The organism is Pseudomonas sp. PvP089, from assembly GCF_017875165.1.
Lineage (GTDB): Bacteria > Pseudomonadota > Gammaproteobacteria > Pseudomonadales > Pseudomonadaceae > Aquipseudomonas > Aquipseudomonas fortuita.
On record NZ_JAGGME010000001.1, the window covers coordinates 3,756,112 to 3,867,000 of the forward strand.

A 110,889-nucleotide genomic window follows, 5' to 3' on the forward strand; every position below is an offset into this window, starting at 1 on the left:
GACAATCGATAACAATTCTTAATAATATCGGTTTCTATTGCCTTACTGCCCTGGACTGCCCAATGAACGTCGCAAAGGATCCTGCAACCCTTAAACCTGCCAGCACCCTGGACTTGCGTCCGCTGCTGCTGGCCAACATGGCCTGTACCATGTCGATGATGGCCTTCGTCGCCCTGATCGGCCCGATTGCCCGCCAGCTCGGCATGGCCACCTGGCAGGCGGGTGCCGCCGTGACTGTGGCCGGCGTGGTGTGGGTGCTGCTGGCGCGGCCCTGGGGCCGGGCGGCAGACCGCCTGGGGCGCCGGCGCGTTCTGCTGCTGGGCACCGCCGGTTTTACTCTGGCTTATTGGCTGCTATGCCTGTTTGTGGAAGGCGCGCTGCGCTGGCTGCCGGGGGCGACCGCAGCGTTCATCGGCCTGATGGTCGCACGCGGCTGCATCGGTGCCTTCTATGCGGCTATCCCGGTAGGTTGCAATGCGCTGATCGCCGACCATGTCGAGCCGCAGCGTCGTGCTCGGGCCATGGCCTCGCTGGGGGCGGCCAACGCTGTCGGCCTGGTGGTGGGGCCGGCGATGGCGGCGCTGTTGGCCAGGCATAGTCTGAGCCTGCCTTTTCATATCATGTCGCTGCTGCCGGCCAGTGCCTTTCTCGTGCTGTTGTTCACCCTCAAGCCGCAGGCGCTGCCCCACAACCATGCCCCGAGCCCAGTGCGTTTGAACGACCCACGCCTGCGCCGGCCCCTGCTGGTAGCATTCAGCGCCATGCTCAGTGTCACCGTGTCGCAGATCATCGTCGGTTTCTTCGCCATTGACCGCCTGCACCTGGGCCCTGCAGAGGCCGCCCAGGCCGCCGGCATCGCATTGACCACGGTGGGCGTGGCATTGATGCTGTCACAGGTATTGCTGCGCAAACTGGAATGGCCGCCACTGAAAATGATCCGCACAGGCGCCACGGTCTCAGCCCTGGGCTTTGCCTGCGGCTCGCTCGCCACCACCGCACCTGCGCTATGGGGCTGCTATTTCATCGCGGCAGCGGGCATGGGCTTTGTCTTCCCGTCCTTTTCTGCGCTGGCGGCTAACGCCATGCACGCCTCCGAGCAGGGCGCCACAGCCGGTTCCATTGGTGCGGCCCAAGGCATGGGGGCGGTGATCGGCCCGCTGGCTGGCACCCTGGTTTATGCCCTTGATCCGCGCCTGCCATTCCTGGCCGTGGCCGCCCTGTTGCTGCTGGTCGGGCTATGGCCGATGCCGCGCGACCAGCGTGTCTGAGAAGCACAGCGCGCAAGCGTGCAGAGTGTGTTTTAATGCGCGTCGCTCATTATTTTTTACACCTCTGATTACAAGGCGGCTATGGACACGGGGACGCGACTCAAACTGGTGCGTGAACGCAACAACCTCTCCCAACGGGAACTGGCCCGCCGCAGCGGGCTGACCAATTCGACGATCTCGCAGATCGAGCAGAACCGCGTCAGCCCTTCGGTCAGTTCCCTGAAAAAACTGCTCGAAGGCATTCCCATGAGCCTCGCGGAGTTCTTCAGTTTCGACGAGCCGGTGCGCGAAGAACGCTTTGTCTTCCGGGGCGCCGAGCAGCCAGACCTGGGCCGCAACGGCCTGCGCATGCTGCTGGTTGGTGCCAGTGTCGAAGGCCGGCAGATGCGCATGCTGCGCGAACTGTATGCACCGGGTGCGGATTCGGGCGAGCCGATCGTGCATGCCGAGGGCGAAGAATGTGGCCTGGTCACCCGCGGCACCGTGGAGCTTTGGGTCGATGGCCAAGTCAGCGTGCTCAACTCGGGCGACGGCTACTACATCCCCACTACCCTGCCGCACAGCTTCAAAAACATCGGCCCGGACGAGGCCGAGATTATCAGCGCAAACACGCCGGCGAATTTCTGACCTTGACGCGCAGCGGTTCGCTGAACACCCGGGCCATTTACCAGAGCCTGCGTAACGCTGCACTTGGCGTGCATCACCTGCAGGTGAGTGCACGCCGCGATGGCGGCCTGGTCGATGTCGACATCCAGGGTTGGCAATTGGCACTGGCCGTGGATACCGAAGGCCTTGCCCATTGCATCAGTTGCCGCTGCCCCGACGGCCATCAGGCCGGGATCGAGGAGTGGCAGCGCTACGGCACCAACCCGGTCGACCTGCTGAGCCTGTGGGAACGCACTCAGCTCGAAAAGCTGCTGGCACCCTGACTTAACGCTTCCTCGACAAAGTCCAGACGGTCCTGCCCAAAGAACATTGCCTCACCGACAAAGCAGGTCGGCGCGCCAAACACCCCGCGCTCCACTGCCACCTCGGTCGCCTGCTTGAGCGCGGCTTTTACTTCGCCGTCGGCCGCCAGCGCATGAAAAGCCTGCGGATCGAACCCTGCCTGGCTCAGTGTTTCGTCCAGAACCGCGCTATCGCTCAGGTTGCGCCGCTGCACCCACAGCCCATTGAACAGCGCCGACAGCAACGACTCCAACTGCTCCGGCGCGCGCAACTGGGTACCCATGACCCCGCGCATCAAGGTCAAGGTATTGACCGGAAACCCCGGCGGCAGCCCGAACGGTACCCCATAGCGCGCGGCAAAGCGTGCCAGGTCCGTGAACATGTAGCGCCCCTTGGCCGGGACCATGGCCGGCGAAGCATTGCCGGTAGCCTGGAAAACCCCGCCCAGCAGCATTGGCCGCAAGTGCAGCGTAGCCCCCTGGCGGGCACACAGGCCTGGCAATTGAGTCCAGGCCAGGTAGCTGGCCGGGCTGCCCAGGTCAAAAAAGAAATCGACAGTCTTGTTCATGGTGACAGTCCTTGCTTGGTGATAGGGGCTTACCAGCGTTCCATCCAGGGGCGCAGGTCCAGCTCGAAAGTCCAGGCGTCTCGTGGCTGGGCGTGCAGGAACCAGTAGCTGTCGGCAATGTGCGCCGGGTCGAGGATGCCATCCTGGTCCTTGAGGGCATAGCGCTCGGGAAAGCTGTCGCGGATGAAAGCGGTGTCGATGGCACCGTCCACCACTACGTGCGCGACATGGATATTCCGCGGCCCCAGCTCACGTGCCATGCTCTGGGCCAGAGCGCGCAAGCCATGCTTTGCCCCGGCGAAAGCCGCGAAACCCGCCGCACCGCGGGTGCCTGCGGTGGCGCCGGTGAACAGGATCGTGCCGCGCTCACGCCGGACCATGCGCCGGGCAACCGCTTGCGCCGTGAGAAAACCGGCAAAGCAGGCCATTTCCCAGATCTTGAAGTACTTGCGCGGGGTTTCCTCGAGAATACTGCAGGGCACATTGGCGCCGATATTGAAGACAAACACGTCGATCGGGCCGATATCACGCTCGATAGTCTCGACCAACGCCGCCACCTCCTGCTCTTTGCGCGCATCGGAGCCAAAGCCGTGGGCCTGGCCGCCAGCGGCACGTATTTCCTCCAGCAGCGGTTGCAGCTTGTCAGCCTGACGCCGCGTGACGCAGGCAATGTAGCCCTCACGGGCAAAGCGCTTGGCAATCTCGCCACCCGTGGCATCGCCCGCACCGATCACCAACACGACTTTTTGTTGTTCTGGCATGCCTGCCTCCATTGGTAAATGATCGTTTAGTAAACGAACGCTATGTTATGATCACCGTCATCGTCAAGCCCGCCTGCAGAGGCAATTGAATGCGTTACTCCAACGAACACAAGCAGCAGACCCGTGAACGGTTGCTGAGCAGCAGCGGCGCGCTGGCCAAACGCGGGGGCTTTGCCAGTACCGGGGTGGCCGGGCTGATGAAGGCGATCGGCCTGACCGGCGGCGCCTTTTACAATCACTTCCCCTCCAAGGACGACCTGTTTACCGAGGTGGTGCGCCAGGAGCTGCGCAACAGCCCGCTGGCCCGCCTGGCCAACCAGGGCGCCAGCCGCGAACGCCTGGGCCGCTGTCTGCAGCAGTACCTGAGCCTGGCCCACCTGCACAATCCCGAAAACGGCTGCCCGCTCCCGCCGCTGGGTGTGGAAATCGCCCGGGCCGCAACGCCGGTGCGCGAAGAGGCTGAGCACTGGCTGGTCGAACTGCACCAGGCCTGGAGCGCGACATTGGAGGATGATCAACTGGCCTGGGTGCTGATCAGCCAATGCGTGGGTGCGTTGATGATCGGGCGCATGCTGGCCACTGAAGGGGTGCAATCGCAGGTGCTGGATGCAAGCCGCCAGTTTGTCGAAAAGGCCCTGCATGAAGCGGATTAGCCTGCTGCTGGGCCTGACGCTGACGGTGCCCGCGCTTGCCGAACAAGCGTGCCCGCCCGGGCAATACCAAGTGTGCCTGATGGGCTGTTTTTGTGCGCCGATTGACCCGGGGCAAGCCGGCCAGATTCTCAAGGATGTGGAGGTGATGGCCTCGTCCAGCCTGACGTTCGCCTTGCGCCAGGCCAGGGATGAGGCCACCGCCAGCGGCGTCGAGCCGATCCCGCTGCATATCCGTGCGCAACTCGAACCCTGGTACGACTTTGCCGTGCTCGATGCGGCGCGCTTCCGGGTGGGTGACGAACAGCAGATGAGCGCAGCCAACGCGTTACTGCAGAACCCCGATGTGAACGCCGTGACGCTGATCGACACGATCATCTTCCGCCGGGCCGGCGACGCCGAGGACAACGTGGCCCTGTGGGCTCACGAGCTCAAGCATGTGCAGCAGTATCAGGCGCTGGGGGTGGAGGAATTTGCCCGGCGCTATACGCGCAACTATGACGACCTCGAAGCGCCGGCCTACAAGATCGAGGCCGAGGTCGGCAAGGCTTTGCGCGAACGCGCTTCAGGCCAAGCCAGGTAGAAATGGGCTGCTTTGCAGCCCATCGCGATACAAGGCCGCTCCGGTAGCGGACTGCGCATGCGCTCAGGACGCCGCCGAAGCCTCTTCGGCGCCCTGCTCACGGCTGGCATAACGTTGCGCCAGCACCGCACAGACCATCAGCTGGATCTGGTGGAACAGCATAAGCGGCAGGATCATCGCACCAATACCGCTGCCCACGAACAACACTTGAGCCATGGGCACACCGGTAGCCAGGCTTTTCTTGGAGCCGGCAAACAAGATGGTGATGCGGTCTTCGAGATTGAAGCCCAATGCCTTGCCAAGCACACGGGTACCAAACAGCACCACCGCCAGCAAAATCCCGCACACGGCGAACAACCCGGCCAGGTGCTGCGGCGATACCGTGTGCCACAAGCCGGTGACCACGGCTTCGCTGAAAGCGGTGTACACCACCAGCAGGATCGAGCCCTGGTCCACCACCTTGAGCCAACGCGCATTGCGCTTGACCCAGGCGCCGATCCAGCGCCGCGCAACCTGCCCGGCAACGAACGGCACCAGCAGTTGCAGGGTGATCTTCAGCACGGCATCCAGGCCAGAACCGGTGTCGCCACTGGCGCCCAGCAACATCATCACCAGCAAGGGGGTCAGGAAGATACCCAGCAGGCTTGAGGCCGCCGCGCTGCAAATGGCTGCTGGCACGTTACCGCGGGCCAGCGAGGTAAAGGCGATGGCCGACTGCACCGTGGCCGGCAAGGCACACAGGTAGAGCACGCCCAGGTACAACTCGTTGCCCACCAGTGGCAGGAACACAGGCTTTAGCGCCAGGCCAAGCAGCGGGAACATCACGAACGTACAAGAAAACACCAGCAGGTGCAGACGCCAGTGCCCGGCGCCGGCAATGATTGCCTCGCGCGACAGCTTGGCACCATGCAGGAAGAACAGCAGGCCGATGGCCAGGTTGGTCAGCCAGCCAAAATACACCGCACCATCGCCCGAGCAAGGCAGGACGGTGGCGATCAGAACCACCCCAAGCAAAGCCAGGGTGAAATTGTCGAATAACATCCGCAAATACTTCATCACAGTGTCCGTCTTGTCATTGTGCAAGGGCAGACGATAAGGTCTACGGCTTTCCGCCGCTAACGCCGGAACCCCCATCGGTATCGCTCAACGGACACGCTCCGCAAAAGGACCCGCTCATGCCCCTCTGCCGCCCGGCCGCGCTTGCAGCCGTCATCACACTCATTCTGGGCCACACCGCCGCCCAGGCCGACGACCAATTGCAGGCCAAGGTCGACCAGATCATCCGCCCGTTGATGCAGGCGCAGGGAATCAGCGGCATGGCCGTGGCGATCTACGCACGCGACCACGCGCACTACTTCAGCTATGGCGTGGCCAGCAAGGCCGACAATGTGCCTGTCAGCCGAGACACGCTGTTCGAGATCGGTTCGCTGAGCAAGACCTACACCGCCACCCTGGCCGCGCTGGCCAGCGCCGAGGGCAAGCTGGACCTTGAAGCCCCGGCCAAGCACTATCATCCGGCACTGGCCGGGGCGCCCATCGGCGACGCGACGGTGCTGGAACTGGGTGCCTACAGTGCCGACTGCCTGCCCTTGCAGTTCCCCGATGCGGTGCAGACACCGCAACAGGTCGTCGATTTCTTCCGCCACTGGCAACCCCGTGCCAAACCCGGCACCCAGCGCTGCTACTCGAACCCCAGCCTTGGCCTGTTCGGTGACTTGGCCGCACGGGCACAGCATCAACCGTTTTCTACGCTGATGTCCGAGGGGCTGCTGGCAAAAATGGGCCTCAAAAACACCTATCTGCAGGTCCCGGCCAGTGCTCAGGGGCTTTATGCCCAAGGTTACGACGACGCCGACAAACCGGTGCGCGTCGGCCCCGGCCCGTATGCCGACGAAGCCTACGGCATCAAGACCAGCGCCAGCGATTTGCTGCAGTATGTGCGGCTGCACATGCAGCCCCAGGGCCTGCCACCGGCACTGGCTAAAGCAACCGCCATCACCCAGCAGGGCTACTTCCAGGTCGGCACCATGACCCAAGGCCTGGGCTGGGAGCGTTATCCCTACCCCGTCACGCTGGGCACCCTGGTAGATGGCAACAGCGCGCGGCTGATCCGTGAACCGCAGCCAACCAAGCGCTTGCAACCCGCCCTGCCCCAACTGCCGGCCGCCTGGTACAACAAAACCGGTGCAACTAGCGGTTTCGGCGCTTACGCCGCATTTGTGCCCAGTGAACAGCTGGCAATAGTGTTGCTGGCCAATCGAAATTACCCGAACGAAGCCAGGGTTCGTGCAGCCTTCGAGATACTGTCCGGGCTGTAGTGGAAACGGCGATTGTCGAACAAAAAGACAGAAATGTAGTGAGTAAAAATATTCACTACAAAATGATTGACGCCGCTCATCGCCCTTGTGCATGATGAAGCCGTCTCCCTGATCGGGAGCGGTGGCAAGGGTGTTCCAGACGGCTTGCGCGGTAACGCAGGCCGTTCGTGGAGAGGGAACTGTCCAAAAGGCAGCGTGAGAAAGCCCCTGTTGCGATGCTGCTGTAGCAGCGTTGGTAGTGCGCTACACCGTGGTAGCGCCAACTGTGAAAATCACCTACGAATGGGTAATGGGGGCTTTATGATGAACTTGAACAACAATCCGACTATCGACCAACTGGCGCAGCTGTTCGCTGTACGCAAGGACAGCCTTGACGACCACCTGCTGTGGGTTAGCCAAACCGGTGAGGTGCGGCTCGACCGCCTGCCACCGAATACGATCGAAGATGAATTCGAAGAGCACCTGCCCAGCATGCGTGCCCGCTTCAAGGTCTACCGCCGTGGCCAGGGCTACGTCGGCAAGAAGGCCGCCGCCGATACCGAATTCGTCGGCCGCGTGCTGCAGACCCTGCAACAAGAATGGCCCGCCGCCCGTGAGCGGCAGGCAGTCAAGGTGATCGAACCGCTCAACTGAGGGCTCTCACCTTTATCTGAGCCCGGCCCGCATAGGCCGGGCTTTTTCATGCCTGGCGCCGTCGGCAACGGCTTTGCGGCAATGGCAGGGCACCGGTAGCCATCGCACGGGCACGGTCCACACCCCACACCAAGGCACGGGTCATGGTCTCCCCGGGCCGCGCAGGGTAGTACTCCTCCAGCATTGCCCGCCCATCGGCTCCATACAGCCCTAAAAACAGCTGAGTCGCCCCCAGACGTGACAAGCGCACCTGCACATCCAGCGTTGTGCCGTCACTGAGAGCTTCGTTGTGGCTGCGGCTGTGCAACTGGGCGTCGGCCCACTGCCAATACGTCTGTTCCCTGACTCGCATGAGCATTCGATCCTCCGTCGCTGGAATGCCACGACAGAAGACCACAACCCTGGCCAGCCGGCGAGCGCTACCCGGCAATGCCATGAGCCGGATCAACAAAGCGCAATAAAAACCCCGCCATTGGGCGGGGTTATGTACTGGGGCGGGGTCACTTCTTCAGCGGAACCCGCGGCATGAAGCGGCCTTTTTTACTGCGCTGCAGGTGTGCAGGCTGTAGCTGTTCGGAATCATCCAGCGTCATGTGGGCGAACCCGAGGCGGAACGCCGCCTGGCCGCAACGCACTTGGCTGTTGATCGGGAACGCATCATTCAGGTCTTCGAAAAAGGATTCGCTCATGCCCTGTCTCCCTCCAGTGGCAGTCGCGCCGGCAACCAGAAAAGTCGCCCAGAAAACGCGGCCTGTAAAAAAGAGACTAGCCGGTCATTTGCGGACCACCCGGACAATCGCACGACAGCCGACCAGTGGCAGACCGCTCTACTTCAACCGCACCGCGGTGCCGGTGGCAAATACCACGACCATGCCGCCCTGCACCGACGGCATGCTAATTTCGAAATCCACACCCACTACCGCGTCGGCTCGCAACTGATGTGCCCGCGCCTTGAGCTCCTCGGTCGCCTGCTCGCGCGCCTCACGCAGGGCGCTTTCCAGCGTCTGCGAGCGGCCGCCGAAAAAGTCGCGAAAGCGTGCAAAGAAATCGCGCACGAAGTTGATGCCCTGCACCGATTCGGAGCTGACGACGCCCAAGTATTCGGCAATCGGGCGACCTTCGAGCTGGCTGGTCGTGGTAATGATCATGAAAGCGCTCCGTTGACCTGGATAAAGAGGCCGATTCTAACAGAGCGCCAAGCAGCATATTTGTGCGGCTTACGCGGTGACCGCCCGCAACCTTTGCCCGATACGCGCGCCGAATACGTTCACCAGCAACCCCGCCATTACCAGCAAGGCACCCCAGCCCTGGATTGCGGTCAGCCGTTCGCCCAGCAACAACGCCGACGAGCTCAAACCAATCACGGGTACCAGCAGCGAGAACGGTGCCACCTTGCCGGCCGGGTGGCGCGACAGCAGTTTGCTCCACAGGCTGTAACCAAGCATGGTGGCGACGAAGGCCAGGTACACCAGTGCCAGCACCGAGCTCCAGCTGATATTGGCCAGGGCATGGCCAATGCGCTCAGGCCCTTCCAGCCACCAGGACAACGCCAGGAACGGCAGTGGCGGTATCAGACCGCCCCAGATCACCAATGCCACAAGGTCAACCGAGCCAAAACGCCGGGTAATGATGTTGCCCATGCCCCACATGGCACCACCGCACAAGGTCAGCACCAACGCCAGCAGCGGTACATGGCCACCATCTTCGCTACCAATCAACGCCAGGCCGCTGGCGGCTATCAGCAGCCCCAACACACTGGCCAGGCGCAGCCGTTCACCCAAAAACAGTGCCGCGAACCCCAGCGTAAAGAAAGCCTGTGACTGCAGGATCAGCGAGGCCAAGCCCGGCGGCATGCCGCTGTACATGGCCTGGAACAGGAACGCGAACTGGCCCAGCGAAATCGTCGCGCCATAGGCAATCAGCCAACGCCAAGGCAGTTTCGGCCGCTTGACCAGCAAGATTGCCGGAAACGCCACCAACAGGAAGCGCAGCGCCCCCAGCAACATCGGCGGCAAGCCGTCGAGGCCAACCTTGATGACCACGAAGTTGACTCCCCAGGCGACAATCACCACCAGGGCAATGAGCAGGTCCTTGAGCGGCATTGCGACTTCCTTCTACAGGCTTTGTGGACATATTTCGTTACAGCATAAGGCTATTCCTCAAAAGCGGACCAGCACAGTTACCCGCCGTCGTTGCGCAACAGTGACTGTTACTGGCCCCCAGTACGGGGCCAACCACAGGAGAACACATGTACTCCCGCCGTGACATCGCAGGCTTTCCGGTGCCGAGCCTGACACACCCCTGCCAAATCAGCGGGTCGCAGCCTCAATCCTGATAACCTGGTGCCACCTTTTCCAGCATTCGCAACAACGCTGCCCACGCCAGCTGCAGCGCATCCGGGTCGGCCAGCTCACCCTGTTTCAACCCCCGCTCCGGCTCATTGAACTGCCGTTCGGTATGCACGCACACTGCGGCCGGCGGCAGTATCAGTTGACCGGCACTCTGCGCTGCCAACTGGATCTCACAGGCCTTCTCCAAGTAGAACATGCGCAAGAATGCTTCGGCCACGCTGCGCCCTGTAGCAAGCAGGCCATGGTTACGCAGGATCATCACCGGCTTGTCGCCGAGGTCGGCAACCAACCGCTGCTGTTCGTCCATATCCAGTGCGATACCTTCGTAGGAGTGGTAAGCCACCCGGCCGTAAAACTCCATGGACATCTGGTTGACCGGCAACAGGCCGCACTCCAGCGCGGCTACCGCGCAACCCGCGCGGGTGTGAGTGTGCAGCACGCACTGGGCGTCATCACGAGCGGCATGAATAGCACTGTGAATGACGAAGCCGGCCGGGTTGACCGGGTGTGGCGAAGGTTGCACTGGCCTTCCCTGCAAGTCGATCTTTACCAGGCTGGAGGCAGTAATCTCTTCGAACAGCAGCCCGTACGGGTTGATCAGGAAGTGATGCTCCGGCCCGGGCAGGCGCAAGGAAATGTGGGTGAAGATCAGGTCGCTCATGCGAAAGTGCGCGATCAGCCGATAGCAGGCAGCCAGTTCCCGGCGCAAGCGCTGTTCCGTTGCGATCATGGTGGTTATCTCTATAGATGAGGAGGCTTGAAACTACTTGCTCGCCCAGGCATTGAAGCGTTGTTCCAGCTCTTCGCCATGGTCGACCCAGAATTCCACATTCATCGCCAGTGCCCCTTGCAAGTTCTGCGGCGAGGTGGGCACCCAACTGGCCAGGGCCGGGCCAAGCCTGACGGCTGCCTGGGTGTTGGTCGGCCCATAGGGAATCTGCTGCACATACCGCACCTGGGTATCCGGCTGATTGGCATAGGCAATCAGCCGCTTGGCCTGGTCGACATGCCGCGAGCCTTTGATGATTGCCCAGTAGTCCATGCCATATAGGCTTCCAGGCCAGACCACGGCCAACGGGCTGCCTTGCTGCGCCGCCACGGCGATGCGCCCGCTGTAGGTCGAAGTCATTACCACATCACCTGCAGCCAGCCACTGCGCAGGTTGGGCGCCGGCGTCCCACCACTGGATATAGGGCTTGAGTTCGCTGAGCTTGGCGAATGCACGGTCAACCCCGGCCGGCGTCGACAGCACCTGATAGACGTCCTCTACCTTGACCCCATCGGCCAGCAGGGCAAACTCCAGGTTATACACCGCACGTTTGCGCAAGCCGCGCTTGCCTGGGTACTTGTTCACGTCCCAGAAGTCGGCCCACGAGGCCGGCGCCTGCGCCAGCTTGTTGCGGTCGTAGGCGATAGCCACGCTCCACACCAGCGCAGCCGAGCCACAATCCTGCGCCGCGTCGGGTATGAGCTCGGCGGCATGGCCCAAGCGCTGCCAGTCGAGGTGTTCGTAGATACCTTCCTCACAGCCACGCATCAAGTCCGGCCCCTCGATCTGCACCACATCCCAATCGACGTTGCCGGTGTCGGCCATCACCTGGATCCGCGCCATTTCGCCGTTGTATTCGCTCTGTATCAGCTTGCTGCCATCCTGGGCACTGAAGGGCTTGAAGATTGCTTCATCCTGAGCCTTCTGGCCGGCGCCGCCATAGCCCACCACGACCATCTGCGGCGCAGCTTGCGCAGTGCCCAGGCCAACGGCCAGCAACGTTGCCCAAAGGCCAGCAACACGTGCAATTGTCTGCATCTAAGTTTCCTCCTGCCGGTGCCCCCAAGGCCCCGTTTTCTTGTTGTTGTGAGGTCACGCCCTCGCGCTGAGGGTGATGAAAACCTAGTCGCGCTCCAGTAAAAAAACAAGTTGATTTTTTACTGGAGCTACACTTTCATACACAAAACAAGAACAACACCGCACCGGAGTCGCCTGTATGCAGACCGCCTTCCCTCACCTGTTTGAAGCGTTGCAGATCCGCGGCAAGCGCTTGAAGAACCGCATCATGTCCACCGGCCACGATACCTGCCTGCCCACCGACAACCTGGTCAACGACAAGCTGATCGCCTACCAGCGCGACCGTGCGGCCGGTGGCGTCGGCCTGATCGTGCTGCAGGTTGCGGGGGTGCATGACAGCGCCCGCTACACCTCGCATGTGCTGATGGCCACCGACGATGCCTGCATCGACGGCTATCGACAGCTGGCCGAAGCCTGCCATGCACACGGCACCGTGGTGCTGTCGCAACTGTTTCACCCCGGCCGGGAGATCATGGAATCGGCAGACGGCCTGCTAGCGGTTGCCTACTCTGCGTCCTCGGTGCCCAACGAACGCTTCCGGGTGATGCCGCGCGCACTGGACCAGCCGATGATCGACGAAATTGTCCAGGGCTACGCCAGTGCGGCCCGGCGTCTGCACCAGGCTGGGCTGGACGGCGTCGAAGTGGTGGCAAGCCATGGCTACCTGCCCGCACAGTTCATGAACCCGCGGGTGAACCTGCGCAGCGACGGCTACAACGGCGATCTGGAACAGCGCCTGAGGTTTCTGCGTGAGGTGCTGGCCGCCGTGCGCGCCGCCACCGACGAGCAGTTCATCATCGGCCTGCGCATCAGCGCCGACGAGCGCGACAGCCAAGGGCTGAGCGAGGACGAGTCGCTGGCCGCAGCCATTGCCCTGCAGGGCCAACTCGACTACCTGCACATCGTCGCCGGCACATCGGCGTCCTTGGGCGGCGCCGTGCACATAGTCCCGCCCATGGCCATCGAGCCAGCCTATCTGGCCAGAGAAGCCGGCACCTTCAAGCAACAGCTGGCCATACCCCTGTTTGTTACCGGGCGCATCAACCAGCCCCAGGAAGCTGAACTGATCCTGGCACGCGGCCAGGCCGATGTTTGCGGCATGACCCGCGCACTGATCTGCGACCCGCTGATGCCGAGCAAGACCGAACGCGGCCAGGTCGAAGATGTACGCGCCTGTATCGCCTGCAACCAGGCCTGCATCGGTCACTTCCATCGCGGCTTGGCCATCTCCTGCATCCAGCGGCCAGAAACCGGCCGTGAATTGCAGTATGGGCAGCTGACGCCTACCACAACGCCCAAGCGCATTCTCGTCGCCGGTGGCGGCCCCGCCGGCATGAAGGCTGCCGCCGTGGCCGCCGCCCGCGGCCACCACGTAACGCTGTACGAGGCCGGCCCACAGCTCGGTGGCCAGGTGCTGCTGGCCCAATTGCTACCGCGGCGCAGCGAGTTCGGCGGGGCCAGTACCAATCTGCAACGGGAAATGGCCCTTGCCGGTGTCGAAGTCGTGCGCAACACCCGGGTGGACCGCGCCCTGGTCGAACGCGAACACCCCGACCTGGTCATTGCCGCTACCGGTGCCACCCCCTACTGGCCGGCGTTCGAGCGCAGCGGCGAGCTGCAGGTGGTGGACGCCTGGCAAGTACTGCGTAACGAAGTGAAGCTGGGGCGTTCGGTGCTGGTGATGGACTGGCGCTGCGACTGGATCGGCCCTGGCATCGCCGAACGCCTGGTACGCGAGGGGCACCAGGTGCAGTTGGCCGTCAACGGTACCCATTGCGGCGAGAACCTGCCGCTTTACGTGCGTGACCAGCTCGCCGGCGAACTGCATCGCCTGGGCATCCCTGTCACCCCTTACGCGCGCTTGTACGGCAGCGACGACAACACGGTGTACCTGGAGCACACCGCCAGCGGCGAACCCATGATCTTCGAAGGCATCGACACGCTGGTGCTGTGCATGGGCCATCAGCCGCAAGACAGCCTGGCCAGCGAGCTGGCCGGCCTGGTAGAAGTGCGGCGCATTGGCGACTGCCTGGCACCACGTACCGCCGAAGAAGCGATTCACGACGGCCTGACGGTTGCCTGGTCGCTCTGAGGCTGTACATACTGCGGCTTTTGCGATGGACCGACGTGCATGAGCCAACTCCCCCTGCCCCCCGCCAGCGAAGCCGGAGGCGCCGCGCCGCAGTTTCTGGGCACACGCATCCGCGGCCTGCGCAAGCGCCGCGGCATGACCTTGGCGGAGCTGGCTGCGCACAGTGAGCTGACCGCCGGCTACATCAGCCAGTTGGAGCGCAACCTCTCCTACCCGTCAATCCCGGCGCTGTTCAACATCGCCCGCAGCCTGGGCGTGACCATCCAGTGGTTCTTCGCCAGCGAGGCCACCCCTGCGCCCGAGGACCAGGGCTATGTCGTGCGGCGCAACAGCCGCCTGAGCGTGCACTATGAAGATGGCATCGTCGATCAGTTGCTCACCCCCCAGCCCAACCGCCAGCTTGAGATCCTGCACTCGCGCTTCCCCCCGGGCACCTACAGCCAGCAAAGCTACAGCCATGAGGGCGAAGAAGCCGGCTACATCCTGAGCGGCAGCTTCGAGCTGTGGGTGGGCGAACGCCATTTTCAGCTGGGTGAAGGCGACAGTTTCAGCTTCTCCAGCCAGGAGCCGCACCGCTACGGCAACCCCGGTGAGGTGGATGCCGTGGTGATCTGGGTGATCACACCGCCAACATTCTGAAGCACGCCTGACGGTTGCTCCCCCAATGTTCACGCTGGCGGTTACGGACTGGCTCAGGCAGCAGCAAACAGCGCGTTGGCAATCTGCGCCTGTGCAGCATCAATTGCTTGTGTGCGGTGCTCCGGGCCATAAGCCAGGCCATGGGCGCGAACGATTTCCAGGTCGGTGACACCGATAAAGCCCAGGAACACTTTCAGGAAGTCCTCATGCCCGGCGCCGCTCGGCTGGCCAGCGTGCAGGCCACCGGCAGTGGACACCAGTACCACTTTCTTGTTGCCGCACAGGCCTTCCGGGCCCGCTTCGGTGTAGCGGAAGGTCTTGCCGGCAACGGCAACGCGGTCGATCCAGGCCTTGAGCTGGGTCGGAACGGTGAAGTTGTACATCGGCGCACCAATCACCACAGCATCGGCGGCCAGGAATTCTTCCAGGGTTTGCGCGCTCAGCTTGGCCTCGAAGGCCTGGGCTGCATCGCGCATGTCCTCAGGGGTACCTGCGGCTACCAAGGTCGCGGCAGAGAAGTGTGCAATGGCGTCGGCGGCCAGGTCGCGGTACTGCACCTCCACGCTTGGGTCAGCGGCTTTCCAGGCTTCGACCACTTCACGGCTCAGCTGGCGGGAGGCGGAATTGTCGCCCAGGATGCTCGAATCGATGTGCAACAGTTTCATGGGACTCTCCTGTGATTGAAGACCGCAGCGTTGGGCGATCACGATGGAGAGAATCCTACAGAGATGAGTAATGGGTGATAAGGCGGCAAATATGCGCTAGTTTGTCCCACAGATGGAACAGTGAGACATTCTCATGCAAGACCTAAACGACCTTTTCTACTTTGCCCGCGTGGTCGAAGCCGGCGGTTTTGCCGCCGCCGGGCGTCAATTGGGCATCCCCAAATCGCGCCTGTCGCGGCGGATTGCCGAGCTGGAAGAGCGCCTGGGCACCCGCCTGCTGCAACGCACCACACGGCAGCTGAAGCTCACTGCGGTGGGCGAACGCTACCTGCACCACTGCCAGGCCATGCTGCTAGAGGCCGAAGCCGCCGATGAAGCCGTGGCCAGCATGAGCAGCGAGCCGCGCGGGCGCTTGCGGGTGTCATGCCCGGTGGCGTTGGCGCATGCCTTTCTGCCAGATGTGATCAGCCGCTTTCTTGCCCAGTACCCGCTGGTGCAGCTGGACATGGTGCTGCTCAACCGCCGCGTCGACCTGATTTCCGAAGGCATCGACGTCGCCCTGCGCGTACGCGACCTGGGCGACGAAGACCCGGCCCTGGTGACTCGTCGCCTGCGCCAGGCGCAGATGCAACTGGTGGCCGCGCCCGGTTTCGCCGACCACATCCGCGAACCGGGTGAGCTGGCGTCACTGCCGGTACTGGGCGCCGCCGAAGCAGACCGGCTGGTGCACTTGCGCCTGCTCGGCCCGCATGGCAAACAGCATGAAATTGCCTTGGAGCCGCGCTTGGCCATAGATGATTTCGTAGTACGTAACGCCGCTGTACGGGCCGGCTTGGGGTTCACCGCGCTGCCCAGCATGTTCTGCGAAGAAGAGCTTGAGCGCGGCGAACTGGTGCGCCTGCTGCCAGACTGGTCACTGCCAGGCGGCTACCTGCAGGCGGTGTACCCGCACCGGCGCGGCGTACTGCCTGCGGTGCGGGTGTGGATTGATCACCTGGCGGCATCATTCGAGGCCTGTGGAGAGCGGTATGTCTGAAAGGAAGATGAGCGAAGCCCAGGTGGCCGCGTTTTGCCTGAGCCTTCCGGGTGCACGGGAAGACTACAAGTGGGGCGGCATCCGGGTGTTCTCGGTGGCGGGCAACAAGATGTTCGCGGTGCTCGACCTGGCGGGTGCGGGGCTGTCGTTCAAAGTGGCCGATGAGCTGTTTCTGGGCTACTGCGATCGCCCAGGGGTGCGGCCTGCGCCTTATCTGGCGCGGGCGCGGTGGATCAGCATGGCGCTGCCCTACCCCATGGGGCGTGATGAGCTGTGTGATGTGTTGCAACGTTCGCATCAACTGGTGGTGCGGCGATTGCCCAAGCGGTTGCAGGCAGGGTTGTTGATCTAGTCAGCCTGTATCGGCCTCTTCGCGGGCAAGCCGGCGAAGAGGCCGATACAGGCAAAAATCAATTGAAAGGCAGATAACGCCCCTCAAAAAACAGCCAGTGGGCCCAGAACACCTGATGCATCAGCACAATCCCCCAGAACACCAACTGGTACGAAACCTTACGGGTTTTATGCCGGAACAACTGCTGGGCCAATAGCGCACCCGGCCACCCACCCAGCAATTCGCTGGCGTGCAGCACCTTTTCTGGGGTGCGCCAGGCCTGCGTCCGCGCCTGCTGTTTATCCTGCCAGTACAGCAACAGGCTGATGAGGCTCATTGCCGGGTACAGCGCCAACGGCCACCAGGCCTGGTGGCTCCACCCCATGCGTACCGCTCCCAAGCCGGGCAACAGGCAAAGCAAGCCCAACAGCAGCAATTTCAAGCGCACGTTGCGCACGCCGTCAGTTCTTTGCCCGCGCAGCGCCTCAGCCATGTGCTGTAGACCAGTCAACCCAGCCGAACTGCCAGGTCGCCAGAATCAACAGCCCGAAAACGATGCGGTACCAGGCAAATGCCGCATAGCTGTGGCTGGCAATGAACTTGAGCAGCGCACGCACCGCGATCATGGCGAAAATGAACGAAGTCACGAACCCGATGGCAAACACCGGCAAGTCACTTGGCTGGAACAGGTCGCGGTACTTATAGCCCGAGTACACCGCCGCACCCACCATCGTCGGCATCGCCAGAAAGAACGAGAACTCGGTCGCCGCCTTGCGCGACAGGCCGAACAGCAGGCCACCGATAATGGTCGAGCCGGAGCGCGAAGTGCCCGGGATCATCGCCAGACACTGGACGAAACCGATCTTCAGCGCATCGCTCCAGCGCATGTCGTCTACATGGTCGACCTGCACGCGGTGCTCGCGACACTCAGCCCAGAGCATGATGATGCCGCCTACCACCAGTGCCGTCGCCACGGTGACCGGGTTGAACAGGTACTCATGAATCAGGTCGGCGAACAATACGCCCAGTACCACCGCCGGCAAGAACGCCAACAGCAGGTTACCGGTGAAACGCCGTGCCTTGGGCTGGCTGGTCAGACCAGATACCACATCGAGAATCTTGCCGCGAAACGCCCACACCACTGCCAGGATCGCCGCCAGCTGAATGATGATGTTGAAAGCCATGGCCCGTTCACCGCCAAACCCTATCAAGTCGGCGACGATAATCTGGTGCCCGGTGCTGGAGATCGGCAGAAACTCCGTCAGCCCTTCGACCACGCCTAAGATGATTGCCTGAAAGGCAGTCCAAAAATCCATCATTCCCCCGGATGGAGCGCTGCCTGTTGCACGCCCCTTGTTCTTGATTTGCTTGAAGTTGCCGCACGCGGCCCGGCTGTTTTACAGCGACTGTTGGTCGCAACGCCAGTAGAAAAGTTCACGGCTGCTAAAGGTTTCATCTTGCGCGGCCGAAATCCTGACAGAGCCCCTTTGCAATCGCTTTACGCGACCTGCTACAGACTCTGACAAAGATAGCACCTAGCCATTAGTCGAGTGGGGCCTTGCCGCAAAGCATGCTTGGATGCACCTCTATAAAAAGAACAATGCGGGAGCTCGTGGATGAAGACTTTGAGATCAATGTCGATCAGCCGTCGCTTGTGGCTGATCCTTGTAGTGGCAGTGGCCATGCTGGTGGTGCTGGGCCTGCTGATGCTGCGCCAGATCCACGGTGACCTGTACCAGGCCAAGGCGGAGAAGACCCGCCACGTGGTGCAGACAGCAGCCGGTGTGCTGGCCTATTACCAAGAGCTGGAGGCGGCCGGTGCACTCAGCCGCGAAGCCGCCCAGCAACAGGCGCTGCAAGTGGTGCGAGCGCTGCGCTACGACCACGACGACTATTTCTGGATCAACGACCTGGGGCCAAAGATGATCATGCATCCGGCCAACCCCAAGCTTGACGGCCAGGACCTTTCGGCCATTCGCGACCCCGACGGTTTTGCCGTGTTCAACGAGATGGTCGCACTGGCCCGCCAGCAGGGCGCCGGGCCGGTGAACTACCGCTGGCCCAAGCCGGGCGCCAGCGAGCCGGTGGCCAAGACTTCCTATATACAGCTGTTCAAGCCGTGGGGCTGGATCATCGGGTCGGGCGTATACGTCGATGACGTGCAGGCCGAGTTCGCCCGCCAGCTGCGCGACGCCTCGCTGGTCGGCGTGGGCATTGCCCTGCTGATGGCGCTGGTGGTCTTGCTAATTGCCCGCAGCATCGCCCGCCCCTTGCAGGAGGCCGTGCAGGCCATGGGCAACATCGCCAGCGGCGAGAGCGACCTGACCCGGCGCCTGGATACGCATGGCCGTGACGAAATCACCCATTTGGGTGAGCACTTCAACCGTTTCAACGGCAAGCTCCAAGGGGTGGTCGGCCAGTTGCAGGGTGCAGCCCATGCATTGGCCCAGTCCGCCGGGCACGTCGGTGACAATGCGGGGGCCGCACAACAGCGCAGTGCCCAGCAATCGCTACAGATGGACCAGGTGGCCACCGCCGTGAACGAGGTGACTTACGCGGTGCAAGACGTGGCCAAGACCGCCGAACAGGCCGCCGGCGAAATGCGCACTGCCCAGCAGCAGGTGACGCACGGCCAACAGGCCATCCACGGCAGCCTGGCACAGATCGATCGGCTGTCGCTGACCATTGATCAGGCCGTTCAGGTAATCCGCGACCTGGCCGGGCACAGCACGCGCATTGGCGGCGTGCTGGATGTCATCCGTTCCATCGCCGAACAAACCAACCTGCTGGCGCTGAACGCGGCCATCGAGGCCGCGCGGGCCGGCGAGCAAGGCCGCGGCTTTGCCGTGGTCGCCGACGAGGTGCGCCTGCTGGCCCAGCGCACCGCGCAGTCGACGGCCGAGATCCATACCATGATCGCGCACCTGCAAAGCCAGTCGGACGCGGCGGTCAAGGCGATCGACACCAGCAGCGAAGCCTCGCGCCAGACCGTGGAGCAAGCCCGCGAGGCCGGCGCCAGCCTGGATGCCATCAACCAGGCGCTGAACAACCTCACCGCCTTGAATGCGTCCATTGCCAGCGCCACCTTGCAGCAGGCGCATGTGGTCGAGGAGATCAACCGCAACGTGCTGGATACCGCCGGTTTGTCCCAGCAGACTGCCGATGCGGCGCGGCAGTCCAGTGATGCCGGAGTGGCGTTGGGGCAGTTGAGCGAGGAACTGGAACAATTGCTGCGCCAGTTCCGGGTCTGACCTTCAGATTGCCGGGGGCGCTTTGCGGCCCCGGCCACCTGACGCCCTACACCTTCCCCAGCCGAACCGCTGCAATCGCGCCCTTCCCTCGATAGACTCTCCAAGGATCGCCGATGTCCGGCCTTGAACTCATCGCCGCCGTCCTCGGCGTTACCGCTGTCTGGCTAACGGTCAAGCAGAACGCCTGGTGCTGGCCGATCGGGCTGGTCATGGTGCTGATCTATGGCTGGCTGTTCTTCGAAGTCAAGCTGTATTCGGGCATGCTCCTGCAACTGGCCTACGCCATCCTGCAACTGTACGGTTGGTGGCAATGGAAGCGCCCCGGCCATGCTGAAGATGCCCGCCAGGTCTCCCGCCTGCAACGCCCTGCACTGCTCAGTGGCCTGGCTGCCGGGCTGCTGTTGAGCGCAGCCCTGGGTGCAGCCATGGCCAACTGGACTGATGCCGCCCTGCCCTGGCTCGACGCCACCCTCACCGGCTTCAGCCTGGTAGCGCAACTGTGGATGGCCCAGAAGCGCCTGCAATGCTGGCCGCTGTGGGTGGTGGTGGACATCGTCTATGTGGGCCAGTACCTGCACCAGCAGCTGTATTTCACTGCGGGCTTCTTCGCCGTGCTTACCCTGATCGCCGTGCGCGGCTGGCTGGAATGGCGTCGGGATCCGGCGTTGGTACAGGCATGAACGCAGAGCAGCCCATGAAGGTCCTGGTACTGTGCGGCCCCGAATCCAGTGGCAAGAGCTGGCTCAGTGGTGTGATTCAGGCGCATTTCGGCGGCGTGGTGGTGCCCGAGTACGTGCGCCACTTCATCGACCAAGAGTGCCGCGATACCTGCTACGCCGATATCCCCACCATCGCCCGGGGCCAGCTGGCCTGGGAGGACCGGGCCCGCGAGCAGGCCCCGCCACTGCTGATCCTTGACACTCACCTGCTCAGCAACATGCTCTGGAGCCACGCCTTGTTCGATGACTGCCCGCCCTGGCTGGAACAGGCACTGCTTGCCCGGCGTTACGACCTGCACCTGCTGCTGAGCCCACAAGGCGTGGACTGGGTTGCTGATGGCCAGCGTAGCCAGCCCGATCTCAACGACCGCCAACGCTTTTTCAACGACAGCCTGGCTTGGCTCAAGCGGCACCACCAGCCACACCAGATACTTGAAGGCAATTGGCCACAGCGCCAATTGCTGGCCCTGCAAGCGGTTGCTACACTGCTTAATAGCGATACGCCAGCATGCCCGACCGAGTGTTAAGCCTCTGAGACACACCGGTGGGGCAAAGCCCCCGAAAATGCGGGGCCTGCCCCCGCATCGGGGTCACTGTCAAGCCAGTGAAACACCCCTGCAAAAACCCTTCCAGTCAAAGCCACTGCTGGCTTGGCCAGCAATCCCCCGGGCTATCTGTATCAACCCTGAGACAGAATACGCCGCAGATTCTCAGCCCTTTGCTTTAACCCATTGATCTGCAAACGCTTCTCAAAAGCGGCACACCTTCTGCTCTGTTGTTCGCATCGCTGAACAGGGCCAGCGCACAAAGAAGGAGTTGCCGTCGTGAGGAAGAGTGACAAACGCCTCTATCACCTGGTACTGCTGGGTTGTGTATTCGGGTCACTGAGCCTGACGGCCCAGGCGGACAACGGGATCATCATCATCAAGCGCGATGTGCAGGTGCGCAATGCGACGATACCGCCCCTGATCCCTGACCCGAGCCCTACTACAGTCAATGCCAACCCTTCTGCCTACGTGCTCAAGCAGACCAACGAGCTGAGTGATGGCGATTTCGCCAGCATCAGCAGTGGCGCAGGCATCAGCAACATGATCACCCAGCAAACCAACAACCTGGGTGGCCACCTCGGCAATCAGAACCAACTGCCCAACCTGTCGGGTGGGCGCGGCACCGGGGGATCGGGCAACGGGATCGCGAACATGGTCAACTCAAGTGTTCAGCGCGGGCTCGCTCCGTTGCAGATCCTGACAGGCGGGGGCAAGTGAGATGAAGCACATGCTGCTGATTCTGGCCACCCTGTGCAGTGCGCCAGCCCTCGCCCAGTCCCTGGTGCCCGTCATCAACAACGCCGACATCGACGATTCCGGCAGCCGCTATCAGGGCAACCTCTCTGTCAACCAGGCCGCGGGTGACAAGCAGCAACAGGTCAATGCCCGCGCCATCGCCGTCGGGCCGCAAGCGAACGCCAGCACACAGATCCGGCAACGGCTCAACACGCCGGCTGACCCTGCGATGGATGCCCGCTCAACCATTCAAGGCAACGCATTCAGCAACGGCAGTGGCGCACTGGGTGTCAACCAGAGCGCCGGTGCCAATACCCAGCAAGCCAATGCCCTGAGCATCAGCCTCAGCGCTCAACCGCAAAGCATCGACGACAGCGTCCTCATGCAGCAGAACGTGGCGCTGCTCAACAACTCCGATCCAGCTGACACCGCACTCGGCCATCGCCAGGTCACCACCAGTGACCAGGCATTCACCGGTAGCCGTGGGGTGATCCAGCTGAATCAGAGTGCCGGGGTGGGAAACCGAATGGCCAACACCTTGAGCATCCGGGTCGCGGATTGACCCAATCAGTTAAGAACAACACTTAACCTAATAAAGTACGGAGAATCACCATGAAACCCTCGATGGCAATCAAGCCTCTGGTGTTCGCAATTGCTGCGGTCATGGCTGTTGCTGTACAAGCTGGACAAAACGATCGGCGCAACGACCACCACAACGGCCACAATAACAATGGTCAGCACACGCCTCCACCCACCAAGATCCCTGTGTATGCAACGGCCAATGCCTGGGATACCCAAAGCAGCACCAACAATCGCATCAGCAATCAAGGCACCATCAACGAAGCCGAGATGAGTGACTCGGGCACAGGCTCCAGCGGCAACGTTGGTATCAACGTCGCCGCCGGTAACGGCAACCAGCAAGACAACGCCGCTGCCATCGCCAATGCCGGCTCCGAGTCGAGCCTGGACAACAGCTTCGTGTTCGGCATGGCCAATGCCACTGCCGACGTTGAGCAAACCAGCAGAAACAACCGGGTCGACAACTATTCGACCCAGTCTTCGGCTGTGATGAGCGGCTCGGCCAGCGGGGCTGAGGGCAACATCGGCATCAACATTGCCGGTGGCGACCTCAACCAACAGAAAAACACCATGGCCATCGCCAACACGGGTGCCCCACTGGGTAACGCCACTGCCACTGCTTCCGCCAACCAGGACGGCCCAGGCCTGACTGTGAACAACAGCGCAGACCGCACCTACCGGGTTGATACGATTACCATCACCACCTCGGCAAGCGGTTCGAGCTCGCGCGATGGCACGTTCAACTCGACCGACGACCGCAGCTCGTCGTCGAGCTTCAGCGTGGCCGGCTCGCAAAGCGCCAGCTCCAGCGGCTCCAGTGGCTGGAACTCCAGCGGCTCGGCATCCAGCAATGCCAGCGGGTCCAACAGTTCGACCGCAAGCGGCTCTAACAGCTGGGGTGCCAGCGGCTCTGCCAGCGGTAGCAACAGCTCGTCGAGCAGCGCCAACCTGAACGCTTCGCTGGATGCAGCAGCCAACGCTACGCGTACCCTTACCACCGATGATGGCCGTCGCGAGCGCACCCGCTCCAGCAGCTTCGATGGTTCGCTGAATGCGTCGCTGGACGTATCGGTCGACAAGTCGCACGAAAGTGCATACGACTCGTCGTTCGAGAAAGCATTCGACTCCAACTACGACAAGTCGCATCAATCGTCGTACGACAAGTCCAAGGACTCTTCGTACACCAAGTCGCACGACTCTTCGTACGAGAATGCTTCGGCGTCTGACTTCTCGAAGTCTGGCGAAAAATCGAAACAATCCTCGAACGACGTTTCGAAGAGCTACAGCGAAAGCAGTGCTTACGACTTGAGCAATACCGTGTCCTTCCAAGTGCTGACCCCGACCGGCTGGGCCAACCCTGTTACCAATACTGCAACCCTTAGCGGTTCGGTGAACGGTGGCAGCGGCAACCTGGGCGTGAACGTGGCGGCCGGTGTGGGCAACCAGCAGAGCAACTCGCTGGCCATCTCCAACACCTCGTTCTAAACGCTGCGCTTGAGGCCCCCTCCGGGGGGCCTTTCTCCAACACACCGTAAGGCACCCGATCATGCGTATTTTCGCCTTGGCGTTTTTGCTGTGCCTGGCCAGCGTGAGCGAAGCTGCACAAATGCCGCTGTCCGTCCTGCCGGGCGGCGCCGTGGTGTTCAAGCCTCTCCAGAGCGTGCGCGAACGCAAATTCGCCGACCTGGTGCAACAAAAAACCGACTTCAGCTGCGGCGCCGCCGCGCTGGCCACCATTCTGCGCCAGGCCTACTGGCTGGATGTGGACGAACATCAGATCATCGAAGGCATGCTGGCCCACGCCGACCAGAACCTGGTGCGCACGCAAGGATTCTCGATGCTCGACATGAAACGCTACGTCGAAAGCCTGGGCATGCGTGCCCGCGGTTACCGCGTGGCACCCGACACCCTGCACAGCGTGCGCATCCCGGTCGTGGTGCTGATGGATGTGCGTGGCTACAAGCACTTCGTGGTCATGCAGAAGGTCGACAAAGGCTGGGTCTACATCGGTGACCCGGTACTGGGCCACAAACGCTACAAAGTCGAAGACTTCCTCAAGGGCTGGAACGGCATCATCTTCGCCGTGATCGGTCAGGGTTACGACAAGAACAACATCCTGCTCGACCCGCCCCTGCCCCTGACCGCCAAGGGCCGGGTGGACACCTTCACCCCGGTGAAGGACAACGAGCTGCTGGACTTCGGCTTCATCAAAAGCGACTTCTTCTAACGACTGTTCTAATGACAAGGAGCATGATGCTCCAGGGAGCATTTCATGAAGACTTCATTGTGGCTGGCCATGGCCTGCCTGGCTGCCAGCTTGCCAAGCCACGCCGAGGCGTTGAAACCCATTGAACTGAAGGACCAGGAGTTGGCAAACCTGCGTGGCCGCTATGTGATGCCGGGGCGGATCGTCAGCTTCGGCATCGTCATGAGCAGCACCTGGCAAAACGCCAAGGGCGATGTGATCGGGGCGACCTCCACGCTTCAAGTTCAGCAATCGACCATCAAGCCCCAGTTCTATGTATCGATGATTGATGAAAAAGGTACAGGTACTGCCTCGACCAGTGCGCCCTCTGCCGGGACTGGCGTGGTCACCGGCGGCAATGGCCTTGCTACTACCGAGGGTGTGACCCAGGTGGTACGTGCGGCCGGCGACAACAACACGGCCTACAACAACGTCGATATCAACGTTACCAAGGCCAACCAGGCCCCCGCCGTGCAACAGCAAGGCCAGGTGCTGGCCGCCGGCCAGACCCTGCTCGGGGAAAACGGCGCCGGCTCGCTCAGCGTGTCTTCAAGCGGCGTAGGTGTGCAGCTCAACATCAATGCCAGCAACAACCAGGGCAGCAGCGTGCAGCGCCTGGCCCAGGGGGGGCTGATGCAGAATTCGACTTTGCTCGGCAACGGCAACCGGGTCAACAACATGACATCGTTGAATGTCGTCATGCGCGAGAACGTGCCGACAGCGGCTTCGCTCAATGGCAGCCTTGACCAGCTCAAAGGTCTTCGCACTTTCGGATACTGATCTACGCTCAGTCTCATCAAAAGTAGTTGGAAGGGACGGCAACTCCATGTACCGATCTTTAACGCTCAGAGCTTTTGTGTGTTTGACTACCCTGGCCCCCGCCACCGCACTCTACGCAGCCGCCGATCCACAAGTGGAAGCGCTGAAACAGGAACTGATCGAGCTCAAACGCCGCTACGAGGCCCAGCAACAGGCACTGATGGTACTTGAACAGCGGGTGCGCCAGGTCGAGGAGGCCCCGGCAGCGGCGCCGCCCAAGCGCCTGGTCAAGTCCCCCGCCGAAGGGGTCAAAGGCGCGCAGACCGTCGCGTCAGGCACACCGGGGGCCACAGGCAGCTCCTACGGTCAGGCGCTGACGGCCGATTCCGAACCGGCGCAAAGCGTTTCCAACCTGTATGACGAAGCCAGCGGATTCTTTGGCGGAGGCAAGTTCAGCTTCGAAACGGGTGTTACCTATACCCATTACGATACCCGTGCGCTGACGCTCAATGGCTTCCTGGCGCTGGATTCGATCTTCCTCGGCAGCATCAACCTTGACCGGATCAAGGCCGACAACTGGACCCTGGACATGACCGCGCGCTACAACCTGGCGCAGCGCTGGCAGTTCGACATAAACGTCCCCGTGGTGTACCGCGAATCAACTTACTCTTCCGGCGGTGCGGGAGGCGCCGGGGCCAGTACCTCCGATGCAACCGTCACGCGCGACCCGGAAATCGGCGACATCAACGTTGGCGTGGCCTATAAGTTCCTCGACGAGGACGAAACCTGGCCTGACGCCGTTGCCACCCTGAGGGTCAAGGCGCCGACCGGCAAGGACCCCTATGGCATCAAGCTGCGCGAAGTGGACGGCAACAGCAACCTGTCCGTCCCGGACAGCCTGCCGACCGGCAACGGCGTGTGGTCGATCACGCCAGGCATCTCGCTGGTCAAGACCTTCGACCCGGCGGTGCTGTTCGGCAGCCTCTCGTACACCTACAACATGCAGGACTCGTTCAGCGACATCAGCCCGCAGGTCAACAGCAAGGTGCCGGGTGACGTGAAGCTGGGCGACTCCTGGCAAATTGGCGGCGGTATCGCTTTTGCCCTGAACGAGAAGATGAGCATGTCGTTCTCGGTGTCTGACCAGTTTGCCCGCAAGAGCAAGATCAAGCCGGACGGTGGCGACTGGCAGTCGATCTCCAACAGTGACTACAACGCCGCCAACTTCAACATCGGCCTGACCTTCGCCGCCACCAACAACCTGACCATCGTACCCAACCTGTCCATTGGTCTGACCGACGATGCCCCCGACTTTTCCTTCAGCCTGAAATTCCCTTACTACTTCTGAGGGTTGCCCTCGGCCAGGCCCGCGCTAGCGGGCCCGGCTTTTGGTTACCAGCCTTGTAGCAAACCGCTTTCCCTTCCCCGGCCTGTTATCATCCAGCACAGATGCATGACGATTTAATGGCAAAAGGGAAGTTTTTGTGAAGAACCTGTCAGACCACCCGCGTACCCGGCTTGCCGCGTTGGCAGCCTTGGTACTGGTGATCCCACTGGGTACGCGCGCCATGCTGGGCTGGTCCAACCCGCTCGGCTACCTGTCCGACCTCGCCCTCGGCAGCCTGCTGGTATTGCTCCTGCACCGTCGGCCATGGTGGCTGGCCCTGCCGGTGCTGCTGGCCTGGGCAGCGCTGTGGGTGGCTTCGGCCGAACTGGTTAGCGCGGTAGGCCGGCTGCCAACCAGCGCCGACCTGACCTACCTGGTCGACCCGCAATTCATGGAAAATTCGACAGGTGGCGGCCTGGCGCACCCCTGGCTGCCCCTGACCCTTACTGCCGGCCTTCTGGGCTGGCTGGTCACCGTCTGGCGCGGCCGTACCCAACGCAGCATGCCGCTGCCCCGCAAGGCATGGGCCATTCCAGTGCTGCTGTTCGGTGCTCACTGGGGCAGCCAGCAGTTGGCACCCACCGACGCCGACCAGTGGCGGCAGTACAACCTCACTCACCAACTGATGTCAGCCGGTGTCGGCAGCCTGGAGCGCACGGTCGAAGGCTGGATGGGCCACACGCAAACCTTCACACCGCTGGCCAGCAGTGGCCTGACCCAATCCGACCTGAACGGGCAGCGGCTACTGGCCGGGCCAGGCAGCGCTCGCAACCTGCTGGTCATCACGGTGGAAGGTATCCCCGGCGCCTACCTGCGGCCCAACCGCCAGGCCCTGCACAGCCGCTTCGACGAAGACCTGATGCCAAAGCTCAGCCAATGGGCCGAGCGCGGCATGAACACACCGGACTACGTGCTGCATACCCACCAGACCATCCGCGGCCTGTACGCGATGCTGTGTGGTGATTACGACAAGCTGGCCAATGGCACGCCCAAAGGCGTAGAGCTGCTGACCCAGAACGAACGCAACCAGGCCTGCCTGCCAGCGCAACTGCGCCAGGCTGGCTTCACCACCCACTACCTGCAAGGTGCCGGCCTGCGCTTCATGGCCAAGGACCGCATCATGCCGCATATCGGTTTCGACTCGGTGCATGGCCTGGAGTGGTTCCGCAACAAGAACTACCTGGACTTCCCGTGGGGCAAGGATGACCGGGCGTTTTTCGAAGGGGCGCTGGACTATGTCGGCCAATTGCAGAAACAGGACAAGCCATGGATGCTGACCCTGCTCACGGTGGGTACCCACCAGCCTTACTCCGCCCCAGCCGAGTACCTTGAGCGCTATGCCACGCCAAAACAGGCAGCGGTTGCCTACCTGGACGACGCGCTGGGGGCTTTCCTCGACAACCTCGAACGCCAAGGCGTGCTAAAAGACACCCTGGTGGTAGTGACCTCCGACGAGTCCCATGGCATCGACGGCGTGCGCCTGGCGTCGTCCTGGGGCTTCAACCTCACCCTGGCGCCAGAGCAGGCGCAGTTGCCGCCTGTCAAACGCGGCACCTATGGCCATATCGATATGGCCACTTCCCTGCTCGACTACTTTGCGCTGCCTATCCCCATGGCGCTTGGCGGCCGTTCGCTGTACCGCGACTACGACACGGGCCGCGAGATGATTTCCTACACCAACGGCATGCTGCGCTACCACGACGGGCAGGGCGTCTTCACCGAGTGTGACTTCCAGCAACGCTGCCGGCGTTACGCCAGCGAGGGTTTCATTGCCGACCAGGCCCGCTACCTGGGCCAGGGTGACAGCTTGCTGGGCCAGCAGATCGGCGCCCTGGCCGGGGTGCTCGACCAGTCACTGCTGCAAACCCCGCTCAACCTGCGTTACCAGTTCGGCGGCCCTTCGCCGATCAAGTTGCGCAAGCGCATTCACGATGACTGGGCCGATAACCTGATCGGCGCCCAGTACCTGGAAATGCCGGGAGGCTCTCATACCCGCGTGCGGGTCAAGGTGCGCTCGCTGGACCCCAAGCGTGTGGCCTACATCCAGCTCAAGGCCAAGCAACTGGAACAGGACGTACCGCTGGGCTTGCCTGCTGAACTGAGGGTCACCGCCGACGAACCCCTGGAAATGGAGTTCAGCTTTGACAACCCGACCGAGCGCAAAGCGTTTTCCTTTCACTTGCTAGGCTACGGCGGCGGCAAGGTTGAAGTCAGCGACTTCAGCGTGATCACCGCGCTGCCCGGCGAAGATGACGCAGAAGATGAACTGGCCGAGGGGCATATCGCCCATTCGGGCTGAGCGACGTACCGCTCATCGCATGGCCACCGGTGCCTGTCGAATAGAACAGAGCGTGCTCGTCTAGTGTGTGAATCCCCCAGCGTGGAGACAGCACCATGAGCACAAGCGAAAGCAGGCATCCGGTGGCTTCCCGTAGCCAGTGGCTGGCGGCCCGCCAGCAACTGTGGCTGCACGAAAAAACCTTTACCCATCACCGCGACGCATTGGCAGCAGCCCGTCGCGCCCTGCCCTGGGTCAGGGTAGAGCACGACTATCAGTTCCAGGGGCCGGACGGCGAACTGAGCCTGGCCGACCTGTTTGCGGGGCGCAGCCAGCTGTTGCTTTACCACTTCATGTTCGCCGAGGGCTGGAGCGAAGGCTGCCCCGGCTGCTCGTTCCTGGCCGACCATTTTGACGGTGCCAACCTGCACCTTGCTCACCACGATGTGTCGCTGGTGGCGGTATCGCGAGCGCCGTATGCCGAGTTTCAGGCGTTCCGTCGGCGCATGGGCTGGCAGTTTCCCTGGTACTCGTCACAGGGCAGTGGTTTCAACGAGGACTTTGGCGTCAGTGTCGCCAGCGAGGGTGAACGGCAGTACAACTATGCGCCGTATGACGGCAGTGAAAGCGAACTGCCCGGCTTGAGTGCGTTTTACCGCGAACCGGACGGCAGCGTGTACCACACCTACTCCACCTACGCCCGCGGGTTGGACATTCTGGTCAACACGTACAACTTCCTGGACATTGCGCCACTGGGGCGCAACGAAAGCGGGACTATGGACTGGGTGCGGCACCATGACCGCTATGAAGGGCAGCCAGACAAGCCACACTGCTGCCACAACTGACCAAACCAGACGCAATCGTTGCTGGAGCGGCCTTGTGTCGCGAAAGGGCTGCAAAGCAGCCCCCGGATTTCAGCGCGGACGCGAATACTGCCGGGGCCGCTTCGCGGCCCTTTCGCGACACAAGGCCGCTCCTGCAAGAGCCCGCGCAGTACGGATATCGCTATTAGCCACGCACACCCAGCATCCCGCGCTCGACAATGAAATCAATCACTGCCTGCAACCCCTCACCCTTCTTCAGGTTGCTGAAGGTCCACGGCCGCTGCGGGCGCATGCGCTGGGTGTCGCGCTCCATCACTTCCAATGAAGCCCCTACATAAGGCGCCAGGTCGGTCTTGTTGATCACCAGGAAGTCCGACTTGGTAATGCCTGGCCCACCCTTGCGCGGAATCTTCTCGCCTTCGGCCACGTCGATCACGTAAATGGTCAGGTCAGCGAGCTCCGGGCTGAACGTGGCGCTGAGGTTGTCACCGCCGCTTTCGACGAAAATCACTTCAAGGTTGCCAAACTTGCGCGCCAGCGCCTCGACGGCAGCCAGGTTCATCGAGGCGTCTTCGCGGATTGCCGTGTGCGGGCAGCCGCCCGTTTCCACGCCCACAATGCGCTCCGGCTCCAGGGCGCCAGCCTCGGTCAGGATGCGCTGGTCTTCCTTGGTGTAGATGTCGTTGGTGACCACGGCGATCTGGTAATGGTCGCGCATGGCCTTGCACAGCGCTTCCAGCAGTGCAGTCTTGCCGGAACCGACCGGGCCGCCGACACCGACGCGCAGGGGTTGTTGATAGCTTTGCATGAAGGCAGTCCTCAGGAACGGAACAAACGGGTGTATTGAGTTTCGTGACGCGATGACGCAATGGCCAGCAATGGCAGGCCGCCACCGAGCTGGTCATCGCCCAGGGCCAATGCCCGGTCGAGGGCTGCCGGCAAGCCGGTGCCCAGGTCGCGCAGCAAGGTCTGGGCAGCCTGCTGGCCGAAAGGCACCAGCTTGACTCCTGCCATTACCGCGCCCTCCAGCCAGGCAAAGCCATAGCCGAGGGCCAGCGGGCGCAGCGGGATTGCCCAGTGCGCAGCCAGCCAGGCCATGCCGCCCAGTTGAGTCAATTCAAGGCTGGCACGCCAGGCCGGGGCCTGGCCCAATTGCCAGCCATCAAGCAGCCGGGCCAGCGCCGCGCCGCGCTGCTGTTCTTCCAGGCGCAACTCGGCGGTCTCGCGGTTGGCCAGCAGAAAACGGCTCCAGTGGGCGAACGCCGCGGCATCCTCGCCCTGGCAAGCGTGGTACAGACGCGCCAGCACCGGCCAGTCGAGGCAGGCCAAGGTGTCATCGACCTGCTCCCGCTGCCAGGCCGCAAAACCGTCCGCGCCCCTTACCCAGCCCGCCTCGACTGCCCACTCCAGACCTTGCGAGTAGGTAAAGCCCCCCACCGGCAAGCCGGGGCTGGCCAGCTGCAGCAGGCGCAGCAATGCCAGGTCGCTGTCCATCAACCGGCCAGCACCAGCGCGGCGCCGGCCAGCAAGCCACCGCCAAAGGCCTTCTGCAGGCCAATGTGCCGGCGCAACAGGCAACCGACCGCAAAGCCCGCCGCCAGCAGCAAGCCGCTGACCGCGACAAACCCTGCGCTGAATTGCCAGAACGCGCTTGGCGTGGCTTCCACCCCATGAGCCCAGCCGTGGAACAAGGCGAACACCGGCATGGCCATGGCCAGCAGCAACTGGCGGCTCGGCAGCAGCACTGCCCCGGCAGCCACCAGCAGCGACAGGGCGATCAAGGTTTCCATGCCCAGCATGTCACCAAACAGGTGGCCACACACCGCGCCGCCAAACATCGCCGCCAGGGTTGCCAGGGGCAACGTCAGGCTGCGCCCGGTCAATGCAGCGAGAACCCCGGTGCCCAGCAGCATCAGCAGATGGTCAAGGCCGGTCAGCGGGTGCAACAGGCCGTCCTGCAGCGGGTTGCTGTCATGGCCAGGGTGGGCGAAGGCTGGCAGGGCCAGCATCAGCAGAAACAGGGCGAGCGTCTTCTTCATTGGTTGCTCCAAGGCAGTTCAGGAATGGGCAGGCAGGCGTACGAACGGGTGATCGTTGCCGTGTGCATGGCTGTGGCCATGCGGGGCGCTCTGGTAGGCCCCCGCTTCAGGTTCGAACGGTGCCTGTTCGGCCTCTACCGTCAGGCCCAGGCCACGCAGCATGTCGCCCAGCACATGGTCGTGCTGGAAGCGCAACAGACCAGGCTCGATCTGCAGGGGCACGTGGCGGTTACCCAGGTGATAGGCCGCGCGAGCCAGCAGGTGTGGATCGGCGCAGCGCACCGTCGACACTGCTTCGGGCGCCGCCAGTACGCGGATCAACTGGCTGCCGTCAGCATCGGCAAGCAGCTCTCCCCCGCGCAACAGGTGGCCGCGCTCCAGCATGAGCCCGGCTTCGCGCCCATCGTCCAGGGTTACCCGCAGGCGGCTCTTGATGCGGCTGTCCACGTCCAGGGTGACGGTGCCGCTTACAGCAAGCGTGCCGGGGTCGGTGATACGGCGGGTCAAGACAATCATCGGTGCTCCTTCAAAACAGGAAATAACGCTGTGCCAGCGGCAGTTCGCTGGCGGGCTCGCAGACCAGCAATTCGCCGTCGGCACGCACCTGGTAGGTCTGCGCATCGACTTCGATCAGCGGCTGCAAGATGTTGTGGACCATGTCCGGCTTGCGCACGCGGCGGCAGCCGTTGACCACGCCAATCAGGCTGCGCAGGTTCAGCTCCTCGGCCAGGCCGCGCTCCATTGCCGCCTGGGGCAGGAAGGTCATGCGCGTGGCATGCCGTGCGGCGCCGAGGGCGCCGAACATCGGCCGGTAGTGCACCGGCTGCGGTGTGGGAATGGAGCCGTTGATGTCGCCCATGGGCGCGGTGACGATCATCCCGCCTTTGATCACCAGGGCCGGCTTGACCGCGAAGAACGCCGGCGACCACAGCACCAGGTCGGCCAGCTTGCCCGCCTCCACCGAACCCACTTCGTGGCCGATGCCGTGGGTTAACGCGGGGTTGATGGTGTACTTGGCGATGTAGCGCTTGACCCGGAAGTTGTCGCTGTAGGCCGTGTCTGGCGCCAAAGGCCCACGACGCAGTTTCATCTGGTGGGCAACCTGCCAGGTGCGCAGCACCACTTCACCGACCCGGCCCATGGCCTGAGAGTCGGACGAGGTCATGGCAAATGCACCCATGTCGTGAAGGATGTCCTCGGCAGCGATGGTTTCGCGGCGGATGCGCGATTCGGCAAAGGCCACGTCCTCCGCAATGCTCGGGTCCAGGTGATGGCAGACCATGAGCATGTCCAAGTGCTCGTCCACGGTGTTGACCGTGTACGGCAGGGTCGGATTGGTCGAGGATGGCAGCACGTTGGCCTGCCCCGCAGCGCGGATGATGTCCGGCGCATGGCCACCGCCGGCACCTTCGGTGTGGAAGGTGTGGATGGTGCGGTCGCCGATGGCCGCCAGGGTGTCTTCGATGCAACCGGACTCGTTGAGGGTGTCGGTATGGATCGCCACCTGGACGTCCATTTCCTCTGCAACGCCCAGGCAGCAGTCGATAGCCGCCGGGGTCGAGCCCCAGTCTTCATGCAGCTTGAGGCCCACCGCACCGGCCGCGATCTGCTCACGCAGCGCTTCTGGCCGCGAGGCATTGCCCTTGCCCAGCAAACCGATGTTGATGGGCAGACTGTCGGCGGCCTGTAGCATACGCGCCAGGTACCAGGGGCCAGGCGTGCAGGTGGTTGCATTGGTGCCGGTGGCCGGGCCGGTGCCGCCGCCGATAAAGGTCGTGACGCCGCTGTTCAGTGCCTCGTCCACCTGCTGCGGGCAGATGAAATGGATATGCGAATCGACACCCCCCGCCGTCACGATCTTGCCCTCGGCCGCGATCACTTCGGTACCGGGGCCCACCGGGACGTTGACGCCCGGCTGCACATCCGGGTTGCCGGCCTTGCCGATCACCGCGATACGCCCGTGCTTGATGCCGATGTCGGCCTTGACGATACCCCAGTGGTCGATGATCAGCGCGTTGGTCAGCACCAGGTCCATGGCCTCGGCGGCCAGCATCTGGCCCTGCCCCATGCCGTCGCGGATGACCTTGCCGCCCCCAAACTTCACCTCTTCGCCGTAGATTGTGTAGTCCTTCTCCACCTCTACCCACAATGCCGTGTCGGCCAGCCGCACGCGGTCGCCCACGGTGGGCCCGAACATGTCGGCATAGGCCTGGCGGGAAATACGGCTCATACCCTGCCCTCCAGCGGGCCCATCACCTTGCCCTGGAAGCCATAGACTTCACGCTTGCCGGCGTAGGCCACCAGTTGCACAGTGCGCGCCTGGCCAGGCTCGAAGCGCACGGCGGTGCCGGCCGGGATATCCAGGCGAAAGCCCAAGGTTGGCGCACGATCGAACACCAGCGCCTCGTTGACTTCGTAGAAGTGGTAGTGCGAGCCGACCTGCACCGGCCGGTCGCCGTGGTTGGCCACACTGACACTGACCGTTTCCCGGCCGCTGTTCAGTTCGATGTCGCCAGCGGCGACCTGGATTTCACCTGGGATCATGCGGGGCTCCTGGGCAGTTTCAGACGATGGGGTCATGCACGGTCACAAGTTTGGTGCCATCCGGGAAGGTCGCTTCGACCTGCACGTCGTGGAGCATTTCGGCAATGCCGGGCATCACCTGCTCGCGGGTCAGCACTTCGCGCCCTTGGCTCATCAGCTCGGCAACGGTGCGGCCATCGCGGGCGCCTTCGAGCACGGCAGCACTTATCAGCGCCACGGCCTCCGGGTAGTTGAGCTTCAGGCCGCGGGCCAGGCGCCGTTCTGCCAGCAATGCGGCGGTGAACAGCAGCAATTTGTCTTTCTCTCTCGGGGTAAGCTCCATGGCGCTCTCTCAGGTAGCCCAGATACGCGGTGGGCAGGCTGGCAGGCCAAGGACGGCCGGGCGCAGCACATGCCACAGGCGTTGCAGGGTGCGTTGCAGGTGTTGGTTGTCATGGTCAAGCACACGGATAACCAGCAACGACCCCAACAGGGTCGCGCCGGCCGGGTTGGCCAGTTCATCGAGCAATGGGCGAACCTGCTCCAGCACCGCCTGGTCGGCGGGTGCTGCACAGAACGTAGCCAGCAGCGGGTGGCCACCGAGCTTGTCCAGGCGGCCGCCTTCGATACGCAGGCGTTCATGCAGGCCGACGTCGTCGGGTAGTTCAATATGCAAACAGCTGTCCAGGGCGCCCTGCTCGAAACGCTCGTTCATGACAGGGCGCCCCAGGCACAGGGTTTCCCAGGCCAGCAGGCGCGCCCCGGGTTCGAGGGTGAAGCGGCTGTGGAGGTTGGCGCGGGCACCAGAAAAGAAGATGCTGTCCTGCGGCAACCATTCCAGTGTGCTGCCTGCAGCCAGCTGAAAACGCTGGGTCAGCCGCGCGGTCGGGCCGATGCTGCGGTAGAACTTACTGGCACCGGGCATGGTCAGCAGCGCGTGGCTGTCGGGCTCCAGGTGGATATCCAGATCAAGGCGGTCGCCGGCGACGATGCCACCCGGCGGGTGCAGCACATAGACATGGCACGGTGCACCTTCCGGGTAGAAGGGCCGCTGCACCAAAAGAGGTCCGAAATGCCGACGCGCACCAAGGCGGGTCACATCGTCACGCCTGACAAAGCGCAACTGCAGGTGGGCACTCCAGCCTGCATCGTCTTGTTGTTGTTCAATCTGCTCCGCGAGCGACATCCTGCGGCCCCTGAAATCCGTGGCCTGCTGGCCGTTTAGAGGGTCCGGCGCGGGCAATGGCTAGCGCGCGCGGCCTGACCACTCGATCAAATTCGCAGGCTGGATATAGCAGGTTGCGGGCCAACTCCGCAGGTGAAGGCAGATGAAACTTCAGCTGTGGCCGCTCTGGCATCGGGCATGCGCGCAGATCGCGCACAAAGCGGGGGCGCGTGTCGGCCCCGTTTCAGTGCCGACACCCGTGCAAATAGGGCTGCTTTGCAGCCCTTCGCGGGCGCGCCCGCTCCCACAGGTATTACACAGGACCCAAGGTCTGCGAGGAGCCTGTGGGAGCGGGCTTGTCCCGCGAATGGACCGCACACACAAGGACTCAGTAGTCGAAACGGTCGACGGCTCGCCGGCGTTCGTTGTCGTCACGCCGGTCATAAATGGCGGTGGTCTGGATATTGGCATGGTGCGCCAGCTTCTGGGCAATCGACAGGTCATGCTCTTCGATCACCCGGGTGATGAACGCCCGGCGGAAGTCGTGCGGCATGATTTTCACCCCCACTTGCGCACCGCGCTGACGGGCAATGTAGTAGATCGCATGCTTGGTGATACGCGCCCGGGTGATGTGGCTACCGCGGCGGATGCGGTTGAACAGGAACGGGTCGTCCTCTGCCCCTGCTGGCAGGTCCTGACGGCGCAAGTCCAGCCACGCCTGCAGCTTCTCGAACGCCCATGGCGGGGCGTACTTGATCAGTTGGTGGTTGCCCTTGCCCACCACCTGCAGGCTGCGCGCCTGGAAATCGACCTGGGCCAGGTCGATGTCCACCGACTCTGACTTGCGCATGCCGGTGCCATAGAGCAAGGCGATGATCGCCGCGTCGCGCACGCCTTGCGGCCGAGGGTCGGATGCGCACACCTCCATCAGTTCGCGAATCAGGCTGCGGCGCAGGTTGCGCCCTGGCGGCAGGCGGCTGCCGGTGGCCGGTTTGACCTCACGAATGCGCAGCAACTGCTCATGGTCGATCAGGCCCTGACGCCAGGCCTCGTTCATCACCCCACGAATGGCGTTGACATACAAAGACGAACTGTTTGGCGCATAACCGTCGGCACGCAGGGCCGACACCAAGGCAATCACATGGCCGGGCTCTAGCCGATGCCAAGGCACGTCGACGACATTGCAGTCGACAAAGCCAAGCCGGTCGGCAGCGTCCTGAAGGATGTAGCGCATGGTTTGCTGGCTGGAGGGGGCCAGGCGGTCCATGTACTGCAGCAGCGGATTTTTGGGGAGATCGGACAAAACGTGAACCCTGTAGCGAAGCGGCGGCCGGTCGTGAAACTGGCAAACCCTGAAGCAAGTCGAAACGACATAAAAACAAGTCCTGACGAATGCCAAGCGCGCATTCCATCAAGCCCCTGTGAAGTGCCATCACCTTGATATACAAGGCTTTGCAACTGGCATGGTTCGTGATCTTACCGCAATCGGAGCGTGCTTTTGTCATCAGCCGGCGTGCTGGCCGGCGCAGCCTTGGGCCACCATGCCGGAAACATCTGCTGCACCCGGGGCTCGGCGAAGCGTTCATCTATCAGCACCAGCACGCCCCGGTCCTGGTCTCCACGGATAACCCGGCCAGCCGCCTGGATCACTTTGCGCACACCCGGGTAAAGATAGGTGTAGTCAAAACCCGCACCAAATTGCCGACCCAGGCGTTGCTTGAACTGCTCGTTGACCGGGTTGACCTGCGGCAACCCCAGGGTGGCGACAAACGCCCCGATCAGCCGCGTACCTGGTAAATCCACGCCTTCGCCGAAAGCCCCCCCCAATACGGCAAAGCCAACGCCCCGGCCGTCGGCAACAAATCGATCAAGAAACGCCTGGCGGGCGGCCTCGTCCATCCCCGGGGCCTGGGCCCACAGGGGAATCTGCCCATGCCGCTCGGCCAACAGGTCGGCCACCTGCTGCAGGTATTCGAAGCTGCTGAAGAATGCCAGGTAGTTACCCGGCATGTGCTCATACTGCTGGGCAATCAGCTCCACGATCGGTACCAGAGAGGCTTGCCGCTGCTGGTAGCGGGTGGACACCTGGCTGGCAATCCGTACCTCCAGCTGCTCTGCGCGAAACGGCGCAGCCACTTCTAGCCAGGCGGTATCGGCCGGCATACCCAGCAAGTCGCTGTAGAAATGCCGCGGGCTCAACGTGGCGGAAAACAGCGTCACACTGCGCGCCGCCAGCATGCGTGGGGCCAACAGGCGCGCCGGGGTGACATTGCGCAGGCACAGGGTCGCCAGCCGGCGCTTGCGCGGGCCCTGGCGCTGGCTGATGTCGAACAGGAAGTGTTCATCGAACAGCTCGGCAACCCGGCTGAACTGCAAGGCCTGATAGAAGAACTGCAATACCTGCGGGTCCATGTGCGCGGGCATCTGGTTCATCTGCTCCTGAATCAGGCCGATGCACTGCTGCAAGGCGCGCAACAGCCCGTCAGGCAGCGACTCGCTGGCCTGGTACGGCGCACGCTGTTCTTTGTACAGCGCATTCCACTGCCGGTTCAGGCGGTCAAGGGCGCTGACCAGCCCGGGCGGTTTGCGCTGACGCAGGGCCAGCAGCTGCCCTTGGTCAAGGCTGGCGCTGTACATGCCACGACCACGCTCAACCAGGTTATGCGCTTCGTCCACCAGCACCGCAACGCGCCACTGGTTGAGCTGGGTCAGGCCGAACAGCAAGGCATGCGCATCAAAGTAGTAGTTGTAGTCGGCGACCAGCACGTCGACCCAGCGCGCCATCTCCTGCCCCAGGTAATACGGGCAAACCTGGTGCGCCAAGGCCACTTCGCGCAGGTTGGCACGGTCGAGCAACGGCAGTGTTGCGGCGGCCTCACGCGCTGCCGGCAAGCGGTCGTAGAAGCCAGCGGCCAATGGGCAGGACTCGCCATGACAGGCTTTGTCCAGGTACTCGCAGGCCTTGTCGCGGGCAATCAACTCCAGTGTGCGCAAAGCAGGTTGTGGCGCAGCATCAGTGATCTGACGCATGGCATCAAGGGCCAGCGCCCGGCCCGGCGTCTTGGCGGTGAGAAAGAACAGCTTGTCCAGCTGCTGCGGCACCATGGCTTTCAGCAGCGGGAACAACGTACCAAGGGTCTTGCCAATGCCGGTGCTGGCCTGGGCCATCAGGCAACGCCCGGTGCTTACCGCCTTGTACAAGGTTTCGGCCAGCTGCCGCTGGCCCTGGCGAAACTGTGGGTAGGGGAAGCGCAGCGCCTGAAGGCCTTGGTCACGTTCGGCCAGGCGTCGTTGCTGGAATTGGGCCCAGCCTAGAAAGCGCTGGCACTGGGTTTCGAAGAAGGCCCGCAATTCAGCGGACTCATAGTGCTCACTGAACAGTGTCTGCTCATCGCTGTCCACGTCCAGGTACACCAGCGCCACCTCAATGGCGGACAGTTGTCGTGCCTGGCACATCAACCAGCCATAGACCTTGGCCTGTGCCCAGTGCAACTGACGGTGATTGGCGGGTTGACGCGCCAAGTCGCCACGGTGCGTCTTGATCTCTTCCAGGCGGTTGCTGCCAGGGTCGTAACCGTCGGCGCGGCCCCGCACCTTGAGGGTTTCGAATTGGCCTTCAAGGGTGATTTCCGACTCGTAGCCCGCAGCCCTCCGTGCCACTACCCGCTGATGCCCTTCGATGCCTTCCTGAGCGCTGGGCGACGGCGTGAAACGCAGGTCCAGGTCACCAACCTTGGCGCTGAACTCGCACAGAGCACGCACCGCAATGCTGTAGCTCATGGCGCTTCGCGCCAACGCACATGGCACACCGCAACGGGCAGACCGTGTTGCCTGCAGAATTCCAGCCAGCGCAACTGGTTGTCCTGCAGGCGGTCACCGGGCCCCTTGACCTCGACCATGCGGTAACGGCCCTGCTCTGGCCAGAACTGAATCAGGTCGGGCATGCCCGCGCGGTTGCTGCGAATATCCTGCAACAGGCGCAGAAAGCACTGTTTCAGCTGGGCTGCCGGAAGGCAAGCCAGGGCCTGCTCCAGCAGTGGCTCGCTGAGCATGGACCAGAACACGAACGGCGACTGCAGGCCCTGCTTGCCCCTGTAGCAGTCGAGTATCGCCTGGCGATGGCTGCCATCGTCCAGCCGGCCCAGACAAAAATCGAACAGCGCACTGCGCCGTTGCTGGAAGTCACTGTCATGCAGGTCCTGTGGCGCCGCCTGGAACGGGTTGAAAAACGCGCCGGGCACCGGCGCAAAGATAGCCTCCCAGCACAACAGGCCAAACAGGCTGTTGAGCAACGTGTTCTCCACGTAATGCACCTGGCCGCCTTCTTGTGCCAGGTGTTGTCGCACGGCTTCCTCCACACCCAGCGCAGCGTGCTCGCGGGGCAGTTCGAGCTCGATCAGCTCCAGCGGCGTGGCCCGCTGGCGCCGCTGTGGCGGGCCGCCGAGCTTACGCGCCAAGCGTGGCAGCATGCGCTCGAGTGCTTGCACCTCCAGTGCATTGGCTGGTGCTGCAGCAAGTTGCAGTGCCAGCGCGTGGGCATGGGGCCACTGTTCGGTGCGCTCAAGTACACGCACCTGGCGAATGCGCGCCTGGGCATGGTTGCACTGCGCATACACGGCCATGGCCAGGTCCCACTCCCCCAGACGCTCGCATTGTTGGCCCAAGGCGAATTGCAGGCGCGCATGGCGCCTGGCCAACCAAGGGTTGTCGCTGTGCAGGCCTTGTAGAGTCGCCAGGATCGGCACTGGATCGCCGCCCTGCTCCAGGCGCTCGGCGCACTGATGCAAAGCCATGGCCAGGTCGATATCGTCACGTTGCTGCAAGGCGCGGGAATCTGTGCTGAACGGTACTTGCTCGTAGCGCAACAGGCCAAGGTCGGCCAGGACGAAATCTGACCAGTCCTGGTAAAGGTTGCCAAAGAACAACAACCGGATACGGTCGCACAGGGGCTGCAAGCACCACTGGAGAATGCGCACCTCGCTGTCCGGGAACCACTCGAGCAGTGATCGGGCCGCCAGCTCCAAAGGCTGCAGCTGTGCCAACAACTCATGCTTGGCGGCCCGCGGGCGGCTCAGTTGCCGGGCGAAGCAGCGGGCCAGCTCCTCCTTGCGCAGCAAGGCAAACAGCTGCTCCAGTTCCAGTTGCTCGGGTTCCCGCACCCAGCCAAGAACCTGCAACGGGTGCAGCGCCAGCGCGCTGTCGCCGATTTCGGCGTAGTCGAGCCGGTCGCTGCGAAACAACTCGCCTTTGCGCATGACCATGCGCACCATCAAGGCCTGGGCTGGCGCCTGCAGTTGGCTGAAGGCACGGATGAAAGCCAGTTCCTGCTCATCGAGCAGGTCCTGGTAGCGTTGTTCGACCCACAGCACTACCTGGCGGAAGTTGTGCAGGTAATAGAAAGGGTCGTCGACAGAATGGGCGATCACGGGCTGAAGTCAGATTGCGGTATCAGGCACTGTTTATACATACAGATAAACATGCCTGACAAGAGCCGTGGGTCAGTCCATTGACGCTCCTACAGGGATTACGTGACGTTTCCGGGTTACTTGGTTGCCGGGACCCTCTCCCCTGCCGCGTCCTTGGCACTGCCAATCGGCGCCTGCAGCAGCAGGAAGTACGCCACCGCCGAGCACAGTGCCACCCCCGCGCTGATCATGAACGCCGTGGTGAACGAACCCGAGTACTGCGCTGGTACTTCTTCATAGGGTTCATGTGTCGACCTTTTATTATTATTGTTGCCGCGCTGTCAGCGCCTTGGCGATCCATCGAGCGTGCTGCGCCCCTCCCTGGCGCAGCGTGTTGTTCAGGGCTGGCGGGCGGTGGCTGCGACCTCCAGCAGGCCACGCCGGCCAAGGTTGTCGATCAACGCGCGCAGGCCAAACGCCCACTGCGGTGCCTGGTCGCTGGTGGTCACCCGGTTGCACAGGGTGCCCAGTTGCGGGTTGCTGATGGTCACCACGTCGCCCGGCTTGTGAGTAAAGCCATTGCCTGGCTGGTCACGGTCCTGCTTGGGGGCGAACAGGGTACCCAGGAACAGCACCATGCCGTCGGGGTACTGATGGTTTTCGTTGAGGGTTTGCTGCACCAGGTCTTGCGGGTCGCGGCTGATCTGGCGCATGGAACTGCGGCCAGACAGGATGAAGCCGTCTTCGCCTTCAACACGCAGGTCCACTTCGGCGTTGCGCACATCGTCAAGGCCGAAGCTTTCGTCAAACAGGCGCAGCAGCGGGCCCAGGGCGGTAGAGGCGTTGTTGTCCTTGGCCTTGGACAGCAGCAAGGCGCTACGCCCTTCGAAGTCGCGCAGGTTGACGTCGTTGCCAAGCATCGCGCCCTTGATGCGGCCATCACTGGACACCGCCAGCACCACTTCCGGCTCTGGGTTGTTCCAGCTGGACTTGGGGTGGATGCCGATAGCGGCACCGTGGCCAACCGCCGACAGCGGCTGGGCCTTGGTGAACACTTCGGCATCCGGGCCGATGCCCACCTCCAGGTATTGCGACCACAGGCCCTGCTCCACCAGCACTTTGCGTAGCGCTTCGGCCTGGGCGGAGCCGGGCACGATCTGCGACAGGTCGGCGCCGATGCGGCTGACCAAGGTGTCACGGATTGCATCGGCCTTGGCCGGGTCGCCCTTGGCCTGCTCTTCGACCACACGTTCCAGCAAGCTGGTCGCAAAGGTCACACCTGCGGCCTTCACCGCCTGCAGGTCGATGGGTGCCAGCAGCCATGGCTGACTGGGGTCGCGCTGGCTCGGATCGCTGTTGTCCAGCAACACCGATAGCGCAACCAGTGGCTCGGCCAGCGGCAAGGCGCGCAGATAGGCCACCGGGTCGGTCACTTCCAGCAGGGCCGAAACAGTCGCCACGTGGCTGCTGATATCGTAGACGGCGCCTGCTTTCACCAGCACCACCGCCGGGCCCTGGTCCGCCAGCCAGACCCGCCCTACCCAGCTCCCGCTCTCGAAGACACTGGCGTTCTGGTTCAGCGACAGCGGTTGATTGGCGTTCGATCGATCAGTCATCTGTGTACCCTTGGTGTGCATTATTGGGAGAGTGCCGGCAGTTGCAGTTGGCCGGCCAGGCGGTCGAGGTCCGCCAGCAGTTCAGGCGAGAGGGTCATGCCCTGTTCCCCACCAGGCCCCGGTCGGTATAGGGCTTGAGATAGGCGGCCAGGCAGCCGATGTGCGAAGCACGGCGCACCACCGCAATACCGATGCCCTGCGCAGTCGCCCCCTTTGCCGCACAATCCAGCGCACGGCTGACGCAGTAAGGCCCCAGCAGGTAGTGGCCATCGAACACGCTGGAGACGTCACTGTGCGACACCTGTTCCAGTGCCTGCGCACGGGCCTTGACCGTTCCTTCCAGCATGCCGCCGATGTAGCGGCTGACCAGGTTCAGGCCGTGGGTGCGGTGCCCGAGCAGTTCACCCTCGAGCAGTACCTGGGTCACCACCTGGGCGACTTCGGCATCGGCGCCGGCCTTTTCGAACAGTTGCTCGACAAAGGTGGTGAGCGCTCGCACGTTGAAATGTGTGGCTTGAGTCATGGGTGTCATCTCGTAGGCGGAACAGAAGCGGTCAATCAGGTCACTGCACCGATCTGCCAGGGCACAAACTCGTTCTGCCCATACCCGTGCTGTTCGCTCTTGCTGCGTTCCCCGGAAGCAATGCGCAACATCTGTTCGAAAATGTACGCACCACGCTCCTCGATAGTGGTGGAGCCGTCGGCAATGCCGCCGCAGTTGACGTCCATGTCCTCTTGCTGGTGTTCGAACACCCGGTTGTTGGTTGCCAGCTTGATCGACGGTGCCGGAGCACAGCCGTAAGCCGAGCCGCGCCCGGTGGTGAAGGCGATCAGGTTAGCCCCGCCGGCCACCTGGCCGGTGGCCGAGACCGGGTCGTAACCGGGGGTATCCATGAACACCAGGCCTTGGGCACGCACAGCTTCGGCGTACTGATACACATCGACCAGGTTGCTGGAGCCCGCCTTGGCCACTGCGCCCAGCGACTTTTCGAGGATGGTGGTCAGGCCCCCGGCCTTGTTGCCGGCTGAAGGGTTGTTGTTCAGCTCGGCGTTCATGCGCTGGCAGTAGTCTTCCCACCAGCGGATGCGCGCCACCAGCTTTTCGCCGACCTCACGGGTGACCGCGCGGCGGGTCAGCAAGTGCTCGGCGCCGTAGATTTCCGGGGTTTCGGACAGGATCGCCGTACCACCGGCCGCCACCAGACGGTCGACCGCGTTGCCCAGTGCCGGGTTGGCGGTAATGCCGGAGTAGCCATCTGAGCCGCCACATTGCAGGCCGACCACCAGGTGCCGTGCGCTGACCGGTTGGCGCTGGACATGGTTGGCCTCGGCCAGCAGGCTGCGGACCTGCTCGATGCCGGCAGCGATGGTTTTCGACGTGCCGCCGATGCCCTGGATGGTGAAGGCACGCAGCTGCGCACTGGCTTGCAGCCCCTGGGTTTCCAGCAGGCTTTCGATCTGGTTGGTTTCGCAGCCCAGGCCAATGATCAGTACCGCAGCAAAGTTGGGGTGCACGGCGTACCCGCCCAGGGTACGGCGCAGCAGGCCAAGGGCTTCCCCGCTGGGGTCCACTGCGCAACCGGCACCGTGGGTCAAGGCGACCACGCCGTCGATGTTCGGGTAGTCGGCCAGCACCTCGGGGTGAATGTCACGGCGGAAGTGGTCGGCCACAGCCCGGGCCACGGTCGCCGAGCAGTTCACCGAGGTGAGAATGCCGATGTAATTACGGGTGGCAACACGCCCATCGGCGCGCACGATGCCCTGGAACACTGCTTCGCTACCCGGCAAGCTGCGCGTGTCGACACCAAAGGCATAGTCGCGAGCAAAATCACCCATCTGTACGTTGTGCACATGCACGTGGTCGCCGGCATCAATGGCCTGCGAAGCAAAACCGATAATCTGCCCGTAGCGGCGAAGCGGCTGGCCCTGCTCCACGCGTTCGGTCGCGAGTTTGTGGCCCGAAGGAATCGGCTGACGCACGGTAATCGCCTCGGCATCCAGATGCAGGCCTTGCGGCAAGGCCTGGCGGGCGATGAGCACATTGTCCAGCGGGTTGAGGCGGATGACGGCAAGGTCACCGGACTTGGCAATCAGTTGCATGGGACCTCTCAGGGTAGTGCAGCGAGCTTCTTGTTATGGCTGTTGCCACTGTAAGAAGCCTTGGGCAGCATTCCCAATGAGATGATCCGATCAAGCGATAACCAGTGGTTATCAAAAGTTGTAATCGGGCGGTGATCCCTGATCGTCTAAAAGCCTGCCTCGAATTACTCAGGCCTGCACACACCCTGTGGGAGCGCCTGAACCATCAGGCCTTGCCCGAGGCGGTTGCAGCCGTACCTTCCTTTTGTCGCTGCCTGGCGCCCTCCAGCAAAATCTCGACAAACGCTCGGGCCGAAGCGCTCAGCGGTTCATCCTTGCGCGTAACCACGCCATACTCCAGGGCGGGTACGTGCAAGGGGCTGCGCAGCTCCCTGAACTGCCCGCTGGCCAGCTGCGCGGCAACCATCGAGCGCGGCAGCATGGCAATCATCGGAGCCGATTGCAGTAACTGCAGGAACATCGGCATGGAGATGGTCTCGACGCTGTCAGCCGGCGTGGCGATACCCGCCACCCGGAAGGCCTGCTCCAGGCGGTTGCGAATCGGCGTGCCCACCGGGTACAACACCCACGGCCAGTCGCCCAACGCTGCCAGTGGCGGGCTTTCCAGCTGGTTAAGCGGGTGCTCGCTGTTGACCACCAGGCTGAACGGTTCGGGCTCCAGAGGCTGGAAGTCGAACAACTGGCTGAAGCGCTCTTCGGTAAAGCGGCCAATCATGATGTCGAGCTTGTTCTGCTCGAGCATGGTCAGCAGGTGATCACTGGAATGCTCTACCACTTCAATCGACAACAGCGGGCTGCGCGCCTTGATCGCAGCGATGGCCTGCGGCAGGACCAGTGCAGTGGCGGCAAAGATGCCGCCGACGCGGATAAAACCGTGCCCGCCGTTGCGCAGGCGGTTGACCTGGTCGACGAATTGCTGCGACTCGGCTAACGCACCCTGGGCATAACGCACCACATATTCACCCAGCTCGGTGGGCGGCATGCTGCGTGGCAGGCGCTCGAACAGGGCAAAGCCGAACTGCTCTTCGAGATCGCGCAGCATCTTGCTCAGGGCCGGCTGGCTGAGGTTCATGCGCGTGGCGGTTGCGTGCATGTTGCGGGTGCGCGCCAGGGTGTCGATCAGCACCAGGTGCTTGTAGCGGATCCAGTTGCAAAAGCTGGAATGGGTCAGGTCCGGCGACATCGGCGGCAGGCCTCAGGCAGGTGAAAAGGCAGGGTTATTGCGCCCGCAGGTAGCGCAGCAAGGTATCCAGGGCAACCGAGTTGGGCCGCGAGCGCAGGGTCAGCACGCCCAGGTTGGCCATGGCCAGCGGCAGCTCTACCGGCAAAATGGCCACCATGCCATAGCGGGCATAATGCTCGGCTACGTCATTGGGCACCACCGCAATCATCTCGGACGCTTCGAGCATGGCAGTGGTGGCCAGAATCGAGGCGGTTTCAACAATGTCCAGTGACTGCACCATGCCCCCGGCCTGCAGGGCACTTTCAACACGGCGGCGCATCGGGCTGCCGATAGGATGCAGTATCCAGGTCAGGGCCACCAGGTCAGCCAATTTCAACCCGGCCGCCGCCGCCAGAGGGTGCCCGGCGCGGGCAATCACGCGCATCTGCTCACCGCCTTCAAACAGTTCGATGTTCAGGTCCTGGCTGTCGCTCTGGTCTGGCAGGCGGCCTACCACCATGTCGAAGTCGCCGCGCAACAACGCTGGCAGCAAGGTATCGCTGGTGCCCACTTCCAGCGAAATGCGCACCTTGGGATGGTCGCGCTTGTAGGCCAGTACCGCCTTGGTCAGAACGCCGGGCACCGGGCCCATGACGCTGCCCACCCGCACCAGGCCCGAGGCCCCGCGCGCCAGTTCGGCGATTTGTGCCTGGGCATGCTCGAACTCATGTAACGCGTTCTGCGCATAGCGGATCATCACCTCGCCATAAAGCGTTGCTTGCATGCCCCGCGGCAAGCGCTCGAACAAACGCACGCCAAGGCGCTCCTCAAGCTGCTGCAGCAACAGGCTCGCCGCCGGTTGCGTGGTGTGCATCGCGGCGGCGGCACGGCGCAGGTTGCCGAACTCGCCCAGGGCATTGAGCAGCGTGATCTGGCGGCTGGAGATCTTCAATGCGCCGAGGCTGGGTGGCGCCTGGATGGGGTCGAGTGGCAAGCGAGACATATCGAATCCGGTATCGCTGATTAAGAATTGGCGATTATGCCTGTATCGCTCGACAACCTACAGTCAGGTCTCCCAGCGCTTGAGCAGAACAAGAGTCGACCATGAGCATACGTATTACCCACCTGAGCGTTCGCGACATCCGTTTTCCGACCTCGCTGTCGCTGGACGGCTCCGACGCCATGAACAGCGCCCCCGACTATTCGGCAGCCTACGTGGTGCTGCACACCGACGCCGAGGCCCTTGAGGGCCACGGCCTGACGTTCACCATCGGCCGCGGCAACGAGATCTGCGCAGCAGCGGTGCAGTCGCTGGCACCCCTGATCGTCGGCCTCAGCCTCGAAGAAATCACCGCCGACATGGGCGGTTTCTGGCACCGCTTTACCGTCAGCGACAGCCAACTGCGCTGGCTAGGCCCTGAGAAAGGCGTGATCCACCTGGCCACTGCGGCCATCATCAACGCGGTGTGGGACCTGTGGGCCAAGCACGAAGGTAAACCGGTATGGAAACTGCTGGCGGACATGACGCCTGAACAGTTGGTGGGCTGCCTGGACTTCAGCTACGTCACAGACGTGCTCACCCCCGAGGAAGCCATTGCCCTGCTGCGCCGCCAGGCACCGGGTAAGGCCCAACGAGAGGCGCAGATGCTGCGCGAAGGCTACCCCGGCTATACCACCGCGCCAGGCTGGTTGGGTTACAGCGAAGAAAAAATGCGCAAACTGGCCCGTGAGGCCGTGGAGGATGGCTGGACCCACATCAAGCAGAAGATCGGCGCCGACCTGGAAGAAGACATACGCCGCGCCAGCATCCTGCGCGACGAAATCGGTTGGGAACGCACCCTGATGATGGATGCCAACCAGGTGTGGGGCGTGGAGGAGTCAGTCGCCAACATGCGCCGCCTGGCCGCCTTCGAACCGCTGTGGATCGAAGAGCCGACCAGCCCGGACGACATTCTCGGCCACGCCACCATTCGCCAGCGCATCGCGCCGATCGGTGTGGCCACCGGTGAGCATTGCCATAACCGGGTCATGTTCAAGCAGATGTTCCAGGCCGGTGCGCTGGATTTCTGCCAGCTGGATGCCGCCCGACTGGGTGGCCTGAACGAAGTGCTGATCGTGCTGCTGATGGCGGCCAAGTACGACGTGCCGGTGTGCCCGCACGGCGGCGGTGTCGGGCTGTGCGAATATGTGCAGAACATCGCCCTGTTCGACTACATCGCAGTGTCTGCTTCGCTGCACAATCGGGTGCTGGAATACGTCGATCACCTGCATGAGCACTTCATCGACCCGGTGGTGATCCGCCGTGGGCGCTACATGCCACCGCAACGCCCGGGCTACAGCATCGAAATGCATGCCGACACCCTGGAGCGCTACCAGTACCCCAACGGCGCGGTGTGGCTCGATATCAACCGTTCCTGAACAACACGCCTGGTGTGCCCGCTACGGGCACACTACCAGCACTTTTCACGGGGAAAAAAACAATGACAACCCTCACCCGTGCAGCGGCTTCGGCCCCTGCCGCCACCACCGAGCAGCGCCTGAATGGCCTGCTGTTGCGCAAATTGATGCCACTGCTCATCGTCGTCTACGTGATGAGCTTTCTCGACCGCACCAACATCGCCTTGGCAAAAGCCAGCATGGGCATCGACCTGGGCCTGTCAGCAGCGGCCTATGGCCTGGGGGCCGGCCTGTTCTTCCTTACCTATGCATTGGCCGAAGTGCCGAGCAACCTGATCATGCACCGGGTGGGCGCGCGCTTCTGGATTACCCGCATCATGATCACCTGGGGCCTGCTCTCGGCGGGCATGGCCTTCGTCCAGGGAGAAACGTCGTTCTATATCATGCGCCTGCTGCTAGGGGTGGCCGAAGCAGGCCTGTTTCCTGGGGTGATGCTGTACCTGACCTACTGGTTTGACCGTGAGCAGCGCGCCCGCGCCACGGGTTACTTCCTGCTGGGCGTGTGCCTGGCCAACATCCTCAGCGGCCCACTGGGCGGTGCCCTGCTGGAAATGGACGGCGTACTGGGCTGGCATGGCTGGCAGTGGCTGTTCGTACTCGAAGGCTTGCCCGCCGTGGCCCTGGCCGTTGTGGTGTGGAAAAAGCTGCCCGATGGCCCGGCCTCGGCGCCCTGGCTGTCGGCCGCCGACGCCCAGGACATCGAACGCCGCCTGGCGGCCGAACGGGCTGCCGCGCCCCAGCAGAGCAAGCTGGGGCAGATGTTCCGCGACCGGCAGATCTGGCTGGCGATCTCGGTGTACTTCGTGCACCAGATCACCATTTACACCGTGATTTTCTTCCTGCCCGGCATTATCGGCACTTACGCTGCGCTATCCCCCTTCCAGATAGGCCTGCTGACTGCCGTGCCGTGGGTTGCTGCTGCCATCGGTGCTGCCACCTTCCCACGCCTGGCCACCTCGCCACGCCGTTGCCGCACCCTGCTGTTTGGCGGCCTGCTGACCATGGCGACAGGGTTGCTGCTGGCGTCGCTGGCCAACTCGTTCATCGGCCTGATCGGGTTTTCCCTGACCGCGCTGATGCTGTTCGTGGTGCAGTCGATCCTGTTTGTCTTCCCGTCCAGCAGGCTGAGTGGCAGCGCCCTGGCGGCGGGCCTGGCGTTCGTTACCACCTGCGGCCTGTTTGGTGGTTTCGTCGGCCCGTCGGTGATGGGCCTGATCGAGCAGACCACCGGCAGCACCCGCAACGGTTTGTGGATCATTGCCGCATTGCTGGTGCTGGCAGCGTTGCTCAGTACCCGCTTGCGCCAGGGGCAAGAGCATGCGCAGTCAGCGTGACACGCCGGCGGGCCGCCCACAACGCGGCTCCAGCGCCTGCGCCAGGCGCTCCACCGCCTGTTGCAGGTCACCCGGCTGGTCACCTAGCCACACCAGTGCCAGGTACTGCTGGTATCGCCCCTGCAGGCTGAACTGCCAGCCCGGCAGTGCATGCAAGGCGGAACCTGCCAACGCCGCAACAATGCAATCCCACTCCAGCGGTTGGCGAAAACGCACCCACAGCATTCGTCCGCCCTGGGGCATCTGCAACGCCACCCGCTGACCGAACTGCAACTCCAGCGCGCGTACCAGGTACTGTGTACGCCTGTGCAGGTCGGTACGCAGCTGGACAAGCTGCATCTCGATCTGCCTTTTGCCCAGCATCAGGGCAAGCGCTTGCAGGCGCAGCGGCGCAAGCCGAAATGCCCGTTCGGCAAACGCTTTGGCCAGTGCCGCGTCATGGCCCAGCACATAGGCGTAAGGTGCCTCGGCACCCACTGCCGCCTCGAATGCCCCCAGCACCAACAGCCAGCGGGGGTCGACCCAGTCGCGCAGGCGCGTGTGTGGCGGCCCGCTGTAACAGTGCTCACTGTCCAGGTCGTTTTCCAGCAACCAGACAGCATGCTGGTCCAGTAGCTGACCAAGCTGCTGCTGATAGTGCGGCGACACCAGCCGCCCTTGTGGCATGCCCAGGCAAGACGGCATGACCAGCATGCACACCGGCTCGCCGCCCAGCAACCGGGCCAAGGCACGCAGGTCCGGGTTGCCGCGGCTATCCGCAGGCACTTCCAGCACCCGCATGCCAGCACGCGCGAAAGCGCGCAACACCTGCCAGCAACAGGGCGACTGCACCAGTACCGTCCCGCCCTGCAAGGCAAGCCCTGCGAGCACCGTCTCCAGCAACGCTTGCACGTCAGGGGCCAGTTGAACGTCCTCGGCACGCCAGTACTGGCTGGAGGAACGGGTATAACGCTCAGCCAAGGCATTGCGCAGACGGGAGTCGCCGAGCATCTCCCTGGGTGCAACGCTGCTGGCGCGCTGACGGGCCATGCGCCGCTCGTGGCCTAGCAGCGCACGCTCCAGCAGTGGCTGTACCGGCAAGGGAGACTGCGGGTACATGGGCGCTGCCTGCGCCTTTGCAGCGACCTGAGCGTAGTAGCCGGACCTCGGCAGACACTGGACCCGGCCTTCTTCCTCCAGCAGGTTGTAGGCACTCTGCACAGTCGCCAATGACACCCGCAACCGTCGGGACAGTGCACGTAACGACGGTAACTTGCAGGGGCCAACGCCTGAGCCCTGCTCGATCAACGCCTCCAGGTAGCGGTACACCTTGCGATAGGCGAACTCGCCGGGAACCGCTGGCCCTTTCAAGGCAACGCCACTGGGCTACGGCGGCGCCCCGACGAAGGCCGTGGCAGCAACCTGAGGTGCACATCGCGGCGGGCCAGGTTGCTCTGTAAGCGCCAGGCAGTCAGCGGCATGCGCCCCTCATAGATTGCCCGTAACTGCACCAGCGGCAGGCCACTGGTATTCACCAGCCAGTCCCGCACCGCATCGGGGCAGGGTTTGCCTTGCAGGGCCCGGTGCAGGTACGGCAGCGCTACCAGCATGTCTGCATGCCGGCACTGCAGAAAATGCTCGAGCTTCTTTCCCTGCCTGGCGAAGGGACTGAACAGCAGGCACACCAGTTGAGTCTGGTTGATACCGTAGGCTTTGCCCAGCGCCAGGGTGTGCCCATCGCGAGTCTTGCTATCACCCGACGGGTTCGCCAGCGAAAGCGCCGGGCGAGCGGCCTGCAGCTCCAGGCTGCGGGCGCGCAGTTGGTGCAACTGGGCCCGGGCGTACGGATCGACGAACGCCGCCAATGGCCAGGCATCATCGGCCTTTTCGAGACCAGCACCCAACATGGCATCCAGTTGCTGCCCTTCAAGCAGATGCGGCAGCAGGTCATCTATGGCAAGTAGCCGCAACGATGCCTCCTGCGCGGCATCGCCCTGTGTGGGCTTCGCCAGGCTGCCCGGCGAGGCATCGGCTGCGCCGTGCAACCGGCTCAGCCCGTGGGCCAGCGCCGCCAGGCAGTGATGCAACACATGGGGGCCGCGCTCCCCTGCCAGGCGCAGACTACGCCGGGCCCACGCCAGGTAGCGGCGCCGCTGGCGTACGGGAATGGCAGTGATCAAGACATCGGCCGGTGTCGCGGCCTGCAGCGCAGAACACGCGGCATCCGCCAGCTCCAGGTGCAGCCGGCTACCCAGCAGGGCTTCGGGCCTGGCATCGACCATGTGCCCGAACATCAGCAGGGCGTTTCTCGCGAGCAGCCAGCGGTCGGGCGCTGCCGAAGACCGACGGCTGAAGGGCACCACTTCGCGCCCTTCGATCATCTGTAACTGAACCCGCGGGTCATCCTGCATGAACAGGGCACTGAAACTGCCCTCGTGGAATTCCAACGTATCGCTGGCAGCCACCGGCAGGCTGACCACGAGTACCCGCAACTGAAAGGTTACCGGCGCACGCAGGGCAATGCTCAGTTGTGCCGCACGCAGCATGGCCAGCAACCTGGCACTGTGGCGATCGCAACCTTGCAGTACCAGCACGCGGAACGTACCGATATACTCTGGCCCACCTGCAGCGACCAGCAAACGTTGTATCAGCAATTGAAGGGACGCGCGTTGCGCCTGTGACATTTGGCTCAACAAACGCTCGAGCACTTGTTGGTAGATATAATGCATTGCCTGATCGTGAATAGCCGTCACGAAATCACCTCATCAACTTCATGCAGCCAACGCGTGCCGAATCCTGTATTCAAGATTCAACACGCCCTGCGCTTACCCGGAAGAAATTTCCTACAATCAAATTGAAGTAATTACGTAACGCATCACTGTCGCCAGACCATCGAAAAATACTCGCCACCGCGACAGCCCGCCGCTACCAAACACAGCTCATCCTCAGGCATAGCCATGCTCATTCCACGCTCCTTGCGCAAACTATCATCGTGCCATTATCGGGGGATGCAGAGCGAATATAAGATACAGATCGGGGTAAAAAAACCATTCAGCACGACGGCGGATATACACTGAACGCCGAGCCGAAATCGTTCAAGACCGAATTGTTGGCGGAATATTTCCACAAAACGCCAGGCCATCGCCTTATATGTAGTCCGCGACTGATTTTAATGTAGGAATATTCTTATAGTTGGCATTTAAATCATTCTGTTCCGCGCACAAAAAACCCGGGACTCAGCCCGGGTTCATCAGCAATGCAAACAGCTGTCAGTGTTGCGCCATGTCCAGTACCACCCGCCCACCACAAGGGCATTGGTCCATGTAACGATGCGCCTCCACCACCTGCTCGAACGGATACACCTTGATGATTTGCGGTGTCAGCAACTGGTCGGCGGTGAACTGGTTGATATCGCGCAAGGCACGCTGCAGCGCGACCTGGTCCTGGCTGATGCCAAGCTCCGGCTTGCCGGTGAAGTTACCGATGCAATGCACGTAGAACTGGATGTTCTTCTGGAAGGCTGCACAGGCCGGGAACGGCGTCTGGTTACCGCCTTGCAGGCCATACAGGACCAGGCTGCCACGTGGCGCCAGCACATCGCCCAGCAGCGACATCTGCGGCCCGCCCATACCATCGAGGACCATGTCCACGCCGCGGCCATCGGTGTACTTGCCAACCTGCAGCAACAAGTCCTGTTCCTCCGTGACAATCACCTTGTCGGCCCCCAGGCCCAACAGGTAATCCCGCTGCTCCGCTTCTTTGGTAGCAGCAAACACCTTCAGCCCCAGGGCCTTGCCCAACTGGACGAAAGCGGGGCCGGCACAATGGCTGGCATCGGTTACCAGCGCGGTCTGCCCGGCCTTGGCCCGGGCCAGGTCAACGTAGGCGAAATAGGCGATCAGCAACGGCGTGTAGTGCACGCTCGCCTCGATCGGCGTGAGCACATCCGGGTAACGGGTAATGGCCGTACGCGGCAGTACGATGACATCGCCATACACGGGGTGATCGTTGGCACTGGTGGCCGGGAAGCTGGCGACCCGGTCGCCCACCGCAATGTCCTCGACCCCTTCACCGACCGCAGTCACCACCCCGGCCATTTCGTGGCCGATGCCCGCCGGCAGGCGTGCCTGGGACGGCGCCAGGTTCTGGCGCCAGAGCACGTCATACCAGCTGACGCCAATCGCCTGGACGCGGATCTGTACCTCGTCGGCAGCGGGTGACGGTTCGGCCTGCTCCTCGCAACGGAGCACATCGGCAGCGCCGAACTTGTGGAAACGGATCATGCGGGACATCGCATACCTCGCCTTTGTGAACCTCTAATTACCACTGACTTTATCCGGGCTTTGACGGTTAGACCATCAGTGGTCATTAATAGTCGACATGCTTGTCATCGATTGGGCACCTGACTTTCCCTGCAATGGGTCCCCCTAAACCCGTGCAGGGTAACAGCCTTTGGCCGTAAGATTCACCCCTGCCCCACTTTAGGCGAAGCGCACCGATGAATCGAAACGACCTGCGTCGCGTAGACCTCAACCTGCTGATCGTGTTCGAAACGCTGATGCATGAGCGCAGCGTGACCCGCGCTGCGGAAAAACTGTTCCTCGGCCAGCCGGCCATCAGCGCGGCCTTGTCGCGCCTGCGCAACCTGTTCGACGACCCGCTGTTTGTGCGCACCGGCCGCAGCATGGAACCCTCGGCGCGGGCCCACGAGATATTCGCCCTGCTGTCCCCGGCGCTGGATTCGATTTCCACTGCAGTCAGCCGCGCTGCCGAGTTCGACCCCGCCACCAGCAACGCAGTGTTCCGCATCGGCCTGTCGGACGATGCCGAGTTCGCCCTGCTACCACAGCTGCTCAAGCGCATCCGCGCCGAAGCGCCGGGCATCGTGCTGGTGGTGCGGCGGGTCAACTACCTGCTGATGCCGACGTTGCTGGCCTCGGGCGAGATTTCGGTGGGGGTCAGCTACACCAGCGAACTACCGGCCAACGCCAAGCGCAAGGTACTGCGCCGCAGCATGCCGAAGCTGCTGCGTGCCGACAGTGTGCCCGGCAGCATCACCCTGGACGACTTCTGCGCGCGGCCGCATGCGCTGGTGTCGTTTGCCGGTGACCTGTCCGGGTTCATCGACGAAGCCCTGGAAGAGATTGGCCGCAAGCGCCACGTGGTGCTGGCGGTGCCGCAGTTCAACGGGCTGGGGAGTTTGCTGGCGGGTACAGACATCGTGGCCACTGTGCCGGACTATACGGCCGATGTGCTGACCGCGGCGGGCGGATTGCGGGCCGAGGACCTGCCAATATCGGTGCGCAGTTTCGAACTGCACATGGCCTGGCGCGGGGCGCAAGACAACGACCCGGCGGAGCGGTGGTTGCGGTCGCGAATTCAGATGTTCTTTGGCGACCCTGACAGTCTGTAGGCGGCCAAGAAGCCTTCCGGGGTCATGCTGCGCCTGATGGGGGAATGGCTGTACCAGCGCTCATTTACTCCATTATTGCGACAGCTCGAACAAACCCGGCCGAGGCATGGCGGATCTTGTACGGAAAACAACTCACCAGAAAACCGAAATCAGGTAACTGCTCCAGGTTGGCCAGCTTTTCCATCTGCCCATAACCGATATCCCGCCCGGCCTTGTGCCCTTCCCAGATGATTGAAGCATCTCCCGTTTCACTGACGCATAGTGCCAGGGCGCATCCATGTGCGTGACAGGTCCAGCAAGGCGATTTCCACCCTGCGCTTGTGCGCTGCATAAGATAGTTGAGGTGACGCCGGCTGGCCTTCGTCCATGCGAGCCGGCAACTCACCGCCGTACACCACGACGCTGCTGGCATACACCAGCACCGGTGGCCAATTGGGGTTGCGCAACTGGTTGAGCAGCTCGAGGCTGGCTTGCAGGTTCACCGGGTAACCCCCCAGCGGGCTGTTGAAGTACCAGAACCAGTTGGAGCCCAGCAGGTGCCGGCCTGGGCCCCAAAAGCTGGTCCAGCCGTTCTGCTGGAAGCGCGTGCCAGCCAGCAGCACCTCGGTGCCGCTGCCCATGTGGAAGGTGAAGTGCTCGCAGCCCTGCATGTGCGGCGGCGTCTGAATCATGAACAGGCAGTGGTGGTCGTCCATGCCGGCTGTGCGCATGAACGGGCCGACGCCCATGAAGCTGTCGGTGGTGACGAAGCCCAGGCGGTCGCGATAGAACGCTTTCCTACGTCCGGCCTGCTTCCAGAATTACCCGGACGAGTTACTGCCCCCGGCGCTGCAAAATACCAATCCGCTGGGATTATTGCGATTAGTAGACGGTGAAATGCGCCGCTCAAGCGTGGCAGATTGATCAGCTCCATTTGAACTCTCAGGGCATCTGAAACCGCACTCTATTTCTGCATTCCAGGTACTCGCAATGCGTCAGCTGACAACGCGTCGCGTATTCGAGCAACGGAGCTTGCAGTGATCGGCACTCCGGAGTTGCCCCAGGCACCTCGGACAAAGTTCAACACCTGGGCCACCTCATTGTCGCTCAGGCGCCACCCCAGCGGCGGCATGCTGAACGACGTCGGTGCGGCGTGGGTCGAAGGCAATGTCCCGCCTTCAAGCACCAGGCGAATCAACGATTGCGGATCGTCGACATTCAGTACAGGGTTAGCGGCCAATGCAGGAAAGACCTGCGCGTAGCCCTTGCCGTCACTGCGGTGGCAAGCCATGCAGTTATCCGCGTAGAGCCTTGCGCCCAGGGTCGGAGTCAGGCCGTCATGCAGTGCCTGATAGGTGGCAGGGTCCGCAACGTGAGGGCGATCGTCCGGATCGAGCGCTGGCAACTGCTTGAGGTATCGGGCGATCGCCAACCGGTCTTCATCGGTCAGATACTGCAGGCTGTGCACCACCACTTCACTCATACTGCCGAAGACTGCCGCTTTGTCCGTTCGCCCGGTCTTGAAAAAGTCGACCAGCTCAGCCTCGCTCCAGCTTCCCAGGCCGTGTCGATGATCCCCCCTGAGGGTTTTTCCGACCCACCCTTCCTGCGCGTCACCACCTGCGAGAAATGCTTCGCCTTCGCTAGCGCCGAGCGCTTTTTCCTGCAGGCTGAACGCACGCGGCGTATGGCAGGCGCCGCAATGGCCGAGCCCTTCTACCAAGTACGCGCCCCGCGCAAGCACAGGGTCTTGCATCGGCGTGTCAGCAGCAGCCGTGTCGACGCTTGGTGCGAACAGGTTGCGCCACACATGCAGTGGCCAACGCATCGATAGCGGCCAGGGAATGTTCGGGGCCTGAGTAGCTTGGGTCACCGGCGTGACACCGTGCATGAAGTACGCGTACAGCGCCTGCATGTCTTCATCGGACACCCGCGCATACGACGGATAAGGCATCGCCGGATACAGGCTGTAACCGGCCTTGGCGACGCCATGGCGAACAGCCTTGTCAAAGTCCTCGAAACGGTATGTCCCGATACCGGTTTGACGGTCCGGGGTGATGTTGGTGGAGTACACCACGCCAATCGGCGTTGCCATCGGCAGGCCGCCGGCAAACGGCTTGCCATCCTTGGCAGTGTGGCAAGCGACGCAGTCCCCCGCTCGTGCCAGATAACGGCCCTTGGCAACCAAGGGGTCTTCGCCAGCGTGCGCAGGTGTAGCCAACAAACCCGCATAGGCCAGCAATGAGGCGAGGTATTTCATATTTGCGTACCTCATGCTTGCACCATCGGCCCGGGGTTGGGCAGGTAGTGCTCACGGATGTGGTGCGCGGCCCAATAGGTCAAGGCCCCCACCAGACCGGTCGGGTTATAGCCGAAGTTCTGCGGGAATGCCGACGCGCCCGTGACGAACACGTTATGTACGTCCCAGCATTGCAGGAATCGGTTGACGACACTGGAGGCGGGGTCGCTGCCCATTATCGCGCCACCCGTGGTGTGGGTACTCTGATAGACCCGGGTGTCGTAATGACTGCCGGGCTTCTTGGCATTGTTCTCGACGCTGCCACCGAGCACCTCGGCGATACGCTGCGCCTTGTCCACGGTGTACTGGGTCATCTTGAACTCGTTGTCGTGCCAGTCGAAGGTGATGCGCAGCAGCGGCTGGCCGTAGGCATCGCGGTAGGTCGGGTCCAGGCTCAGGTAGCTGTCGCGATAGGCCATGACCGAACCTTGAGCGTTGATGCCCATCAGGCGTTGATAACTGTCCTGGGTCGCGGCTTTCCAGCCCTTGCCCCACTTGGGCGCAGCCTTGGGTGTGGTCGCCTGCCCGATGGGGCGCCCACCGGTGCGGTTGTGACGAATGTTCGCCCCGCCAAGGAAGCCCAGCGGCGCGTGGTCGAAGTTGTCACCGTTGAAGTCGTCGATGGCCTGGCCACCGGCACCGGCGCCAATGAACGGATTGAGTTGCGTGCCCTTGGGCAGCATCACGCTGACACCGCCATTCATCTGGTACGCATAGTTCTTGCCCACCACCCCATCCCCGCTGACCGGGTCATAGGGCTTGCCGATCCCCGACAGCAGCAACAGGCGCACGTTGTGCAGCTGGAAGGCCGTGAGGATCACCAGTTGCGCGGGTTGCTCGACCTCGCGGCCCTGGGCATCGATGTAGGTCACCCCAGTGGCCAGTTTGCCGCTGCTGTCGAGGTTGACCTTGATCACCTGCGCCTGGGTTTTGACCTTGAAATTCGGACGTTTGAGCAGCACCGGCAGGATCGTGGTCTGCGGCGAGCCTTTGGAATACATGTAGCACCCGTAGTTCTCGCAGAACCCGCAGAAGTTGCACGGCCCCATGCGCACACCGTAGGGGTTGGTGTAAGGCTCGGAGGCGTTAGCGGCAGGAATCGGGAACGGCTCGTAGCCCAGTTCGCGTGCGGCCTTGGCGAACAACTGCGCGCCATACACATCTTTCAGCGCTGGCAGTGGAAACTCGCTGCTGCGTGGTGCTTCAAAACGGTTGCCACCCTTGACCACGGTGCCGTTGAGGTTACCGGCCTTGCCAGCGATCCCTGCAACCGCTTCAAAACGGGCAAAGTACGGCTCGAGCTCTTCGTAGCTGACGCCGAAGTCCTGGATCGTCATGCCCTGGGGGATGAAGTGCTTGCCATAACGCTCTTCGTAATGGCTGCGCAGGCGCAGGTCACTCGCCTGGGCGCGCCAGGTCAGGCCGTTCCAGTGAAAGCCCGAGCCACCGACACCGGTGCCGAGCAGGATCGATCCATGCTGGCGGTACGGTACCGCGACACCGCTGATGTTGTGCCGGAACGTGACCGTCTCGCGGGCCAGGTCCTGGTAAAGCTTGCCGCGCACGGTGTACGCCAGTTCGTCGATAACGTTGGGGTAGTTCGCCGTGGTGGGCGTGTCCTGCATCTCGCCGCGCTCAAGGGCCAGTACCTGCAGGCCCGCGTCGGTCATTTCCATGCCCATGATCGAGCCAGTCCAGCCCAGGCCGACCAGCACCACGTCCACCGGGGGATGTTTGATCGCCATGTCTACCCCCTTTGCCCACTGATCGACACCGGCCCCAGCGGATAGCGCTCGCCGGGGTGGTCGATCCAGTCCATGAAGTCGGCACGGGCACCGGGGAAACCGATCATCTTCCACCCCGCCATATCACGATTGCCGCCGTAGACAGGGTCGGCGAAGTAACCTTCGCGGGTGTTGCGCAGCAGCTGATTGAAGAACTGCGAACTGGGCAACGCTTCCAGCGGCACCTCACCCTCTTCCAGCAGGTGCAACACCTGCGCCTGCATCAGGCTGGCGAGCCCGGCAAAAGGTTGGCCGTGGGTTTGCCGGCACCACTGATCGCAGCCGGCAATGCCCAGCCGCAGAATGTCCCGGGGCGCAAGGCGGCCTTGATAGCCGAGCTCCGGCAGCTGATCGGTAATGAACGGACCTTGGCTGTAGAACAACGCGCCGTGGCCGTAGGGCGTGTCCATCTGACGATCGATGAACCCGGGGATGCCACAGGCGATGGCGCCTGGCCCAAGTTCATCGGTGGGGATCAGTCGTTCACAGGCCGCCTGCACGAACGCCCATTCAACGTCTGTGAAGAACCGTGGTCGATAGTCGTCCGGCTGCAGTTGCGGGGTGGCTGGCTGACGAGGTGTATCGCCGAAAGCGGTCGGAACGCCGTGGCTGGCTAGCGTCACCAGCGGGATTAGCGCCAGGCCGCCTTGCAGGAAGCGGCGGCGCGCATTGGGGGTATCGGACATGGGGCTACTCCATGCGGGGCTTGTTGTTCTTATGGGTGCTCAGTCACAGGGGGCAACGCCTGCCCCCTGTGACAGGCTTTAGCGGTCGACGCCGCCGAGGCACACGTACTTGATTTCCAGATAGTCTTCGATGCCGTAGCGCGAACCTTCGCGGCCAAGGCCCGATTGCTTGACGCCTCCGAACGGCGCCATCTCGTTGGCGATTGCCGCAGTGTTGACGCCGACCATGCCGTATTCGAGGTCTTCGCTGACGCGCAGCACGCGGCCGATATCGCGGCTGTAGAAGTAGCTGGCCAGGCCGAACTCCGTGGCGTTGGCCAGCTCGACCACCTCGTCCTCGCTGGAGAAGCGGAACAGTGGCGCCAGTGGCCCGAACGTTTCCTCGTGGGCCACTTTCATCTGCGCCGTAACTTCAGTGAGCACGGTCGGCTCGAAGAAGCTGCCACCCAGCGCGTGGCGTTGGCCACCTGCGATCAGCCGTGCGCCTTTCTCAAGGGCATCACTGATGTGCTCTTCGACCTTGCGCACGGCGTTCTCATCGATCATCGGGCCTTGGGTCACACCGGCCTCTACACCATTACCCAGGCGCAGGCCCGAGGCAGCAGCGGCGAGCTTCTCGGCAAACCGTTCGTAGATACCGTCCTGCACATAGATACGGTTGGCGCAGACGCAGGTCTGCCCGGCATTGCGGAACTTCGACAGCATCGCGCCTTCCACGGCCAGGTCGAGGTCGGCGTCATCGAAGACAATGAACGGCGCGTTGCCGCCCAGTTCCATGGACACCTTCTTCACGGTCTCGGCGCATTGCCCAATCAGCCGCTTGCCCACCGGCGTGGAGCCGGTGAAGCTGAACTTGCGCACCAGCGGGTGGCCGGTCAGCACGCTGCCGATCTGGGTCGCGCTGCCGGTGACCACACTGAACACGCCAGCGGGGATACCGGCGCGTTCGGCCAGAGCCGCCAGGGCCAGGGCCGACAGTGGTGTCTGGCTGGCTGGGCGCAGCACCATCGGGCAACCGGCGGCCAGGGCCGGGGCCACCTTGCGGGTAATCATCGCGTGGGGGAAGTTCCACGGCGTGATGGCCGCCGTGACGCCGATCGGCTCCTTGGTGACGATGATGCGCTTGTCTGCCGAGGGCTGCGGGATGGTGTCGCCGTAGACGCGCTTGGCTTCCTCGGCAAACCACTGCACGAAGGACATGCCGTTGCCCAATTCGCCACGGGCTTCGGCCAGTGGCTTGCCTTGTTCGGCGGTCAGCAGGCGGGCGAGGTCCTCCTGATTTTCGAGCATGAGCGCGTACCAGCGCTGCAGCAGCTCGGCGCGCTCCTTGGCGGTCTTGCGCTTCCACGGTTTGAAGGCACGGTGCGCAGCCAGCACCGCGCGTTCGGCTTCGGCGGCGCCCATTTGCGGAATGCGCGCCAGTTCTTCGCCGGTGGCAGGGTTGGTGACAGCAAAGGTTTCGCCGGAATCGGCACTCACCCAGAGGCCGTCGATGAACGCCTGTTGTTTGAGCAAAGAAGGGTCTTTGAGTTCGAGCATCGGTCAGTTGTCCTGGGCAGGTTCAGTGGATGGGTGGCTCGGGCACGGCTTCGCCGGCCTGCAGGAAATCGAAGTCGCAGCCTTCATTGGCCTGGGTCACGTGCTGCTGGTAGAGCGCAGCGAAGGAGCGACCGTAGGTCTTGTGCTGCGGCACATGCCCAGCACGGCGGCGGGCCAGCTCGTCGTCACTGACGCGCATGTTCAGCGTGCCGGCGGCGACGTCCAGGTCGATGATGTCGCCTGTGCGCACCAGTGCCAGCGGCCCGCCAACGGCGGCTTCGGGCGCCACGTGCAGGACGCAACTGCCATAGTGGGTGCCGCTCATGCGCGAGTCGGAGATGCGCAGCAGGTCACGCACCCCGGCCTCCAGCAGGCGTTTGGGGATCGGCAGGTTGCCCCACTCGGGCATGCCCGGCGCGCCTACGGGACCGGCGTTACGCAGAATCAGCACGGTGTCCGCAGTGACCTCCAGGGCCGGGTCGTCGATCATCCGGCTGAGGGTCTCATGGTCATCGAAGACCAGTGCCGGGCCGCTGTGGCGGCGCAGGCGCGGGTCGGCCGCGGAGGACTTCATGACCGCGCCATCGGGGCACAGGTTGCCGCGCAGCAGCGCCAGGGTCGCGCCTTGCTCGAGGCTGACCACCGGGTTGTCGAGGGGGCGAATGATGTCATCGTCGTAGCACGGTGCATCGGCCAGCAGGCTGTCCCAGCTCTGGCCGGTGGCACCTTCGCATTCCAGGTGCAGGTGCGGTTCGATCTTGCGCATCAGTGCGCGCAGGCCGCCGGCGAAATGGTAGTCCTCCATCAGCGCCGTGCCGGACGGGAACAGGTTGAGCAGCACCGGGATCTTCGCGGCCGCCGCTGCCAGCTGGTCGAGGGTCAGGTCGATGCCGGCGCGCCGGGCAATGGCGATCAGGTGGATCGCCGCGTTGGTCGAGCCGCCCATGGCCATGTACACCGCCACGCCGTTGGCGACATGCTTGTCGGTCAACCAGGTCGAGGGACGGCGGTCGCGCCAGACCAGGTCGACGATGACCGAACCACACTGCGAGGCCATCCGCGGGTGCGCACCGTCAGCGGCGGGAATGCTCGATGCACCGGGCAAGGTAAAGCCCATTGCGTCGGCGATGCTGGTCATGGTCGAGGCCGTACCGACGGTGTTGCAGGTGCCGATCGAGCGGGTCATGGCGCCTTCGAGCTCTTCCCAGGCGACCGTGTCGATCAGCCCCAGGCGGCGTTCATCCCAGTACTTCTTGGTGTGGGTGCCAGCGCCGGTCTTGACGCCGCGCCATTGGCCGTTGGACATCGGCCCGGCCGGACAGTAGATCACCGGCAGGTCCATGCTCAGTGCCCCCATCAGCAAACCCGGGGTGGACTTGTCGCAGCCACCCAGCAGCACGGCGCCGTCGATCGGCAACGAGCGCAGCAACTCTTCGGCCTCCATCGCCAGCAGGTTGCGATAGAGCATGGTGGTCGGCTTGACCATCACCTCGCCCACCGACTGCACCGGCAACTCCACCGGAAAGCCGCCCGCTGCCCAGACACCGCGCTTGACCGCTTCGGCACGTTCACGCAGGTGCGAATGGCAGGGCGACATCTCGCTCCAGGTATTGAGGATGGCAATCACCGGCTTGCCCATGAACTCTTCACGGCGCAGGCCGATCTGCTGCAGACGCTGACGGTGGGCGAACGCACGGATGGTGTCTGGAGCAAACCACCGCTGGCTGCGCAGTTCTTCGATTTTCTTGTGTTTTTCGGACATGAGCTAAGCCTTTGAACAAGGGCGCGACGAAAAATCGTAGCGCTGCGAAATTCTCTTTAAGGAGCATACTCAGATCGATTTCGTAGCGCTACGATTTTTTTCCCTGAAGAAGTGCCCTGACGCCAATCAGGCTGGATTACTGAATCGACAACCCTGCATCGACAACGAAGTTCTGGCCGGTGCAGCCACGGCTGTCGTCGCTGGCCAGGAACAGCGCCAGGCGCGCGCAGTCGCTGGCATCCAGGCGGAACTTGAGCATCTGCTGGTCGATGAAGGCCTGGCTGGCCGCCTCCAGGCCAGCGTGGTCGGCGGCCCACATGGCATCCTGGCGCTCGGTGCGGATGGCGCCCGGTACCAGGCTGTTGACCCGGATGCCCTGCCCGCCCAGTTCACGTGCCAGGGTACGGGTCATGCCGTTCAGCGCCGCTTTGGCGGTGGTGTAGCAGACCATCCCGGGGCGCCCGCGCATCCAGGAGATCGACCCCATGTTGATGATTGCCCCGCTGCCGCGACGCGCCATGCCGGGCGCAACCGCCTGGGCCGCGAAGAAGGCGTGGCGCAGGTTGGTCTGCATGCGCTCGTCCCAGTACTCGACGCTGATATCGGCCAAGGCATGACGGTCATCGCGGGCGGCGTTGTTGATCAGCACATCGACGGCGCCCCAGGTACGCTCCACTTCTGCCACGCAGGCCTGCAACCGCTCGATGTCGCGTACATCGCAAGGCAGGAACAGCGAGTTGGCCCCCAGCGCCTGCGCCAGCCCTTGCCCCGCTTCGGCATCGAGATCGAGAAAGGCCACGCGGCTGCCCTGAGCAACGAAGGCTTCGACAAAGGCGCGGCCAATGCCTGAAGCACCTCCGCTGATGAGGACCACCTTGTCGGCGAGGCTTGGATATTGCGTATCGGTATGACGGTTCATGATAGGAAGCTCGTGAATGCGTGGGAAAGGTTCAGCCTGCGAACAGCGGTTCCGCGCAGCCGGGCACATTGACCCGGGTGGCGAACACACAGCCGGACAACGGCCAGTCGGCGAGTTCTTCGGCACTGCGGTTTTCGCGGGAACTGGTGATGTACAGCGTGCGCAGGTCCTCACCGCCGAAGGCGACCATCGTCGGCCAACGCGTCGGCAGCTGGATTTCGTCCAGCACCTGCCCGTCAGGGCTCAGGCGCAACACCCGGCCGCCGTCGAACTGCGCGCTCCAGTAACAACCGGCGCTGTCAAAAGCCGCGCCATCAGGACGCCCGCCGCTGCCCCGCGCAAACTCGCGCAGCAGTTGCCGTGGGCCGGGCTGGCCATCCTCATCCAGTGGGTAGCGGTAAAGCACATGGTTCGGCGTGTCGCTGTGGTAGGCCCACGCGCGGTCCGGGCTGAAGGCCAGGCCGTTGGACACCATCACATCGCCCGCCATGACCTGGGCGCGATGCTCGGCATCGACCCGCAGCAGTTGCCCGCCATTACGGTCACGCGGCTGCCACAACGTGCCGGCCCAGAAGCGCCCCCAGGGGTCGACGCGGCCATCGTTGAAACGGCTGTACTCGGCGCCCGTCGGGTTCTCGGCCAGGCGCTCGCCCAGCTGCCCCTGGGCATCGAGCAGGTAGATACCACTGCGCAGCGCGACAATGAAGCCGCCTTGCTCGCGCAGGCCGAAACAGCCGAGTTCCTCGGGCAATTGCAGTGTGCTCACGCTGCCATCGCGAGGGTCAAGGCGATGCAGCCGCCCGGCCAGGATATCGGCCCAGTACAGGACCTGTTCACGGACCGACCAGACCGGGCACTCGCCCAGCTCCGACGGCTGCCGGACCACACAGTTCAACGTTTCATTCATGCAGGGTTCTCCAGGTTGCCGCTGGCAGGCAGCAAGCGCAACTCACGTTCGATCGACGCCCCCGGCGCCAGCCAGACCAGGCCGTGCGCCGTGGGCTCAGGGAAGTTGATGGCATTGTTCAGGTGGCTGACCGGCTCGACCGCGATGAAATCCGCAGGCGCTGGCGGCGTGAACACCACCAGGTGCCCAAGCCCTGGGCCGGCCTGCAGGCGCAGGCCGACCTGAGCGTCGGGCCAATACAGGCTGGCGCGAGCATCCCAGCCCTCGAAGCAGTTATCCAGGCCCACTGCACCTGCCGCGCGGGGCTGGCTGAAGTCCCAGGCCTCGGGCAGCGCCGTACGCTTGAGCGGCAGGCCATCCGGCCCGGCCTGCCAGACCTGCGCGGCGCTAAAGCCCAGCTGCAGTTCACCCTGGCGCTCGAAGTACGGGTGCCAGCCAAGCCCTGCCGGCATCGGCTGCTCACCCAGGTTGGTGAGCCCCAGGTGCAGGTACAGCCCCTCCTCGCTCAGGACGAGGCTCTGCCAGGCAACGAAATCCCACGGCCAATCCTCGGCATCGATGCCGCAGGCGGTGTGACGCAAGCTCAGCCTGCAGCTTTGCGGCGAGTGGCCATCGACCTGCCATGCCCGCTGCCAGCCAAGGCCGTGCAGCGGGTGCGGATGGTCGCCGAAGTTGCCGCGCAGTTGCTGCGCTTGGCCGTTGGCGCTAAAGCGCCCGTGGGCGATCCGGTTGGAGTACGGCACCAGCGGATAGCAGGCGCTGCGCCGCACGCTGTCGCTGCCGTCCCAAGGGCGCAACAGCTCGAAGCGGCCCAGGCGCAGGTAACCCAGCGCGCCGCCAAGGCTTGGCAACACCCCGGCACTCAAGGCACCGCAGGTGAGTTTCAGCAGCGGGTGCACGGTGTGATTCATCGGTATCAAGACTCAGAAGCTCCAGGGAATACCCAAGGTGCCTGCCCAAGGGTCATAGCCGGCCGCCACGCTCGGGTGATCTTCGCAGAGCAGCGAGAAACCCTGGGTGGAGTGGCTGTTGTTGTTGATGTGGGACACATAGGTATACAGCTGGGTATTAGGGTTGAACGAGTAGATGTAGCCGGCATGAGCCGCCCAGGCCCGGGCGCCGGCTGCGCCGATACGCTGAGAAACGCCGAAGGTCAGGTCATTGTGCTCGTCGAGGACGATCCTGGCATTGACCATCTTCGCCGAGGCGAACCAGCGTGCGTCGGTATCACGCTCGGTATACATGTAGTTGGCGCCCCAGATCACACCGCCCCACTGGTAGTTGCCCGACACCACGTGGGTCGTCTGGGTATACAGCTCGCTGCTGGTTTCGGTGGGGGCCGACTCATGGCGGTTGAAGCCATAACCCAGCTTGGTGAAGCCATTGCGATAGCGCACGTTGAAGCCACTGGTGCGATTCTGATTGGGGCCGTTTTCGATGCTGGAATTGCCGTAGGAGTAACCCAGCTCGGTGGAAAACCCGTTCACTTCAGGCGAGCGGTAACGCACCGTGGTGTCGTAGAAACCGCCGGTGCCGCTTTTGCCCAATACCGCGGTGTGCTCCAGGCTCATGATCGCCGCCATGTTCGACAACCCGTACAAGGCCACGTCCGAATCCAGGAACACCCAGTAGATTGGCATGTACAGGCTCCCCATGGCCACCGAGCCGAACGGGCCACTCACGCCCGCGCCATAGCCACGGTTGGTCGAGACCTGCCCGCCCTTCCAGATCCTGCGCAGTACCAGCCCGCGCTCGCCAAACGCCTGCAGGGCGTAACCGCTGTCGCCCAGGGCATAGTCAAGCTTTACCCCGAAGCGCGAGGCCTGCAGGTTGCCGTCCGAGACCATGGTGTGGTCGGGGGCGGTCTTGCTGAACGAGCCCGTCTGCACGTTCAGATCGAGAATACCGTAGGGGTTGATGCTGAGGTTGCCGGCCTTCCACACGATCGGCTCGGCATGACTGGGCAGCGCGCAGACGCTGGCCAGCAGGGTGAAGCCAAGGACACGTTGATTCTTGTTATTCATGTCAGCAGCGCTCTTTCATGGCCGCAGTGGGCCGACGCGCCTGCCAAGGCAGGCGCGCATTGGGACAAATCCAGGTAGCCGTGCCGGATCAGAGCACGGTCAGGCTCTCGAACAAGGCTTGCCAGCGGCTGCCCACCCGGCTGAACACCGGCGGTTGCCCCAGTGGCGCCGCCACCTCGACACGCTGGCCGCCCTCGAAGCGCTCGCTGCTCCACCAGTGCTGCCAGGTCTCGCCAGCCGGCAGGTAGACGCTCCAGTGCGTTTTACCCTCGGCATGCACGGGGGCCACCAACAGATCGCGCCCATACAGGTACTGGTCCTGGACGCCATAGCAGCCGGTGTCCTGTTCGTGATGCAGGAACAGTGGCCGCTGCAATGGCAGGCCGCTGGCCTGGGCTTCATCCATCAGGCTTTCGACATAGGGTTTCATGCCGGCGAACAGCCGAGTCATGCGGGCAAAGTGCGCTAGGGTGGCCGGGTCTTGCCAGAACTGCAGGTTCTGGTCCGGGCGGTTGCCTTCGTGCGTGCGCATCACCGGGGTGAACGCCGCCATTTCCGCCCAGCGCTGGAACAGCTCGGCGGTACGGCAGTTGCCATAAAGGCTGGTGTAGCCACCGATATCACTGTGGTGATAGGCATTGCCCAGCAGGCCTGAAGACAATGCGCCACAGATCACTGTCTGCAGGCCATCGTGGCGGCTGAAATCGACCGACTGGTCACCCGCCCAGAGCAACGGGCAGTGCGCCTGCACCCCGCTGTACCCGGCGCGCATGAAGAACAGCGCATCCCCCGTGCGCCCAGCCGCGGCAATGGCGCGGGCATTGACCTCGGCCCAGCGCACCGGCCAGGCATTGTGTTCGAGCATGGGGTCGGCACCGCCGGCCAGCTTGACATCGATCGGCAGGTACTCGCCAAAGTCCGCCATCCAGCCTGACAGCCCCTTGTCGAGCATTTCCTGACCGATGATCCGGGTTTCGAACCACTGCGCCGCCGCCGGCAGGGTGAAATCGACCACCCCACAGAGGAACTCGCCGAAGTCGACCAGGTAGGTAGCGCCCTCGGCAGTGGTGGCCAGGTAGCCAGCTGCCTGGGCTTCGGCAAACAGTGGACCGTCATTGCACAGGTAAGGGTTCACGTAGCCGAGGAAACGCAATCCGCGCTCATGCAGGCTGCCGACCCAGGCCTGGTGGTCCGGGTAGCGCTCGGCGTTCCACTGCCAGTCCCAGAACAAGCGCTTGCCGAACGAGGTGATGCGCAACCCTTCCCAGTCTTCGCACCACAGTGCGCTGACTTTCGCACCCTCTTCGAGCGCGGTCTTCAGGTGCTGCTCCGCATGCTCTCGGCCGTTCTTCAGGCCGAGGATCGCCCCGTCGAGCACCCACTCCGGCAGCCGTGGCTGGCGGCCGAAATAGCGGCTCAACGCACCGACCAGATCGATGTAGCTGTCGCCGACGAAGAATTCCAGCGCCTCCGGTATCGCCCACACCTGCAGCTCGTGGAAATCGCCCTGGCGGAAATCGAAATCGGCATAGGCGCAGGTGACCAGGTGCGCGCAATAGCGGCGCGAGGACATGAATGTCGGTTGCGGGTAATTGGTGTGGTAGTAGTCACCACCGGCATTGGCTTCGTTGTCGGCCTGCAAGGTCAGCCAGGTCGATTTGTCCCGGCCTACGCCCGGCTCGGAAGTCCACAGCGGGAAGTTGCGTCCGCGCAGGTTCAGATAGGACATCTGCTCGCCGCAGCCCCAGACCTGCTCATCCGCTTCGGCCGGCAGACGCAGCCACAGGCGGTTGCAACCTGGCTGCGGCGCCTGCATGAGCAGGCGCACGCGCTCGCCCTGGCAGTCCAGGCGCAGGGTCAGCAGCAGCGGCCCCTCGGCCCAGGCGCGCAGCTCGATCAGACCCGCCTGCGCATCGAGCCGGGCGTGGCGCAGGGCAACCCGCTCCTGCACGTAGTCACGGATGCGGAAATTGCCGCGCTGCATTTCAATATCGGCCTCGCCATAGCCGGCAAACACCGCCGGCTGCAGCGGGCTGTGGCACCACAGCAGGCGCCCGTCCACTTCCAGGCGGATCTGCTCACCTGCCTGGTGCAGGTTCACGTTCTGGGGGATGGATACGCTATTCATCGTGGGTTGGTCTCATAGTCAGGCAGGGCATGGGTGACAGTCAGGTGTCGAAAACGGCGGCGGCACAGGGCAGCGCCGGCAAAGGCCAGCAGCCAGGTCAGCGCCAGCAGCGGCAGGTAGAGGCCGGAAGGTCCGCCGACACGGGCGACCCCCAGCGGTGAGAAGGTCAGGTAGATGGAAACCAGGGCTGCGAACAGCACCACACTGAAACTGCCGGCATGTCGCCATGGGGTAAGGTCCACGGTGCGCGCAGGGGTCGGCGAGACATACGGGGTAGCGCGGTCGAAGTGCTTGCGCAGCAGCACCAGCAAGGCCATCTCGATGGCGAACATGATGCCCATGACATGGATGAAGCTGATGCCCAGGCGTGTGTCGATCTTCAGCCCCAGCACCAGCACCGCGTAGCACACCGCATGCAGGCCAAGCACCAGTTTCGCCGGTGTCGCACCGCCACGGGCGCTGAAGAAACCGAACAGCATGATGGCAATGATCGGCATGTTGAAGAAGCCGGTGAAGCGGCGCAGTACCGCATAGATGCCTTCCGGGGTGTACATCAGCATCGGTGCCACCACCAGCGACACCAGTGCCGCAATCACACTGACGCGTTTGCCGAAGCGCACCAGCGCCTCGTCCGAGGCCATGGGCCGGATCGACTTGTAGAAGTCATAGGTCAGCAGCGTGGCCGTGCCATTGATGATCGCGTTGAAATGGCTCATCACGGTGCCGAAGATCACCGCCACGAAGAACCCTTTCATCCACCAGGGCATCAGCGCCGCGACCAGTGCCGGATAGGCCAGGTCCGAGTTGGCCAGTGGCTGGTCGCGGAACAGGTGCCAGGCGATCACCCCAGGCATCAGCATGGCCAGCGGCACCAGCAGCTTCAGGCAACCCGACAGCAGCACGCCCTTCTGGCCCTCGGCCAGGTTTCGGGCGGCCATGCTCTTCTGCACGATGGCCTGGTTGGTGCACCAGTAGAACAGGTTGGCGAAGATCATCCCGGTGAACACCGCGCCGAACGGCACCTTGTCTTCACTGCCGCCAATGGCGTTGAGCTTCTGTGGGTTGTCGTGCAACAGGGTCTGAGCACCGGACAACACGTCACCCTGCCCCAGCGTCCACAGGCCGATGATCGGAATCAGTATCACCACCACCAGCAAGCCGATGCCGTTGATGGTGTCTGACACCGCCACCGCCCGCAGCCCGCCCAGCACCGCATAGGCGGCGCCGATCACCCCGGTTGCGACGATCAGCAGGCTGATGGTGGCCGGGTAGGACCAGCCGAGAATGCCCTGCAGGTCGAAGATCTGGTTGAAGGTGATCGCCCCCAGGTACAGCGAGGCCGGGTTGAGCACCAAGGTGTAGGTGGCAACCATCAGCGCGCTGACCACCCGGCGCGTGGTGCGGTCGTAACGCTTCTCGATGAACTCCGGCAGGGTCGAAAAGCCGCCGCGCAGGTAGCGTGGCAGGAAGAACAGGGCCAGGGCGATCGTCGAAACGGCAGCAGTCGCTTCCCAAGCCATGGAACTTAGGTTGTGGGCGTAAGAGTCACCATTGAGGCCGACCAGTTGGTCGATCGACAGGTTGGTCAGCATCATCGAGCCGGCAATGAACCAGCCATTGAGGCCGCCGCTCGCCATGAAGTAACCATGGGCGCCGACGTCCTTGGCCTGGCGGGTGAACCGATAGGAGATCACTGCAACCAGCACAGTGAAAAACAGCATGCTCAGGAAGGTAAAAAGGGAAGTGCTCATTTTTATATTTGTTCTCCAACGCGGGTTGGGCAGCGTTGCAACGGCAAAATCGCAGCGCTGCAAAATTACCCGATGAGCTTATCGCAGGCAAAATCGTAGCGCTACGATTTTATTCGAAATGACACACTGATTTTCGAAAACGAACACCTGTGGGTCAACGAGGCGCTTTTGCGATTGACTTGGCATCGCCGCGCTCGCATGCTTTTGCCTTCGAAAAATGAGGTGGCGATGAGCGACAGATCAGACAGCGAAATCAGCATCGGCGAAGCACGCCGCCCCCGAGCCAGCCGGGTGACCATGGGTGTGGTTGCTGAACAGGCCAAGGTGTCCCCCAGCACGGTTTCGCTGTTTCTGCGTGATCCCGAAGCGGTCTCCAGCAAACGTGCAGAGCGAATCCGCCAGGCCATCGCCGACACCGGCTACACCATCAACCGTCTGGCCGGCGCACTGGCAGGCAACCACAGCCGGACAGTCGCCGTGATCGTGCCCTCGATGGTCAACGCGTTCTTCTCGGAAACCCTCAGCGCCATGCAGGAAGTGTTCGAGAGCCGTGGCTACCAGCTGCTGATCGGCAACAGCGACTACGACCCGGAACGTGAGCTGGAACTGCTGCGCGCCCACTTGTCCTGGTCGCCGTCGGCCCTGGTCGTCACCGGCAGTGACCACACTGCCGCCCGCCCGCTGCTCGAAGCCACCGGCATTCCGGTGGCACAGATGTGGGAGCTGGGCAACGACCCGTTCCACCTGCAAGTCGGCTTCTACCACGAGGCCGTCGGCGCGGCCCTGGCCGAGCACTTGTATGCCCAGGGGTTGGAGCGTTTCGTCTATGTCGGCACGCGCATGCACCTCGACCACCGCGCCCGTCAGCGTGCCGAAGGGTTCACTGCGTGGCTGGCCGACAAGGGGCAGACCGCGCAAGTGATCGCGCTGGAACAGAACACCTCGCAGGCCGAGCTCAGCGAAGTGTTCGATGAAATCGCCCGCCACGGCGACGGGCCACAAGGGCTGTGCTGCTCGAACGATGTGCTGGCCATCGCGGCACTGTTCGAAGCCCAGCGCCGCGGCATTGCCGTGCCGGAACAACTGGCGATCGCCGGCTTTGGCGACCTGCCACTGAGCAAGCTCAGCGCGCCGCGCCTGACCACCGTACGCCCCTACCCTGCCGAGATCGGGCGGACCGTGGCCAGCCAGCTATTGACCTGGATTGAAGCGGGCACCCTCCCCGATCAACCCCAGGTCGTTGACCTGGGCTTCGAGTTGGTCGTGCGCGAGAGCAGTGTGCGCCAGTAACAGGCGCACGCAGTACCACCAGCCAGGCTAAGCGGCCACCAGCACCTTGCCGATCAGGCTCGCGCCTGCCAGCAGCAACAGGCCGAACACCGCCAGGCGCAGCACCCGCGGTGAAATGGCCAACGGGTGGCGGCGCATCCACCAGGTCAGCAGGAACACGATCGGCAATGCCTCCAGTGCGAGGTAGCCCGCCTGCAGCTCGAACCGGTGTGTCGCCACCACCACGCTCAGGCGCATCAAGGCATTGACCGCGAACACCACGATCAGCGTGTCGCGGATGACCTGCACGGCCAGTGGCTGGCGATAGAGCTGGTAGACCAACGGCGGCCCGGCGCTGGAAAACAGCCCGCCCATCACCCCGGAAACACTGGCATAAAAGGCGAAACCAACCCGCCCCGACATCTGCTGGCGACCTTGGGACTGCAGCACCAGCATGAAGCTGCAGACGATGATGGTGATGCCGAGGATGATCTCCAGCAGGTCTCGCTCATGCGTACCCAGCAATGACAGCAACTGCACGCCTCCCACGACGCCCACCAGGCTGCAGGCCAGCACCAGCAGTACGAGGCGGCGCGGCAGCTCCGGCCACTTGCGCACCATGACCAGCGCGTTGGCCAGTGTCAGAATCGAGCTCACGTTCGCCACGGTTTCCATGGGCGCCAGGCCTAACATGCCCGTCAGCCCCAGCAACAACAGGCCGAAAGCAAAGCCGGTGGCGTTCTGGGCAAAGGTGGCGACGACGACACACAACATGAAACCAAAATGCTGCCACAGCTCCATCACTGCGCGCCCTCACGCACCGGGTGCAGCACCCGGCCGGTGGCAAACAGCGCTGCCAGGTTGGCAAGCACCCTGTCGGCCATGGCCTGACGTGTTTCCTGGGTGCCACTGGCCACATGCGGCGACAGCACAACCGTATCCAGTTCACGCAAGGCGGCAGGCACGTGCGGCTCATCCGCAAACACGTCCAGTGCCGCCCCGGCAATCCGGCCGTTGCTCAGCGCCTCGATCAGGGCAGGCTGATCCACTACCGAGCCCCGCGCCACGTTGACCAGCATCCCATTGGCGCCCAGTGCCTCCAGCACCTGCTGGTTGACCAGCCCGTCGGTGGCAGTGCCACCGGGCACAGCCAGCACCAGGAAATCACTGCGCTCGGCCAGTGCCAGCAACGACTCGTGGTAGGCGTATGCCAGCTGCGGCTTTGGCCTACGGCTCGAATAGCTCACCTGCATGCCAAAGGCGCTGGCACGCCGGGCAATGGCCTGGCCGATCGGCCCCATGCCAAGGATGCCGCACCTTTTGCCGCCCAGCGCGGTGGTCAGACCAAAGCGCTCTGCACCCCAGCGCCCGGCTCTGACGAAGCGGTCAGCCACCACCACTTGCCGGGCGACGGCCAGCAGCAGGGCCATGGCGGCGTCGGCCACGCAATCGTTGAGCACATCCGGTGTGTTACTGACCTGGATACCCCGGGCGCTGGCTGCTTTCAGGTCGACGGCGTCGGTACCCACACCGAAGCAGACGATGGCGCGCAAGGCCGGTAACTGCTCGATCAGGTTCGCGCTGGCACCGTGCACTCCCGTGGTCACCACCGCCTGCACGTGTGCGCCCTGCTCGGCCAGCAGCGCGGCAGGCGAATCGCAGCGCCACAGATCCAGTAGCCGATAGTGCTGCTCAAGCTGTGACTGCAAGGCAGGCAGCAGTGGGCCAACGGTCAGCACCCACGGTCTTGCATCAGACATCACGATTCTCTCTCTTGCCAGGTATAGCTGCGGTCAGTTCAAGGCGACGCAGCGGGCCGACCACCACCAGGTAACTGAACATCGCCAGCAGCGCATTGGCCGCAACGAACACCAGTGCCATGTTGAACGAACCGGTGGCCTGCACGATGAAGCCAATGATGATGGGGGTGGTGATGCCACCGATGTTGCCGAAGGTGTTGAACAGCCCGGCCGTCACCCCTCCGGCCTGCCGTGGCGCGGCGTCGGCCATGACCGCCCAGCCCAGTGAGGCGAAGCCTTTGCCGAAGAAGGCGAACGCCATGATCGCAATGACCATCCAGGGCAAGGACACGTAGTTGCAGATGATCATGCTGGTGGAGGCCAGCAGCCCGACGATGATCGGCACCTTGCGCGCCAGGCTCAATGAGCCGGTCTTGCGCATGATGCCGTCGGAACAGAGGCCGCCAAGCAGGTTGCCGACGAAACCGCAGATCGCCGGGATCGAGGCCAGGAAGCCGGCCTGCAAGATCGACATGCCGCGCTCCTGCACCAGGTAGATCGGGAACCAGGTGGTGAAGAAATAGGTAATGGTGGAGAAGCAGTAGTGGCCGATGTAGATCCCCACCATCATCCGGCTGGTCAGCAACCCCTTGAGGATCGCAGGCAGTTTCAGTGCGCCGTCGGCTTTGCGCTGCTTGCCGAGGTGGGCATCCATGTCGACCACCGCACCGCCTTCACGCAGGTAGTCCAGCTCGGCCTGATTAATACGCGGGTGTTCCAGGGGCGAATGCACCTTGCGTACCCAGACCCAGGCCATGATGAACCCCAGCACGCCCATCATCAGGTACACCGAACGCCAGCCATAGGCGTGGATCAGCCAGCCGCTGATCGGCGCGAACAGCACGATCGCGAAATACTGGCCGGAGTTGAAGATCGACGAAGCCGTGCCCCGCTCACTGGCCGGGAACCATGAGGCGACCATCCGGCTGTTGCCCGGTGCCGCAGGCGCTTCGGCCAGGCCCACCAGAAAGCGCAGGGCAAAGAATGCCGTCACCACCAGGCTGACGTTCGAGCCGCCGTTGAACGCCTGGACCAACGTCAGCAGCGACCAGCAGAAAATGCTGACGGCATAGGTGCGCTTGGAACCGTAGCGGTCCAGCAGCCAGCCACCGGGTAACTGGCCCAGCACATAGGCCCAGGCGAACGCCGAGAATATCCAGCCCATCTGCACCGGGCTGAGCGCGAACTCCCCCTGGATGGCGGAGCCGGTGATCGACAGGATGCCGCGGTCGCCGTAGTTCAGCGTCGACACGAGGAACAGGATGAGAATGATCCAGTAGCGCGTGCGTGAAGGCGTCGCTGTTGCCGCGGTGCTGGCCGCGACGTGGCCGGAAATGGGTGCCTGATTCATCGAGAGTCCTTCCGGCGCGCGATGGCGCCGGTTTGTTGTTCTTGTAGGGATGCTCAATCGGCTACCGCAACACGGAGGTAGCCTGCGCTGGGTGCAACGGTAGCGGTCAGTAGGCTGTCGCTACCGCTTCGGGCGCCTGGCGGCCTTTCAGGGCGACCAGCAGTTCATTGGCCTTGCTCATCATCATCGCCATATCCGAGGCCACGGCGGCGAAGGCGTAGCCCTGCTCCAGGTAGCTGCCGACCAGCTCCGGCGTGCCGCCGACGATGCCGATGGGCATGCCGATGGCTTTGCAGCGCACGATCGCATCGCTGATCATGGCCTGGATATCAGGGTGCGCCGGGTTGCCGATATGGCCACAGACACTGGACAGGTCACCTGGGCCGAGGAACAGCGCATCGACACCCGGCACGGCTGCGATTTCCTCGAGGTTGGCCAACGCGGTGGCGGTCTCGATCTGCAGGATGCAGCACACCGAATCATTGGCCTGCTGGCCATAGCCCTTCCAGGTGCCGTAGCGGCTGGCGCGGTGCACGGCTGCGAAGCCGCGGGTACCCATCGGTGGATACTTGACCGCGCTGACTGCTGCTCTGGCCTGCTCGGCATTCTCCACGAAGGGCACCATCACATTGGTCGACCCCAGGTCCAGTGCGCGCTTGAGCAGCACCGGATCATTGGCGGCCACTCGCACGATCGGCTGCGCACCGGTGTATTGGATGGCCTGCAGGATGTGCCAGAGGTCGCGGAACTCGATCGGTACGTGCTCCATGTCCACGAGCAGCCAGTCGAAGCCTGCGTAACCCAGCGCTTCTGCCGTGCTGGGCGATGCAGACATGAGCCACGTACCGAGCGGTGCAGATTGGCGTTTCAGCAGAGGGGTGAAGGTGGGGGGCGTGACAGCAGTGGACATGGCGACCTCCTGAGGGTTGATCAACCAGCGCTACGAAGCAAAATCGTAGCGCTACGATTTTTCCAGAGAGCCTACTGGATTATTAATCGCAGCGCTACGATTTTATCCGCTTGGCTCCTCTGAACCCGTGTCAGACGCCCGAAATTTGGAGGGCCAGAGGTCAGTACGAGCCAGCCGGAACCTGTCACTCGCCTTCACAGTCAATGTTCACAGATAACGGTGAGCATCGGCTTTGCCTGATAGCGGGGCTTGCCATTGCCAATCACGCATTTGGCTTGTCCGAGGTATCGTGCTTGAACACAAAGCCCCTCCCCTCACAACGGCGCGCTCTGGACTGGCTGAACTTCTTCTTGGCCGACGTGCGCGACGGGCTCGGCCCTTACCTGGCCATCTACCTGCTTGCCGTGCACCATTGGCAACCGGCCGAAATCGGCCTGGTGATGAGCCTGGCGGGCATCACGGCATTGCTGGCGCAAACGCCAGCCGGAGCGCTGATCGACAGCACCAAGGCCAAGCGCGCAGTGGTGGTCGCCGCCGCCCTGCTGGTGACCGGTAGTTGCCTGCTACTGCCGTGGCTATCGTCATTCGCTGCAGTGGCCATTACGCAGGCGGTCGGTGCCCTGGCGGGTTCGGTATTCGCGCCGGCAATCGCCGCCATCTCGCTGGGCATCAGCGGCCCCAAGGCATTCACACGCCGAGTGGGCCGCAACGAAACGTTCAACCACGCCGGCAATGCCTGCTCGGCCTTGCTGGCAGGAGGGTTGGCCTACCTGTTCGGCCCGGTGGTGGTGTTCTACCTGATGGCCTTCATGACCGTGGCCAGCATCGTGGCCGTGGCCCAGTTAGACGCCGCAGCCATCGACCACCAGTTGGCACGTGGCCTCGACCACGGCCCCGGAGGTGATGACCACCCTGCCGGGTTGAAGCTGCTGCTGCACAACCGCACCCTGCTGGTATTCGCCGTGTGTTGCGCGCTGTTCCATCTGGCCAACGCGGCGATGCTACCGCTGGTAAGCCAGAAGCTGTCGCAGATTGATCTGCGCCTCGCCACGCCGCTCACCTCTGCCTGCATCGTCGCGGCGCAGTTGGTGATGGTGCCGATGGCGTTGCTGGTAGGGGCCAAGGCCGAGCATTGGGGACGCAAGCCGTTCCTGCTGGCCGGCTTTCTCATCCTGCCGCTGCGAGGTGTGCTTTACATGGTTTCCGACAACCCGTTCTGGCTGGTGGGTGTGCAACTGCTCGACGGCATCGGCGCGGGCATTTTCGGTGCGTTGTTCCCGATCGTGGTCAAGGACTTGACCGAAGGTACCGGACGATTCAATGTCAGCCTAGGCGCGCTGACGACGGTATTCGGGGTGGGTGCTGCGTTGAGCCCTGGGATTGCCGGGCTGGTAGTCCAGAACGCTGGCTACGATACGGCATTCCTGACCCTGGCGGCCATTGCCGGGGCCGCCTTCATACTGGTGCTGGTAGCGCTTCCGGAAACCCTCCCAGGCGCTTCGCCGTCGCCCTCGTCTACGCCTAAGCCCAAGCCTGCTGGACACTGAACACCCCATGCCTGTCAGCGAAAATGCATCGATCATCTGGGCCGTCGCGGCCCGGGAAGCGGTGAAACTCATTCTGTTAAATTTCTGAGCCTTAACCCTACTTGTGCCTGATCAGCAGAAAACCAAGACTGACCATGTAAGGATTATTCCTTACCGTTCAATCTGTATATCCGGGAGAACGCTCATGCCTGCCATCCACGAAATCGCCACGTTGAGCTCAAAGGGGCAGGTCACACTGCCCAAATCCGCTCGCCAGCTTTTGGGCATTGACGCTGGTGGCAAGATTGCATTCGACGTACGTGGGGGTGAAATCGTGGTCAGCCGCGTAGAAACCACCCACGAAGACCCTGCCATCGGAGCGTTCCTGGGTTTGCTGGAGGCTGATATCCGAGGAGGCCGCAACCTCACCACTTTGCCGAAAGGCTTGGCGCAAACCATGCTCGCCAACGCAAATCACTGCGTAAACCTCGATGAAGATATCGATGGTGAGGTCGCGATCTGATGCTGCGACATGACTGGACACTGTTGTTCCATGAAGGCGTGACTTTACAGCTACGCAAATTGCAAGAAGCCGCCGCCCGGGCCGAGCAGAACGACCTGCAAGGTTTTGAGAGCAACGCCAACGCGGGCATTGAGCCATCTGATCATGGAGGCTGTGCCTGCCGACCCAGGCCGTGATGAGTTCCGCCAAGGCAACACGCTGGGCACCGCCTACAGACATTGGCGCCGCGCAAAAATCGGCAGGCGCTTTCGGCTGTTCTTTCGCTACGACTCAAGGTCCAAGGTCATCGTCTATGCATGGGTCAACGACGAAAATACCTTAGGTACAACCAAGGCCCGGGTGTGGCGCAAATGGGAAACCCTGTACAACCCGCAGAATAACGCGTCTTCTGCCCCCTCAAGGAATTGCTCATGCTGTATGTAGTCATGCTCGGTGGCCGCCACCCACGGGCCAGTATCGAGGTACACGATGTGCTGTTCGCGCAGGCAGATTCCCTGCAGCAAGCGTACCCGCAATTGCGCGAAGGCTGGTTCGGCAGCCGTGCAGGCCTGCACATCGACTCGTGGCTGGAAGTTGACGGTATCGATCACTACCGTGTCACGTTCAGCCAGCTGGCCCCAGGCCCGGATGACCCGCGGCTGTTCTTCATCAACCTGGGCGGCTACGAGCCGCAGGTATTTGGCGAGGCGCACCGCTACCTGCTGATAGTGGCGAGGGACAAGGCCCAGGCCAAGCAACTGGGCAAGCAACGCATGCAGGCAGGCTGGCGCAAGCCGCATACCGATGCAGTACTGGAAGTTGACGATTGCCTGCCAGTCGACCTGGTGGGCGGGCACTATGTGCACTTGATCGAAGGTGAACATGGCGGGTCGCGTCAATACAGCGACTATATCCTGCTCTGAGGTTCGCACACCGCGCTAACGGCTGCCAGCTCGTGGAGCGGCACTGAACTGAGAGGATCATTTTTTTACGCCTTTTTTACGACCAGACGGTTTACCTGAATGGATACTGATCGCGCGATGCTCAGGGATGGCATGCGCATCTATTCGACCGTGCAGAGAAACAGTTCGTGACCCAGACCGCCATCGCAGCAAACCACCCCCATCCCAGCAAAACTACCGGCATCGGCATGCTCGTCGCCGCCGTCGGTGTGGTCTACGGCGACATCGGCACCAGCCCGCTGTACACCCTCAAAGAAGTATTCGCAGGCCATTACGGCGTACAGGCCAACACCGCCGGGGTGCTTGGCGTGCTGTCGCTGGTGTTCTGGTCGCTGATCTGGGTGGTTTCACTCAAGTACGTGCTGTTCATCCTGCGGGCCGACAACCAGGGTGAGGGGGGCATCATGGCCCTGACCGCGCTGGCGCACCGTGCTGCGGCGCCCTACAAGCGGCTTGGCCAGATACTGGTGCTGCTCGGTCTGTTCGGCGCCGCGCTGTTCTATGGCGACAGCATGATCACACCGGCAATCTCGGTGTTGTCGGCTGTAGAGGGGTTACAGCTCGCCTTTGACGGCATCGAGCACTGGGTCGTGCCGCTGTCAGTGGTGGTGCTGGTGGCGCTGTTCCTGATCCAGAAGCACGGCACCGCACGGATAGGCATCCTGTTCGGGCCGGTGATGGTGCTTTGGTTTGTGGTTCTCGGTGCGTTGGGCATCTATGGCATCGTGCAGCGGCCCGAGGTGCTGCAAGCGCTGAACCCGATTTGGGCGGTGAAGTTTTTCTTGCTTCATCCAGGTATGGGCGTCGCCATCCTTGGCGCGGTGGTACTGGCGCTCACGGGTGCTGAGGCGTTGTATGCAGACATGGGGCACTTTGGCCGCAAACCCATCGCACGCGCCTGGTTCATGCTGGTACTGCCCGGGCTGGTGCTCAACTACTTCGGCCAAGGCGCGCTTATCCTTGGCAATCCGCAAGCCGTCCGCAACCCGTTCTACCTGCTTGCACCTGAGTGGGCACTGCTACCCATGGTAGGGCTGGCCACCCTGGCCACCATCATCGCCTCCCAGGCGGTCATTTCCGGCGCGTTCTCCCTGACGCGCCAGGCCATTCAGCTGGGCTATGTGCCGCGTATGTTCATTCAGCACACGTCCAGCGAGGAGCAAGGGCAGATTTACATCGGCATGGTGAACTGGGCGCTGATGGTCGGCGTAGTGCTGCTGGTAATCGGCTTCGAGTCATCCGGCGCGCTGGCGGCGGCCTACGGCGTTGCGGTAACCGGCACCATGCTGATTACCACCTTGCTGGCCTCGGCGGTGGTCCTGCTGCTGTGGAAGACGCCACGCTGGCTGGCGATTCCTGCATTGCTCATGTTCCTGCTGGTGGACAGCCTGTATTTTGCCGCCAACGCCCCGAAGATCCTCCAGGGCGGTGCATTCCCGGTGATCGCGGGCGTGGCACTTTTCATATTGATGACCACCTGGAAGCGGGGGCGTCGGATGATCGTCGAGCGGCTGGACGAGAGTTCACTGCCACTGGATCTGTTCATCGCCAGCCTGCAGGCTCAGCCGCCGCACCGGGTGAGCGGTACGGCAGTTTTCCTTTCTGCCCGGCCCGAAGCTGTCCCCCACGCGCTGCTGCATAACCTGCTGCACAACCAGGTGCTGCATGAGCAGGTGGTCTTGTTGACCGTGGTCTTTGAGGATGAGCCACGGGTCAGCGCTGGCCAGCGCTGTGAGGTCGAGGCATTTGGTGGGGGATTCTTCCGCATGAACCTGCACTTCGGCTTCATGGAGGAACCCAACGTGCCGCTGGCGTTGAGCCGATGCCAGCAAGCTGAACTCCAGTTCGGCCCTATGCAAACGACTTATTTCCTGAGCCGTGAGACCGTCATCGCAGGCAAGCAGATGGGCATGGCGCGCTGGCGAGAGCACCTGTTCGCATTCCTGCTCAAGAATGCCAACAGCAATCTCAAGTACTTCCAGCTGCCGCTTAACCGAGTGATCGAGCTTGGCACTCAGGTCGAGATGTGAGATGCCTGCCTCAGCCATGACGCCATACGTACTCTACGACAAAGCGAAGGCAACGGGGCAAGCCCCTGGCTCAAACGTCAAGGGCACCGCGATGCAAGGCGTTCAGCATGCGCGCGGCGTCAGCGCCTCCCTCGTCCAGCAGGCATAGCGGGATTCCGCCCAGGACGGGTTGCGAATCGGCCAGCCCCTCGCCTATCAAGGCCAGCGGGCATGCGATTTCCATCTGCAACGAGCGCAAGCGCTTGGCCAAGGCCGGGCTCACCGGCGCCTGGACTTTTATCACCAGTGCCGCAGGCTGCATGGCCGCACACACGATGGGGAGCTCTTCAAGTGGCTGCCCGCAACCGAGCACGTCGATGCGCTGTAGCTCGCTGCTCAACAGGAGCCCGGCGCACAACACACTGAGTTCGGCTTGCCCCTCGCTACCGGCCAGCAAAACCTGCGGCGCGTCGACCTGGTTCATCTGCAGACGCAGCAACAAGCGGGCGCGCAAGAACGTGTCGAGAAACAACCATTGGCTACGCTGGCCGGGCGCTGTGCCTGAAGCCAGGTCATGCCACACTGGCATCAGCACTTCACGCAGCACGGTGGCCTTGGGCAGGAGTGTGAACAACTGACCATGGATCCCCTCCAGCGCCGGCCGATCGAATGCCTTGGTTGCACGCGCAACGGCCGCGCGCCAATCGTCAAAGGCCGAATGCTGCTGCACTGAAGCCTCAGGCTGGGCGGCGAGCAGATCACCGACCTTGCTGACGGACAGGCCGTTTGCCGTCCAGCGCAAGATGTCGCGTATGCGCTGAACATCCCGCGCCGTGTACAGGCGGTGGCCACCCTCGGTACGCTGCGGGCGTATCAACCCGTGGCGCCGCTCCCAGGCACGCAGGGTCACCGGATTGATGCCGGTCAAGCTGACAACATCGCGCATAGGTAGCAAATCGGGTGGGGTAGCGTCTGTCATAACGAGGGGATATCCGAGTGGTAGGCCATTCTAAACCCATATGCACCTTCTGCGGCGAGCCGCCTTGGTTCATCATGCAACAAACAGCGCCGATACCTTCTGCACAGAAGCTACGCTGCGCATATCGCATATGAAACGCCAGTAGGTGGGCCCTATGATCACCGCGAAACTCCTGCAACTGATGGTCGAGCATTCCAACGATGGCATCGTCGTCGCCGAGCAGGAAGGCACTGAAAGCATCCTGATTTACGTCAACCCCGCTTTCGAGCGCCTCACGGGCTATCGCGCCGACGATATCCTCTATCAGGACTGCCGTTTTCTTCAGGGCGAGGACCATGACCAGGAAGGACTGGCAAACATCCGCGAGGCGATCCGTGAAGGCCGCCCCTGCTGCCAGGTGCTGCGCAACTACCGCAAGGACGGGAGCCTGTTCTGGAATGAGTTGTCCATCACGCCCGTGTACAACGAAGCGGACCAGCTGACGTACTACATCGGCATTCAGCGTGACGTCACAGCGCAGATATTCGCCGAAGAAAAGGTACGCGAGCTGGAGGCTGAAGTGGCTGAACTACGCGGGCAACTGGGCCAGACCGAGGGCTGACAAAAACCTGTACAAGATTTTCTAGCTGTATAGATTAATGCTTGAGTTTCAGCTATACCTGTACAACAAACCCATTTTGTACAGGATTGCCTGGAGCCCAGCATGTCAGCATACCTACAGCAATTCGCCGAGCGCTTCGCCAGCCTCGATGGGGCTAACCTCGACACGCTGGAAGAACTGTACAGCGAAGATGTCACCTTTCGTGACCCACTGCATCACATACAGGGGCTGCAGGCCCTGCGCGCCTATTTCGAGCAGTTGTATGCCAACGCCAGGGATATCCGCTATGCCATCACCAGCGCCGACGAGGTAAGGCCCGGGCAGGGCTACCTGCGTTGGACACTGCAGTTTTGCCACCCACGCCTGGCCCGGGGTCAGCCGATCACGTTGCAGGGGTGTAGCTGCCTGCATTGGCGCGACCGCGTGCATTTTCACCAGGACTATTTCGACGCCGGTGCCCTGCTTTACGAACACCTCCCCCTCATGGGTGGTGCAATCCGCTGGCTCAAAGGCAGGCTGGCATGAGCCGCTGCTGGTTGACCGGCGCAAGCAGCGGTATCGGTGCCGCACTCGCCCACATCCTGCTGGAGCAAGGCCACCAGGTTGCCTTGGGCGGGCGTCATGCCGATCGCCTTGCCCCTCTGGCCGAACAGTTTCCGGGGCAGGTATTACTGGCCATCGGCGATCTTGACAACCCGGAGCAGGTCGCCGCGATCGCCGAGCGGATCGAGCAAGCCTGGGGTGGGCTGGACATGGCCATTCTCAATGCCGGTACGTGCGAATACCTGGAGCCGGGCCACTTCGATCCTGCGTTGGTTGAGCGTGTAATGCGCACAAACCTGCTGGGTGTCAGCTACTGCCTGGCGGCGGCCGTGCCCTTGCTTCGCACCGGCCAGCGCCCCCACCTGGTGGTAATGGGCAGTTCGGTGACCTGGCTGGCCCTGCCCCGCGCCGGCGCCTACGGTGCGTCCAAGGCTGCGGTGCGCTACCTGGTGGAGTCACAGCGAATCGACCTGGCTCGCGAGGGGATCGCGGTCACCCTGGTCAGCCCTGGCTTCGTCGACACGCCACTGACCCGTCGCAACGACTTCCCCATGCCGCAGCTGTGGACTGCACAGCGCGCCGCGCGGCATATCGCCACGCGCCTGCCCCGGCAGCCTCTGGAAATCAACTTCCCCGGTCTTTTCACCCTGGTATTGCGCCTGTCAGGGGCGTTACCCGCGCGCCTGCGCTTGGCACTCGGCCAACGCCTCGCCCGTCATGAACAGGAATGATGATCCATGCGTATCGCAATCATCGGCAGTGGCATCGCGGGGCTGACCTGCGCCCATCTGCTGTCACGCAAGCACGAAGTAACGGTTTTCGAAGCCGAGCAATGGATCGGAGGGCACACGCATACCCTCGATGTGGTCTGGAAGGGCCAGCGCCATGCAATAGATACCGGCTTCATCGTGTTCAACGACTGGACCTACCCCAACTTCATACGCTTGCTTGACCGGCTCAAGGTCACCTCGCAGCCGACCGAGATGAGTTTTTCCGTGCACGACCCGATCACTGGGCTGGAATACAACGGTCACGATCTGAACACACTGTTTGCCCAACGCCGTAACCTGGTTTCCCCAAGTTTCTGGGGCATGATACGGGATATTCTGCGCTTCAACCGCCAGGCGCTGGCCGACCTGGACAACCAGCGCATCGATGCAGACACCACCCTGGGCGCCTACCTTCAGACACAGCGCTACGGGCAACGCTTCATCGACCACTACATCGTGCCGATGGGGTCGGCGATCTGGTCGATGTCGCGGGCAGACATGCTGTACTTCCCGCTTGAGTTCTTCGTGCGCTTCTGTCGCAACCACGGCTTGCTGTCGGTCAACCAACGTCCACAGTGGCGGGTAATTGAAGGCGGTTCACGCAGCTATGTCGCGCCGCTGTGCCGACCGTTTGCTGAACGCATACGGCTCAGCTGCAAGGTATCCCGGGTCAGCCGCGATGAGGGAGGCGTGACGCTGATGAGCGCTGCCGGCAGCGAACGCTTCGACAATGTGGTGTTCGCCTGCCACAGCGACCAGGCTCTGGCCCTGTTGGAAACCCCAACCATGCAGGAGCGTGCGGTACTCGGCGCCATCGGCTACGCCAGCAACGATGTGGTGCTGCACACCGATACCCGCCTGCTGCCACGCCGCAAGAGCGCCTGGGCCAGCTGGAACTACCGCCTGGGCGGCCCAGAGCAAGCGCCCGCCGCGCTGACCTACAACATGAACATCCTGCAAGGTATCCAGGCACCGACCACCTTCTGCGTAAGCCTCAACCAGACCGCATTGATAGACCCGGCGCAGGTGATCGCGCGCTTCCAGTATGCCCATCCGCAGTACAGCATTGCCGCATCCGCCGCACAGGCATGCCAGGCACAACTACAGGGCCAGCAGCACAGTTACTTCTGTGGTGCCTATTGGGGCAACGGCTTTCATGAGGACGGGGTGGTCAGCGCGCTGAAAGTGGCTGCGCATTTCGGAGAGCAATTGTGAACAGCAGCCTTTGCCTGGGCTGGATCAGCCACCGTCGGCTGACGCCGCGGCTGCATGCTTTCCGCTACCGGATTGGCATGTTCTACCTGGACCTGGACGAACAAGCCTGGTTGATGGGCCTGTCACGCTGGCTTGGGCGCTGGCGCCTCGCGCCGCTGTGCTGGCGCGAGACCGACTACCTGCCAGCCCAGACCCGCCACGGTGAAACCCTGGCACAGGCCGCACGCTTGCTGGTGTGTCAGGCCACTGGGCATATGCCCGAAGGCCCGGTACGGCTGCTCACGCAACTGCGTTGCTGGGGGCTGTCGTTCAACCCGGTGAGCTTCTATTTCTGCCACGACCGCGACGGCTGCCTGACGGCAATCCTGATGGAGGTGCGCAACACCCCGTGGCGTGAGCGTTTTCATTACGTCCTGCCGGTGCAAGAAGACCTTGCCAAGCGGTTCACCGTGGCCAAGGCCTTCCATGTTTCACCGTTCATGCCGTTGGACATGGACTATCACCTGCGCTTTTTCCTGAGCGCGGACCATGTACGCATCCACATGCAGAACTGGCAAGACGGCCGCAAGGTGTTCGAGGCCGACCTCGCCCTGCACCGTCAGCCACTGGATGGAACCGCGCTACGCCGGTATGTCATGACCTTCCCATGGATGAGCCTGCGCACTGTCTCGGCCATCTACTGGCAAGCGCTACGCCTGTTACTCAAACGCACCCCCGTGCATGACCACACCACCCGCCAGAATGACCTGGCGCTCGGCCAACCTTGCGAGGACCCTGAAGATGTCAAATCCCACACTGAGCGTTAGCAAGTTCGCAGGCCTTGCCCCCTTGCTCGGCGGGCTGGCACGAAGCGCCGTGCTCGCCCAGCTGGGCAAGCTGCGCCACGGCCACCTGCGCCTGCTCAGCCACGGGCAGCAGTGGAGTTTCGGTGATGTCGACAGCCCGTTGCAGGCCGAGGTGGAGATCCTCGATGACGCCTCCTGGAGCCTGATCGCCGGCAATGGTTCGATCGGTGCTGGCGAGGCCTACATCCACGGCTATTGGCGAAGCCCCGACCTGGCGCTGGTGACCCGCCTGTTCGTCGCCAACCTTGAGGTGCTCGACGCGCTCGAGGGTGGCCTGGCCCGTTTCGGCCGCCCTGCCCTGCGGCTTCTGCACCGGCTCAACCGCAACAACAAACGCGGCGCCCGGCGCAATATCCTCGCCCATTACGATTTGGGCAATGCCCTGTTCGAGCGGCTGCTGGACCCCACCATGATGTATTCGGCGGCCCAATTCCAACATGCTGGGCAAACACTGGAGCAAGCCCAGTTGCACAAGCTGGAGCGCATCTGCCAGAAGCTTGAACTGCACCCCGACGATCACCTGCTGGAAATCGGCAGCGGCTGGGGCAGCCTGGCAATCCACGCGGCCACCCGTTACGGCTGCAGGGTCACTACCACAACAATCTCCGAGGCACAGTACAGCCATACCCTGGCGCGCGTTCAGGCCCTGGGGCTGAACGCGCGCGTGAAGGTGCTGCGCGAAGACTATCGCGACCTGCAAGGCACCTTCGACAAACTGGTTTCGATCGAAATGATCGAGGCAGTCGGCCATCGTTACCTGCCTGTGTATTTCCGCCAGTGTGCCTCGCTCCTCAAGCCCGACGGCCTGATGCTGCTGCAGGCGATCACCATCCGCGACCAGCGCTACGCCCAGGCACGGCGCTCGGTCGACTTCATCCAACGCTATATTTTCCCAGGTGGCGCCCTGCCTTCGCTCAGCGTGTTGCTGGACACCGCCAGCCGCCACACCGCACTCAACCTGGTGCACATGGAGGATTTCGGCCAGGACTATGCCCTCACCCTGCAGCACTGGCGTGAAAACCTGCGCCAGGCGCGCACAGCACTGATGGACCTGGGCTACGACGACATGTTCCAGCGCCTGTGGGAGTTCTACCTGTGTTACTGCCAGGGCGGTTTCGAGGAGCGCACTATCGGCGTTGCGCACCTGCTGTGGGCAGCGCCACTGGCTCGGCGCGCCCCCTTGCCTGACGGTGCCTGATGCCCGGGCGCTGGCTGGTCGCCAATGCCGTCTGGTTACAGGCTGGCTGGTGGATCTGCGTGCTGGGCGCCGAACGCCCCTGGCTATTGCTGCTGGTGATTGCAGGTGTGGTGGTGCACCTGCGCCTCTGCCCGGACGTTAACGCCGAGGTCAAGGCGCTGTTGCGCGTCTCCTTGGCCGGGTGTGTACTCGACAGCGCGCTGGGGGCGCTGGGCGTGTTCGGTTTCGACGCCTGGCCGCTGCCACTGTGGCTGGCGCTGCTGTGGCTGGTGCTGGCCAGCGGCATGCGCCACAGCCTGGCATGGGCCGGCAGGCGCTGGCAGCTCGGTGCGCTGCTGGGCGCATTGGGTGGCCCACTGGCCTATGTAGGCGGTGCAAGATTTGCGGATGTCGCCCTGCCATTTGGCGCGCTGCAAACCGGCCTGCTACTGATGCCGATCTGGGCCTTGGCCCTGCCGCTGCTCGCGCGCCTCGCGGCGCGGCGCTGACCTGCGGCATCGCTCGGAGCAATAGCGCACCTGCTCCCAACAGCGAGCCCAGCGCTTGCGCCAGTTGAACGGCCGACCACACACCACGCAGACCTTGCTGGGCAAAAGGTTCTTTTTCATAGCGGCTGCTGCGCATCGAGCCGCGCCAACAGCGCCTGGCCACGCTGCCACACGGCGTCGCGCCGGCTAGCCGTCATACCATCAAGGCTGCGATAGACCAGGGTCAAACGCGGGTTCGTCGACAGCAGCGGACGATGGCGGATGAGAAAATGCCAGTACAGGGCATTGAACGGGCAGGCATCGTCCTCACTGACATGATCGACCTTGTAACTGCAAGCCTTGCAATGATCGGACATGCGCTGAATGTAACGACCACTGGCGCAGTACGGCTTGGACCCCAGGTAGCCGCCGTCGGCGTGCATCACCATGCCAAGCGTGTTGGGCAGCTCGACCCAGTCGAAGGCATCCATGTAAACCGCCAGGTACCACTCGCAAATCGCGGTGGGTAAGATACCGGCCAGCAAGGCGAAGTTGCCGGTCACCATCAGCCGCTGGATATGGTGCGCGTAGCCCAACCGCAGGGTCTGCCCGATGGCTTGCTCCATGCAGCGCATGCGGGTGCGCCCGGTCCAATAGAATTCAGGTAACGCTCGGTCGTTGCCCAGGTGATTGAGCCCGGCATACTCCGGCATGCGCAGCCAGTAGATACCGTGCACATACTCGCGCCAGCCGATCAACTGGCGAATGAAGCCTTCAGCTGCATTAAGCGGCACCCGCCCCTCGCGCCAGGCCTTGTCGACCTCCTCACACAGACATCGCACATCCAGAAGCCCAATGTTGAGCGCCGCACTGATGCGCGCATGGAACAGGTACGGCTCGCCCTCGGCCATTGCATCCTGGTAGTCGCCGAAAGCCGCCAGGCCAAAATCCAGAAAGTGCTGCCACAGCTGCTGTGCCTCGGCATGGGTCACGGGGTAGTCAAAGCCGTCGATGTCCCCGTAGTGGTCGCTGAAGCGCCGACGTACCAGGGCGACCACCGCTGCCGTGATCCCGTCCTGCGCAAAATGCGCAGCGAACGGCCCACGCAACTGGCGAGGTAATGGCTTGCGGTTGTCACCGTCAAAATTCCAGGCCCCACCTGCAGGGCCGTCGGCCTCCATCAGCAGGCCGGTTCGCTTGCGCATGCCACGGTAGAAGTGCTCCATACGCAGCTGACGACGCTCATGGGCCCAGCGCGCAAAGGCTTCGCGGGAGCACAGAAAACGCGTGTCGCGATGCCACACGAGGGGCAATGCGGCATCACGCAAAGCCTGCTCCAGGCGCCACTCCCCGCACTCGGTCAGGTGAACGTGCGTGGCGCCCAGTGCCTGTTGCCAGCGCTGCAATTCGCCCACGATGCTGCCGCTGTTGCCGTTAGCATCGAGCTCGACATAATGCACCTGCCAACCCCGTTCACGCAGGGCCTGGGCAAAGTGCCGCATGGCGCTGAAGATGAGCACGATCTTGAGCGGATGATGCGGCACGTAGCGGGCCTCACCCTCCACTTCCGCCATCAGAACAGCATCGCGGGCGGGGTCAAGGGCAGCCAGGCTGGCCAGGTCGAACGACAGCTGGTCACCCAGCACAAGGCCCAGGCGCATCGTTCAGGCTACCACTGGCTGGTGAGCGTTACCGGAACGCGCAGCGGCGCAATGGGGCCGTCACGTTGCCCGCACATCTCATCATGCACCACCTGCTGTACCAGCATGCAAGGCACGGGTGGCAGGTCGGCCAACAGCTGCCGCAGCTCAGTAGTGGAGCGCACGCGAACGGGCTGCCCATGGGCATCGCTCAATGTCACGGGGCCGGCGTCGGTCAAGGCGCGCAGGAGGTAGAAGCCACCTTCCAGCGACAGCAGTTCAAGTTCCTTTGCTTCGCCGGTCGAGACCAGTTGGGTAAGCGCGATCAGGTTCATGGTGTGCCCTCTGGCAGGCGGCGGAAGAACAGGGTGATCTGGCCGATTTCAACGCCCAGCTTGCTCATGCTTGAACGGTTGATCAGGGTGTCGTCATCCATGAGGTACATCCAGTCGTCCAGGTCTACCTGCCAATGCCGCCCGTCAACTGGCAAGTCCAGCTGGTACCGCCAGCGCAGCGCGTTACCCGCCACTTCGCCGCGCGCCTCGCCGATCACGTCCCCTGCGGTACCGCGCCAGCGGCCAGGGCCGTCTGGCACCAGTGTCCAGGTACGCTGCTGGCGAGTGCCATCGCTGTAGAGAAAATGTTCGTCGAGGATCAGCCGCTCACCTTCGCGGCGGCTGTCGATACGCACGTGGAAGCGCTTGACCACTTCCCCGGAACGCTTCTGGAACATGCCCCAGGCCTGCACTGGTCGCGAGAAGAATGCAGCCAGGTCCAGTTTCGGTTGCTCCTGGGCATAGTGCTCGACACCAACATTGCCACAGCTGCCCAGAAGCAGGCAGGAAACCAGCAACAGCACTTTGTACATGTTCATGTCCCTCAGTCGTTGCCAGCCTGCCCAAGCAGGCGCTGGCGCAGTTGTGTATCCCGGGCTCCGGGGTCGAGCCAGATGGCAAAAAACGCCCTGGCAAAGACCGGGTCGGCGATTTCACGGCTGAATTTATCGTCGACGTAAAAGCGGCAGCCCTGCCCCGGCAGGTACAAGCCGGTAATGCGCATGCCGGGGCGCACGTCCACAAATGCCTCTTCAATCCCACGGGTCCAGGCCGTACGTTGTTGCGGCGTTATGCTGCCACCGTTGAGGCGGCGCATTTCCTCGAGGCTGGCCTGTACCAAGGTGTCCCTGGACAACGAACGGTGGTAGAGGAGCTCAAGGGCGAAGGGCTGGTTCCAGTCATGAACTGGCCCTGAAGTCCATAATTGGGCTGTATACAGACGCAGACCAAACCAGGTGAACTCACCACTCCCAAGCCGTTGCGCCCCAGGCAGCTCCGCCCTCCAGCCCGCCACCGCCGAAAAGGTAGCCAGTAGCAGACAAAGGCAAGCCCAACGAGCACGGTGCGCCATACTGACCTCGAGCACGCATAAATACTGTACAACAATAGCATCTTGTACAGATATTGTTTTCCAGCTGCATAGATTTTAATGCGCAGCGCCAGACCTCGGTCACGTCACCAGTGATATCACCAGGTCCGCCATATTGAGAGGCACGAATGCCACGGTCAGCAGCGCATAGGCCTTGCGCGAGCTGGCTGCAAACACACACAGCGGCATCATGATCATGACCACGTCAACGGCGCCCCACAGCGCCATGGGCGAAACGCCGAACAACAGAATGTTGACGATGAACCCAAGCAGGTAATAGCCCGACAGAAATAACAGCGCGAAGCGGCCATCCTGCTCGAAGTACACGCGAAGCCCTTCACGTTCGTCCTCGCTGCGGCTGGGCAAGATCAGCGCCGAGGAAACGAACAGCGCAAGTGCCAGCAACACCAAGAGCAAAAACTCCTGGAACGAGAAGGTGGCCCTGACTTGCGGCAGCGAATTGACCGCCCACCAGAAATCCATCTGGGTGGTGAAGAGCATGACCGCCCAGACCAGAGCCACCCAGTCTGGAGCAGCGTTGCGCCGGATTCGGAAGACGGTCAGCGCCCCCAGAAGCAGGCGTATGACAGAAAGGCCCAAGACCATAGACAGGACGGTAGCAACGATAGGGAAATTGCTCATGGTGCCTCCTGCGGACCAAGACTCTGGACAGCGTAGGCGGCGAACAGCAAACTTTGCACAAATGAATACCGGTTCTGGGGGCGTGTCGCAGGATTTTCAGTGCCTGTGAAACCGAGCGCCGCGCGGGCGGCGCGGGTCTACTCCCCAAAACAAGCCTCGAGGCTGGCTGTTCCTCACCAAAACCTGCAGCGTCACTCACCCAAGGAGCCTGCCTTGTCAGAACGCACCCACTGCGGCGTGAAGCCCAGCGACTCTGCCTGGTCAGTGTTTCTGCTGTTCTTGCGCCTGGGGCTGACGTCTTTCGGTGGCCCCATTGCGCACCTGGGTTACTTTCGTGAAGCATTTGTAGCGCGCCGCCAATGGCTCAGCGAGCGCAGTTATGCCGAGCTGGTCGCGGTGTGCCAACTGCTTCCCGGCCCCGCCAGCAGCCAGGTCGGCATCGCTCTGGGCCTGTCACGGGCGGGTTTCGCAGGCGCTGTCGCTGCGTGGGCAGGGTTCACATTGCCATCGGCCCTCCTGCTGACGCTGTGTGCTCAGGGCCTGGGGGCATGGGGAGGTGGCGCCCCAAGTGGCCTGTTGCACGGCCTGAAAATCGTCGCAGTCGCCGTGGTGGCCCAGGCGGTGTGGGGCATGGCACGTAGCCTTTGCACCGATGTTGCGCGGGTAACCATCGCCCTGTTCGCTGCCTGTACCGCGTTGCTGTGGCCCAACGCGATCGGGCAGATAGCCGTGATCTCAGGCTCGGCCATCACAGGCTTGATCCTGCTCAAGCCTCCGGGCTCCCCGGCAGGGGAAGAGCTGCCGTTTTCAGTCAGCCGAAGGGCCGGGCTGGCTGCGCTGGTCCTGTTCTTTGCCTTGTTGGTAGGCTTGCCGCTATTGACTCGCATCTGGCCCTCGCAAGCACTGGCAATGGTCAACGCGTTTTATAGCGCAGGCTCGCTGGTATTCGGCGGCGGGCATGTGGTGCTACCGTTGCTTGAGTCGGCCACAGTGGCCAATGGCTGGGTCACAAATGACACCTTTCTCGCAGGTTATGGCCTGGCGCAGACCATACCGGGCCCACTCTTCACGTTTGCAGCCTTCCTGGGTGCAGCCATGAGCGCGCAGCCCTCCGGCTGGGTGGGCGCGACGGTTGCCATTCTCGCCATTTTTACCCCCTCCTTCCTGTTGGTGATCGGTGTCGTTCCCTTCTGGGAAACACTGCGGCGCAGCCCCCGCAGCCAGTCAGCGCTTGCCGGTGCAAACGCCGGCGTGGTCGGGCTTCTGCTGGCTGCCTTGTACCAACCGGTGTGGACGAGCGCCATCGCCAAGCCAGCAGACTTGGCATGGGCGCTGATCGCCTTGATGGCCCTGATGTTCTGGAAGTGGCCTGCAGGGTTGGTTGTCCTGGGCTGCGGCGTGTTCGGTTGGCTGCTGAGCGGCACCTTATAGCCGCGCAACGAAAACAACCAGGCTGAGGGCTCATTCGCCTTCAGCCTTGAAACCAGCGTTGCGGCCTCACCGCCCCGGCAACATGCGCTTGAGGGTATTGTCCTTCAGCCAGTAATGATGCAACAGGCCTGCACAGGCATGCAGCCCGATCAGCCAGTAACCCGCATTCCCCAGCCACTCATGCCACCCCTTGAGCGCCCTGGCCAGCGTCGGGTCCACCGCCACGGGTGCAGGTATGGCCACACCCCAATAGGGCAACGGCTTGCCAGCGGCCGCGAGCATCAGCCAGGCCAGCAGAGGTGTAAGGATCATCAGGACGTACAATGCAATATGCAGCACGCTGGCCATCAAGCCCTGCCAGGCAGGCGGCGTCGGCACGATTGCAGGCCGTGGGCTGAGCCGACCAAGGAGGCGCAGCCACACCAGGGTGAAGATGCCAATACCCATCAAGGCATGCACGCCTAACAGGGGGCCCTTGAGAAAGTGCCCTTTGGGCAATACCTCGCGCAATTGGACACAGGCATAAACGCCCATGAATAAAACGAGCATGCTCCAATGCATGATTATCGAAAGTTGCCCGTAACGGGCGGGGTTCGACGTGCGTGCCATATCCAGGGCCTCTTGTGACAGGGAAGTATTCGCTGCCCATCGGCGCTGAAGGCAAACCGGGCAACGTACACCACCACGTTGTCAGCCCAAGCTTAAAGAAGTCTGAAGTGCCGATACGTTATTTGAAACAGGTGAGGCCGTGCAGCGATTGGCTTGAGCAGCTCACTGCAAGGGAAGCGACACGATGGCAGCCAGCCCGCCAGTGGCCCTGTTTTCCAGGCGCACCTGCCCCCCCAGCCGCTCGACGATGGTGGCCACGATGGATAACCCCAGCCCTGCGCCATTGGGGCTATTGCGGCTATAGAAGCGCTCGAATACCCGCGCAAGATCCGCGTCGTCTATGCCCTGGCCTTCATCTTCGACCACCAGTTCGAAGCGAGTGGCCAGGCGCCTGAGTGATACCGTGATGCGCCCGCCAGGCGGTGAATGCTCCACCGCATTGGAAACCAGGTTCTGCAAGGCGATGCCCAACGCTCCGGCATCGATCATCAGGCCATGGTCACCTTCGCTGAGATCCAGCGAGGGCTCCAGGCCGCGATCCAGGATCCAGGGGGTGAGATCCGCCAGCACATCGGTGACCACTTCGCCCAGGTCGACACGGGTGGTGGCGCGCTGACCAAGGCGCGGCTCGACCCGGGCGAGGGTCAGCAACTGGTTGACCACCCGGGTCAGCCGGTCCACGCCGCCAATCAGAAAGCCCAGGGCTTTCTGGCGCTCGGCATCGGTACTGGCGGCCTGTGCGTTCTGCGCATGCAGGCGCAGGATCGCCAGCGGCGTGCGCATCTCATGGGCGGCGTCGGCAATGAAGCGATGCTCACGCCGCAGCAGGTCATCGATCTGCGCCAGCAGGCGGTTGATGGCGGCTTGCATAGGCTCAAGCTCGGTCGGCAACGGCACCAGTTGCAGGGGTTCGAGGGAGTCGGCATGGCGCCCACGAATCACATCGGCCATGTTCTGCAACGGGCGCAAGCCCCAGCCGATGGCCGCCCAGACCAACAGTGCCAGGCCCAGGCTGCCAAGCAGGAACGGGAACAGGGTATGGCGTACGATGCGGTCGATCAGGTCGTAACGCACATCGTCGCGCTCACCCACCCAGATTACCCACTGTTTTTCGGGCACCGGTAATACAAAGCCGCGCCACTGTTCGCCACCACTGGCAAAATCGTAGAAGCCCGCCGCCGTAGGCGGTGCGTCGAGCGTCGGCGCACTGGGGGTGTGCACCAGCAACCGTGCTCCCTCACCCCACACCTGGAACGCCAGCTTGCTCTCATAGGGGTGGCCCACACGGTGGCGCCCGGCCTTGCCCAGCGCCTCGTTAAATGCCTGATACAGCTTTTCGCGATTGCCATCCTGCACCGGCAGGTTCATCACCCCCTGCAACAGCCGGGCATTCTGAGCCATGTGAGCATCGTAGACTTCGTTGATCTCGCGGCGGCTGTCGTGATAGTTGTACAACGCCAACAAGCCGGTGCCGAGCAGCATCAGCGCCATCACCCGCCACAATGTGCGCTGGCGCAACGAGCTCACAGCTTGGCCTCGACCAGATAACCGATACCGCGCACCGTGCGGATCAGGCCGTTGAACAGTTTCTTGCGCAGGTGATAGATGTTCACCTCCAGCGTGTTGCTCTCAGGCTCCTCGTCCCAGCCATACAGCAGCTGGGTCAACCGCTCGCGCGTGAACACCTTGCCCGGTTGCGCCAGCAACTCGTGCAGCAGGCGATACTCTTTGGGCGTCAGTATCACAAGCACGCCGTTGTAGTGCACCTGCTGGGTGGCAGGGTCCAGGCTTACGCCTGCGTGCTCGATCAGCACCTTGGCCCGCCCGGCGCTGCGCCTGAGCAAGGCGCGCAGGCGGGCCTTGAGCTCATTGAGGTCGAAAGGTTTGACCAGGTAGTCGTCGGCACCGGCATCCAGGCCAGAGATACGGTCCTCGGTCGCATCGCGCGCGGTGAGGATCAGTACCGGCAAGCTGTTGCCCCCTGCCCTCACCCGTCGCAGCAGCTCGATGCCGCCCAACCGCGGCAGCCCGAGGTCGAGGATCACCAGGTCGAACACTTCATGTTGCAGGGCATGCAGCCCGCTCAGGCCATCGCGCAGCCAGTCGAGGGTGTAGCCCTCTTGGCGCAACCCGTCGCAGATCCCCTCGCCCAGGGCGGTATCATCCTCAACCAGCAGCAGCCGCATGTTCAGTCCTGTTTGTCCTTGATGGCCTTGAGTAAAGCATCGATATCGCCACGCCGGCCCTGATCGGCCAGTTCGCGGCCTGGCCGTGGCGGCGCCTGGCGTGCTTTTTCCAGGGCAGCGGTGGCTTCAGCGTAGCGTTTTTGCCGGAACAGATGATCGGCCCAGAAGTAATTGCTGTCGATACCATTGGGGTTTATTTGCAGCGCCTTGCGCAACAAGGTATCTGCCTTGTCGCTGTCACCGAAACCGATAGGCCAGCCTGGCACCTGGTCGTACAAGGTGCCCAGGCTGGTATACGCCGAGCCCTGCAGGGCATTGGGGTCGAGTTTCATCGCCTCTTCGAGGCTGGCCTTGGCCGACTTGACCTTGCCCAGCGCCCCCAGGCCGCCGGTGGCTCCCGCCCAACTGCTGTTGATGATGCCCTCCCAGATCAAGGGTTCGGCCGAGCCCGGGTGCTGGTGGACCAGCGTAGAAGCGTCGGCTGCCAGTTTCTCGAACGCCTCGGCGCGTTTGTCTTTAGGCGTCTGGTACTGGATCTGCGCCCAGCGCTGCTGCAAGTTAGCCAATTGTTGGCTGCCGGCCTGGTCCAGCGCCCAGGTGAACGGTGCAAACGCCAGCAGGCCAGCGATGAACAGACGTTTCATTTGATCGACTCCTTGGAATGGCTAGCAAGGTAGCGGCGGATCACCGGCAATTGCTTGCGCAGTGCGCGGTCGACCACGCCGGGCAACATGCCGTTGATGCGTACAAAAAGCTTTTCTGGCCACCCCAGATAAAGCTCGCTGCGTTCTGACTGCACGGCCTTGAGCACAGCGCGGGCCACATCTGCCGGGTCGTCCATGCCGACCTTCAGCGCCTGGTTGAGCGCTGTGGCGGCGGTGCTGTTCATCGCTGTGCGGGTTGCCCGGGGGGCGGCGTACATGACATTCACCGAGGTATCCGCCAGCTCGCGGCGCAGCGCCTCAGAGAAGCCGCGCAGGGCAAACTTGCTGGCGCAGTAGGTGGCATAGCCGGGGTAGCCGATCGAGCCGTAGGTGGATCCGACGTTGACCACCAGTGCCCTGGGTTGTGCGCGCAGCAGCGGCAGGCACACACGCGTCAGTTGCAAGGCGGCTTTGAGGTTGATGTCCAGCAACTCGTCCAGCGCCTGTTCGTCGATCTGGTCGAACAGGGCAAAACGGTTCACGCCTGCGGCATTGATCAGGACATTGACCCCGCCCATCTCCCGGGCACGGGCGAGCACCTGCTCACGCCCGCCATGGCTGCGCAGGTCGGCCGATTGCCACAGCAGCCTGTCGTGATAACGGTTCATCAAACTGGCGAGCTTGCCCATCTGCCGGCTCACCGCCAGTACCCGGGCACCGGCTGCACACAGCTGCTCGGCCAACTCCAGGCCGATGCCTCCGCTGGCGCCGGTGAGTATCACTACACACTCAGGCAAGCGCATGACGCACCTCTTGCAGGCCCGCACGCGGCAGCCCGTGGAACATGTCGGTGTACAGGCGGTAAACCACCTTGGCCGCATGAATCACAGCCCGCTGGTCGTCAGCATCATCAAGGCGGTCCATCAGCTGCCGGTAGGTGACCATGTGGTCCTGGTCCAGCGCGCCATGGGAGCTGAGGTAGCTGAAGGCCCTGTCGGGCAACGCCAGCGTGCTCTGGATTGTGCCGGCGGCCTGGGTGGCCAGGGCAATGCTGGTGCCTTCGAGTACGTTGACCATGCCAAACAGCCCGACCGGGTTGCCACGGGCAATCAAGTCGTAAAGGTAGGCGACCATCAGCTCGATCGGCAGCGCCGGGCGACCGTCACGCACCGCCTCCCAATCGGCACCACAGGCATTGATGTCGTTGAGGATCCACTGCTCGTGGCCGTACTCCTCCTCGATGTATTCGCACACGGCGCCGCGCAGCCATTCCAAACGCGATGGCAGCCGCGCCCCGCACGCCATCATCAGTGGCACGGTGTGGCGTACATGGTGGTATGCCTGGGTCAGGAAGGCCACATAGCTGTCGAGGCTGACGTGCCCAGCCAGCGCATCGCGTATGACCGGTACGGCAAACAGGGCCTGACGCTCCTGGGTAGTTTGCATTTGCAGGGTATCGAAAAAGGACATGGCAGACCTCACAACGGGATGTCGGATAACAGGGAGTGGTAACGCCGCAGGATGGCCTCGCGGCGCGGGCGGCCATTGGCGGTCAGTGTGTCGTCGGTACTGGACAAGGGGCACGGCAGGCGACGCCAGGCATGGACCCTGGCGTAGTCCGGCAGCAAGGCATTGCACTGCTGCACGGCCTGGTCGATGAGGGTATCGGGGGTAGCGGGGTCCAGCGGCCAGAGCAATGCCAGGTTCTTTGGCAGGGCCTCGCCATGCACGAACGCCTGGGCGATCACGCCGCTCTGGGTCAGTTCGGCCTCCACCCATTCCGGGTTGACGTTGCGCCCGAAGCTGGTGATGAACTGGTGTTTCTTGCGGCCATCGAGGTACAGGTAGCCCTCCTCGTCGAAATGGCCTAGGTCGCCGGTGGCCCACCAGCTATCGCAGACGGGTGGTTCCTCCAGATAGCCGAGCAGCACCGAGCCCGCCACCAGTACCTCCCCGTCCTCGGCGATACGCACCTGCACATGGGGCAGCGGTTTGCCGACACTGCCGCGGCGGGTTGCGCCCGGCCGGTTCAAGGCCACCACCGAAGCACACTCGGACAAACCATAGCCCTCGAACACCGGCAGGCCGATCGCTTCAGCGCGGGCCAGCAAGCTGGGCGCCACACGGGCACCGCCAACCGCAACGAACCGTAGCGCCCCCACCCGCATCAGCCCGCGCTCGATAGCAGTGATCAGCCCCATCAACAGCTGCGGCACCAGAATCAGGCTCTGCGCACCGCTCAGGGCGATGGCCCCCAGCAAGCGCTTGAAATCGACCTGGCTTGCACCGCCCATGCCCAGTTGCGCCTGGGGGTACAGCAACACACTTGCCCCGGCCATCAAGGCGGCGTAGACACCCAGGTTTTCCAACAGCACACCCAGCGGCAGCACCGCCAGGTAACGCTGAGGTTCACTGGGCCGGCTGGCCACCTCCAGTTCCCGGGCGACACGCAACAGAGCCTCTACAGACAGGCACACGCCTTTGGGCTTGCCCGTGCTGCCAGAGGTGTAGGTGATCTTGGCGGTATCGGCAGGCAGCGCGGCAGCAGGCTGAGCCTCGCGAACCCAGAACACGTCCTGCTGAGCGAACCCCAGCTCGCCGAGCGTCCCATGCCATTGCGGGTCGCACAGCACATGGCTGGCACCACTCTGCTCGATGCAATGGCTGAACTGGGCACTACTGAAGAACGACGGCACGATTACACAGGGGCGTTCGGCGAACAGCGCCGCCAAATCCCAGAACAGCAACTGCGGGCCATTATCCAGGGCCAGTACCAGCGGGCCTGGCGAACACGTGCGCAAGCTGTGAATGCGCAACCCCACTTCGGCCAGCAACTGCCTGTAGGTGAAGCGCTCGGTCGCCCCTTGCACGGCCACGGCGTCACCGTGATCGCGGGCAAACGTGACCAGCAGTTGATGAAAGCGCTCCAGTTCATGCGGCATGGCCAGTCTCCTGGAAGGCGGTTGGCAACCCCAGGCGCTGGAACACCCCAGCCTTGCTCAACGCATCGAAGCCATGGCCGATGCTGCCGGCATAGACTTGTGGGTGTTGAGCGTAATAGGTACCCCAGTGGTGCAACTTCCCATTCAGCCGGGCCGGGTCGGCCGACGCCAGCACCGACGGCACCAACCCCAGGCGCTGGAAACTGTTGATCAGTGTCGTCGCGCCGGTGAACGCCACCCACTTCAGGCCCCGTGTAGCCAGTAGCCAGGTCACCGCTATGATCATGATTCGCGCGCTACCGGCACTGAGCGAGGCCAGGTTGCCCACTTCGACCATGCACTCACGCTCAAGGGGGCAGCCCGCTACCCGCGAAACTGCGGCTTCCAGCGGCTCATCCAGATAATGTTCGAGGAACAGCGGCCCGCTGCTGGCCGGGCGCAAGCCTGCGGCGGCAATCAGCCGGCCATGACTGTCGTGCAGCGCCAGCAGTTCGGGCAGGTAATGGTGCACATCAGCGTGGTGCACGTTGGCAAAACACTGATGAATGAAGTGCTCCAGCTCATCGCGGCCAGGGTCCTTGTGCAGATGAAGCGACAAGTGGGCGTGATGGTCGACGTGGCTGCCGATAGGCAGTGGGAGCAGGCTGCTCCACTGAGACTGGGTCATGAAACTCCCCCCGTTTGGGCTTGATGGGGTGAGTATCAGTGGTCAATCTGAAGGGAATCTGAAGTCAGGGCTTCGACCTTGGTCGCAGGGCGCGTGCTGATCGTTGGAGACAGAAGCCAGCGCGACAAGAGCGGCCACCGACTGACCTTTATCAATCACCCGGTGCTGTTCAAGCGTAGAACCGACGCGATGACCATTACCGGCCTTTCTGGAAATGCAGAAGTCCGGGAAGATCAAGTAGCGAAGCGTGACCCTACCAGCCCGGTAATTGACAACTGTCAAGCGCGCACAAGGCGACGCGTCGAAACTGAACCTCCTGTGTACACCCCATCACGTAAGGAGGCTTGCCATGGCATCCGCCGAAACACCCCGCCCCTACGCCGCAGCGTCATTTCCTGCAACGGCCGGCGAACACTGGATCGAAGCGCTCGACAACGGCACCCATGTGCTGATCAGGCCTTTGCAGCCCAAAGACCGTCAGCGCGAAAGGAACTTCATTGAACGCCTGTCGCCACAGTCGCGCCACTTCCGCTTCCTGTGCCAGCTCAAGGAGCCTGGCGAAGCCATGCTGGATCAATTGATGGTCGTTGACCAGGACCAGCACATGGCCTATGTCGCCCTCGCCCATGTCGACGGCGAACTGCAGGAAGTCGGTATTGCCCGTTATGCCACCAGCCCCGGTGGTGAAGATTGCGAGTGTGCTGTCACCGTGCTCGATAGCTGGCAGCGCCACGGTTTGGGCACATTGCTGCTCCAGCACCTGATCGATCACGCACGCGCCCAGGGCCTGCGACACATGTATTCCATGGACGCTGCGGCCAATGTGGCAATGCGCGAGCTGGCTCAGGCAGCGGGGTTTACCAGCGCCAGAGATCCGGATGACCCAAGCCAGCTGATTCACCAGCTTTCGCTGGCCTGAGGCAATGCCGCGGCAGTGGCCCCCGGCAGCAGGCCGAGGTGCCTCTGACACTGCCGCCCATCGGCTGCGGTCGCCCCTCCCCGGGCCTTTTTGCCCAGCCGTTGAGCCTTGCCCTTGCTTGCAGGTCCTTGAAAAACTCCGGTGCGGTGCTAGCGCACAGTCAGACACGTACCGCTGGCCCGGTGCCGTGCTGCCAACCCCTCGAGCTACTCACGATAGTGCTCAAATTGGCGCTGTGCCTCGGCTTCATTCAGCCTTGCCTCGCGTAACACATGCTCTGCGCGCGGTTCGAACAGCCCACGGATATGCACCGCCGCGCCGCTGGCATGTGCCTGCGCAAGGCCGCCGAGTGTGGGTCGATGTCGGGTTTGTTGCAGATCAGAAAGTCATCAGCCGCCCACCAACTTGATCAATGTCAGAACCGGACCGACGCCTCACGGTACAACCAGTACAGCCACGTTGATCACGCCCTCTGGAGGCCCCATGAACAAGCAGCTGTTCCAAGACCCAGGCAATAGCGAGTACTGGATAGACACCCTTGCTGACGGCACAGCTGTGCTGATTCGCCCATTGCGCGCTGACGATCATGAACGGGACAGACGCTTTGTGAGCACAATTACCTACGAGGCCCGGCGCTTTCGCTTTATCGCCGGGCTCAGCGGTGGCTTGCCCAGCCTGGATACGCAGTTGATGCCGATCGACAGCCACCAGCGCATGGCGTATGTCGCGCTGGCCCATGAAAACGGCCAGCTGCATCAGCTTGGCGTAAGCCGCTATGCGGCGATCCCGGGTAGCCACAATTGCGAATGCGCCGTCGCTGTTGGCGAGCAATGGCAGCGCAAAGGGCTGGCCAAGCTGTTGCTGCAGCACCTGATAGCAGCGGCTCGGCGCAATGGTTACCAGTGCATGGTGTCCAGGGACCTGCCTAGCAATTACGCCATGCACCGGCTGACCAAGGCGCTGGGGTTCACCGCCCGCTACCTGGGCGGCGATGTCAGCGAAATCCTCCATGAACTTGACCTGCGCGCCTGAAACAAGGCCCTTGCGGGCCTCGTACTCATATGCCGCTCGGTCGCTCACTTGCGCGGGCTGGGTATCGTCAACCTGCGGGGGCGGCTGGTGGAGATCCTCGACATGCCAGCACTGAGTGCGCTCGAACTGGGGTCCGCGGGCAGCTATGCCATCGCTGAACTCAAACCAGTCAAGGCTGACTGAGAAACCACCATGGCGCAAGCACGTCTGTACGCGGTACCCCAGCAGGCCCAGCGTAGAAAAACCGGTATCACCAGCGCAGAAAACGTGGCCCTAGCGCCGCCCCCAAGGCCGTCGGCACCAGCAAACCCAGTACGTACCAGAGCCCCCAGAACGGCACAGCCATCTCCGGGCAATGCAGGCAATAAGCCAACGTTGCGGTGGCACCCGCAAGCAAGCCTCCTGCAGCACCCGCCAGTCGCAGGCGGGTGGGTGCCAGGCCGCGCATTGCCCAGAACACGGTGATCAAGGTGGGTACCGAAAGCAAGGTAATGTTCAGCGGGCAGGTGCGCCAGGTGCGCCCGAGCAGCAGGTCCGCCCGGGCATCCACCGGCGCGCCCAGCAGGCTCACCGCCGCACCCAGCCAGACCAGCAGCAGCGGCAGCCCCATCAGGCCCCACAGCCGCCCCCCGTTCACCCCCGGCCTGACCAGCCGCTGAGTCAGCAACAGTGCCAGCAGCGCCAGGCTGCCGGGCAAGGCCAGCTTGGCCCAGAACAGCGGGGTGTGCGCCACCTGCGCCAGGTCCCCGCGCACGCCGAAAATGGCCACCGTCAGCAGTACCGCGCCCAATCCGCCGCCCACCAGTGCCAGCACCAAGCGCCGCGCCGGTGCGTGACGGCTCACCGGCCCTTCCCCGGCCGCCAGCAGGGCAATCAAGTCATCAGTCTTCATTTTTGCCCTTGCCTCCAATCAGTTTGGCCAGTGCCTTGAGGCCCCGGTGGATGCCCACTTTCACCGCCGAACTGGAAAGACCGGTCATGCGCGCGGTCTCTTCCACCGACATCCCCTCCAGTTTGACATGGACGATGGGCAGCCGCTGGCGCGCTGGCAATCGCTCCAGGAGCTTGCCCAGGTCACGTGTCGCCTGGGCCACTTCCTCCTCGCCGGGCGCGAACAGATCACTTTCATCGTTCAGCTCCTCGTGCAACGCACCGTGGCGAGCGTAGCTGCGATAGTGGTCCGCCAGCTTGTAGCGGGCAATGGCCTGCACCCAGGCGGTCAACGGTTGCTGTGCCTCGTAGGTATGGCGGGCGTTGTGCACCGCCAGCAACACCTCTTGCAGCAAATCTTCGACATCAGCGGGGCGTTGCCACAGCCGCCGCAGCAGAAAGCCACGCACATGCGTCGCCAGCGCCGCCAGGAACGCCCGATAGGCCGCCGCGTCCCCCGCCAGCCCCTGTAGCAGCAAAGCCTGCAACTGGGCCTCGCGCGCGCTGAGCGCCTGCTGAGTATTAGTTCGTGCCATCAGCCTCCCCGGTTACATCGAGCGTGAAAGTTTTCCATTCAACCCGTGTCGCCTTCATACGGTAGGCGACTGACGCACCGCCGGAAAAAAATTTTGCCGCTGCTGTAACCCGTTCAACCCAGGCTGCGAACTACTCCATGAGCCGCCGGTAAACCACCACGGCCCCACTTCCCGGAGATACATCATGAAAACCCTCGCCCTCGCCACTGCCGCGCTCGCCCTGGCTTCGCTGGCCGGTATTTCCCAGGCTGCCGATGCGACCAAACCAGCCACCACCGGTGCCGCCATGGAAAAATGCTACGGCGTCGCCATGGCTGGCAAGAACGACTGCAAGGCCGGCGCCGGCACCAGCTGCGCTGGCAGTGCCAAGATGGACTACGACGGCATGCACTGGAAGAACGTTCCCGCAGGTACCTGCACCTCCATCAAGACGCCCAACGGCATGGGCTCACTGACCCCGCTCAAGTCCTGAGCACAGGCCGCCGATCATGAACGGGACTTACCTTTCAGGTGCCGGGCTTGGGCTGAAGGCTGACCACTATGCCGAGGCCTGGGCGTGCCGGGCCCATGGGCTGTGGTTCGAAGTACACCCGGAAAATTACATGCTCGGCGGCCCACGCATGGCCTGGCTACAGCGCATAGCCGAACACCATCCGCTGTCGCTGCACGGTGTTGCGCTGTCGCTCGCGGCGGACGCCGCGCCGGATGACACACACCTGCGCCGCCTGCGGGCGCTTGTCGACCAGGTGCAGCCGGCGCTGGTCTCGGAGCACCTGGCATGGTCAAGCTGGAACGGGCAATACCTCCCCGACCTGCTGCCCTTCCCCCGCAGCGACGAGGCCTTGGTCCGTATCAGCGACAATGTACAGCGCACACAAGATGCGCTGGGGCGCAGCATCTCGCTGGAAAACCCCAGCCACTACCTGCCCATGGAAGGGCACGACTGGGACGAAATCGACTTTCTGGCCGAACTGACGCGGCGCACGGGCTGTGGCCTGTTGCTGGACGTCAACAACGTGCACGTCAGCGCCCACAACCTCGGGTTCGACGCTTCAGCCTACCTGGCGAGGTTCCCGGCCCAGGCCATCACTGAAATACACCTGGCTGGCCACAGCCACGACGCCCGGGCCAGCCTGCTGATCGACTCCCATGACGCCGCCATCGCCGCACCGGTCTGGGCCTTGTACCAGCAGTTGATCACGCGCATCGGCCCGCGCCCGACGTTGATCGAGCGTGACGGCAACCTGCCGGCGTTCACCGAGTTGCTGGCCGAACGCGGTACCGCTCAGGCACTGCTCGATCAGGCAGGAGTACGCCCATGACGCTTTCCCTTGGCCAGTTTCAGGCCGCCTTCGTCGAAGCGCTGTATCACCGCCCGGCCCCGCAATTGGCCGCGCTGACCCAGCATGCTGCATTCGCGGTGTATCGCAATACTGTGCTAGCAGGTTGCACCGATGCCCTGCGTGCAAACTTCCCCAGTGTCGAAGCGCTGACAGGCCCGGCCTGGATGCAGGATGCCGCTGCGGCCTATGCGAAAACCACGCCCCCCGACGACCCAAGGCTGATCCACTATGGCGCGGCGTTCGCCGACTTTCTTGAACAGATCCAGGCCCAGCACGGCCTGCCGTACCTGGCCGACGTGGCACGCCTGGATTTTGCCTGGTGCGAGGTGTTCAGCGCCCCCGGGAGCCCTGCCTTGCACTTGCAGACTTGGCCGGCATGACAGCTGCCGACCTGGCCAACAGTTACCTGGCCCCGCGCAGCAGCGTGCGCTGGCGCTGGTTCGCGCAGCACCCGGCCTTCAGCCTGTGGCGGTACAGCCGCGAAGGCCAGCCATGGCCGAATGACCACCCGTGGGTGGCCGAGGGTGCGGTACTAAGCGGCACCGACGAAGGTGTTGCCCTGCAGGCACTGGAGGTCGGCGGCTGCGCCTTTCTCGATGCATGCGCCCAAGGTTTGCCTTTGGCGCAGGCCTCACTGATTGCACAAGCGAGTCAACCCGACCTGGACTTCACCGACCTGCTCGGCCGGCTGCTGGCAGCCCAGGCCTTTCGTCCACTTGCATTCGCCTGAAGGAAGCACCATGGACACCATCCACGTCACCCGCCCCGACAAGAGCCTGCGCCAACGCTGGAACCACCTCACCGACCGTGCACAGCAACTGCTCAGCGACAACGTGCTGTGCCTGGTGGCGCGCATGGCCATCGCCTCGACCTTCTTTTTGTCCGGCCGCACCAAGGTCGAAGGGTTTCTCAGCATCACACCCAGTACCTATGACCTGTTCCAGAGCGAATATGCCCTGCCGCTGGTGTCACCGTGGCTGGCGGCCCACTTGGCAACCTATGCGGAACACCTGTTCCCGTTGTTGCTGGTGCTTGGCCTGTTCACCCGGCTGTCGGCCCTGGCCCTGCTGGGCATGACCACGGTGATCGAAGTGTTCGTCTACCCGGACGCCTGGCCGACACATCTCACGTGGGCAGCCTTGTTGCTACTGTTGATCGCACGAGGAGCCGGTGCGTTGTCACTGGATCGGGCAATAGGACTGCGTTGAGCTCCTTTGTCGGATGCCAGGGGGATCCACCTTCATGAAGCCTTGCGGGGCCGTTTGGCGGCAGGCTTGCCGCCCTTTGGCTTGCCGCCGAGGCTGCGTTTGAGCAGTTCGGTGAGGTCGAGGATATCCGCGCCTTTTTCCACGCCCTTGCCCTCCCCTTTATCCACCGTCTCGATCTTGCCTTTGCTGGCCTTTTCTTCCACCAGGTCGAGAATGGTCTGTCGAAACGCATCATGGTACTCATCCGGCGCCCATGACCCACTCATGTCCTCGACCAGGCGTTTGGCCATGCTCAGTTCGCGCTTGTCGACCTTGGCGTCGGTCACACTCTTGTCCAGCTCAAGGGTTTCCACCCCGCGTACTTCCTCGGGCCAGCGCAGGGTAATCAGCACCAAGGCATCTTCCAGTGGCCGCAGCAGCGCCAGGTGCTGGCGCGTATGCAGCACGACGGTGGCCAGTGCAACCTTGCCGGTGCTCTCCAGCGTGTCGCGCAGCAGTGCATAGACTTTGCCGCCGCGGCGGTCGGGGCTCAGGTAATAGGGGGTGTCGAAGTGCTGCAGCGGAATTTCGCCCGCCTGCACGAACGAGAATATATCGATGGTCTGGGTCGCTTCCGGTCGGGCGTCGCGGATCTCTTGCTCACTGATCACCACGTAGCGGCCCTTCTCGTACTCCACGCCCTTTACGATGTTGTCCTTGTCGATTTCCTTGCCGGTGACCTTGTTCACCCGTTTGTAGCCCACAGGCTCCATGCTGCGCTTGTCGAGCCAGTCAAAATCCACCCGCTCGGAGCTCACCGCAACGTTGAGCGAAACGGGGATATGCACCAGCCCGAAACTGATTGCACCTTTCCAGATGGCCCGCGCCATGTCGACCTCCTATGCCTTTGACAGTGTGATGGCCCGCCGATGGCGCACGGCGCCGCAGCGCCGGCAACACTGGCATTGGAGCTCGCCCGGTTCATGGTTCGGCACGCAGTGCCACTGGCAACCCTGCAACAAGCACAGCAGTTTCATCAGCCACCTCCCAAGGTCTCAGTGGACGGACCCCTTACTGGAACTGACTGACGGCACGGGCGAAGGTTTAGTCTGGATGCGCCCTTTGCAGCACAGGGTGAAGAACGCGGGGATCGGCAATTGAAGCAGACGTGCTCGAGGATGGAGAGCAGCGGCCAACCCCCGTCTCGGGTGCTGCGCACCATTTTCATTGCAAGCGAGAAAGTCTTACTCCATTCAGGCGGTTTTTTGTGTGAATCGAAACGGATAGTCTGAACCCACTTTTCGCATCCCCAAGAGGCAGCGCCAATGAAGGCAGTCGTTTACACCCAGCCCGGTTTGCCGATCCAGGACCCACAATCGCTGTATGACGCGCAACTGCCCACGCCACAGCCAGGTGCCCGTGATCTGCTGGTCGAAGTCAGGGCAATTGCCGTCAACCCGGTTGATACCAAGATCCGTGCAAGCCGTGGTGGCGAGCAACCACAAGTGCTCGGTTGGGACGCAGTTGGCGTGGTCCGCGAGGTAGGCCCGCAGGTCACGTTGTTCCAACCGGGCGATGAGGTTTTCTACGCCGGTGCCATTGACCGTCCTGGCAGCTACAGCGAACTGCATGTGGTGGACGAACGCATTGTCGGGCACAAGCCTCGCAGCCTGGACAACGCAAGCGCCGCCGCTTTGCCGCTGACCTCCATTACCGCCTGGGAACTGCTGTTCGACCGCCTGGGCGTTGAAGAAAACGGTGGCAAGAACCAGAGCCTTCTGGTGATCGGTGCTGCCGGCGGGGTTGGTTCGATTCTGGTTCAACTTGCCCGCAAGCTCACACAGCTCACGGTGATTGGCACCGCCTCCAGGCCCGAGACTCAGGCCTGGGTTCAGGAAGCGGGAGCCCATCACGTGATCGACCACCGCGAATCGCTTGCGCCCCAGCTGGAAGCACTCAAGCTGGGCCCGGTCGATTACGTCATCAGCCTGACCCACACTGACACTTACCTCCCGCAACTGGTGGAGGTGCTTCGCCCACAAGGCAAGCTCGCGTTGATCGACGACCCGGCTCAACTGGATGTCATGCCGCTCAAGCGCAAGTCACTGTCAGTGCACTGGGAGCTCATGTTCACGCGTTCGCTGTACAAGACCGAAGACATGATCAAACAGCATCAACTGCTCGATCGCGTTTCGCAGCTGGTCGATGATGGCGTGCTTAAAACCACCCTCGGCGAGCACTACGGTACGATCAATGCCGAGCACCTCAAGCGCGCCCACGCCATGATCGAGAGTGGAAAAGCACGCGGCAAAATCGTCCTGGAAGGTTTCTGACGCCCTGTCAGGCGCCCGACGCCCACGCCGCTCGCCCTGACACCGCATTGACGCCTTCCAGCGTCGCAAACGAAATGTCTTTCGCCGTGAGCAGGAAATCACGCATGTAGGGCACTTCGAGCATGTCGCTGCGTACCGCTGCGAACAGGGTGGCCTGCAACCCTGCTTCGCCGAGGCGCTTGGCCAACACGTAACCGCGGGAGGTGTACTCATGCACCGCCCAGTTCGGCAGGCAGCAAACACCACGGCCGCTGGCCACCAGCTGCATCATCATCACAGTCATTTCTGCCGTACGTATCCGCGCAGGTTCGATGTCGGCGGGGTCGAAGAAACGGGTGAAGATGTCTAGGCGGTTTCGTTCGATCGGGTACGTGATCAAGGTCTGGCTGGCGATGTCGGCAGGCTCCAGGTAGGGCTTATCGCGCAGCGGATGGTGCTTGTCGATGGCCAGCATTGCCTCGTACCCGAATAACGGCACGTACGTGATACCCGGCAGGGTCATCGGGTCGGAGGTCACCACAAGGTCGAGGTCACCACGCTGCAGGGCCGGCAGTGGGGCGAACGACAACCCCGACGCCAGGTCCAGTTCAACTTCCGGCCAGGCGCAGCGAAACTCGTCCAGTGAGGGCATCAGCCATTGATAGCAGCTGTGGCACTCGATCGCGATGTGCAGCCGGTCGGCCGTGCCGCCTGCCAGCTTGCTCAGGTTGCGCTCCGTTGTGCGGATCAGCGGCAGCACCTGGTCGGCCAGCTGCAGCAGCTTGAGACCCGCAGTAGTGAAGCGCACCGGCTTGGATTTGCGCACAAACACAGGCATGCCAACGCGGCTTTCCAGCTCACGGAACTGGTGCGACAGCGCCGACTGGGTCAGGTGCAGGCGTTCGGCCGCCTCGGGCAGGCTGTCCGTTTCACGCAAGGCATGGAGTGTGCGCAAGTGTCTCAAGTCAATCATGAGCAGCACACAACGCGAGTGATCGGGTCACCATGATGCCCGATGGTCATTGCCCGAGAGCTCGCTGCGAACCATTTCTGCACCGGCACTCAAAGCCCTGAGCTTGCCGCTGGCCACCCGACGCGGCAAGGGAGCCATGCCACAGTTGGTGCAAGGGTAGAGCTTGTCAGCCTCTACAAATTGCAGTGCCTTGCGTAAGGTATCGGCAACCTCCTCGGGTGTTTCAATAGTGTGGGTCGCCACATCAATTGCGCCTACCATCACCTTTTTACCGCGAATCAACTCAAGCAGCTCCATGGGCACATGAGCGTTATGGCATTCCAACGAGATGATATCGATAGTGGACTTTTGCAGTTTGGGGAAGGCCTCTTCATATTGCCGCCACTCTGACCCCAAGGTTTTTTTCCAGTCGGTGTTGGCTTTGATGCCATAGCCATAGCAGATATGCACGGCAGTTTCACACTTGAGGCCTTCGATGGCCCGCTCCAGGGTGGCAACCCCCCAGTCATTGACCTCGTCAAAAAACACATTGAAGGCGGGCTCATCAAACTGAATGATGTCAACCCCGGCAGCCTCCAGCTCCCGGGCTTCCTGATTGAGGATCCTGGCAAATTCCCAGGCCAGTTTTTCGCGGCTTTTGTAATGGCTGTCATACAGCGTATCGATCATCGTCATGGGGCCTGGCAGCGCCCATTTTATGGGCTGGCGGGTCTGCTGACGCAAGAACCTGGCATCGTCGACAAATACCGGCTTTTGCCGAGCAACAGCGCCTACTACGGTGGGTACGCTTGCATCATAGCGATCACGGATCCTGACGGTCTCGCGTTTCTCGAAGTCAACACCGCTCAGGTGCTCGATAAAAGTCGTCACAAAGTGTTGGCGCGTTTGTTCACCATCACTGACGATATCAATGCCGGCGTCTTGCTGTTCCTGCAATGACAAGCGCAGGGCATCCTGCTTGCCTTCGATCAATGCCTCATCTTGCAGTTTCCAGGGTGACCAGAGCGTTTCGGGTTGTGCGAGCCAGGCGGGTTTGGGCAAACTGCCGGCAGTCGAAGTGGGTAACAATTTGTTCACGAAGGAAGACCTTATCTATTCAGTGGATCAGCAGACGTAGTGGTTGGACCACTGCTCAAGTAGCGCGTGGTGCGGTTTGATAAAGTGCTCCTCGACAAAGCGCCCCTGCTCAATGGCCAGCCGGCTTCGTTCTTCTCGGTCATACACGATGCGCGTCAGGGAGTAATCCTGATGCTGCAGGCTGGGTTGGTAGCATTTCCCGGCGGCAGAGTTGGCGTTGTAGATTTCAGGTCGATAGATCTTCTGGAACGTGTCCATGGTACTGATGGTACTGATCAGCTCCAGGTGGGTGTAATCACTGAGCAAATCGCCGGAAAAATAGAACGCCAACGGCGCCACACTGTTGGGCGGCATAAAGTAACGCACGTGCAATCCCATCTTCTCGAAATACGTATCCGTCAAGGAATACGCATCCTGCTGGTATTCAAAGCCCAACACAGGGTGGTGATTATCCGTTCGAGAG

General features: G+C 62.8%; 111 protein-coding genes and 7 pseudogenes (1 of these 118 only partly in view). 47 read left to right on the forward strand and 71 right to left on the reverse strand.

What is annotated here, in order from left to right; genetic code table 11:
• Window positions 1-62: 62 nt before the first annotated feature.
• From J3A71_RS17155 to J3A71_RS17165, 3 genes are all read left to right on the forward strand, one after another.
• Window positions 63-1,268: an MFS transporter gene (locus J3A71_RS17155; protein WP_096425995.1), complete on the forward strand. Its 1,206-nt coding sequence runs from the start codon at window positions 63-65 to the stop codon at window positions 1,266-1,268.
• An 81-nt stretch (window positions 1,269-1,349) separates the two neighbouring features.
• On the forward strand, window positions 1,350-1,895 hold the full coding sequence (locus tag J3A71_RS17160; protein WP_016486529.1) for a cupin domain-containing protein: 546 nt from the start codon (window positions 1,350-1,352) through the stop codon (window positions 1,893-1,895).
• 2 nt (window positions 1,896-1,897) lie between these two features.
• A complete protein-coding gene (locus tag J3A71_RS17165) occupies window positions 1,898-2,197 on the forward strand; it encodes a hypothetical protein (protein WP_023049131.1) in 300 nt (99 codons plus the stop codon).
• On the opposite strand, the gene J3A71_RS17170 is transcribed toward J3A71_RS17165, so the two are convergent.
• Window positions 2,170-2,784, reverse strand: coding sequence for a 2-hydroxychromene-2-carboxylate isomerase (locus J3A71_RS17170; protein WP_016486527.1), 615 nt, complete (start codon window positions 2,782-2,784; stop codon window positions 2,170-2,172). The two genes, J3A71_RS17165 and J3A71_RS17170, sit on opposite strands and share 28 nt — an antisense overlap.
• Window positions 2,785-2,813: 29 nt before the next feature.
• Complete coding sequence (locus tag J3A71_RS17175) at window positions 2,814-3,545, reverse strand: SDR family oxidoreductase (protein WP_070086510.1); 732 nt, start codon at window positions 3,543-3,545, stop codon at window positions 2,814-2,816.
• Window positions 3,546-3,634: 89 nt separating this feature from the next.
• On the opposite strand from J3A71_RS17175, the gene J3A71_RS17180 reads away from it, so the two are divergent.
• Both J3A71_RS17180 and J3A71_RS17185 read left to right on the forward strand, forming a co-directional pair.
• Window positions 3,635-4,198 carry a TetR/AcrR family transcriptional regulator gene (locus tag J3A71_RS17180; RefSeq protein ID WP_016486525.1) on the forward strand — a complete coding sequence of 188 codons (564 nt, stop codon included), beginning with the start codon at window positions 3,635-3,637 and terminating at the stop codon, window positions 4,196-4,198.
• Entirely contained in the window at window positions 4,185-4,778 is a 594-nt protein-coding gene (locus tag J3A71_RS17185) for a DUF4157 domain-containing protein (RefSeq protein ID WP_016486524.1), read from the forward strand. The genes J3A71_RS17180 and J3A71_RS17185 overlap by 14 nt, the downstream gene beginning before the upstream one ends.
• A gap of 63 nt (window positions 4,779-4,841) precedes the next feature.
• Here the strand turns inward: J3A71_RS17185 and J3A71_RS17190 are convergent, their stop codons facing one another.
• The gene (locus tag J3A71_RS17190; protein ID WP_031312499.1) at window positions 4,842-5,834 is read right to left on the reverse strand and encodes a bile acid:sodium symporter family protein; all 993 of its coding nucleotides are present in this window, start codon (window positions 5,832-5,834) and stop codon (window positions 4,842-4,844) included.
• Between the two features lie 119 nt (window positions 5,835-5,953).
• Here J3A71_RS17190 and ampC point away from each other — a divergent pair, with 119 nt between their 5' ends.
• Window positions 5,954-7,096: a class C beta-lactamase gene (gene ampC, locus J3A71_RS17195; RefSeq protein WP_016486522.1), complete on the forward strand. Its 1,143-nt coding sequence runs from the start codon at window positions 5,954-5,956 to the stop codon at window positions 7,094-7,096.
• Window positions 7,097-7,396: 300 nt separating this feature from the next.
• Window positions 7,397-7,729, forward strand: coding sequence for a hypothetical protein (locus J3A71_RS17200; RefSeq protein WP_016486521.1), 333 nt, complete (start codon window positions 7,397-7,399; stop codon window positions 7,727-7,729).
• A 46-nt stretch (window positions 7,730-7,775) separates the two neighbouring features.
• Here the strand turns inward: J3A71_RS17200 and J3A71_RS17205 are convergent, their stop codons facing one another.
• The 6 genes from J3A71_RS17205 to J3A71_RS17230 form a co-directional block, all read right to left on the reverse strand.
• The gene (locus J3A71_RS17205) at window positions 7,776-8,087 is read right to left on the reverse strand and encodes a hypothetical protein (protein ID WP_016486520.1); all 312 of its coding nucleotides are present in this window, start codon (window positions 8,085-8,087) and stop codon (window positions 7,776-7,778) included.
• A gap of 142 nt (window positions 8,088-8,229) precedes the next feature.
• A complete protein-coding gene (locus tag J3A71_RS17210) occupies window positions 8,230-8,418 on the reverse strand; it encodes a hypothetical protein (protein WP_003253897.1) in 189 nt (62 codons plus the stop codon).
• 138 nt (window positions 8,419-8,556) lie between these two features.
• Window positions 8,557-8,877 carry a YbjQ family protein gene (locus J3A71_RS17215; protein WP_016486519.1) on the reverse strand — a complete coding sequence of 107 codons (321 nt, stop codon included), beginning with the start codon at window positions 8,875-8,877 and terminating at the stop codon, window positions 8,557-8,559.
• Window positions 8,878-8,946: 69 nt separating this feature from the next.
• Window positions 8,947-9,831 (reverse strand): O-acetylserine/cysteine exporter, encoded by an 885-nt coding sequence (locus J3A71_RS17220; RefSeq protein ID WP_016486518.1) that lies wholly within the window; start codon window positions 9,829-9,831, stop codon window positions 8,947-8,949.
• A gap of 223 nt (window positions 9,832-10,054) precedes the next feature.
• Entirely contained in the window at window positions 10,055-10,810 is a 756-nt protein-coding gene (locus J3A71_RS17225) for a class II aldolase/adducin family protein (protein ID WP_016486517.1), read from the reverse strand.
• Window positions 10,811-10,843: 33 nt separating this feature from the next.
• Window positions 10,844-11,887, reverse strand: coding sequence for an ABC transporter substrate-binding protein (locus tag J3A71_RS17230; protein WP_096425994.1), 1,044 nt, complete (start codon window positions 11,885-11,887; stop codon window positions 10,844-10,846).
• Between the two features lie 178 nt (window positions 11,888-12,065).
• Between J3A71_RS17230 and J3A71_RS17235 the strand changes: the two genes are divergently transcribed.
• Both J3A71_RS17235 and J3A71_RS17240 read left to right on the forward strand, forming a co-directional pair.
• Window positions 12,066-14,018: an FAD-dependent oxidoreductase gene (locus J3A71_RS17235; RefSeq protein ID WP_060516635.1), complete on the forward strand. Its 1,953-nt coding sequence runs from the start codon at window positions 12,066-12,068 to the stop codon at window positions 14,016-14,018.
• Between the two features lie 39 nt (window positions 14,019-14,057).
• Window positions 14,058-14,657 (forward strand): cupin domain-containing protein, encoded by a 600-nt coding sequence (locus J3A71_RS17240; RefSeq protein ID WP_016486514.1) that lies wholly within the window; start codon window positions 14,058-14,060, stop codon window positions 14,655-14,657.
• Window positions 14,658-14,710: 53 nt separating this feature from the next.
• Here the strand turns inward: J3A71_RS17240 and J3A71_RS17245 are convergent, their stop codons facing one another.
• The gene (locus tag J3A71_RS17245) at window positions 14,711-15,322 is read right to left on the reverse strand and encodes an FMN-dependent NADH-azoreductase (RefSeq protein WP_096425993.1); all 612 of its coding nucleotides are present in this window, start codon (window positions 15,320-15,322) and stop codon (window positions 14,711-14,713) included.
• A gap of 133 nt (window positions 15,323-15,455) precedes the next feature.
• Here J3A71_RS17245 and J3A71_RS17250 point away from each other — a divergent pair, with 133 nt between their 5' ends.
• Window positions 15,456-16,358 (forward strand): LysR substrate-binding domain-containing protein, encoded by a 903-nt coding sequence (locus J3A71_RS17250; protein WP_060516636.1) that lies wholly within the window; start codon window positions 15,456-15,458, stop codon window positions 16,356-16,358.
• On the forward strand, window positions 16,351-16,710 hold the full coding sequence (locus tag J3A71_RS17255) for an MmcQ/YjbR family DNA-binding protein (RefSeq protein ID WP_016486459.1): 360 nt from the start codon (window positions 16,351-16,353) through the stop codon (window positions 16,708-16,710). The genes J3A71_RS17250 and J3A71_RS17255 overlap by 8 nt, the downstream gene beginning before the upstream one ends.
• Before the next feature lie 58 nt (window positions 16,711-16,768).
• Here J3A71_RS17255 and J3A71_RS17260 read toward each other — a convergent pair whose 3' ends face one another.
• Window positions 16,769-17,182 (reverse strand): DUF1294 domain-containing protein, encoded by a 414-nt coding sequence (locus J3A71_RS17260; protein ID WP_096425992.1) that lies wholly within the window; start codon window positions 17,180-17,182, stop codon window positions 16,769-16,771.
• Window positions 17,175-18,005 (reverse strand): undecaprenyl-diphosphate phosphatase, encoded by an 831-nt coding sequence (locus J3A71_RS17265; RefSeq protein WP_096426954.1) that lies wholly within the window; start codon window positions 18,003-18,005, stop codon window positions 17,175-17,177. The genes J3A71_RS17260 and J3A71_RS17265 overlap by 8 nt, the downstream gene beginning before the upstream one ends.
• Before the next feature lie 300 nt (window positions 18,006-18,305).
• On the opposite strand from J3A71_RS17265, the gene mcpP reads away from it, so the two are divergent.
• The 11 genes from mcpP to J3A71_RS17320 all read left to right on the forward strand — a co-directional run bounded on the left by mcpP (window position 18,306) and on the right by J3A71_RS17320 (window position 30,035).
• The gene (gene mcpP / locus J3A71_RS17270) at window positions 18,306-19,940 is read left to right on the forward strand and encodes a methyl-accepting chemotaxis protein McpP (RefSeq protein WP_096425991.1); all 1,635 of its coding nucleotides are present in this window, start codon (window positions 18,306-18,308) and stop codon (window positions 19,938-19,940) included.
• A 113-nt stretch (window positions 19,941-20,053) separates the two neighbouring features.
• On the forward strand, window positions 20,054-20,620 hold the full coding sequence (gene pnuC / locus J3A71_RS17275; protein WP_016486455.1) for a nicotinamide riboside transporter PnuC: 567 nt from the start codon (window positions 20,054-20,056) through the stop codon (window positions 20,618-20,620).
• Window positions 20,617-21,186, forward strand: coding sequence for an AAA family ATPase (locus J3A71_RS17280; protein ID WP_016486454.1), 570 nt, complete (start codon window positions 20,617-20,619; stop codon window positions 21,184-21,186). Before pnuC ends, J3A71_RS17280 begins: the two co-directional genes overlap by 4 nt.
• Window positions 21,187-21,483: 297 nt before the next feature.
• Window positions 21,484-21,924, forward strand: coding sequence for a hypothetical protein (locus tag J3A71_RS17285; protein WP_016486453.1), 441 nt, complete (start codon window positions 21,484-21,486; stop codon window positions 21,922-21,924).
• A gap of 1 nt (window position 21,925) precedes the next feature.
• Window positions 21,926-22,504 (forward strand): hypothetical protein, encoded by a 579-nt coding sequence (locus tag J3A71_RS17290; protein ID WP_016486452.1) that lies wholly within the window; start codon window positions 21,926-21,928, stop codon window positions 22,502-22,504.
• A 50-nt stretch (window positions 22,505-22,554) separates the two neighbouring features.
• Window positions 22,555-24,006 (forward strand): hypothetical protein, encoded by a 1,452-nt coding sequence (locus tag J3A71_RS17295; RefSeq protein ID WP_016486451.1) that lies wholly within the window; start codon window positions 22,555-22,557, stop codon window positions 24,004-24,006.
• Window positions 24,007-24,067: 61 nt separating this feature from the next.
• Window positions 24,068-24,748: a C39 family peptidase gene (locus J3A71_RS17300; protein ID WP_016486450.1), complete on the forward strand. Its 681-nt coding sequence runs from the start codon at window positions 24,068-24,070 to the stop codon at window positions 24,746-24,748.
• Between the two features lie 45 nt (window positions 24,749-24,793).
• A complete protein-coding gene (locus J3A71_RS17305; RefSeq protein WP_016486449.1) occupies window positions 24,794-25,546 on the forward strand; it encodes a hypothetical protein in 753 nt (250 codons plus the stop codon).
• 46 nt (window positions 25,547-25,592) lie between these two features.
• Window positions 25,593-26,873, forward strand: coding sequence for a hypothetical protein (locus J3A71_RS17310; RefSeq protein ID WP_016486448.1), 1,281 nt, complete (start codon window positions 25,593-25,595; stop codon window positions 26,871-26,873).
• A gap of 136 nt (window positions 26,874-27,009) precedes the next feature.
• Window positions 27,010-29,211, forward strand: coding sequence for an LTA synthase family protein (locus J3A71_RS17315; protein WP_060516641.1), 2,202 nt, complete (start codon window positions 27,010-27,012; stop codon window positions 29,209-29,211).
• A 95-nt stretch (window positions 29,212-29,306) separates the two neighbouring features.
• On the forward strand, window positions 29,307-30,035 hold the full coding sequence (locus J3A71_RS17320) for a thioredoxin family protein (RefSeq protein WP_209953065.1): 729 nt from the start codon (window positions 29,307-29,309) through the stop codon (window positions 30,033-30,035).
• A gap of 163 nt (window positions 30,036-30,198) precedes the next feature.
• Here the strand turns inward: J3A71_RS17320 and ureG are convergent, their stop codons facing one another.
• From ureG to J3A71_RS17400, 17 genes and pseudogenes are all read right to left on the reverse strand, one after another.
• Window positions 30,199-30,822 (reverse strand): urease accessory protein UreG, encoded by a 624-nt coding sequence (gene ureG, locus J3A71_RS17325; RefSeq protein WP_010953755.1) that lies wholly within the window; start codon window positions 30,820-30,822, stop codon window positions 30,199-30,201.
• A gap of 11 nt (window positions 30,823-30,833) precedes the next feature.
• The gene (locus J3A71_RS17330) at window positions 30,834-31,508 is read right to left on the reverse strand and encodes an urease accessory UreF family protein (RefSeq protein ID WP_060516645.1); all 675 of its coding nucleotides are present in this window, start codon (window positions 31,506-31,508) and stop codon (window positions 30,834-30,836) included.
• The gene (locus J3A71_RS17335) at window positions 31,508-32,053 is read right to left on the reverse strand and encodes a HupE/UreJ family protein (protein WP_096425990.1); all 546 of its coding nucleotides are present in this window, start codon (window positions 32,051-32,053) and stop codon (window positions 31,508-31,510) included. The genes J3A71_RS17330 and J3A71_RS17335 overlap by 1 nt, the downstream gene beginning before the upstream one ends.
• A gap of 18 nt (window positions 32,054-32,071) precedes the next feature.
• Window positions 32,072-32,569 carry an urease accessory protein UreE gene (gene ureE, locus J3A71_RS17340; RefSeq protein WP_016486443.1) on the reverse strand — a complete coding sequence of 166 codons (498 nt, stop codon included), beginning with the start codon at window positions 32,567-32,569 and terminating at the stop codon, window positions 32,072-32,074.
• Window positions 32,570-32,579: 10 nt separating this feature from the next.
• Complete coding sequence (gene ureC / locus J3A71_RS17345) at window positions 32,580-34,283, reverse strand: urease subunit alpha (protein ID WP_096425989.1); 1,704 nt, start codon at window positions 34,281-34,283, stop codon at window positions 32,580-32,582.
• Window positions 34,280-34,597, reverse strand: a complete 318-nt coding sequence (locus tag J3A71_RS17350) for an urease subunit beta (protein ID WP_016486441.1) — start codon at window positions 34,595-34,597, stop codon at window positions 34,280-34,282. The genes ureC and J3A71_RS17350 overlap by 4 nt, the downstream gene beginning before the upstream one ends.
• Before the next feature lie 19 nt (window positions 34,598-34,616).
• The gene (locus J3A71_RS17355; RefSeq protein ID WP_016486440.1) at window positions 34,617-34,919 is read right to left on the reverse strand and encodes an urease subunit gamma; all 303 of its coding nucleotides are present in this window, start codon (window positions 34,917-34,919) and stop codon (window positions 34,617-34,619) included.
• A gap of 9 nt (window positions 34,920-34,928) precedes the next feature.
• Complete coding sequence (locus tag J3A71_RS17360) at window positions 34,929-35,762, reverse strand: urease accessory protein UreD (RefSeq protein WP_096425988.1); 834 nt, start codon at window positions 35,760-35,762, stop codon at window positions 34,929-34,931.
• Window positions 35,763-36,129: 367 nt separating this feature from the next.
• Entirely contained in the window at window positions 36,130-37,044 is a 915-nt protein-coding gene (locus J3A71_RS17365) for a tyrosine-type recombinase/integrase (protein ID WP_016486438.1), read from the reverse strand.
• 173 nt (window positions 37,045-37,217) lie between these two features.
• Window positions 37,218-39,521, reverse strand: coding sequence for an ATP-dependent DNA helicase (locus tag J3A71_RS17370; protein ID WP_070086624.1), 2,304 nt, complete (start codon window positions 39,519-39,521; stop codon window positions 37,218-37,220).
• On the reverse strand, window positions 39,518-41,167 hold the full coding sequence (locus J3A71_RS17375) for a VRR-NUC domain-containing protein (protein WP_096425987.1): 1,650 nt from the start codon (window positions 41,165-41,167) through the stop codon (window positions 39,518-39,520). Before J3A71_RS17375 ends, J3A71_RS17370 begins: the two co-directional genes overlap by 4 nt.
• Window positions 41,168-41,283: 116 nt before the next feature.
• Window positions 41,284-41,427 (reverse strand): annotated as a pseudogene (locus J3A71_RS31485) (MFS transporter); the annotation flags it as partial.
• Window positions 41,428-41,544: 117 nt separating this feature from the next.
• The gene (locus J3A71_RS17380; protein ID WP_016486435.1) at window positions 41,545-42,762 is read right to left on the reverse strand and encodes a fumarylacetoacetate hydrolase family protein; all 1,218 of its coding nucleotides are present in this window, start codon (window positions 42,760-42,762) and stop codon (window positions 41,545-41,547) included.
• Between the two features lie 109 nt (window positions 42,763-42,871).
• A pseudogene (locus tag J3A71_RS17385) lies at window positions 42,872-43,285 on the reverse strand (Ldh family oxidoreductase); the annotation flags it as partial.
• Between the two features lie 35 nt (window positions 43,286-43,320).
• A complete protein-coding gene (locus tag J3A71_RS17390) occupies window positions 43,321-44,862 on the reverse strand; it encodes an altronate dehydratase family protein (RefSeq protein WP_016486433.1) in 1,542 nt (513 codons plus the stop codon).
• A gap of 205 nt (window positions 44,863-45,067) precedes the next feature.
• Window positions 45,068-46,045 (reverse strand): LysR family transcriptional regulator, encoded by a 978-nt coding sequence (locus J3A71_RS17395; RefSeq protein ID WP_016486432.1) that lies wholly within the window; start codon window positions 46,043-46,045, stop codon window positions 45,068-45,070.
• Between the two features lie 34 nt (window positions 46,046-46,079).
• Complete coding sequence (locus J3A71_RS17400) at window positions 46,080-47,027, reverse strand: LysR substrate-binding domain-containing protein (protein WP_209953067.1); 948 nt, start codon at window positions 47,025-47,027, stop codon at window positions 46,080-46,082.
• Window positions 47,028-47,128: 101 nt separating this feature from the next.
• Here J3A71_RS17400 and J3A71_RS17405 point away from each other — a divergent pair, with 101 nt between their 5' ends.
• Both J3A71_RS17405 and J3A71_RS17410 read left to right on the forward strand, forming a co-directional pair.
• A complete protein-coding gene (locus tag J3A71_RS17405) occupies window positions 47,129-48,442 on the forward strand; it encodes an L-fuconate dehydratase (RefSeq protein WP_023047965.1) in 1,314 nt (437 codons plus the stop codon).
• Between the two features lie 62 nt (window positions 48,443-48,504).
• Entirely contained in the window at window positions 48,505-49,815 is a 1,311-nt protein-coding gene (locus J3A71_RS17410; protein ID WP_016486429.1) for an MFS transporter, read from the forward strand.
• Here the strand turns inward: J3A71_RS17410 and J3A71_RS17415 are convergent.
• From J3A71_RS17415 to J3A71_RS17425, 3 genes are all read right to left on the reverse strand, one after another.
• Window positions 49,807-51,165, reverse strand: a complete 1,359-nt coding sequence (locus tag J3A71_RS17415; RefSeq protein ID WP_096425986.1) for an aminotransferase class I/II-fold pyridoxal phosphate-dependent enzyme — start codon at window positions 51,163-51,165, stop codon at window positions 49,807-49,809. The two genes, J3A71_RS17410 and J3A71_RS17415, sit on opposite strands and share 9 nt — an antisense overlap.
• Window positions 51,162-52,547, reverse strand: coding sequence for a hypothetical protein (locus J3A71_RS17420; protein ID WP_023047967.1), 1,386 nt, complete (start codon window positions 52,545-52,547; stop codon window positions 51,162-51,164). Before J3A71_RS17420 ends, J3A71_RS17415 begins: the two co-directional genes overlap by 4 nt.
• Before the next feature lie 516 nt (window positions 52,548-53,063).
• Complete coding sequence (locus J3A71_RS17425; protein WP_016486425.1) at window positions 53,064-54,086, reverse strand: zinc-dependent alcohol dehydrogenase family protein; 1,023 nt, start codon at window positions 54,084-54,086, stop codon at window positions 53,064-53,066.
• A 206-nt stretch (window positions 54,087-54,292) separates the two neighbouring features.
• Between J3A71_RS17425 and J3A71_RS17430 the strand changes: the two genes are divergently transcribed.
• Window positions 54,293-55,207 (forward strand): LysR family transcriptional regulator, encoded by a 915-nt coding sequence (locus tag J3A71_RS17430; RefSeq protein WP_016486424.1) that lies wholly within the window; start codon window positions 54,293-54,295, stop codon window positions 55,205-55,207.
• 64 nt (window positions 55,208-55,271) lie between these two features.
• On the opposite strand, the pseudogene J3A71_RS17435 reads toward J3A71_RS17430, so the two are convergent.
• From J3A71_RS17435 to J3A71_RS17500, 13 genes and pseudogenes are all read right to left on the reverse strand, one after another.
• A pseudogene (locus J3A71_RS17435) lies at window positions 55,272-55,454 on the reverse strand (cyclase family protein); the annotation flags it as partial.
• Between the two features lies 1 nt (window position 55,455).
• A pseudogene (locus tag J3A71_RS31765) lies at window positions 55,456-55,983 on the reverse strand (NAD-dependent epimerase/dehydratase family protein); the annotation flags it as partial.
• 167 nt (window positions 55,984-56,150) lie between these two features.
• Window positions 56,151-57,446 carry a cytochrome c gene (locus tag J3A71_RS17450; RefSeq protein WP_096425985.1) on the reverse strand — a complete coding sequence of 432 codons (1,296 nt, stop codon included), beginning with the start codon at window positions 57,444-57,446 and terminating at the stop codon, window positions 56,151-56,153.
• A gap of 11 nt (window positions 57,447-57,457) precedes the next feature.
• Window positions 57,458-59,230, reverse strand: coding sequence for a GMC family oxidoreductase (locus J3A71_RS17455; RefSeq protein ID WP_060516664.1), 1,773 nt, complete (start codon window positions 59,228-59,230; stop codon window positions 57,458-57,460).
• A 2-nt stretch (window positions 59,231-59,232) separates the two neighbouring features.
• Window positions 59,233-59,955 (reverse strand): gluconate 2-dehydrogenase subunit 3 family protein, encoded by a 723-nt coding sequence (locus J3A71_RS17460; protein WP_060516667.1) that lies wholly within the window; start codon window positions 59,953-59,955, stop codon window positions 59,233-59,235.
• Window positions 59,956-60,033: 78 nt separating this feature from the next.
• Window positions 60,034-61,494 carry a 3-sulfolactaldehyde dehydrogenase gene (locus J3A71_RS17465; protein ID WP_016486307.1) on the reverse strand — a complete coding sequence of 487 codons (1,461 nt, stop codon included), beginning with the start codon at window positions 61,492-61,494 and terminating at the stop codon, window positions 60,034-60,036.
• A gap of 22 nt (window positions 61,495-61,516) precedes the next feature.
• Window positions 61,517-63,256, reverse strand: a complete 1,740-nt coding sequence (locus J3A71_RS17470) for a 6-deoxy-6-sulfo-D-gluconate dehydratase (protein ID WP_070086332.1) — start codon at window positions 63,254-63,256, stop codon at window positions 61,517-61,519.
• Between the two features lie 136 nt (window positions 63,257-63,392).
• The gene (locus J3A71_RS17475; protein WP_096425984.1) at window positions 63,393-64,175 is read right to left on the reverse strand and encodes a sulfoquinovose 1-dehydrogenase; all 783 of its coding nucleotides are present in this window, start codon (window positions 64,173-64,175) and stop codon (window positions 63,393-63,395) included.
• 31 nt (window positions 64,176-64,206) lie between these two features.
• Window positions 64,207-65,082 (reverse strand): 6-deoxy-6-sulfogluconolactonase, encoded by an 876-nt coding sequence (locus J3A71_RS17480; RefSeq protein ID WP_016486304.1) that lies wholly within the window; start codon window positions 65,080-65,082, stop codon window positions 64,207-64,209.
• On the reverse strand, window positions 65,079-65,993 hold the full coding sequence (locus J3A71_RS17485; RefSeq protein ID WP_016486303.1) for an aldose 1-epimerase: 915 nt from the start codon (window positions 65,991-65,993) through the stop codon (window positions 65,079-65,081). The genes J3A71_RS17480 and J3A71_RS17485 overlap by 4 nt, the downstream gene beginning before the upstream one ends.
• A 12-nt stretch (window positions 65,994-66,005) precedes the next feature.
• Window positions 66,006-67,106, reverse strand: coding sequence for a porin (locus J3A71_RS17490; RefSeq protein ID WP_209953069.1), 1,101 nt, complete (start codon window positions 67,104-67,106; stop codon window positions 66,006-66,008).
• Window positions 67,107-67,194: 88 nt separating this feature from the next.
• On the reverse strand, window positions 67,195-69,234 hold the full coding sequence (locus J3A71_RS17495; protein WP_070086333.1) for an alpha-glucosidase: 2,040 nt from the start codon (window positions 69,232-69,234) through the stop codon (window positions 67,195-67,197).
• The gene (locus J3A71_RS17500) at window positions 69,231-70,985 is read right to left on the reverse strand and encodes a solute:sodium symporter family transporter (RefSeq protein ID WP_031312052.1); all 1,755 of its coding nucleotides are present in this window, start codon (window positions 70,983-70,985) and stop codon (window positions 69,231-69,233) included. Before J3A71_RS17500 ends, J3A71_RS17495 begins: the two co-directional genes overlap by 4 nt.
• 228 nt (window positions 70,986-71,213) lie before the next feature.
• On the opposite strand from J3A71_RS17500, the gene J3A71_RS17505 reads away from it, so the two are divergent.
• On the forward strand, window positions 71,214-72,275 hold the full coding sequence (locus J3A71_RS17505; protein WP_016486299.1) for a LacI family DNA-binding transcriptional regulator: 1,062 nt from the start codon (window positions 71,214-71,216) through the stop codon (window positions 72,273-72,275).
• Between the two features lie 27 nt (window positions 72,276-72,302).
• On the opposite strand, the gene J3A71_RS17510 is transcribed toward J3A71_RS17505, so the two are convergent.
• The 4 genes from J3A71_RS17510 to J3A71_RS17525 form a co-directional block, all read right to left on the reverse strand.
• On the reverse strand, window positions 72,303-73,055 hold the full coding sequence (locus J3A71_RS17510; RefSeq protein ID WP_016486298.1) for a TSUP family transporter: 753 nt from the start codon (window positions 73,053-73,055) through the stop codon (window positions 72,303-72,305).
• The gene (locus J3A71_RS17515) at window positions 73,055-74,014 is read right to left on the reverse strand and encodes a 2-hydroxyacid dehydrogenase (RefSeq protein ID WP_016486297.1); all 960 of its coding nucleotides are present in this window, start codon (window positions 74,012-74,014) and stop codon (window positions 73,055-73,057) included. The genes J3A71_RS17510 and J3A71_RS17515 overlap by 1 nt, the downstream gene beginning before the upstream one ends.
• Entirely contained in the window at window positions 74,007-75,404 is a 1,398-nt protein-coding gene (locus J3A71_RS17520; RefSeq protein WP_095114978.1) for an MFS transporter, read from the reverse strand. Before J3A71_RS17520 ends, J3A71_RS17515 begins: the two co-directional genes overlap by 8 nt.
• A gap of 106 nt (window positions 75,405-75,510) precedes the next feature.
• The gene (locus J3A71_RS17525; protein WP_033731983.1) at window positions 75,511-76,278 is read right to left on the reverse strand and encodes a 2-dehydro-3,6-dideoxy-6-sulfogluconate aldolase; all 768 of its coding nucleotides are present in this window, start codon (window positions 76,276-76,278) and stop codon (window positions 75,511-75,513) included.
• Window positions 76,279-76,517: 239 nt separating this feature from the next.
• Here J3A71_RS17525 and J3A71_RS17530 point away from each other — a divergent pair, with 239 nt between their 5' ends.
• The 5 genes and pseudogenes from J3A71_RS17530 (at window position 76,518) to J3A71_RS17550 (ending at window position 81,334) form a co-directional block, all read left to right on the forward strand.
• Window positions 76,518-77,861, forward strand: a complete 1,344-nt coding sequence (locus tag J3A71_RS17530; protein ID WP_231995328.1) for an MFS transporter — start codon at window positions 76,518-76,520, stop codon at window positions 77,859-77,861.
• Window positions 77,862-78,045: 184 nt separating this feature from the next.
• Window positions 78,046-78,363: a type II toxin-antitoxin system PrlF family antitoxin gene (locus J3A71_RS17535; RefSeq protein WP_096425982.1), complete on the forward strand. Its 318-nt coding sequence runs from the start codon at window positions 78,046-78,048 to the stop codon at window positions 78,361-78,363.
• Window positions 78,363-78,786, forward strand: a pseudogene (locus J3A71_RS17540) (type II toxin-antitoxin system YhaV family toxin). The gene J3A71_RS17535 and the pseudogene J3A71_RS17540 overlap by 1 nt, the downstream one beginning before the upstream one ends.
• Entirely contained in the window at window positions 78,774-79,265 is a 492-nt protein-coding gene (locus J3A71_RS17545; RefSeq protein ID WP_060516681.1) for a DUF1543 domain-containing protein, read from the forward strand. The pseudogene J3A71_RS17540 and the gene J3A71_RS17545 overlap by 13 nt, the downstream one beginning before the upstream one ends.
• Before the next feature lie 227 nt (window positions 79,266-79,492).
• The gene (locus J3A71_RS17550) at window positions 79,493-81,334 is read left to right on the forward strand and encodes a potassium transporter Kup (protein WP_049870375.1); all 1,842 of its coding nucleotides are present in this window, start codon (window positions 79,493-79,495) and stop codon (window positions 81,332-81,334) included.
• 70 nt (window positions 81,335-81,404) lie between these two features.
• Here J3A71_RS17550 and J3A71_RS17555 read toward each other — a convergent pair whose 3' ends face one another.
• The gene (locus tag J3A71_RS17555; protein WP_096425981.1) at window positions 81,405-82,292 is read right to left on the reverse strand and encodes a MerR family transcriptional regulator; all 888 of its coding nucleotides are present in this window, start codon (window positions 82,290-82,292) and stop codon (window positions 81,405-81,407) included.
• 154 nt (window positions 82,293-82,446) lie between these two features.
• On the opposite strand from J3A71_RS17555, the gene J3A71_RS17560 reads away from it, so the two are divergent.
• From J3A71_RS17560 to J3A71_RS17590, 7 genes are all read left to right on the forward strand, one after another.
• Window positions 82,447-82,893 (forward strand): PAS domain S-box protein, encoded by a 447-nt coding sequence (locus J3A71_RS17560; RefSeq protein WP_016486288.1) that lies wholly within the window; start codon window positions 82,447-82,449, stop codon window positions 82,891-82,893.
• 102 nt (window positions 82,894-82,995) lie between these two features.
• Entirely contained in the window at window positions 82,996-83,418 is a 423-nt protein-coding gene (locus tag J3A71_RS17565) for a nuclear transport factor 2 family protein (protein ID WP_016486287.1), read from the forward strand.
• The gene (locus J3A71_RS17570) at window positions 83,415-84,167 is read left to right on the forward strand and encodes an SDR family NAD(P)-dependent oxidoreductase (RefSeq protein WP_096425980.1); all 753 of its coding nucleotides are present in this window, start codon (window positions 83,415-83,417) and stop codon (window positions 84,165-84,167) included. Before J3A71_RS17565 ends, J3A71_RS17570 begins: the two co-directional genes overlap by 4 nt.
• 6 nt (window positions 84,168-84,173) lie before the next feature.
• Entirely contained in the window at window positions 84,174-85,421 is a 1,248-nt protein-coding gene (locus J3A71_RS17575; protein WP_096425979.1) for an FAD-dependent oxidoreductase, read from the forward strand.
• Window positions 85,418-86,227: a DUF1365 domain-containing protein gene (locus J3A71_RS17580; RefSeq protein ID WP_016486284.1), complete on the forward strand. Its 810-nt coding sequence runs from the start codon at window positions 85,418-85,420 to the stop codon at window positions 86,225-86,227. The genes J3A71_RS17575 and J3A71_RS17580 overlap by 4 nt, the downstream gene beginning before the upstream one ends.
• A complete protein-coding gene (locus J3A71_RS17585; protein WP_070086335.1) occupies window positions 86,202-87,464 on the forward strand; it encodes a cyclopropane-fatty-acyl-phospholipid synthase family protein in 1,263 nt (420 codons plus the stop codon). The genes J3A71_RS17580 and J3A71_RS17585 overlap by 26 nt, the downstream gene beginning before the upstream one ends.
• The gene (locus tag J3A71_RS17590) at window positions 87,464-87,952 is read left to right on the forward strand and encodes a DUF2878 domain-containing protein (protein WP_070086336.1); all 489 of its coding nucleotides are present in this window, start codon (window positions 87,464-87,466) and stop codon (window positions 87,950-87,952) included. Before J3A71_RS17585 ends, J3A71_RS17590 begins: the two co-directional genes overlap by 1 nt.
• Here the strand turns inward: J3A71_RS17590 and J3A71_RS31700 are convergent.
• The 6 genes from J3A71_RS31700 to J3A71_RS17620 all read right to left on the reverse strand — a co-directional run bounded on the left by J3A71_RS31700 (window position 87,890) and on the right by J3A71_RS17620 (window position 91,638).
• The gene (locus J3A71_RS31700) at window positions 87,890-88,072 is read right to left on the reverse strand and encodes a DUF2256 domain-containing protein (RefSeq protein ID WP_096425978.1); all 183 of its coding nucleotides are present in this window, start codon (window positions 88,070-88,072) and stop codon (window positions 87,890-87,892) included. The genes J3A71_RS17590 and J3A71_RS31700 overlap by 63 nt on opposite strands.
• On the reverse strand, window positions 88,069-89,592 hold the full coding sequence (locus tag J3A71_RS17600) for a cryptochrome/photolyase family protein (protein WP_016486282.1): 1,524 nt from the start codon (window positions 89,590-89,592) through the stop codon (window positions 88,069-88,071). Before J3A71_RS17600 ends, J3A71_RS31700 begins: the two co-directional genes overlap by 4 nt.
• Window positions 89,593-89,600: 8 nt before the next feature.
• On the reverse strand, window positions 89,601-89,906 hold the full coding sequence (locus J3A71_RS17605; protein ID WP_016486281.1) for a DUF6482 family protein: 306 nt from the start codon (window positions 89,904-89,906) through the stop codon (window positions 89,601-89,603).
• Window positions 89,903-90,439 carry a DUF3833 domain-containing protein gene (locus J3A71_RS17610; RefSeq protein WP_024717789.1) on the reverse strand — a complete coding sequence of 179 codons (537 nt, stop codon included), beginning with the start codon at window positions 90,437-90,439 and terminating at the stop codon, window positions 89,903-89,905. Before J3A71_RS17610 ends, J3A71_RS17605 begins: the two co-directional genes overlap by 4 nt.
• Before the next feature lie 11 nt (window positions 90,440-90,450).
• The gene (locus J3A71_RS17615; RefSeq protein WP_024717790.1) at window positions 90,451-90,978 is read right to left on the reverse strand and encodes a chalcone isomerase family protein; all 528 of its coding nucleotides are present in this window, start codon (window positions 90,976-90,978) and stop codon (window positions 90,451-90,453) included.
• 99 nt (window positions 90,979-91,077) lie between these two features.
• Window positions 91,078-91,638 carry a hypothetical protein gene (locus J3A71_RS17620; RefSeq protein WP_096425977.1) on the reverse strand — a complete coding sequence of 187 codons (561 nt, stop codon included), beginning with the start codon at window positions 91,636-91,638 and terminating at the stop codon, window positions 91,078-91,080.
• Between the two features lie 213 nt (window positions 91,639-91,851).
• Here J3A71_RS17620 and chrA point away from each other — a divergent pair, with 213 nt between their 5' ends.
• Window positions 91,852-93,069 carry a chromate efflux transporter gene (chrA, locus tag J3A71_RS17625; RefSeq protein WP_209953073.1) on the forward strand — a complete coding sequence of 406 codons (1,218 nt, stop codon included), beginning with the start codon at window positions 91,852-91,854 and terminating at the stop codon, window positions 93,067-93,069.
• A gap of 66 nt (window positions 93,070-93,135) precedes the next feature.
• Here chrA and J3A71_RS17630 read toward each other — a convergent pair whose 3' ends face one another.
• The 8 genes from J3A71_RS17630 to J3A71_RS17665 all read right to left on the reverse strand — a co-directional run bounded on the left by J3A71_RS17630 (window position 93,136) and on the right by J3A71_RS17665 (window position 100,117).
• Window positions 93,136-93,678: a cytochrome b gene (locus J3A71_RS17630; protein ID WP_096425975.1), complete on the reverse strand. Its 543-nt coding sequence runs from the start codon at window positions 93,676-93,678 to the stop codon at window positions 93,136-93,138.
• Between the two features lie 162 nt (window positions 93,679-93,840).
• A complete protein-coding gene (locus tag J3A71_RS17635; RefSeq protein ID WP_024717791.1) occupies window positions 93,841-95,205 on the reverse strand; it encodes an ATP-binding protein in 1,365 nt (454 codons plus the stop codon).
• Window positions 95,202-95,864 carry a response regulator gene (locus tag J3A71_RS17640; protein WP_016486274.1) on the reverse strand — a complete coding sequence of 221 codons (663 nt, stop codon included), beginning with the start codon at window positions 95,862-95,864 and terminating at the stop codon, window positions 95,202-95,204. The genes J3A71_RS17635 and J3A71_RS17640 overlap by 4 nt, the downstream gene beginning before the upstream one ends.
• A gap of 2 nt (window positions 95,865-95,866) precedes the next feature.
• Window positions 95,867-96,508 carry a hypothetical protein gene (locus tag J3A71_RS17645; RefSeq protein ID WP_060516697.1) on the reverse strand — a complete coding sequence of 214 codons (642 nt, stop codon included), beginning with the start codon at window positions 96,506-96,508 and terminating at the stop codon, window positions 95,867-95,869.
• Complete coding sequence (locus tag J3A71_RS17650; RefSeq protein ID WP_016486272.1) at window positions 96,505-97,311, reverse strand: SDR family oxidoreductase; 807 nt, start codon at window positions 97,309-97,311, stop codon at window positions 96,505-96,507. The genes J3A71_RS17645 and J3A71_RS17650 overlap by 4 nt, the downstream gene beginning before the upstream one ends.
• Window positions 97,298-97,978 carry an iron-containing redox enzyme family protein gene (locus J3A71_RS17655; RefSeq protein ID WP_016486271.1) on the reverse strand — a complete coding sequence of 227 codons (681 nt, stop codon included), beginning with the start codon at window positions 97,976-97,978 and terminating at the stop codon, window positions 97,298-97,300. Before J3A71_RS17655 ends, J3A71_RS17650 begins: the two co-directional genes overlap by 14 nt.
• An 8-nt stretch (window positions 97,979-97,986) precedes the next feature.
• On the reverse strand, window positions 97,987-99,450 hold the full coding sequence (locus J3A71_RS17660) for an AMP-binding protein (protein WP_096425974.1): 1,464 nt from the start codon (window positions 99,448-99,450) through the stop codon (window positions 97,987-97,989).
• Window positions 99,440-100,117 carry a thermostable hemolysin gene (locus J3A71_RS17665; RefSeq protein ID WP_096425973.1) on the reverse strand — a complete coding sequence of 226 codons (678 nt, stop codon included), beginning with the start codon at window positions 100,115-100,117 and terminating at the stop codon, window positions 99,440-99,442. Before J3A71_RS17665 ends, J3A71_RS17660 begins: the two co-directional genes overlap by 11 nt.
• Before the next feature lie 349 nt (window positions 100,118-100,466).
• Here J3A71_RS17665 and J3A71_RS17670 point away from each other — a divergent pair, with 349 nt between their 5' ends.
• The 3 genes and pseudogenes from J3A71_RS17670 to J3A71_RS31770 form a co-directional block, all read left to right on the forward strand.
• Window positions 100,467-101,036 (forward strand): GNAT family N-acetyltransferase, encoded by a 570-nt coding sequence (locus J3A71_RS17670; protein WP_096425972.1) that lies wholly within the window; start codon window positions 100,467-100,469, stop codon window positions 101,034-101,036.
• A 483-nt stretch (window positions 101,037-101,519) separates the two neighbouring features.
• Window positions 101,520-102,068 (forward strand): GNAT family N-acetyltransferase, encoded by a 549-nt coding sequence (locus J3A71_RS17675; RefSeq protein ID WP_096425971.1) that lies wholly within the window; start codon window positions 101,520-101,522, stop codon window positions 102,066-102,068.
• Between the two features lie 27 nt (window positions 102,069-102,095).
• Window positions 102,096-102,251 (forward strand): annotated as a pseudogene (locus tag J3A71_RS31770) (Crp/Fnr family transcriptional regulator); the annotation flags it as partial.
• Window positions 102,252-102,318: 67 nt separating this feature from the next.
• Here J3A71_RS31770 and J3A71_RS17685 read toward each other — a convergent pair.
• Together J3A71_RS17685 and J3A71_RS17690 are read right to left on the reverse strand one after the other, a co-directional pair.
• On the reverse strand, window positions 102,319-102,960 hold the full coding sequence (locus J3A71_RS17685) for a DUF1109 domain-containing protein (protein WP_096425970.1): 642 nt from the start codon (window positions 102,958-102,960) through the stop codon (window positions 102,319-102,321).
• Entirely contained in the window at window positions 102,950-103,534 is a 585-nt protein-coding gene (locus J3A71_RS17690) for a sigma-70 family RNA polymerase sigma factor (protein ID WP_016486261.1), read from the reverse strand. The genes J3A71_RS17685 and J3A71_RS17690 overlap by 11 nt, the downstream gene beginning before the upstream one ends.
• A 184-nt stretch (window positions 103,535-103,718) precedes the next feature.
• Between J3A71_RS17690 and J3A71_RS17695 the strand changes: the two genes are divergently transcribed.
• The 4 genes and pseudogenes from J3A71_RS17695 (at window position 103,719) to J3A71_RS17710 (ending at window position 106,085) form a co-directional block, all read left to right on the forward strand.
• Window positions 103,719-104,006 carry a DUF2282 domain-containing protein gene (locus J3A71_RS17695; protein ID WP_016486260.1) on the forward strand — a complete coding sequence of 96 codons (288 nt, stop codon included), beginning with the start codon at window positions 103,719-103,721 and terminating at the stop codon, window positions 104,004-104,006.
• Between the two features lie 16 nt (window positions 104,007-104,022).
• Window positions 104,023-104,856 carry a DUF692 domain-containing protein gene (locus J3A71_RS17700; protein ID WP_016486259.1) on the forward strand — a complete coding sequence of 278 codons (834 nt, stop codon included), beginning with the start codon at window positions 104,023-104,025 and terminating at the stop codon, window positions 104,854-104,856.
• Window positions 104,853-105,607 (forward strand): annotated as a pseudogene (locus J3A71_RS17705) (DNA-binding domain-containing protein). The gene J3A71_RS17700 and the pseudogene J3A71_RS17705 overlap by 4 nt, the downstream one beginning before the upstream one ends.
• Before the next feature lie 10 nt (window positions 105,608-105,617).
• The gene (locus J3A71_RS17710; protein WP_023049279.1) at window positions 105,618-106,085 is read left to right on the forward strand and encodes a DoxX family protein; all 468 of its coding nucleotides are present in this window, start codon (window positions 105,618-105,620) and stop codon (window positions 106,083-106,085) included.
• Window positions 106,086-106,117: 32 nt separating this feature from the next.
• Here the strand turns inward: J3A71_RS17710 and J3A71_RS17715 are convergent, their stop codons facing one another.
• On the reverse strand, window positions 106,118-106,954 hold the full coding sequence (locus tag J3A71_RS17715) for a Ku protein (protein WP_016486256.1): 837 nt from the start codon (window positions 106,952-106,954) through the stop codon (window positions 106,118-106,120).
• A 9-nt stretch (window positions 106,955-106,963) separates the two neighbouring features.
• Window positions 106,964-107,101, reverse strand: a complete 138-nt coding sequence (locus tag J3A71_RS31705; protein WP_279854443.1) for a PSPA7_2676 family Cys-rich small protein — start codon at window positions 107,099-107,101, stop codon at window positions 106,964-106,966.
• A gap of 288 nt (window positions 107,102-107,389) precedes the next feature.
• Here J3A71_RS31705 and J3A71_RS17720 point away from each other — a divergent pair, with 288 nt between their 5' ends.
• Window positions 107,390-108,397: a zinc-binding alcohol dehydrogenase family protein gene (locus J3A71_RS17720; RefSeq protein ID WP_023049280.1), complete on the forward strand. Its 1,008-nt coding sequence runs from the start codon at window positions 107,390-107,392 to the stop codon at window positions 108,395-108,397.
• 7 nt (window positions 108,398-108,404) lie between these two features.
• On the opposite strand, the gene J3A71_RS17725 is transcribed toward J3A71_RS17720, so the two are convergent.
• The 3 genes in view from J3A71_RS17725 to J3A71_RS17735 are tightly spaced (at most 27 nt apart) and all read right to left on the reverse strand, a layout consistent with a single transcriptional unit that may run on beyond the window.
• Entirely contained in the window at window positions 108,405-109,349 is a 945-nt protein-coding gene (locus tag J3A71_RS17725; RefSeq protein ID WP_060516707.1) for a LysR family transcriptional regulator, read from the reverse strand.
• A 27-nt stretch (window positions 109,350-109,376) separates the two neighbouring features.
• Entirely contained in the window at window positions 109,377-110,426 is a 1,050-nt protein-coding gene (locus J3A71_RS17730) for a methionine synthase (RefSeq protein WP_096425968.1), read from the reverse strand.
• 27 nt (window positions 110,427-110,453) lie between these two features.
• Window positions 110,454-110,889, reverse strand: partial view of a DUF1852 domain-containing protein gene (locus tag J3A71_RS17735; protein WP_096425967.1) — the 3' portion only. It continues 551 nt past the right edge of the window; the window shows 436 of its 987 coding nt (coding positions 552-987); its start codon lies off the right edge, out of view; the stop codon is at window positions 110,454-110,456.

Excerpts from the sequence above, each read along its gene's own strand:
- J3A71_RS17465 (WP_016486307.1), bottom strand. The coding sequence starts at position 61,494 with ATGCTCGAACTCAAAGACCCTTCTTTGCTCAAACAACAGGCGTTCATC.
- ureE (WP_016486443.1), bottom strand. The coding sequence starts at position 32,569 with ATGATTGTCTTGACCCGCCGTATCACCGACCCCGGCACGCTTGCTGTA.
- J3A71_RS17335 (WP_096425990.1), bottom strand. The coding sequence starts at position 32,053 with ATGAAGAAGACGCTCGCCCTGTTTCTGCTGATGCTGGCCCTGCCAGCC.
- J3A71_RS17515 (WP_016486297.1), bottom strand. The coding sequence starts at position 74,014 with ATGTCTGATGCAAGACCGTGGGTGCTGACCGTTGGCCCACTGCTGCCT.
- J3A71_RS17180 (WP_016486525.1), top strand. The coding sequence starts at position 3,635 with ATGCGTTACTCCAACGAACACAAGCAGCAGACCCGTGAACGGTTGCTG.
- J3A71_RS17200 (WP_016486521.1), top strand. The coding sequence starts at position 7,397 with ATGATGAACTTGAACAACAATCCGACTATCGACCAACTGGCGCAGCTG.
- J3A71_RS17205 (WP_016486520.1), bottom strand. The coding sequence starts at position 8,087 with ATGCTCATGCGAGTCAGGGAACAGACGTATTGGCAGTGGGCCGACGCC.
- J3A71_RS31705 (WP_279854443.1), bottom strand. The coding sequence starts at position 107,101 with ATGAAACTGCTGTGCTTGTTGCAGGGTTGCCAGTGGCACTGCGTGCCG.
- J3A71_RS17320 (WP_209953065.1), top strand. The coding sequence starts at position 29,307 with ATGAGCACAAGCGAAAGCAGGCATCCGGTGGCTTCCCGTAGCCAGTGG.
- J3A71_RS17630 (WP_096425975.1), bottom strand. The coding sequence starts at position 93,678 with ATGGCACGCACGTCGAACCCCGCCCGTTACGGGCAACTTTCGATAATC.
- J3A71_RS17620 (WP_096425977.1), bottom strand. The coding sequence starts at position 91,638 with ATGAGCAATTTCCCTATCGTTGCTACCGTCCTGTCTATGGTCTTGGGC.
- J3A71_RS17575 (WP_096425979.1), top strand. The coding sequence starts at position 84,174 with ATGCGTATCGCAATCATCGGCAGTGGCATCGCGGGGCTGACCTGCGCC.
- J3A71_RS17555 (WP_096425981.1), bottom strand. The coding sequence starts at position 82,292 with ATGACAGACGCTACCCCACCCGATTTGCTACCTATGCGCGATGTTGTC.
- J3A71_RS17470 (WP_070086332.1), bottom strand. The coding sequence starts at position 63,256 with ATGTCCGAAAAACACAAGAAAATCGAAGAACTGCGCAGCCAGCGGTGG.
- J3A71_RS17235 (WP_060516635.1), top strand. The coding sequence starts at position 12,066 with ATGCAGACCGCCTTCCCTCACCTGTTTGAAGCGTTGCAGATCCGCGGC.
- J3A71_RS17675 (WP_096425971.1), top strand. The coding sequence starts at position 101,520 with ATGAACAAGCAGCTGTTCCAAGACCCAGGCAATAGCGAGTACTGGATA.
- J3A71_RS17700 (WP_016486259.1), top strand. The coding sequence starts at position 104,023 with ATGAACGGGACTTACCTTTCAGGTGCCGGGCTTGGGCTGAAGGCTGAC.
- J3A71_RS17535 (WP_096425982.1), top strand. The coding sequence starts at position 78,046 with ATGCCTGCCATCCACGAAATCGCCACGTTGAGCTCAAAGGGGCAGGTC.
- J3A71_RS17290 (WP_016486452.1), top strand. The coding sequence starts at position 21,926 with ATGAAGCACATGCTGCTGATTCTGGCCACCCTGTGCAGTGCGCCAGCC.
- J3A71_RS17695 (WP_016486260.1), top strand. The coding sequence starts at position 103,719 with ATGAAAACCCTCGCCCTCGCCACTGCCGCGCTCGCCCTGGCTTCGCTG.
- J3A71_RS17430 (WP_016486424.1), top strand. The coding sequence starts at position 54,293 with ATGAATCGAAACGACCTGCGTCGCGTAGACCTCAACCTGCTGATCGTG.
- J3A71_RS17250 (WP_060516636.1), top strand. The coding sequence starts at position 15,456 with ATGCAAGACCTAAACGACCTTTTCTACTTTGCCCGCGTGGTCGAAGCC.
- J3A71_RS17590 (WP_070086336.1), top strand. The coding sequence starts at position 87,464 with ATGCCCGGGCGCTGGCTGGTCGCCAATGCCGTCTGGTTACAGGCTGGC.
- J3A71_RS17190 (WP_031312499.1), bottom strand. The coding sequence starts at position 5,834 with ATGAAGTATTTGCGGATGTTATTCGACAATTTCACCCTGGCTTTGCTT.
- J3A71_RS17505 (WP_016486299.1), top strand. The coding sequence starts at position 71,214 with ATGAGCGACAGATCAGACAGCGAAATCAGCATCGGCGAAGCACGCCGC.
- J3A71_RS17310 (WP_016486448.1), top strand. The coding sequence starts at position 25,593 with ATGTACCGATCTTTAACGCTCAGAGCTTTTGTGTGTTTGACTACCCTG.
- J3A71_RS17495 (WP_070086333.1), bottom strand. The coding sequence starts at position 69,234 with ATGAATAGCGTATCCATCCCCCAGAACGTGAACCTGCACCAGGCAGGT.
- J3A71_RS17550 (WP_049870375.1), top strand. The coding sequence starts at position 79,493 with ATGCTCGTCGCCGCCGTCGGTGTGGTCTACGGCGACATCGGCACCAGC.
- J3A71_RS17295 (WP_016486451.1), top strand. The coding sequence starts at position 22,555 with ATGAAACCCTCGATGGCAATCAAGCCTCTGGTGTTCGCAATTGCTGCG.
- J3A71_RS17265 (WP_096426954.1), bottom strand. The coding sequence starts at position 18,005 with ATGGATTTTTGGACTGCCTTTCAGGCAATCATCTTAGGCGTGGTCGAA.
- J3A71_RS17455 (WP_060516664.1), bottom strand. The coding sequence starts at position 59,230 with ATGGCGATCAAACATCCCCCGGTGGACGTGGTGCTGGTCGGCCTGGGC.
- J3A71_RS17475 (WP_096425984.1), bottom strand. The coding sequence starts at position 64,175 with ATGAACCGTCATACCGATACGCAATATCCAAGCCTCGCCGACAAGGTG.
- J3A71_RS17410 (WP_016486429.1), top strand. The coding sequence starts at position 48,505 with ATGACAACCCTCACCCGTGCAGCGGCTTCGGCCCCTGCCGCCACCACC.
- J3A71_RS17530 (WP_231995328.1), top strand. The coding sequence starts at position 76,518 with ATGTTCACAGATAACGGTGAGCATCGGCTTTGCCTGATAGCGGGGCTT.
- J3A71_RS17350 (WP_016486441.1), bottom strand. The coding sequence starts at position 34,597 with ATGATCCCAGGTGAAATCCAGGTCGCCGCTGGCGACATCGAACTGAAC.
- J3A71_RS17565 (WP_016486287.1), top strand. The coding sequence starts at position 82,996 with ATGTCAGCATACCTACAGCAATTCGCCGAGCGCTTCGCCAGCCTCGAT.
- J3A71_RS17210 (WP_003253897.1), bottom strand. The coding sequence starts at position 8,418 with ATGAGCGAATCCTTTTTCGAAGACCTGAATGATGCGTTCCCGATCAAC.
- J3A71_RS31700 (WP_096425978.1), bottom strand. The coding sequence starts at position 88,072 with ATGAAAAAGAACCTTTTGCCCAGCAAGGTCTGCGTGGTGTGTGGTCGG.
- J3A71_RS17245 (WP_096425993.1), bottom strand. The coding sequence starts at position 15,322 with ATGAAACTGTTGCACATCGATTCGAGCATCCTGGGCGACAATTCCGCC.
- J3A71_RS17185 (WP_016486524.1), top strand. The coding sequence starts at position 4,185 with ATGAAGCGGATTAGCCTGCTGCTGGGCCTGACGCTGACGGTGCCCGCG.
- J3A71_RS17400 (WP_209953067.1), bottom strand. The coding sequence starts at position 47,027 with ATGTCTCGCTTGCCACTCGACCCCATCCAGGCGCCACCCAGCCTCGGC.
- J3A71_RS17570 (WP_096425980.1), top strand. The coding sequence starts at position 83,415 with ATGAGCCGCTGCTGGTTGACCGGCGCAAGCAGCGGTATCGGTGCCGCA.
- J3A71_RS17260 (WP_096425992.1), bottom strand. The coding sequence starts at position 17,182 with ATGGCTGAGGCGCTGCGCGGGCAAAGAACTGACGGCGTGCGCAACGTG.
- J3A71_RS17600 (WP_016486282.1), bottom strand. The coding sequence starts at position 89,592 with ATGCGCCTGGGCCTTGTGCTGGGTGACCAGCTGTCGTTCGACCTGGCC.
- J3A71_RS17610 (WP_024717789.1), bottom strand. The coding sequence starts at position 90,439 with ATGTACAAAGTGCTGTTGCTGGTTTCCTGCCTGCTTCTGGGCAGCTGT.
- J3A71_RS17715 (WP_016486256.1), bottom strand. The coding sequence starts at position 106,954 with ATGGCGCGGGCCATCTGGAAAGGTGCAATCAGTTTCGGGCTGGTGCAT.
- J3A71_RS17280 (WP_016486454.1), top strand. The coding sequence starts at position 20,617 with ATGAACGCAGAGCAGCCCATGAAGGTCCTGGTACTGTGCGGCCCCGAA.
- J3A71_RS17215 (WP_016486519.1), bottom strand. The coding sequence starts at position 8,877 with ATGATCATTACCACGACCAGCCAGCTCGAAGGTCGCCCGATTGCCGAA.
- J3A71_RS17175 (WP_070086510.1), bottom strand. The coding sequence starts at position 3,545 with ATGCCAGAACAACAAAAAGTCGTGTTGGTGATCGGTGCGGGCGATGCC.
- J3A71_RS17305 (WP_016486449.1), top strand. The coding sequence starts at position 24,794 with ATGAAGACTTCATTGTGGCTGGCCATGGCCTGCCTGGCTGCCAGCTTG.
- J3A71_RS17490 (WP_209953069.1), bottom strand. The coding sequence starts at position 67,106 with ATGAATAACAAGAATCAACGTGTCCTTGGCTTCACCCTGCTGGCCAGC.
- J3A71_RS17380 (WP_016486435.1), bottom strand. The coding sequence starts at position 42,762 with ATGACTGATCGATCGAACGCCAATCAACCGCTGTCGCTGAACCAGAAC.
- J3A71_RS17240 (WP_016486514.1), top strand. The coding sequence starts at position 14,058 with ATGAGCCAACTCCCCCTGCCCCCCGCCAGCGAAGCCGGAGGCGCCGCG.
- J3A71_RS17720 (WP_023049280.1), top strand. The coding sequence starts at position 107,390 with ATGAAGGCAGTCGTTTACACCCAGCCCGGTTTGCCGATCCAGGACCCA.
- J3A71_RS17690 (WP_016486261.1), bottom strand. The coding sequence starts at position 103,534 with ATGGCACGAACTAATACTCAGCAGGCGCTCAGCGCGCGCGAGGCCCAG.
- J3A71_RS17355 (WP_016486440.1), bottom strand. The coding sequence starts at position 34,919 with ATGGAGCTTACCCCGAGAGAGAAAGACAAATTGCTGCTGTTCACCGCC.
- pnuC (WP_016486455.1), top strand. The coding sequence starts at position 20,054 with ATGTCCGGCCTTGAACTCATCGCCGCCGTCCTCGGCGTTACCGCTGTC.
- ureC (WP_096425989.1), bottom strand. The coding sequence starts at position 34,283 with ATGAGCCGTATTTCCCGCCAGGCCTATGCCGACATGTTCGGGCCCACC.
- mcpP (WP_096425991.1), top strand. The coding sequence starts at position 18,306 with ATGAAGACTTTGAGATCAATGTCGATCAGCCGTCGCTTGTGGCTGATC.
- J3A71_RS17645 (WP_060516697.1), bottom strand. The coding sequence starts at position 96,508 with ATGAAACGTCTGTTCATCGCTGGCCTGCTGGCGTTTGCACCGTTCACC.
- J3A71_RS17300 (WP_016486450.1), top strand. The coding sequence starts at position 24,068 with ATGCGTATTTTCGCCTTGGCGTTTTTGCTGTGCCTGGCCAGCGTGAGC.
- J3A71_RS17725 (WP_060516707.1), bottom strand. The coding sequence starts at position 109,349 with ATGATTGACTTGAGACACTTGCGCACACTCCATGCCTTGCGTGAAACG.
- J3A71_RS17395 (WP_016486432.1), bottom strand. The coding sequence starts at position 46,045 with ATGTCGCCGGACCTGACCCATTCCAGCTTTTGCAACTGGATCCGCTAC.
- J3A71_RS17615 (WP_024717790.1), bottom strand. The coding sequence starts at position 90,978 with ATGGCGCACCGTGCTCGTTGGGCTTGCCTTTGTCTGCTACTGGCTACC.
- J3A71_RS17685 (WP_096425970.1), bottom strand. The coding sequence starts at position 102,960 with ATGAAGACTGATGACTTGATTGCCCTGCTGGCGGCCGGGGAAGGGCCG.
- ureG (WP_010953755.1), bottom strand. The coding sequence starts at position 30,822 with ATGCAAAGCTATCAACAACCCCTGCGCGTCGGTGTCGGCGGCCCGGTC.
- J3A71_RS17650 (WP_016486272.1), bottom strand. The coding sequence starts at position 97,311 with ATGCGCTTGCCTGAGTGTGTAGTGATACTCACCGGCGCCAGCGGAGGC.
- J3A71_RS17605 (WP_016486281.1), bottom strand. The coding sequence starts at position 89,906 with ATGAACCTGATCGCGCTTACCCAACTGGTCTCGACCGGCGAAGCAAAG.
- J3A71_RS17640 (WP_016486274.1), bottom strand. The coding sequence starts at position 95,864 with ATGCGGCTGCTGCTGGTTGAGGATGATACCGCCCTGGGCGAGGGGATC.
- J3A71_RS17360 (WP_096425988.1), bottom strand. The coding sequence starts at position 35,762 with ATGTCGCTCGCGGAGCAGATTGAACAACAACAAGACGATGCAGGCTGG.
- J3A71_RS17160 (WP_016486529.1), top strand. The coding sequence starts at position 1,350 with ATGGACACGGGGACGCGACTCAAACTGGTGCGTGAACGCAACAACCTC.
- J3A71_RS17225 (WP_016486517.1), bottom strand. The coding sequence starts at position 10,810 with ATGATCGCAACGGAACAGCGCTTGCGCCGGGAACTGGCTGCCTGCTAT.
- J3A71_RS17670 (WP_096425972.1), top strand. The coding sequence starts at position 100,467 with ATGGCATCCGCCGAAACACCCCGCCCCTACGCCGCAGCGTCATTTCCT.
- J3A71_RS17330 (WP_060516645.1), bottom strand. The coding sequence starts at position 31,508 with ATGGACAGCGACCTGGCATTGCTGCGCCTGCTGCAGCTGGCCAGCCCC.
- J3A71_RS17485 (WP_016486303.1), bottom strand. The coding sequence starts at position 65,993 with ATGAATCACACCGTGCACCCGCTGCTGAAACTCACCTGCGGTGCCTTG.
- J3A71_RS17480 (WP_016486304.1), bottom strand. The coding sequence starts at position 65,082 with ATGAATGAAACGTTGAACTGTGTGGTCCGGCAGCCGTCGGAGCTGGGC.
- ampC (WP_016486522.1), top strand. The coding sequence starts at position 5,954 with ATGCCCCTCTGCCGCCCGGCCGCGCTTGCAGCCGTCATCACACTCATT.
- J3A71_RS17390 (WP_016486433.1), bottom strand. The coding sequence starts at position 44,862 with ATGCAACTGATTGCCAAGTCCGGTGACCTTGCCGTCATCCGCCTCAAC.
- J3A71_RS17155 (WP_096425995.1), top strand. The coding sequence starts at position 63 with ATGAACGTCGCAAAGGATCCTGCAACCCTTAAACCTGCCAGCACCCTG.
- J3A71_RS17405 (WP_023047965.1), top strand. The coding sequence starts at position 47,129 with ATGAGCATACGTATTACCCACCTGAGCGTTCGCGACATCCGTTTTCCG.
- J3A71_RS17450 (WP_096425985.1), bottom strand. The coding sequence starts at position 57,446 with ATGAAATACCTCGCCTCATTGCTGGCCTATGCGGGTTTGTTGGCTACA.
- J3A71_RS17220 (WP_016486518.1), bottom strand. The coding sequence starts at position 9,831 with ATGCCGCTCAAGGACCTGCTCATTGCCCTGGTGGTGATTGTCGCCTGG.
- J3A71_RS17545 (WP_060516681.1), top strand. The coding sequence starts at position 78,774 with ATGCTGTATGTAGTCATGCTCGGTGGCCGCCACCCACGGGCCAGTATC.
- J3A71_RS17510 (WP_016486298.1), bottom strand. The coding sequence starts at position 73,055 with ATGGAGCTGTGGCAGCATTTTGGTTTCATGTTGTGTGTCGTCGTCGCC.
- J3A71_RS17170 (WP_016486527.1), bottom strand. The coding sequence starts at position 2,784 with ATGAACAAGACTGTCGATTTCTTTTTTGACCTGGGCAGCCCGGCCAGC.
- J3A71_RS17585 (WP_070086335.1), top strand. The coding sequence starts at position 86,202 with ATGTCAAATCCCACACTGAGCGTTAGCAAGTTCGCAGGCCTTGCCCCC.
- J3A71_RS17655 (WP_016486271.1), bottom strand. The coding sequence starts at position 97,978 with ATGTCCTTTTTCGATACCCTGCAAATGCAAACTACCCAGGAGCGTCAG.
- J3A71_RS17425 (WP_016486425.1), bottom strand. The coding sequence starts at position 54,086 with ATGTCCCGCATGATCCGTTTCCACAAGTTCGGCGCTGCCGATGTGCTC.
- J3A71_RS17560 (WP_016486288.1), top strand. The coding sequence starts at position 82,447 with ATGATCACCGCGAAACTCCTGCAACTGATGGTCGAGCATTCCAACGAT.
- J3A71_RS17230 (WP_096425994.1), bottom strand. The coding sequence starts at position 11,887 with ATGCAGACAATTGCACGTGTTGCTGGCCTTTGGGCAACGTTGCTGGCC.
- J3A71_RS17255 (WP_016486459.1), top strand. The coding sequence starts at position 16,351 with ATGTCTGAAAGGAAGATGAGCGAAGCCCAGGTGGCCGCGTTTTGCCTG.
- J3A71_RS17710 (WP_023049279.1), top strand. The coding sequence starts at position 105,618 with ATGGACACCATCCACGTCACCCGCCCCGACAAGAGCCTGCGCCAACGC.
- J3A71_RS17660 (WP_096425974.1), bottom strand. The coding sequence starts at position 99,450 with ATGCCGCATGAACTGGAGCGCTTTCATCAACTGCTGGTCACGTTTGCC.
- J3A71_RS17370 (WP_070086624.1), bottom strand. The coding sequence starts at position 39,521 with ATGAGCTACAGCATTGCGGTGCGTGCTCTGTGCGAGTTCAGCGCCAAG.
- J3A71_RS17460 (WP_060516667.1), bottom strand. The coding sequence starts at position 59,955 with ATGTCCGATACCCCCAATGCGCGCCGCCGCTTCCTGCAAGGCGGCCTG.
- J3A71_RS17665 (WP_096425973.1), bottom strand. The coding sequence starts at position 100,117 with ATGACCCAGTCTCAGTGGAGCAGCCTGCTCCCACTGCCTATCGGCAGC.
- J3A71_RS17520 (WP_095114978.1), bottom strand. The coding sequence starts at position 75,404 with ATGAATCAGGCACCCATTTCCGGCCACGTCGCGGCCAGCACCGCGGCA.
- J3A71_RS17500 (WP_031312052.1), bottom strand. The coding sequence starts at position 70,985 with ATGAGCACTTCCCTTTTTACCTTCCTGAGCATGCTGTTTTTCACTGTG.